Origin of the sequence: Pseudoalteromonas sp. XMcav11-Q, from assembly GCF_040104525.1 — a bacterium.
Classification (GTDB): Bacteria; Pseudomonadota; Gammaproteobacteria; order Enterobacterales; family Alteromonadaceae; genus Pseudoalteromonas.
This window is the reverse complement of record NZ_JBECOX010000003.1, coordinates 57,672-173,014: the sequence shown is the minus strand read 5'-3', so window position 1 is coordinate 173,014 and position 115,343 is coordinate 57,672. Positions and strand designations below refer to the sequence as shown.

Below are 115,343 nucleotides of genomic sequence, written 5' to 3'. Positions count from 1 at the left end.
CATTCATGAAAGTACTTCACTGCATACCCAATTTTTCAATAACGACGGAAACCTTTATTTATGATCAGGTTGTTGCGATTGAGCAAAGTGGCGTACAGTCTGCGATCCTAACTGCAAATAGAATGAATGAAACGAGTCGCCCATTTGATAAAGTTTACCTATCACCAATCAAGTCAGTCATTAATGAGCGAGTGACACAAGCACTTGCACTTAGGTTGCAGTTGTTGCCTTACATGATTGATTACAAAACTTGGGCGCGCGTAATAGATGAATTTAAACCTGATGTGATCCATTGCCATACTGGGAATGCAGTAAAAATTTGGATGCACGTGAGTGATAAACTGGGTATTAAGATCCCCACGCTTGCATCATTACATGGCTCTGATGTAAACAGTGAACCTTTGATCAGACCTAAGTATCGTGCTGTTCTTGCTGCAGCGGGAAAGAAAGACTTTATTCAATGGACAGTTCCTTCGGAATTTTTAAAGCATAAAACAACGCTAAATCTAAGCGTCCCCGCCGCTAAAATTAAAGTGGTTCATAATGCTTTCAATCCGATGTTTTTGAGCGAAAAAGCGAAGGTTACATTCGATAATTTACGCATTATTTCTGTCGGTCGTTTTATAAATTGTAAAGGGCATCAATTCCTCATTGATGCTTTTTCCATACTGCTGCCCCAATTTCCTGATGCAACATTAACTTTAGTTGGAGGCGGGGCACTTGAGGAGCAACTCAAAGCGCAGGTTCAACAACTAGGTATGAGTGAGCAAGTACATTTTATCGATAAGGTAGAGCACGTTAAGTTGCCATCTTTACTTGCATCACATAATGTCTATGTGCAGCCTTCAATTCGCGACGAAGTAACATTTCAAGAAGAATCATTTGGTGTTGCCGCTTTAGAGGCAATGGCGACCGGGTTACCTACTGTTGTTTCAGATTGTGGCGGGTTAACCGAGCTGGCAGGACTGACAAACACAGCTGCGGTGAAAGTAGCAGAGCAAAAGAATGCAAAATCCATTGCGGCTGCAATCAGTCATTTATTTGAAAATCGAGCGACACTTACAGAAACTGAACGTGCTGAGGTCGGCCATTTATTTTCGTCAGAAATGAATACGGCTGCAATCTTAGAGAGTTATAGTAGTTTAATCAGCTAAATAACGCTTTGGCATCCTTTTATCGTTAATATAGCGAAAGCTCCTTCCGAGCGAGCTGTAAAATCTCTCGGAAGCTTTGTACTCGTAAGAAGCCTGTCCAACAAATTCAGGGGGTTGTGAATATACAATCCATAGCTTATGAGTTTTATGGTTGTGAAAAGAGTCGCACTAAGTCTTCAGCCAGAAAAAAAGGTTCTTTTACATAAGCCGAAGGCTGGTAATTACTCGCACCATTGATGAGCTGAGCAATCGAGTCTATTTGTGTGCAAACCATTGCATAATTATGCTTGTCGACATAGTCTGCTAAATCTGATTGATGCTTATCAACTCTTCCGAAGTTAGGAACAATAATGCACTTCTTACCTATTTCCAATAATTCGAACACGGTTCCTGCCCCAGCATGTGTGATGATAAGATCGGCATCTTTTAATGTGTTTGAAAAGTGGTTCGAAAACCCGAAATACTCACCATTACGTGGCTGAAAGTCACCTTTGCCTATCTGAAAAGTGAAATGGTGTTGGGGGAAAGTTTGCGCAGCCTCATCGACAGCTTTAACCAATGTATCAAATGAAGAAGAACCAACCGTTACTAATATTTTCATAGTCTTCCGCAGTACCTTGCATTCTTATATAGCGCTAACTGCTGTTTGTTTTGCACCCAAAACTCATGGCATAACTTGGACATTACCCTGCCGGTGAAGGAACGGGTGTAAAAGCGGCAAAACGTTTCAACAAATACCACTTTCTTGCCGAACAGCCGTAAAACAATGGACGGAAGTATAGCGATACCAGGGCCGGTAGAGATAATGCCGGTTACTTTGTATTGGCGGCAGACTTGTAGAGTCGTAGTTAGCGCCTTAATTGAACCGTAAATAGCCATTCCAACGGATTTAATGCGGCTTTGCTTATGACGTACATCACCAAGCGTAAAATGCGTGATGGACTGGTGAATTGGTGTAGGCCCCAATGAAACGAAATTGAGTTCGGATCCTACTATATGATCTAACAGAAGGGTCATTTCTTTTTTATGCCCTCCTTCGCCATAAGCTAGGATAACTACGGGTTGCTTTGACATATTTACTGCTTTTTATTTAGTTTTGTAGTGATTCCAAAATATTTGCGTATCTTAACAGTTACTCGCCAGATCCGGCTCATTATATAGAAATAGACGAGATTGATCACGACGAAACTCCAAAACATCACATAATTTGGAACGCCTATAAACTCAGCGACAACACCAACTGTGGCAAACAGTAAAGCGATAAAACAAATAGTTAATAGTGCCTGTCTAGAAGACAAACCTAATCGCATGATAATGTGGTGTAAGTGCTCTCTGTCAGGCATAAAAGGTGACTGGCCCTTTTTTATTCGCCTTATAATAGTAGAAAGTGCATCCATAATAGGAATTGCGGCAATCCAAAGCCCTGTTACAGCACTAAATGAACGAGTTTCGCCTTGCGAGCCTTCTATCAACATCCATACGATAGAAAAGCCTATGACTGTACTGCCAGCATCACCCATAAATACTTTAAACCTTTGTCCAAAGGGGACACCAACATTCATTAAAATATAGGGGATAGTTGCAATAACGATCACAAATGAAAAAGACAACAGCTGAGTGTGGCCAGACATTAGAAAGAGCACCGACATTGCGCCAAATGTAACGGTTGCCATTCCTCCAAGCAAACCATCTATCCCATCTACCATATTAAATGCGTTGATTGCACCAATGACGGCAATAAAGGTAAGCAGATAACCAAGAAAAGGAATGCTGACATCGGAGGGTCCGAAAAGTGAACCCAGATCAATCAAAATGAGATCGGCGTTTATCATCATAATCAGAGACATCAGTGCTTGGATAAGCAGCCTGAGTTTAAAACTTAAGTCTTTTAGGTCGTCCCACACACCTATCAGCAACAAGAAGCCAGCACAACATAAATAAATATATGAATGAGATAAAGTGTTAGGAAAAACATATAAGTAGCTAAAGACTACAACAAAAATAGACAAACCACCGACCAAAGGCACCGTACCAGAGTGTACCTTTCTTTCATTCGGTGTATCGACAAGATTGATCACCTTTGCCAGTTTTCTGAACAAAAACAGACTAATGAATGTAGCAAAAAAGACGCTTATATTATTTATTATCACTTCAAACAGTGCCTAAAATTAGATTGAACCAAAAAGTAGCCGATATCAAAGCGCAAACCAGAGCGTGTCTATAAACATAATTTATCTAATAAAAAGTCATGCAAACGAGCTATGTTAACGCATTGCCAGCGTTTAGTCACATTCGTCTATCAATGCTGGCTAAATTAGTAGTTAGGATACACGAATAATGTAGCCTCTTTCGTTTCTTTTTGTAAATAATAACCCATAAAATACACTCGCTTTTTAAGCAACTGTTACTGCTAGAGCAAAGTTGACCAAAAGTAAGGTATTCCGACAGGCTTTAGTTACCGATATGTGGGCCTTGCTGTAGGTGGATTGTCGCTTTTAATGGGTTGCATTTGGCTACAATTTAACGCTAAAAATACTATTTTAATAAACATTTCGTTTGCTATAATGCCCACCTTTTAGTTAGTCAAAGCTGGTTGAGAAACTCCATGGAAAGTAATGTTGTAGCCGCAGAACAGAGTATAAACTTCACATTTGCTAAGTTAATGAAATACAAATGGGTCGTTATTGTTGGAACACTGCTTTCAGCCGCACTCTCCGTATTTGTAGCGATGGAACAACCCAATAAATATACCGCTAAAGTTTACTTAGTACCATCTAACGCCAAAGAAGGCGGAGGACTATCTAAGCTGGCTGGTCAGTTCGGTGGTCTAGCTAGTATGGCGGGAATTTCTCTTGGTGGCTCAGAAGGAAATGATGTTGATGCAGCGATTGAATTTATGAAAAGTCGCGGCTTTTTGCAGCCATTTATTGACAAGCGTACCTTATTACCTGAAATTCTCGCACTTGAGAAATGGGATTCAAATAATAACGGCTATATCTACAACCCTGAGCTTTACGATGTTGAAACAAAAACTTGGGTAAGAAGCGCCCCTCCTGGCAAACAAGTTATTCCATCAGCATGGGAAGGTTATATTTCTCTGTTAGGCAGCATAGATGTTTTGTATATGAAGAAAAAAGGTCTGGTAGAGCTAAAAGTCACTACCCTAGCACCTGAGTTATCAGTGAATATAACCAACTGGCTTGTTGAAGATATAAATGAATTTTGGCGTACAAAAGACAAGCACGAAGCTGAAGAGGCGATAGAGTATTTAAAACAAAAAGCCGCAGAAACCAGCGTTGCAGAGCTACGTACTGTATTTTACGAGTTAATAGCAGAACAAACCCGTTCAAAATTATTATCGTCTATTGGTGACTATCACTTGGTAAAACCTTTGTCTCCTGTTATCTATCCTGAAGAAAAATCGGGGCCATCACGTGCGCTGATCTGTTTAGGAATTACCTTTATCGGTGGCTTATTGTCTTTGATTGTTGCATTTATTTTAGCGCTTAGATCTAAGGCGTAGTTGGTTATGACAATTACCTCATCTAGAAAACCGTGTGTACTGCTGACAAGTAACCAATATAAGCCAAACATAGGTGGGATTGAAAACTCGCTCTACCATCTTTCTCAAGAATATATCCAGTTAGGATATGAGGTTATTATCGTTACCAGCGACTTAAACCCAGACAACAAGTCACTACCGGACGTCGAAGTTGAAGATGGCGTAACTATTTATCGATATAAAACTGGCCGTGATCAAGGGGTTGGACGAGGGATAAAGCATATTCGCAATGCTATTTCACTTTATAAAACCGTACTAAAAAAACATGACCCAGAGCTTGCGGTTTGTCGTTTTCACTTCAATGTGGTGTACCTAAAGGCACTAGGGTATCAAAACCTTGTATATTTAGTGCCTGGTGTAGTGGAAAACGAGACCAAGGCCAGTTTACGACAGCAAACTACTTTTCTAGGAAAAGTGAAAGGTTCGTTGTCTTTTTCCTTGCATAAATTAATGCAGCGCTGGGCATTTTCTTGCTCTGACAAGCTATTTGTATTTAGTGAAAATATGTTGCAGCAAGTCAGAAAAATTAACAAGGATAAAGCCATCAGAACGTGTAAACCAGGCGTTAGCTTATCACGCTTTAGCCTGGTTTCTCGAAGCGAAAAGCACCAATTAAGAGAACGATTAGGTGTTGCTGATAATGGTAAAGTGTTTTTATGTATTGGCCGGTTTGTAAAGGCCAAAGGCTTTGATACGGCAATTGAAGCATTAAAGTTGCTAGACGGTGATGCAACGTTGTGGTTATTGGGCGAGGGAACTGAAGAACAAGAGCTTCGCGCGTTATGTAACCGCCTTAATGTGGACGCCAAAGTTAAGTTTTTAGGACGCCAAAGTTGCCCTGAGGAATATTATAAGGCTGCTGACTTTTTTATTATGTCATCAACTTATGAGCCGCTTGGACAAACCATTCTAGAAGCCTTATCTTGCGGCTTACCGATAGTGGGAGCTTGTGCAAGTGACAAGGTGATAACAGCCACAAGTGAGATCCTATCATCTACTAACAATATACTACTCGACGCACACTCAGCAGAGTCGTTTGCCGAAGGGATGAAAACCCTTATGGCGCTTGAAGATAGTGACTATGCTCTGTTGCAACAGCAAAATAGAACGTTAGCAGAGCAAAAATTTAGTTGGAATAAACTGGCTAGGGAGTTAGCAAGTGAAGACTAAATTACAATACCTAATATTGAAAATTGCGAATCGCTTTATTAGATCCACGTTGTTGCAGGAGAAAGTTGATAAGTTAGGTTATACGCTGATTATCGATAAGTACCGTGCTCAGGGTGCTGAAATTGGTGAAAACACCATCATTATTGATACCAAACTATCTTCATCTAGTAAGGGGGATCGTTTTTTTATTGGTCGAGATTGTACTATTACAGGGGCAACGTTACTCGGTCATGATGCTTCTCCAACGCTTTTTATTAAAGAGCTTGTTATTCATCCTGAAAGTTATAAAAAAGGCTCAAGGCGCTCGTATCGGTCGCCAATCACAATAGGCGATAATGTATTTATTGGTTGGGGGAGTATCGTTTTACCCGGTGTGAACATTGGCAATAATTGTGTTATTGGCGCAGGCAGTGTTGTAACGAAAGACATTCCAGAGGGCATGGTAGCAGCGGGCAACCCTGCTAAAGTGATAAAAGCCACAGCAGAATATGTGAGCACATATAGAGCTAAGCTCGAAAAAGAACCCGGTAATTTCTGATGTTAAAGCAGTTTTTTGTCAGTAATGAAGCCCCATCTCTAGCGCATAAGTTGTGCTTGCTGATGATGAGCGTCTACTTACTTGCGGATATTGCTGCGGGCTTTACGGTGATCCAGCTTGGTCTCAACCTTAAGCTGTCGCTACTATATAAACTGCCATTAACAGTCTTGATTTTAGTGCTAGTGTTACTGCTGGACGCTAGGTATTTTGTTGCTTTACTCTCTTTGCTGGCAATACTCCTTATAGGTCCTATTTTTCAGCTTGCCAATGAAGCAGATGGCGGCGCGTTCATTAATGACTTTTCAAATGTATACAAGATGCTTATGCCGATATCCATTTTTGTGTACTTTGGCCTGTTGTCAACACGTTGGAAGTCATTCACTGCCAAGTGGTTAGAAAAGATCCTACTTACCAACTTTGCAATATTGTGCTTTAACCTATTACTCGGAGCGCTTGGTTTTGGCCGCTCCAGTTATGAACTCAGAGATGGCGAAACAGCAGGTTCCAATGGTTATATTTATGCCGCAAATGAGTTAGGTGCAACAATGGTGGTGTTGTTTTCTTTTGTACTGCATATTGGTTGGAACAACTATCGTCGCTGGTATCCCGTACTTTCGTTGTTTACTGTGCTTTGTGGTTTACTGGTGGCAACCAAAACAGCGATGCTTGCAGCGGCATTACTGGTTTTTGTTATTCCGTTGGCCAATGAAAGAGAGCGCTTTTTTAAGATGACAAAGCTTAAGCTCTATATGCTGGTTCCTATGACTATAGGTGTTGTTATTATTGCACTGGTTATTACCGACTTACTTGAAGCACTAGGCTTGTATGATCGCTTTATGTGGGTGCTCAGTCAAAAAGGAATATTAGGTATTGTATTATCCGGCCGAGACGAATATGCACGAGATTTGTTGGTCGTCTATGTTGACTATTTAGCGTTCTGGCAGCAGGCTATTGGAGTCGGAACCGCTGGTATTGCAGAGTATCTTCCCATTAAGTATGCTGCCGAAATTGATGCGGTGGACGTACTGGCCTATTTTGGCTTTTTTGGGTTACTAATTTGCTTTGCCTTTTATATATTAACGTTCGTTAAGGCTGCCTCACAGTTTGTTAAATGTAATGCTGTTTACAGTCCAAGTGTTGTTGTTGGTACATTTATTTTGCTATTTTTAGCACAATTAAGTGGTCATGTTTGGATTTCTGGTACGCTAGGGATATCATTTGGGTGTTTTGTTTCATTATTATGGGTTGATAATGAGAAAAGGAGTAACTCGTGAATTCATCTTTACCCCTAGTTACTGTGTGGATCCCAACTTGTAATCGACTATCATTGCTGAAGCGAGCGGTAAAGTCGGTACAAAATCAAACATACAAAAATTTAGAGTTGTTTATAGTTGATAATGGTTCGACGGATGGAACCGTAGAATATTTGCAACAACTCAGTGCGCAGGACTCGCGAGTTAAAATCCACTGCTTTGACACTAATCAGGGTGCTTGCCGAGCGAGAAACTATGCGATTCAGCACGCTCATGGGGTGTATGCAACGGGGCTTGACGATGATGATGAGTTTTTACCTAATAGAATTGCAGAGTTGGTTGAGGCTTTTGACGAGCGTTATGCTTTTGTTTGTAGTGGCTACATTTGGGATTATGGCAAAATTCAGCGTTCTCTTTTGGATTCAAATTTAATCATTGGGATAGACGCTCAACTCAATTTTAATCAAGCGTCAAACCAAGTGCTAACTAAGCGTGAGAGACTGGTAGAGGCAGGATTATTTGATGAGTCGATAGTGTCATCACAAGATTGGGAATTGTGGACGAGAATGATACTGAAATATGGAGCAGGCAAAAGGATCAGCACACCTTCATATATAGTTCATACAGCACATGATAAACCCAGAATTACCGATAGTCTTAATAATCGTATGGTTGGATTTCAGCAGTTTTATGAGCGCTATGGGTATTTAATGTCGAAGTCAAACAAGAAGTGTTTTGACTTTTTGATGCATTACAGTGAAGGCCGTAAAGTCGGCTTTGTTACTGTGATAAAGTTTTTTACTCCTGCTATTGCCACTAAATTGCTTAGAGCTTGGTTGGCCTCGTTATTTCCCAAGCTTGCTAGAAAACGCTTAGAACTCTTTAAAAGGGATGAAAGTGAGTAGAATTTGTTTTATCGCAAACTTATTTCCTTCTAAAAAGGACCCTTCGTTTGGTAGCTTTGTCGGGAAAAACTATGAGCAATTGGAGGCTCAGGGAAATCAAATAGTAAATAAAGTCGTGATTGACTATAGAGCTTCAGGTTTTGAGAAGTTGCTTTGTTACGCCAGGTTTGTTGCTCAGGGCATAAGGGCGATTGCCAAGCGTAACTACGATTATATTTACTTTCACTATCTAACTTATTCAACGCTATGCCTGTTGCCTTTTCTGCTACTTAGTCGACCCAAGTATGTAGTGAATATTCACGGTGATGATCTGGTTGGGGACACTCCCATACACAAGATTATGGGCTTTGCATCATCGCTGATATTAAAGCGCAGTGCTGCCGTTGTCGTACCCTCTTCATACTTTAAAGCTAAGTTGCTTGAATTATATCCTTGGTATCAAGAAAGCAAAATTGTCGTTTCGCCCTCAGGCGGTGTTGACTTTGAGCTGTTTAAGCCGACGGTTATGCCATCTGAAGTCGGATTCACACTTGGGTATGTATCACGGATAGATGAAGGAAAAGGGTGGCAAGAGTTGCTTGAAGCACTTGCCATCATTAAAGCTGCAAACCCTGAGCTGCTTAGTGGTTTTAGTTTAAAAATGTATGGTACCGGTGCACAGGTTCCCGCTTTGCAAGAGCAAATTGCTAAGCTTGAATTAGCATCACTCGTTCGCTATTTCGGTGCCTTAAAACCACATGAACTGGTAGACAAGTATAGTGAGATGAATGCGTTTATTTTTCCAACTCATAGAGAAAGCTTTGGTTTGGTTGCTGTTGAAGCGCTGGCATGTGGCACGCCCGTTTTGGCGTCAAATATTAGTCCGGTCAATGAAGTTGTGATTGACGGTAAAAATGGACTACTTTTTGATGTGAAGAACAAAGAGTCAATTGCGGATAAAATAGTACAGATACTAACAATGAGCCCTCAAGAGTATGATGCGCTTAGCTCAAATACACGGAGCTCTGTTAAACATTACGATGCCAATCAAGTAGCGCAACAGTTAGACGTTGAGTTAAAAACACGGGTTTAAGTTTAGGAATTATTAATGAAGATTGTAGTTGTAGGTACTGGTTATGTAGGCCTCTCCAATTCTGTATTGTTGGCTCAGCACAACGAAGTCGTTGCATTAGACATTGATGAGGCGAAAGTTGATCTGATCAATAAAAAACAATCACCAATAGTGGACAAAGAAGTTTCAGAGTATTTATCGAGCAAGCGCCTTAACCTCGTGGCGACCACTGATAAGCAACTTGCCTATAAAGATGCTGAATATGTGGTGGTCGCAACACCAACAGACTACGACCCTGAAAGCAATTACTTCAATACAAAGTCCGTAGAATCAGTTATCTCCGATGTTCAGCATTACAATCGTGATGCAGTTATTGTGATCAAATCAACCGTCCCGGTAGGCTTTACCGAAAATGCCAGAGCCCAATTTAATTCTGATAAGATCATATTTTCTCCAGAGTTTTTGAGAGAAGGTAAGGCGCTTTACGACAATCTGTATCCATCTCGGGTGATAGTAGGTGAGCGCTCTGAGCAAGCGGAAGTATTTGCACAATTGCTAAAACAAGGTGCTGAGAAAGAAAATATTGAAACCTTATTTACTGACTCGACAGAAGCTGAGGCAATTAAGCTGTTTTCTAATACGTATTTAGCAATGCGAGTAGCTTATTTTAATGAGTTAGATAGCTACGCAGAGTCTCATGGTTTAAACACAAAGCAAATTATCGAAGGGGTGTGCTTAGACCCAAGAATTGGTGATCATTATAATAACCCGTCTTTCGGATATGGCGGATATTGCCTACCTAAGGACACCAAGCAGCTGCTAGCGAACTACAAAGACGTACCAAACAACATCATTCAAGCGATTGTTGATGCAAACACAACAAGAAAGGACTTTATCGCTGAGTCTATTCTAAAGCGTAATCCCAAAACTGTAGGGATTTATCGCCTGATCATGAAGGCAGGATCCGACAATTTTAGAGCCTCATCTATTCAAGGGGTGATGAAGCGCATAAAAGCGAAAGGTGTTGAAGTCGTTGTTTATGAGCCAGTACTTGAAGAAGAAAGCTTCTTTAATTCTAGGGTACTTAATGACCTAAATGTATTCAAAAATAGCTGTGATGTAATCATCTCTAACCGCATGGTTGAGGAGTTACAAGACGTTACCGAAAAAGTCTACACAAGAGACCTTTTTGGCAGTGACTAGGCTAGACCTAATTGAGAATATACGTATAATAGTAAGCCTAATTCGTTAGGCTTATTTTTTAGGGAACGCAACGCATGGAATGCTGGTATTTGCTCTACTGTAAACCAAAACAAGAACACAGAGCACAGTCAAATCTTCAAAATCAAGGGATAGAGTCTTGCTTCCCAACTTTCGTAAAAAGAAAAACCTCTGGCTCAAAGGCGGTGGAGCAACCGCTGTTTCCACGGTATTTATTTGTTAAGCTAGATCCACATTCTTCACACTTTTCTGCTGTAAAAAACACTCGCGGTGTTTCTGACTTTATTCGTTATGGTACCGATCTGCAAATGGTGCCAGATAAACTCGTCGCTCAACTAATGAATAAAAATGAAATAGCGGATGAGTTCGACCTTCAAGAAGGTGACTTGGTTCAGTTAACAGACGGCTGTTACAAAGACATTCAGGCCATATATCAACAACCTGATGGAGAACTTCGTAGCATTTTATTAATTAAACTGCTTAACCATTATGCACAAATCGTTGTTGATAACTGTACAATAAAAAAGGTACAATAAAAACTTCATCCTTTATTCTTATTTAATTGTTATAAAAAGGGTGTACTCTGGTCTGGCTGTAAACTTCTTCACGTTGTTAGAAAGATTACATTAGCATAGCGGAACGTTTGCAATTTTGTAGCTGTAACTTAAAAGCTCAAACCAGTTCGTAGCAGCGACTTTATGTCGCGACAGAATGGTTCAGGCGCGGCTTTACGCTGCAAAAATATAAAGACTGTGGTCAACGTGGTAGGAGCGAGTTCACCTCGCGATCTTTTACGTAAACTGAAACCAGAATTTAGGAGCTGCAACCTAAGGGCGGAAGCGTGCTTGAATGCCGTAGCAGCGACTTTATGGCGCGACAACATAAACGCCTCAGGTCAACGCGGTAGGAGCGAGTTCACCTCGTGATCTTTTACATAAACTGAAAACAGCATTTAGGAGCTGCAACCTAAGGGCGGAAGCGTGCTTGAATGCCGTAGCAGCGACTTTATGTCGCGACAACATAAACGCCTCAGGTCAACGCGGTAGGAGCGAGTTCACCTCGTGATCTTTTACATAAACTGAAAACAGCATTTAGGAGCTGCAACCTAAGGGCGGAAGCGTGCTTGAATACCGTAGCAGCGACTTTATGTCGCGACAAAATGATTCAAACTCAGACGTAGCAGTTTTACGCCGCGGCCAAGGACCAAAGATTAAATTGCAAATTAAGAAATAACAAAAACAGCAATCTAAAAAACGAGCTCAAACTTGATAAAGGCTTTTATTCATACCTCAAGGTAAAAACATAGAATATAGAGTGAGAACAGCTGCAAAACCTAGTACTCACTTGCGATTAACAATCGTGCATGCTTTAATTAGCCCACGAAATTTCTGTTGTCTTTACGTTATTAAGTAAAAGGCAATAAAAGTAATTAAAAGAAAAGACTATAAACACTTTTGGGAAGATACAATGGCGCTACGCTGTAAAACTATCATTGCTTCAACTGTATTACTTGCAATGAGTGGCTGTACACTCGTTCCAGGTGGCCATTTCGAAGGAATAGGTTCTGGTGAACAAACTGCAAACCTTGAGCGAGATCTTGAAAAAGTAAATATTCATATTATCGACTCGCAATTGGTGCAAGAACATAAAATCAAACGAGCGAAACAAATTGATCACTCGTCGCTCGCGGGTATTGATGTTTCAAATTATGAATATCGTCTTGGCGTAGGTGATGTAATCACCATTGGTGTGTGGGATCATCCTGAACTCACCATTCCAGCAGCTGTACAACGAACAGCAGAGTTTGACGGTTTCCGTGTTCAAGCCGATGGTACAATCAACTTTGCTTATGCGCCAAAGGTTCCTGCTGCTGGTCGCACAGTAACCGAGCTTAGAACTGACCTTGCAAAAAGACTAAGTCGTGTTATTGAAGAACCGCAAATCGACGTGAAAGTGGTTGGTTTTAAAAGCCAAAAAGCGTATGTAACCGGTGAAGTTACAAAACCTGGTGTGTATCCAATCACAGAAACTCCAGTGACACTCATTGATGCGATAAACCAAGCAGGCGGTTTAACAGAAAGCGCAGATTGGGAAACGGTAACCTTTACTCGTGGTGACAAAACAGAAGTTATTCAACTCGATGATTTTTATGCCGAAGGTGATATTTCACAAAACCGCTTACTTAGACACGGTGATATTGTACACGTAAGTCGTAATGATAAACGCAACGTGTATGTGTTGGGTGATGTGATTAAAGCGGGCAAAGTAGACGTAAACCGCTATGGTTTAAGCCTAGCTGAAGCACTAACGGATGTTGGTGGCTTTAACGAGCGTACAGCAGACGCAAACGGTGTTTTTGTCTTGCGTAAGCGCGACCTGCAAAAAGATGGTGTGCTTGCAGATGTATATCAGCTACATGCTAAAAACGTAGCCTCTTTAGTACTTGCTGAACAGTTTGAACTTGAGCCACAAGATATTGTGTATGTGACTAGCGCGCCACTTGCTCGTTGGAACAAAGTTATCAGTTTATTATTGCCTTCACTGTCTACAGTGGATGCGATTCAAGATATAGAAAATCAGTAATTGTGAGTACTCATGTTTGATAGTGTTTTAATGGTTTGTGCAGGTAACATCTGCCGCAGTCCTACGGCAGAGTATCTGCTAAAAAACAAACTAAGTGGCAAAAATGTAGCTGTTTCGTCAGCTGGATTAACCGCCCTAGAAGGAAAAGCCGCTGATGCATTAGCGCAGGAGTTGGCGAAAGAACAAGGAATCGACATGAGTGAGCACCAAGGTCGCCAGTTAACTGGTACCTTGGTCGCACAAAATAGTCTCATCCTCGTAATGGAGCAAAGGCATTTAACTGACCTATGCAGCCGTTACCCTCAAGCTCGTGGCAAAACCTTTTTACTTGGTAAATGGATTGGCGATAAAGAAATTCCAGATCCGTATCGCCAATCACGTGAAGCGTTTGAGCATGTTTATGAGCTTATCGATAGCGCCTGTGGCGCTTGGCAACAGTATTTATAAGGATCCGTGAGTATATGAATGCTCAGCCAAATCTTATCTCTAACCAAAAGTCATCAAAAGAAGAGACGCAAGAAATCGATTTAATGGCGCTAGTTGGCGCATTATTAGATGCTAAGTTTTTTATCGCAGGCATTACTGCACTATTTATGCTGTTAGGTATAGCCTACGCAATATTTAGCACGCCAATCTACCAAGCAACTGCAATGGTACAGGTAGAGGAAAAGGGCGGTTCTGTTCCCGGTTTTGATGATATGTCTGGTATGTTTGAAAGTACCTCTGCCGCAGTAACCGAAATTGAGCTACTAAAATCTAGAAGCGTCATTGGTGAAGCAGTCGACACATTAAATTTAGATACCGTTGTTGAGCCAAAACTATTTCCACTATTTGGTGGCCGCAGCTTCCGTAAATTTGTTGCACAAAGTGAAGGCGAAGTAGCAGAGTCAAGCCTTGGCGCAAGCTCTTATGCGTGGGGTGGTGAGCAAGTTGAAATACACCGATTTAAAGTGCCAAGTAGTGCCGTAGGTACTTCTTTTATATTACAAGCTAGGGCTGATGAATCATTTGTTTTGCTAACGGGGGATGGTGATGAGGTACTTGCAGGTAAAGTGGGCGAAGAAGTAAAACAAGGCCAATTTGAGCTAACTATTAAGACTTTGATAGCACGTCCAGAGACCGAGTTTTCAATCGTTAAGCGTAACCGTCTTCAGACGATTTTAGATCTGCAAGACGCAATATCAGCGTCTGAGAAGGGCAAAGACTCCGGCATTATTAACTTGGCACTTCAGAGTGCTAGTCCTGAATATGCAGAAAAAGTGTTAGATAAAGTGGCTGGTATTTATGTACGTCGCAATGTGGAGCGTAATAGCGCGGAGGCGCAGCAGTCTCTTGAGTTTTTAGAGGTGCAGCTTCCTGAAGTTAAACGCAACCTAGAACGCGCAGAAAAAGCCTTTAATGACTACCAAATTCGCCAAGAGTCCATTGATATTAGCCTAGAAACACAAGGCGTTTTAGAGCAAATTGTAAAACTAGAAACTAAACTGCAAGAGTTAGAGTTAAAGCGTTTAGAGCTTGGCCGTAAATTTAAACGTGAACACCCCTCTTACCGCGGTGTGGTAGAGCAAATTGATACTGTAAAGCGCCAACGCAACGAATTAGCTGGTGAAGTACAAGGCTTACCAGAGACTCAGCGCGAGCTGCTACGCTTAAAGCGTGATGTAGAGGTAAATAATGAAATCTACACGCTGCTTTTGGGTAAAACGCAAGAGTTAGATATTGTACGCGCGGGCACGGTAGGGAACGTTCGTATAGTAGATTACGCAGAGGTAAATACTACTCAGCCAGTCAAACCTAAAAAAGCGTTGGTAGTTGTAATGGCAACCATGTTGGGCGGAATGTTAGCTGTTGCTATTGTACTGGTGCAAAAAGCGCTGCATAAAGGTATTGAAGACCCAGCGGAAATAGAAGCATTAGGTTTGCCAGTATACGCCAGCGTGCCATTCTCAGAGTACCAAGTAAAACTCACCGGTTTTGCAAAGGCGCGCAAGGGCAAAGTGGCAAAGGCAAAATCTATACTTGCCATGGATAACCCTGCAGACCTTTCTGTTGAGGCGCTACGTAGCCTCCGTACTAGTTTGCACTTTGCTATGCTAGAAGCAAAAAACAATGTTATCGCTATCTCAGGCCCAAGTCCTGGCGTGGGTAAATCCTTTATTACCGTAAACCTTGCCACTGTGCTGGCGCAAAGTGGCAAACGCATTCTTGTTATTGACGCTGATATGCGTAAAGGATACCTGCAAACTCAGTTTGGCATGAAATGGGATGACGGTTTAAGTGATTACCTCTCTGGCCGATTGAATTTAGCGCAGGTGATTAAGCCAAGCCAAGTTGAAGGTTTGCAAGTAATGACCCGAGGCCAAATACCGCCGAACCCTTCAGAGTTGCTAATGCATGAAAACTTTAGCAAGTTGATTGGTGAAGTGAGCAAAATGTACGACTTAGTTATTGTTGATACTCCACCAATCTTAGCGGTAACAGACCCGGCTATTGTGAGTGCGCATGCTGGCACAACATTACTAGTAACCCGTTTTGGTCAAAACCATGCAAAAGAGCTAGAAATTACACGAAATCGTTTTGAGCAAAATGGTATTGATGTAAAAGGGGTGGTATTCAACGGTGTTGTTCGTAAATCAACCAATGCCTATGGTTACTACGGCTACTACAACTACGAGTACAAATCAGATAAAGCATAGTAGCGTTATGTCGCTGCAACCCGTAGCAGCGACTTTACGTCGCGACTCGTAGAACGGCTTTACGTTACGACCGTAGCAGCGACTTTATGTCGCGACTCGTAGCAGCGACTTTACATTACGACTCGTAGCAACGACTTTACGTTACGACTCGTAGCAGCGACTTTACGTCGCGACTCGTAGAACGGCTTTACGTTACGACTCGTAGCAGCGACTTTACGTCGCGACTCGTAGCAACGACTTTATGTCGCGACTCGTAGCAGCGACTTTATGTCGCGACTCGTAGCAGCGACTTTATGTCACGACCCGTAGCAACGACTTTACGTCGCGACTCGTAGCAGCGACTTTACGTTACGACCCGTAACAGCGACCTTATGTCGCGACCCGTAGAACGGCTTTACGTTACGACCCGTAGCAGCGACTTTACGTCGCGACCCGTAGCAGCGACTTTATGTCGCGACTTGTTGCTTTACGTTACGACCCGTAGCAACGACTTTACGTTACGACTCGTAGCAACGGCTTCACGTTACGACCCGTAGCAGCGACTTTATGTCGCGACTCGTTGCTTTACGTTACGACTCGTAGCAGCGACTTTACGTCGCGACTCGTAACAAAAATTAAAATTGCGGCCAAATAAAACGACAAGAGCGGTCGGACATATTCCTTAACTTTCTTCTAAAGAAATCAAAATTAAACATTCACCAAGCGAGATGTATATGGATTTAAATAAAGTAAAAATTGGTGTTATAGGGTTAGGCTACGTCGGCCTTCCTCTAGCGGTAGAATTTGGAAAAAAATATGCAACACTCGGTTTTGATATTAATCAAAACCGAGTAAATGAATTACTAGCAGGGCATGACTCAACGCTAGAAGTCAGTGATGAAGAGCTAAAAGAAGCACCACACTTGCAATACTCTTATAACGTAGGCGATCTTAAAGCGTGCAATCTATACATCGTAACTGTACCTACTCCAATAGATAAGCACAAACAGCCTGACTTAACACCACTAATTAAAGCCAGTGAAATGCTAGGAAAGGTTGTCGACAAGGGCGATATCATTGTTTATGAGTCCACCGTATATCCTGGTGCAACAGAAGAAGCATGCTTACCTGTTGTAGAGCAAGTTTCTGGTCTTAAGTTTAATCAAGACTTTTTTGCTGGGTACTCACCTGAGCGAATTAATCCAGGTGATAAAGAGCACCGAGTAACCAATATTTTAAAAGTAACTAGTGGTTCAACACCTGACGTTGCCGAGTTTGTAGATCAGTTGTACAAGTCAATTATTACAGCAGGTACACATAAAGCGAGCTCAATTAAAGTTGCAGAGGCGGCCAAGGTAATCGAAAATGTTCAGAGAGATGTAAATATTGCTTTGATCAATGAGTTATATCAAGTGTTTAACAAATTAGGGATCAATACAAAGGAGATTATTGATGCTGCCGCGACAAAGTGGAATTTCATGAAGTTACAGCCAGGTTTGGTTGGGGGGCATTGTATTGGTGTTGATCCATACTATCTACTCCATAAGTCACAGAATTCAGGGTATATCCCCGACTTGATGAGGAAAGCAAGAGAAATAAACGATAATATGCCAACTTTTATTGGTCAGGAGTTTTTAAGGAATTTAATTATTCAAAAAATCAACCCTGTAGGATGCAAAGTTACTATGTTAGGGTTTACATTTAAGGAAGACTGCCCAGATACGAGAAACACTAAAGCCTATGACTTATATCTAATACTTGAAGAGTTAGGGCTTTCTGTAGAAGTATTTGATCCTTGGGTAGATATCAGAGAAGCGAAGATAGAATACCCTACCGTGAAATTTGTTGAACGAGAAACAATTGCTGGTGATGTTGCTCTTTTAGTCGTTGGTCATAGTTCAATCATTGCAGATATAAGGTCAAATGAGTTAGCGTACTCGTATATTTATGACTTCAAAGGATTTTTGTCATAATGTTGGTTGACTGTACATGCTAAAGCAGGCAACACTTTTGGTTGTTGGAACTCTTGTTAGCCAACTGATACTTTTTTCAACAACCCCAATTCTATCAAGGTTTTTTAGTCCAGCTGAGTTTGGCCTTTATGGAGTGTTGATGTCCATTGCTGCATTAGCAACGGGAGGAAGCACTGGAAAGTATGAGTTGGCTATTGTAAAACTGAACAGAATGAAAGCTGTGGCCACTAGTACAGTTCTTTTTCTGTCTATATTTTTCTTATTATTATTTTTTATTATATTTATTGTTTTATCATTTACATTTAGTTGGAGTGATGGAACCGCTTTTTTCTTTATAGATAACTATTTTATTCTATTTTTTCTTTTTATAGGTGTCTCTAGTTTTAATGTTTTAATCTATTTTTTTCACGCTAACTCGAAATTACAGCACGTTGTTCAATTAAATATCGTTAGATCTGTACTGCATGCTATACTTCCAATACTTATCCTATATTTTTTTAAAATTGAAGGTGCCTTGATTTTTGGTACGCTTTTATCTTATTTAATATCTGTTTTAATTGTTGTGAAATTTTATAATGGACGTGTAATACAACTTCCGAATTTTAAATGGTCAAATAGATTTCTATCGAAGTATTCGGACTTACCAAAATACACATTGCCTCATTTTATTGTTGATAAATCAAGGGATTTTATTCTTATTGCTGGTACATCGTACTTTTTTGGAGTTGAAATAGGGGGCGTTATTGCTGTTGCTCAAAGGTTACTTTCAGCCCCAGCTCAAATACTTTCTAAATCGCTGACTGTTTTTATCTATAAATACTTCTTTGATGAAAAAGGGAAGGGAAAGGCTTTTGTTACTTATTTGATAATAGCATTTTTTCTGACTTCTATTGCTATTATAATGTTTTTAGTTTTCCTTTCCTTCTCAAGTGAGTTGATAAGCATACTTCTTGGAGGCGCATGGGTCAAGTATTCAAATCTTATGGTAGCTATCTCTATTTGGTATTTCTCCTCATTTGTTGGTGGAGTTTTTGCTCAGATCCCTGTCTTGTATAATAAGAGTAAAAGTTTCTTATTTTTAAATATTGTGTTTTTTATTTTATTTTTTCTTTCTTTTTTCGTTGCGAGTGATGTAGGTGTTGAAGATTTCTTCTTTGTACTTTCGAGTTTGAACTTTCTATTTGTTTTCTCATTTATGGTTTGGGTGGGAATGCTTATTTATAAGGAGTGTTATGGTTGATTATTTAGCGTTTGTCTTAACTTCTTTCTTGGACTGGAATAAGCGTAGGGCGATCTATTATAAGTTGCGCCTTATGAAAGCCCATATCGGTCGTGGGGTCTCTCTAGGAAGCCAGTGTATATTCAATATAGAGCAGGAAAGCTTTAGAGTTGGTGACTTTTCTTACTTAAATGGTGCTCACATTGTATCCGCTAGTTATGCCAAAGTAATTATAGGTAATAATTGCGCTATAGGTTATCGCGTATCTATAAAATCTACAACACATTTGATGGATAAATATTGGCCATGTGAAAACTCTCCTCCCAAAATGGGGGGGAAAGATATTATAATTGGAGATCGGGTTTGGATTGGTGATGGAGTGTTTATCAAATCTGGAGTAATAATAGGTAATGATGTCATTATAGGTGCAAATAGTGTTGTGACTAGAGATATTCCAGATGGAAAGATTTATGCAGGCATACCAGCTAGAGAGATCCAGAATGGATAGGCTTGTAACGTTGCTAGTTTTTATTAGCTATTACTTATTGGTGGTCAATCAGTCTGTTTTTGCTTCTGGGATTGAACCAGTACTAATACTTTTTTTAATTTCATTTATTTCATTTTATTTCTTCGATAAAAATTATAATAATCTAATACTGCTAATACTAATGATGATTTTAGTAGTATTAAATTTGCTTCATGGTTCTGATGCTGTACATTCAGGTTCATATAGCAAATCTATTTTTATCATTGTCTTCTTTTCTTTATTACTATCAACTGTAAGATTGGATTATTTATATTTTGAAAGGTTCCTTTACTTTTCATTCTTTTTAGTTTTTATTATTCAGATCTACTTTTTTATTAATGAAGTTTACTTCGGGGAGTTTTTAAATGTTAGGGGGGGGAAGTTTAATGGGGTTTTAGTTTCAGCATTTATATTTGATAATGCTAACTCTGCAGCTGCCTTCTTTCTTTCTATTTTAATATTACAAAGTCTCTTAATTTTAAAGCCAATGAAAGTTATTGTGATGCTATCTACTTTAGTTTTTTTGCTTTTAACTTTCTCTCGAACTGCATTTGTCGTAGGTGTTATTATTTTTATAATATCTTCTTTTTCTTATTTTTTAAGGTTTAAATTTTTTTCTATTATAATTCTGTCTTTATCTTCGGTTTTAGTTTTATATAATCACTATGATGTCTTTGATGTTCTTGTGAATAAGTTTTCTGATGCTGGAGATTCAAGTCGGCTTTATATATGGTCTTCAATAATTGAAGGTGTAATAAATGAACCATCTAAAATATTACTGGGAAATGGGGCATCAACAACTTCGCTAAAACTTAATGGTGTAGTATTGAGTTCTCATTCATCATATGTTAATACATTTTCTAATATGGGTATTTTTTATTTCATCATCTTAGGGTTAGCTTTAATTTTAAAGTTATATTATTTGATTTCTAATAAAGAAAAAGAAAGGTTTTTTGTCTTTTTTATTATCCTAACTTATGGCATTACTGAAAGTGTGCTCTTCGAAGGACCGACTGCGATTTGGTTTTGTACGATTATTTTGCTTTGTATTAAATTTTTATCATTGAGCTCTGAGAATGAAAATAGTAAGTGTATTTCCTGACTATCCAAATGAAATTAAAGGTAATGTTTGTCCATTTTTTGTGGATTATAATGATGCTATTTCTAAGATTGAAGAAGTGTCAAATTCAGGGTTTGTTTATGTTAACCTTTTAGGCTTAATAGATTTTTTAAAATGTAAAAAAATTATAGAGTTAAAAAGTACAGAAGGTCAGCACTATGTTGCGGTTAATTTTATTAGAATACCGAAGGTAAGGTTTTTGAATTATTATCTAAAGCGATGGTTGATTAAATGTGGATTGAAAATTTTCAAACGAAATTTTTTTTCACCTGATCTAATTCATGCTCATACTTTAGTTTGTGCTGCTGCAGTAAAAGACTTTCGTGGTGTAAATAAGTTGTACACAGAGCATTATTCTTGGTTTAGAGATTTTAAGGAATATAGGTATTTAAGAAGTGACTTCCTCTCAATTGTTCATAATCCAGAGTTCCGAAGCTTTGGTGTAAGTCAGTTTATGGCTAAGGAGTTAAGTGAAATAGCAAAAGTTAATATTAACTTTTTTTATAACCCTGTTTCATTTACATCTCTTTCGCCTAGAAGTTTTTTAGGATCTGGTTATAGTGTTGCTCTGATAGGTAGGTTGGAAAAAATAAAGAATTTTGAATTGTCTTTTAAGGCTGTTGAGTATGCTGCTAAATATTTAAATAAAAACTTTAAAATACATGTTGTTGGTAATGGGAGCCAGATTAATGAACTACAGCTACTAGCGGAAAGCTTAGATAAAAGAGTAAATATAATTTTTTATCAAACTTTATCTAGAGCTCATACATTGAATGTGTTGAGTAGTGTAGATGCACTTTTAGTATCAAGTAAAATAGAGACATTTTCATTGGTTACGCTAGAAGCCGGTTTTTCAGGAATCCCCGTGTACTCTACGAAGTGTGGTGGACCACAAGAGATTATTACTGACTCAACAGGTGTTTGTGTGGATGAGAAGGTATATATAGAAGAATTTCCACGCTTTATAAATATGATTGATGAAGGTTATTTTAATTCTAAATTGATTTCAAAAAGTGTAGCTGAACGATTTGGATTTGATGTGTTTTTACATAAATATGAGAAGATAATTTTGGGTTAGTATAATGATAGTGTTGAATTTTTGTAACTATTTCTCTGGTTCTAAGGTGTATCTTAGATTATTTGGCTCACTAGATATGAGCGGTGTTGATACCTTTACGTACGTTTCACAAAAGAGAAGGGAGCCAACCTTAAGAACCAAAAAAGACCTGCTAGTTATTAATAATCAAACAATTTTTTGCAAGTATTTTTACACTTTGAAGGTTATTACAGTTTTATCTGGCATAAGAAAGGTGAAAGCTAAAGAGAGTTTAGTCCATGCCCATACTCTTTACTCTGACGGGATTCCCGCTTATCTGTACTCAATTTTTAATAAAAAGCAGCTAGTGATTACTATAAGAACCACTGATATTATGCTCGGATTCAAATACTATCGACAACATAAATGGTTAGCAAGGAAAGCTCTTCGTTATGCTAAAAAGATAATATTTATATCTCCTTCACACTTAGAGCGCTTTATAAGTTACTTTGGGAATGAGTTTAATAGTAAAGTTATGGTCATCCCTAATGGCATAGATGACTTCTACTTGAACAACACACAAGAATATAGAAAAAAAAAGCAATCGGCTATTATAGGATTGTATATTGGAAGAGTTGATAGAAATAAAAATGTAGATTCGAGCATTACTAGCTTCTTCAGAGCAACTAAAGGAAAAAATAGTCGTTTTAGAGTTGTAGGAGGAACTTATGAAGATTATGTTAAAGTTTATGGCCCGCTGGCGGGTGAAATAGTTGGAAGAGTTGAATTTTTGGGCGAACTTAGAAAGGAAGAAGTTTTAAAGCAGATGAGGGACTCCTCACTTCTCATTATGGTGTCTCATAGTGAAACATTTGGTCTTGTTTATATAGAGGCGCTCTCTCAGTGTTTACCTATCGTTTATACGTCCGGGCAGGGGATTGATGGCTACTTTAAGGACGGGGAATACGGTTTTAAAGCTAATTCAAGTTCAGTTGAATCAATTTCAAAAGCTATTAAAAATACCCTACATAAGTTCCCTAACGGTTTAGGTCCTTTTGAAGAAAACCCCGCAGTAAGTTTTTCTTGGGATAGAATTGCAAAAGTTTATATGGAAGAAGTTTATTAATGAAATTGATTTATCTTCATCAGTACTTTCGAAAGCCATCAATGAATGGTGGTATTCGATCTTATGAGTTTGCAAAACGTTTGGCTCAAGAAGGTCATGATGTTGTTATTGTTACCTCAGATAATCATAATAAATTTAAAGGCTGGAAAATTGAAAAATTGGATGGTTTTGAAGTGCATTGGGTCTCAGTGGAATATGATAATAGCTTTGGTTTTTTTAGCCGGTTATGGGCTTTTTCCAAATTTTTAGTACTCGCTAGTACTCATATATGCAGTTTGAAAAGTGATAAGTTATTCGTAACAAGTACGCCCTTAACTGTTGCTATTCCAGCGCTTGTTTATAAATTCATAAAGAGAAGGCCATATGTTTTTGAGGTCAGAGATGTATGGCCTGAAGTACCCATAGCTTTGGGCGTTATTAAAAGCAAGTTATTGATTAATATTTCTCTTTTTTTGGAGAGGGCAGCGTACGAAAAAGCATCGCATATAATCACTCTTTCTCCAGATATGAAGCAAAGTGTTTTAAAGCGTTGTGGTAATACGCCTGTTACTGTGATTACTAACGCTGCCGATTGTCACCTTTTTAATCAGCCACCTCTGTTGGAAGATACATTTCTTTTAACCCTCAACAAACTGAAAAGTAAGCATGAAAAGGTGGTTTTTTATACTGGAACTTTTGGTTTAGTTAACAATCTCCGTAGTTTTATTAAACTTTCGACATATTCAAACTCTGAAATTGGGTTTGTCATAATTGGTGAAGGTAAAGAGTATGAAGAATTAAAGGACTATGCAAAAGAACTATTAGTTTTGGATACAACTCTTCACTTTTTACCCAGTGTAAATAAAAACCAGCTTTCGTTTGTTCATAGTGTTTTTGATATGGCAACATCAACTGTACTACCTGTTGATGCTTTATATGCAAACTCTGCGAATAAAGTTTTTGACGCATTTGCCGCTGGTACACCTCTTTTGATTAATCACAGTGGATGGATTAAGACTTTAATAGAAAGTACTAAGTGTGGGCTTGTTATAAATAATGAACCTGGTATTGATGATTATAATTCGCTTAGAGATTTCTTATTCTCTTCATATGCTTATGAACTCGCTTGCCAAAAATCAAGTGAATTAGGTAGAAATGAATTTAATAGAGAGAAATTATTCAAAAAACTTCTGCCGATAATCGAAGGGAACTATAAATGAAGCGAGGATTTGATTTTATAGTTGCTTTTTTCGTCTTGTTGACCTTGCTGCCCGTAATCATTGTGGTTGCTTTACTAATAAGTTTCAAATTAGGTTCACCTATACTATTTACTCAAGCTCGACCTGGCGTCAATGGCAAAATATTCAAGATGATGAAATTTAGAACCATGCTCGATACAAAAGATGAAAACGGTAACTTATTGCCAGATGATGAACGCATGACTAAATTTGGTACTTTTTTGCGTTCAACTAGTTTAGACGAGTTACCAGGGCTGCTAAATGTGATTAAAGGTGACATGAGTCTTGTAGGTCCAAGACCTCTGTTAGTTAAGTATTTACCTTACTATTCTAAAAGAGAGTCAAGAAGACATGATGTAAGACCTGGAATTACTGGTTGGGCACAAATTCAAGGAAGAAATAATGTTGGGTGGAATGAGCGCTTAGAGTATGACGTTTGGTATGTGGAAAATCAGAGTTTCTTACTAGACTTAAAGATATTATGTCTTACCGTTTTGAAGGTTTTAAAAAAAGAAGGGGTTGTTGTAGATCCTAGATCTACAATGAGGGACTTAGATGACGAGAGAAATAGCGATTAAGAGTATCAAAGATACTAGGTTTGCAAAAAACATATATTCTCTTATTACAGCTTCTTATCGGAAAGAGCTTATTGAGTTTACGATATATGAAACAGTTGACTGTATTTCAATTATAGAAAGTTCAATCAAGTTTGGTGAATTTTATTGCCTGTTTTTTAATGGGGAAATTGTAGGTTTCATTCAAGTTAAATCGCTCGATGATTGTCTTTTTCTTAACCATATTGTTGTAGCTGAAAATTATAAAGGATGTGGCTATGGCGAAAATTTATTGGGTTTTTATGAAAGTCTTGTAAGAGCAAGTGGTGGTGTTGCTCGCTTGACAGTTGATTCTAGAAACGCTCGCGCATTATCTTGGTATATTGATTCTGGCTATAAAGAGTTAAGTCGGAACTTTAACTTTGAGTTCATTGGACCGGCTGATTCAAATTGGTCTGAGGTGATAGAGATCGATAGTTCTGAGTTGGATAGAACTATAGGCTATGCTGATTTTATTATTAATGGAATTAGTTTTAAATTAGGCCTTCCTTCATCATTGAGTGCAGTACTTTACCTAGATAAACTTCCATTTAATTTAATTCCAAAATTAAAGTCGGCAATTAGAAATCGAAAGTTACTATGCCAAACTGCGAAAATTGACTATGTTGAAGGGAAAAAGTCATGGGACACAATCTTACTCGAAAAGTTTATTGATTAAGGCGAAGTTTAATGTTTGATAAAATAGTTAATAAAGAAGAGTGGGACGAAGTAATATCTTGGTTTGACAATCACGATATGTACCACACCTATGATTATCACAAGGCACATGAAACTATAGATGGAGGGGAAGCTGTTTTATATGTATTTAAATCAGATGGTTATTCATTTGCACTTCCGCTTTTGAAAAGAGATGTCTTTGGTACTGGTTTTTTTGATTTGACGTCGGTTTATGGTTACCCAAGCCCATTGGAAAAGATAAACAACGAAGTTTGCTGTGCTTCTATTGTTAAAAAGTTTTGGCGTTATTTATTAGAAGAAGAAAATTGCATATCGCTATTTTCGAGAATGAACACTTTTTTTGAGAAAAAAGGTGGCTTTTTTGAATTTGGCGAGAAAGTCGGCGAGACAGTAAATATTTCACTGTTAGAAAGTGAAACAGTTCAACTATCAAAGTATAGGAAAAACCATAGGAGGGATATTAAGAAGCTAAAAAAGTTAGGTTTTACTTGTGACTTTTATAATCTTAATGATGGTTTTTCGGGTTTCTTTCGTGTTTATAATGAAACAATGTCTTCATTGAATGCTAGTTCATACTATTTTTTTGATGAAGCTTACTATGATGCATTGTTCAAAAATGACTGTTCAGAAGTTAAACTTGTTTTATGTAAGCAAGATGGGGTTCTGGCTTGTGCAGGTATATTCTCGTTTACAGGCAATATCGTTCAATATCACCTTGGCGGAACTAGTCAGGAGTTTTACAAGTATGCTCCGACAAAGTTAATGTTTGATTTTGTTAGAGCTTTTTCATTCGAACATGGATTTGAACATTTCCACCTAGGGGGAGGGTTAGGTGGAAATTCAGATAACTTACTCAATTTTAAAATCGGTTTTTCAGATAGAACATTACCATTTAAAGTGATGAGAATCGTCCTAAATGAAGAAGTCTATGCTTCACTTTCTGAAGGTAAAGATAATACTGATTTTTTCCCTTTATACAGGTGCTAAAGATGTTAAATTCCCCGTTTTCCCCTTGGCCTAGCTTTACTCAGCAAGAAGCAGACGCAGTAAGTAAAGTTGTACTTTCTAACAAAGTGAATTATTGGACAGGTACAGAAGGGCGTGAATTTGAAAAAGAGTTTGCAGCTTGGACTGGCGCTGAACATGCGATTGCACTTGGTAATGGCACATTAGCGTTAGATATTGCGTTGAAAGCATTGAACGTTGGCGAAGGAGATGAGGTTATTACTACTCCTCGTACTTTCTTAGCTTCTGCAAGTAGTATTGTTACAGCGGGAGCTGCACCTGTATTTGCCGACGTTGACTTAAATAGCCAAGCTATTACTGCTGAGTCTATTAAAGCGGTTTTAACACCTCAAACAAAAGCAGTTATTGTGGTGCATTTAGCTGGGATGCCTGCTGAAATGGATGCAATCATGGCCCTCAGTAAAGAGCATGGCTTCTATGTCATAGAAGACTGTGCTCAGGCACATGGTGCTAAGTATAAGGGGCGTTCGGTTGGTACTATAGGCCATATAGGTGCTTGGTCATTTTGCCAAGATAAAATTATGACCACTGGTGGTGAAGGTGGAATGGTTACTACAAACTCCAAAGACCTATGGTCAAAAATGTGGAGTTATAAAGACCACGGCAAAAGCTTTGATGCCATTTACAATCGTGAACACCCCCCTGGATTTCGTTGGTTGCATGAGAGTTTTGGCACTAATTGGCGTATGACAGAAATGCAAGCGGTGATTGGGCGTATTCAACTTACTCGTATGTCAGACTGGACGGCTAAAAGGCAAAGCAATGCTCAGGCGATAGATCAAGTTGCAAAAGCATTCAATGTGGTACGTACAGTGCGCGTGCCGGATTATATTGAGCATGCAGAGTATAAACATTATTTGTTTGTAAACTCTGCGGCGCTAAGGGAAGGTTGGACAAGAGATCGCATAGTCGACGAAATCAACACGCTTGGCGTGCCCTGTTTTCAAGGTAGCTGCTCAGAAGTTTACCTAGAAAAAGCCTTTGATAGTACGCCTTGGCGACCAAAAGAGCGTTTAACGAATGCAGTAGAGTTAGGTGAAACATCTTTAATGTTTTTGGTACATCCAACACTTACTACTGAAGAAATCAGCAAAACTTGTGAGGTAGTAAAACAAGTACTTCACAAAGCATCACTATAGATAGGAAGGATGCGCACGCATCCTCCATATTTTCCTCATACATTTTTGCTACTTTTGTGTATACTGCAACATGTACTATGCTTTAGTTCGTCTGCGGTTTTAATTCGGATTGGAATAAAAAGGGAACACAATGGATAGTTGGTTTCGCGCTTTACTTGGCGCTTCTCGTAGCCAAAAACGACTTCTCACGCTCGTATTAGATTCAGTTTTTATAGTCTCAGCCTTTTGGTTAGCGCTTATTGTTCGCCTCGATAGCTTTGCACCACTGGCTAATTTTAACAACTGGTTAATCCTCGCGTTATTACTCCCCATTAGCTTGGTGATATTTGTAAAACTTGGTTTGTATCGCGCTGTGCTCCGTTACGTTGGGGCAAATGCCGTAGGTGCTGTTGTACTTGGTACAGTTATTAGTACTGTGATTTTAGTGTTGTCTTCATTTTTTACGCAAACCGCTATTCCTCGTACTATGCCCTTTATTTATGCGTGGTTGATGATACTTTCTGTGGGGGGCTCGCGTATTTTGGTAAGAGCACTTATTTGGCGATTAACCTCATTTACTAAAACCCCAGTGGTTATTTATGGCGCTGGAGATGCTGGTCGGCAGTTAGCTACTGCGCTAGCAACAGGGCCTGACTATTATGTTACGGCGTATCTAGACGATGACGCTACCAAACATAATGCTATTATCCAAGGGATCCCCGTTGTTGCCTTTGACGAAATCTATAATTTGATAGATAAAAAGCGAGTGAATAAGGTTTTGCTTGCTTTACCAAGCGTATCGCGCTCTCGCCGTAAAGAAATACTCACTAAGTTAGAAAAACTGCCGCTCGAGGTGATGACGGTGCCAGGTATGGCAGATGTTATCGACGGTAAAGCGCAGCTTAATGAGATAAAAGAAGTTGAAATTGAAGACTTATTGGGCAGAGACCCAGTAGCGCCACAAGCAGAGCTGATGGCTGCAAATATAAAAGATAAAGTCATTATGGTAACCGGTGCAGGCGGTTCTATAGGCTCTGAACTATGCAGGCAAATTATATTAAATGGACCTAAAAAGCTGGTGCTTTTTGAGGTGTCTGAGTTTGGTTTATATAGCATTGAAAAGGAGCTGAATCAGCTTGCATTGAATAAAGGCGTATCATTGGAAATAGTACCAGTGATGGGGTCGGTGCAACGTATCAACCGTATTGAAACTTGCATGAAAGCCTTTGGGGTGCAAACTGTCTATCATGCCGCAGCCTACAAGCATGTACCGCTTGTAGAGCAAAATGTTGTTGAGGGTGTTCGTAATAATGTATTTGGTACTTATTACACGGCTAAAGCCGCTATTAACGCAGGAGTAGAGACCTTTGTATTAATCTCTACAGATAAAGCGGTGCGCCCTACCAATGTAATGGGTGCAACCAAGCGTATGGCAGAGTTAGTGTTACAAGCCTTGGCTGAAAGTAAAGTAACGTCTAAAAATACCCGTTTTTGCATGGTACGTTTTGGTAATGTGCTTGGTTCTAGTGGTTCAGTTGTGCCTCTATTCCGTAAGCAGATTAAAGAAGGTGGACCAATTACCTTAACGCATAAAGATATCACCCGGTTTTTTATGACCATACCGGAAGCTGCGCAGTTAGTTATTCAGGCGGGTGCCATGGGTAAGGGTGGTGACGTATTTGTGTTAGATATGGGTGAATCAGTTAAGATCAAAGACTTAGCGACCAAAATGGTGCATCTTTCTGGCTTAGAAGTTAAATCAGAGTCAAACCCTCATGGCGATATTGAAATTGAATGCACAGGATTGCGCCCAGGTGAAAAGTTATATGAAGAGTTATTGATTGGTGACAATGTAGAAGAAACCTCTCATCCACGGATCATGACGGCCAACGAGGTAAAACTGCCAATGGCAGAGCTAGAGTCTTTTATGAGTGCAATGGACACGGCTTGTCATAATTTTGATCATGAGCTTATTCGTAAATTGTTGCTAGAGGCGCCTACAGGCTTTAATCCTACAGACGGTATTTGTGATTTGGTGTGGAATGAAAAACGCCAAGTGCTTGAAGCGCAACGTGAGTCCGAGCAGAAAGTGGTTAATTTAAGAAACGTGTAACGATCTTATCGCGGAGTTATGTATTCGTAGCAGCGACTTTATGTCGCGATTTTTTATCTCGGGGTAAATCCGCGGTTACGGGGATGGTGTTCGGAACCCTTGTCGCGGGATAAACCTGCTGCTACGGGGATGGCGTTTCGGTGCTGTTGTCGCGATGCTCTTATCTCGGGGTAAACCCGTTGCTTCGGGTGGTGTTTTGGTGCTGTTGTCGCGGGATAAACCCGCTGCTACGGGTGTGGTGTTTCGGTGCTGTTGTCGCGATGCTCTTATCTCGGGGTAAACCCGTTGCTTCGGGTGGTGTTTTGGTGCTGTTGTCGCGGGATAAACCCGCTGCTACGGGTGTGGCGTTTGGAACCCTTGTCGCGGGATAAACCCGCTGCTACGGGGTTGGTGTTTGGACCCCTTGTCGCGGGATAAACCCGCTGCTACGGGGTTGGTGTTTGGAACCCTTGTCGCGGGATAAACCCGCTGTTACGAGGTTGGGTTTTTCTATACTTCATTGTACGATGTCTACATAATACTTATAACGGTGGCTGAGCTGGTTAATTTGCTCTGCCACATTTAATTCAAGAATTGAAAATAAAAATCGGTCTGCGCACATGTCAAAAATAAATACGATTCTTGCAGGTAGCATTGCACTTGCAAGCATACCTGTTTTAGCTGATACCCAAATAAATAACTACACTGCATTTGCGGGGTACACTGGTATTTTTAATACCCCTACTGCTGAGGTACTTGAAAAGGGAAGTATAGATATTGGTTACAATAACCAACTTGATCACAGTGGCAATGGCTACTTCGATGGTCACAACTATATTTTCTCAGCGGGTGTGTTTGACGGTTTAGAGGTAAGCGGTATGATTGCTTCTAATACAATGCACGACAATCTTTTTACTGCTAAAGCTAATGGTGAAAATCAAACTCGCGACCTTTCATTTAACTTAAAATACCAACTCCCTTTTGTGCCTAAAGAGTGGTTTAACTTAGCTGTAGGTGGTAAAGACCTTGGCGGTGCCGCTAATAATTATGAAACCTATTATTTGGCAGGTTCTCGTGAATGGAACGACTTTAGATTTTCAGCGGGTTTTGCGGTAAGCGATCGCGCAACCGGGCAAATGGATGGCGCATTTGCGGGTATTGAGTGGCAGCCACTAGACTGGCTAGCTGTGCAAGTGGAACATGATGCTGATGCGGTTAATGCCGGTTTGCGTCTAACAGTACCAAAAGCATGGATTTATGATGTGGGTACTTTAACGCTTACCAGTAAGTTTTACAGTAATACTGATCACGCTGAAAAAGACACCTTTTGGGGTGTAAACTTCTCCATGCCTTTGTTTGAGCAGGCAACATTAAATGACCCACTAGAAGCAGCTCCAGCGCCAACGCTTGACGCAGACGCCAAGCGAGAAGCGGCATTTAAAGCTCATTATGAGGAGCAGCGCCGTCTCGCCCGTAAACCTCTTCCTGAAGCGAAAAAAGAAGTCACAGAGCGTGATGAATATAAAAAATCTCTAACAATGCAAACGCGCGCTTTAAAAGCGGCGCTCTTGGAAGACGGCTTTGAGTCGGTAAGTGTTGGCTTCAATCGAGACCCTCATGTTGTCGTGAGTTTTGAAAACTATGTTTTTAATCGCAACGACATAGATGCAATTGGTTTAGTATTAGGTCGTATTGCTGAACATGTGAACGAGCCGAACGCGCAGTTTACTGTTCAATTGCTAAATCGTGGCATTCCAATGTTGGCATTGCGAGGCCACATTAATAATTATAGAGAGTTCGTAAATACTGGCACTACACCTGATATGGATATTCGTCGAGGCGAAATGGACCCAATTGGTAGTGTGTCTTGGGTTGGTATGCCAAAGGCAAATAGCGCGTACTTTAAACCAAGATTAACCGTTGGTCCTGCACTGGACTCAAGGCTGGCAACGGAGCTGGGAGTTTATGATTTTTCACTCGCCTTAAAAGCAGATGTTGATGTACCAATGTGGTATGGCGGTGGTATTAATTTAAGTGCCGAAACCGAAGTTGCGAATACGAGTGACTACGATGATGGAAAAGCATTTGGTCGTTTGGCTAAACAAAGTGGCTTAACACAAGCGACTATCTATCAAACATTTGCACTGCCTTATGGTATTTATAACCAAACACATATCGGCTTTTTTAAAGAGTTTAATGATTACACAGGTATTAAGAACGAAACAACTTGGTTGAGTGGCAATGGTCGTCATCAATTTTCAGCAGAGCTTGGATACTTTGAGTACGATGATTATGACTTAGATAAGGATTATCAAACCTTGTCTTATCGTTATAACTGGGTTGAGCAAGATGTTAGTTTTCATGCCACAGCAGGTAAGTTCTTTTATGAGGATAGTGGCGTTAAGCTAGAAACGCGCTTTTGGTTTGGTGACAGTTACGTGTCCATATTTGCGCAAGATACAGATGTGCAAATCGCTGGTATATCTTTTAGCATTCCACTTACACCTAGAAAAGACATGGCACCAACACGTTATGGTCAAATTAAAGGAAATGAGGCGTGGCGTCATGCTGCAAGTACGCGAATTGGTGAATCAACAAATGCCATTGCGATTGGTCGAGGCCATTTAGTTAATACGCCGGTTAATATTGATAAAACATTCCTCAATCAAGGTCGTTTATCGAGCAGCTATGTATATAGTAACTTGGCTCGACTAAGAGAAGTGTATTTGACCTATAAATAAGAGATGGTCACGGTAAGCCTGCTGCTATGGGGTCGGTGTTTCGGTGCTGCTGTCGCGGGGTTATGTATTCGTAGCAGAGACTTTATGTCGCGATGCTGTTATCTCGGGGTAAATCCGCTGCTACGGGGATGGTGTTTTGGTGCTGCTGTCGCGGGATAAACCCGCTGCTACGGGTGTGGTGTTTCGTTGCTGCTGTCGCGGGATAAACCCGCTGCTACGGGTGTGGCGTTTCGTTGCTGCTGTCGCGGGGTAAACCCGCTGCTACGGGGATGGCGTTTTGGTGCTGCTGTCGCGGGGTTATGTATTCGTAGCAGCGACTTTATGTCGCGATGCTGTTATCTCGGGGTAAACCTGCTGCTACGGGTGTGGCGTTTTGGTGCTGCTGTCGCGGGGTAAATCCGCTGCTACGGGTGTGGTGTTTCGGTGCTGCTGTCGCGGGGCTATGTATTCGTAGCAGCGACTTTATGTCGCGACGCTCTTATTACGGGATAAATCCCGGTTACGGATCGCGATTCTCTTTTTTATTTTATCTCGTAACGATAGCTGCACTGAAGCTATCGCTAAACATTTACAATTTATACCACGTTAATAAACAACCATTATGTTGCAATTATTTACGATAAATTTAACTTCATTCATTGTGTATTTAGTGTACCAACGGTATCCTACTTTCAAACTAAATCAAGCGGTTGGATCTAACGCTTTACTGTGATAAATTAGCGGGGTCATCGTGGGCTGTTTATATCTTGGTCATAGTTTTGACTACAAAGCTCGCGTTGAATCGGGTCAGGGAGTGACTTAGTCCCTGTCTACCATACAAATTTTAATTTAAAGCTTTCATTGCTAGCAATGAAGCTTTTTTTTGTGTGTTAACACGCTAACGTGGCGTTGTTAATAAAAAAGAAAACAAGGACTAATCATGATTGCAAACAAAAAATCTCTTCTTGCGCTGTCAGTCGCATCTGCGTTGACGCTTTCAGGCTGTTTCAGCGACGATGACAATAACACAACAACTCCACCACCAGAGCCTACAGATCCTGTAGTAGTAGCTCCTGATGCTCCTAATGCTCTTTCTCTAGTTGTGAATGGTAGCGTTGTTGACAAAAACAGCACTAATGTTGTTCCTGCTACAATCGCATTCCTAGAAAATGGTGAAGCTTCTGAAAACATCGTAAATACCAAAGGCGAAGTAACTGCAACAGTTGAAACTGGTGATGCTGGTAATTTTGTATTTACTGTTAAAGAAGGTGCTGAGCTTTCTCAAGTAACAGCCGTTGTTACAGCGAACGGTTACTTCTCAAAGAGCTTCAACATTGATCTAACTACGGAAGATGATGTTGCTGAAGTTGCGGTTCAACTAGCACTTGTTTCTAAAAATACTGATTCAACTGTTGAAGAAGTTGTGGAAACTGAAGTTGAAGGCGGTGTTGTAGACGCTGCAATCACAGCAACAGCAGCTAAAGGCAAAGCTGGTGCTAACGTGGTAATTCCTGCTGGCGTTGTACTTCGTGACGCAAATGGTGAAGCTATCACTGGTACAAAAGTATCACTAAACGTTGGTTCTGCAGATCCTACATCTTCAGCTGCCGGTGCAGTGCTTCCTGAAGGGCTGAATGCAGATAGCGCTGCGACTTTAGCAGCTCCAGTTGGTGTTGCTAACGTAACAATGACTGATGAGAATGGCGTTAAGATCAAAAAGTTCAGCAACCCAATCTCTATCTCAATCTCTATTCCAAAAGATACTGTACTAGCATCTGAAGGCCGCGCTGTTGAAACTGGTGATGTATTAGGTCTTTCATCTCATAACGAAGATACAGGCGTTTGGACTAAAGAGACTAATAATGAAGTTACTGTTGGTGCTTTAAACGAAGCAGGAACTGCGTACAAAGCTTCGTTTATGACCGACCACCTTACATTCTTCACCGCAACTGATGAAGTTGCTGTATGTAATAATGATGTTTCTGTAAACATCACTGGTGACGTACCTGCAGGCGGCTTATTTGTTGATGTGCAATCATCTGATATCAATGCAACTAAGTTCATTGCTTCAGGAGCAACTTCTAAAGTTATTTACACTGCGGAAAACGCGGGTAAAAATAACGTAAGTGCAGACGCGACAGCACGTATTGTACTTCGTGATGCTGAAGGTACAGTTTGGTTTGATACTGAAAATGAAGTAGCTGTATGTGGTGAAGCTGTTGCAGCAACGTTAGAAGCGCCAGCAGTTGAGTACACAACAGCATCATTTGACTTAACGGGTGTTTGTTCTAATGATGAGTCGGTCTCTGTTCCAGTACAAAACTCAGTGATTACTTACCGTCGTGCTGACAAAGCAACATACCTTGCTGCAAATGCTGAAGGCACATATTCGTTAAATAACCTAGTTGTTGGCGAGACGTACACTGTGAGCATTGATCCATTATCACTAGACGTTGCAGAAGGCCAAGCTACATCGTTTACTTTTGAAGCGGGTGCTGAAGTTGCAGACCAAGAGCTAAAAATGGCTTGTGAGACAGTAACTGGTTCTTAATAACGTCTGTTATTAAGCCTTAAAAAAGCCGCTGAATAGCGGCTTTTTTGTTGTCAAAAAAGTTACAGACATCCTAACATAAGTACGCTTAGCAAAGTTTGGACGTCATAAATATTATTAAAGTAATATTACGGTTGTTATACACTTGCTTCTATTAAAGGGACTTGAAGTAACTTTGTATACGAAAATCTTTAAAAATTATTAAAAACTTATACTATCAAGCTGGACAATCTTAAAACCTTCTCTATATTTAAACTTCGATGTATTAAAACGCGCGACGGTGCCGCCTGGCGCTTTCAAAAAAGGGAACAAGGACCAATCATGATTTCGAACAAAAAATCTTTACTCGCTTTGTCTGTAGCTTCAGCTCTAGCATTATCTGGCTGTTTTAGCGATGATGATGATAATGTAGTTGTTAAGCCGCCAGAACCAACAGATCCTGTGATTGTGGCGCCAGAAACGCCAGCCGCTCTAGCATTTGCTGTAAGCGGTAACGTAGTTGATATTGATACTGTTGATATCGTTGCGCCAGCGACGATTGCCTTTTTTGAGGATGGAGAGCCTGCCTCAAACTTGGTTAACGTCAATGGTGATGCAATAACACAGATTGCAACAGAAGATGGTAGCTACACCTTTACTGTAAAAGAAGGTGCAGACGTTGGGATCGTAACTGCGGTTGTAACTGCTGACGGCTATTTTTCAAAAAGCTTTGAAATTGATTTAAGTAACGAAGACTCTGAAGCAACTTTAGAAGCTGAATTGGCGCTTGTGTCAAAAAGCGGTGATGAAGTTGTTGAAGCAAGCGTTTCTGAAAGTGTGGCTAACGCAACAACTGCATCTGATGTTACTGCTGCGGCAGCAAAAGGTAACGCAGGCTCTGATGTCACTATTCCAGCCGGCGTGCAATTAAGAGATGCAAGCGGTAATGCAGTTACAGGTACTTCTGTTTCATTAACTGTTGGCTCTGCGGATCCTACATCTAGCAAGATCTCCGCTGTTTTGCCAGCTGGATTGAGTGCAGATAGTACAACCAGCGTTAAAAAGCCAGTTGGTGTAAGCAATATCGTGATGCAAGATAACAATGGAACTAAGATCAAGCAATTTAGTCAAGAGATTGATGTTTCTGTTTCACTTCCTGTCGCAACCTTAGCACCATCGGGTGATAGAACAATTCAAACAGGAGACCTGTTTGATGTTTCTTCGAATAATGAAGATACAGGTAAATGGCAGTCAGAAACGAATAAAGCAACTGTTGGTGCGTTAAATGCGGAAGGTACGGCTTATAAAGCATCTTTCAAAACCGATCACCTTACGTTCTTTACATTGTCTCGTTCAGTTCCAATCTGTACGCAAGGTATTACTGTTAATGTGACTGGTGATACTGTTCCGAGCTCAGGTCTATATGTAAGTATGACTTCAGCAGATGCAAGCGTATCAAGTTATTTACGTGGTGGTAGTACGTCAAAAACAGTCGTTTCTGCAAGCACTTCAGCTCGTTACGGTATTAGCTCAACGGCATCAGCACGTGTAGTTATTCGTGACGCAGCAGGTAACGTGTGGGGGAATGCTTCTGCAACGAATGCTGAAGTTCCGGTATGTGATGGCCCAATTTCGATCGCGCTAGCAAATCCAATTCAAACCACAGTTAATGAAAATGTAACTGTTAGAGCAGTTTGTTCTAACGATACAACGGTAACAGAAGTTATCCCAGGTGCGATTGTAAAGTATAGAGCTAGTACTACTAAGCCATTCCGCACAGCAGCGAATAATGGTGACGGTACTTTTGCACTTTCTGCACTTAACGGTGATATCGCATCATATGCTGTTAGCGTAGATCCTCGAATTTCGGCACCATTCACAACGTCTATTACGCCTGACGGAACAGATGAGACCATCGATGTTTCAGTAGCGTGTGACACTGTAACGGGTAGCTAAGAAAAGAATGATTAGTCCAATCAGTTAAGCCGCGGAGACGCGGCTTTTTTCTTTTCTCAATTAAATATATACATGTAGGTATTACTCGTTATCACTTTTTTCGCGGGATAAACCCGCTGCTACAAACATGGCGTAGCAGCGACTTTAGGTCGCGACTCTTTTATGGCTTTAGGTTGCGACTCTTTATTATGACTTTATGCCACAACTCTTTTCTTTACGCGCTTGTCGCGGGATAAACCCGCTGCTACAAATTTGGCGTAGCAGCGACTTTAGGTCGCGACTCTTTTATGGCTTTAGGTCGCGGTTCTCTATTATTGTTTTATGCCACCACTCTTTTCTTTACGCGCTTGTCGCGGGATAAACCCGCTGCTACAAACTTGGCGTAGCAGCGACTTTAGGTCGCGACTCTTTTATGGCTTTAGGTCGCGACTCTTTTTTATGATTTTATGCCACCACTCTTTTCTTTACGCGCTTATCGCAGGATAAACAGGCTGCTTTGAGGAGAAGGTAACTATCAAACTTCCGAAAAAGACTAAAAACCGTTAAACTTAAGGTCTTTAGTATACTCAATACGTTGACTACAGTATGAAATCTCATTTAGGCCGAAGAGCGTTTTCCTCTATGGAACTTCATACTTTGTTCAATGGCTATATATACTCGGATGAAAAGTTGAAGCGTGAGCAACCCAAGCATTGGCATTTTTGGTTACCTTTGCTGAGCTATTATACGGGGGCTTACAGTGATGAAATTGGTTCTCTTACACTTGATGATATTCATTATGAAGATCATGTTCATGTGTTTCATTTTAATACTCACGGTAAAATTCAACCACGTATTGTGCCCATCCATTCTGCTTTATGGCAAAGCGGGTTAGAGCAGTATTTAGCACTAGTCAAACAACAAGCTCATCATCGCATACTATTTGATTTACCAGCTAAGACTGGGCGCTACAGTGAGAAAGTCAGAATTTGGTTTTCTGGTGAAGGGGAAAGGCAAGGGTACTTGCAGAAGTGTGGTCTACCTAATGTTGACCAGCAAGGCATGAAAACTGCGATCAGCAGCCTGCGTTTGAATTTTGAGCAGCAAGTTAGAATTTCAGCTATACAGCTCGGTACAAAAAGCAGCTTCCAATACTTGCTGGGTCTCAAGCAAGATGGCCATGAAGTGAAACGTCCTCCTCTTTGCTTACTGAAGCAGGTCATTTCACCAATCCGAGTTATCAATCCGAATATTACATGGCAACGCTTTTTAGAGCGACAGTAAAGTGTAGTATTCAGCTACTACCACTGTGTAGATCGTTTGCTTTATTATTTGCAAGGTAAGTTAAGCAGGTAATACGCAACATTGACGCCAAGTTTTTAATCTCACCATGGCGTTCAATTACTTCTTGATAAAGAGTTGAAATAAACTCAGCTAAAGTAAGCTGTTCATTCTTAGCTATGTTTTCTAGCAGGTGCCAAATTTCGTTCTCTAAAGCAAGGCTAGTAACAGCACCTTGAATTCGGATAGATCGCTTATCTACTTCGTAGCAGTGAGGGGGGGTTGATGCGTAGAGCTCACACATATAAATTCCATAGGTAAAGTAATGGCAAAAATGATCCATTCAATGATCAGAGTGAAAGATGCTGATCGTTCAACTAAATTTTATCATGATGTATTTGCATTGACAGTGAAGCGACGACTAGATTTTAGTGGCTTTTCTCTTATCTATCTTGGCAATGAAGAAACGTCCTTTGAATTAGAGCTGACTTGGAATCATGAGGCTACGGATTATACCATCGGTAATGGCTATGGGCATCTTGCATTTGCTGTAGATAATTTGGAAGTAATTTACGATAAAGCCCAAAAAAGTAACTACAATCCTCAAGCAATCAAGGACTTTTATAATCACGATGTATTGGTAGCAAGGTTCTTTTTTATCAAAGATCCTGATGGGTATGATATTGAAGTGATTGAAAAAAGTGACGTATATCGGTAGAAACGGGGGACTCCGCGTCAAAGGTTGTAAATCTCAGCATAAAATCGTTAAATAAGTCGCGACCTAAAGTCATAAAAGCGTCGCGACCTAAAGTCATAAAAGAGTCGCGACTTAAAGTCGCTGCTACGAATGTGCAAACCGGTAGCAGCGGGTTTATCCCGCGACCAGGGTTGGTGTGAGTCGTGATATTAAATCTTACAAGCGTCGCGACCCTAAGCCATAGAAGAGTCGCGACTTAAAGTCGCTGCTACGAATGTGCAAACTGGTAGCAGCGGGTTTATCCCGCGACCAGGGTTGGTGTGAGTCGTGATATTAAATCTTACAAGCGTCGCGACGTGAAGTCATAAAAGAATCGCGACGTGAAGTCATAAAAGAATCGCGACCTAAAGTCGCTGCTACGAATGTGCAAACCGGTAGCAGCGGGTTTATCCCGCGACCAGGGTTGGTGTGAGTCGTGATATTAAATCTTAAAAGAGTCGCGACCTAAAGCCATAAAAGAATCGCGACCTAAAGTCGCTGCTACGCATGTGCAAACCGGTAGCAGCGGGTTTATCCCGCGACCAGGGTTGATTCCTATATACTTTTCAAGTTTGCTCTCTTTCAAATCTGCTCTATTCTTTATGTACGTAGAGTTATAAGGATATAACATGTACAAAAGTCAAAACTTAAGGAATAAGCGGGTCTCTCTCGTAAATCATTTCTATGCAATTACCGTAACGTGCAAAGATAGAAAGTCGTACTTTAACTCCTTTTCGATTTGTGCTGAGGCCGCTAAGACAATCATGGCTTGCGAAAAGGAACGCCTTTTTAAAGTTATTGCTTTCGTTTTAATGCCGGATCATCTGCACTTAATCATACAGCTAAATGGCTCCCTTAGCTTGTCAGATGCAATTCGCGCCATAAAGGGTCGAATTACGACTCGTTTACGCTCATTTGGTGTCTTTAGCTTATGGCAAAAAGGTTATTATGAACACTTGATTCGAAGCGAAGATGATTTAAAAGAGCAAGCAAGGTATATAATTCAGAATCCAATAAGGGCTAACCTTGTTACGCGGGTATGTGAATATCCATATTGGTTTTGTATATGGGTGTGATTTATTAAGGTGATTGAAAGTCATTACAAGCGTCGCGACCTAAAGTCGCTGCTACGAATGTGCAAACCGGTAGCAGCGGGTTTATCCCGCGACCAAGGTTGGTGTAAGTCGTGATATCAAATCTTACAAGCGTCGCGACCCAAAGCCATAAAAGAATCGCGACCTAAAGTCGCTGCTACGCATGTGCAAACCGGTAGCAGCGGGTTTATCCCGCGACCAGGGTTGGTGTGAGTCGTGATATTAAATCTTAAAAGCGTCGCGACGTGAAGTCATAAAAGAATCGCGACCTAAAGTCGCTGCGACGAATGTGCAAACCGGTAGCAGCGGGTTTATCCCGCGACAAACTAAGAAGCTAGGCTTAATTGATGAAAGCGTTTTAAGAATTGTGAAAATTCTTCACCTAACTGCTCGTCACGAATAGCATATTCAACGATAGCTTTAAGATAACCCAGCTTATCTCCGCAGTCATGTGAGCGTCCACTCATATGAAAAGCTTCAACGGTTTCTTTTTCCATCAACATATCGATTGCATCCGTTAACTGGATCTCGCCACCGGCACCGACAGGTGTTTTCCTTAATAGGGGCCAAATATTTTTAGAAAGTACATAGCGGCCAACCACTGCTAGGTTAGAAGGAGCCTCTTCAATGCTTGGCTTTTCGATCATATGCTTTATCGCGCTACTCTCGCCAGCGCTAAGTTGAATGCCATTAACATCAGCGATACCGTACTTACATACGTCCTGCTGTGGAACCGGTTCTAGCATAATTTGGCTAGTTTTTGTTTGGTTAAAACGAGAAAGCATTGCAGCAAGGTTTTCTTTACTTTGATCCGCAGAATATTCGTCTAAAACAACGTCAGGTAATACAACAACAAAGTCATTGTCACCAACAATAGGCTGCGCACATAACACAGCATGTCCAAGACCTTTGGCTTCGCCCTGACGAACATGCATAATAGTGACGTCTTCAGGGCAAATCGAGCGTACTTCATCCAATAACTTGCGCTTTACGCGCTTTTCTAATGTAGCTTCCAGCTCAAAGCTAGTATCAAAATGGTTTTCAATTGCATTTTTGGACGAGTGAGTCACTAATACGATTTCTTTGATACCTGCTGCAACGCACTCTTTGACTATGTACTGAATCAGAGGTTTATCTACCAAAGGCAGCATTTCTTTTGGAATTGCTTTGGTCATTGGTAGCATCCTAGTTCCCAAACCTGCCACAGGAATCACTGCTTTCATATCATCTCCGGTTTAATTCTTGCTGCCTTTTTTCGACATAGCCCGCAATTTTAACCATTATAAGCTAAGTTGCAAACAAATTTATGTTGCAATATGTACGGTTGGTAATTGAAGTTTGGTTTTTAACTCTAGCGAATGATATTCCATCGCGATGTAATAACGAATGATTATTCGTTCTTTCTGTTGCAAGTATATAATACCAATTAATCTTAATACTTGTTCAATTTGACGGAGCAAAACTGACGCTATCTGGGTTAAAAATTTCTTATTTAGAACAACTGAATAGCAAACTTTTCTCTTGTTTACATGGATGTAGGTACTTTGGCGATAGCAGGACGCGGTAGCGGTATTATCGACAATATTTTCTCGCCTCAAAATAGATCACTTAATTAAGAGAATTGGTATAAATCCATATTTATCCGCTTATTTAAAGGACTTATGTGGTTAGTACTTCGAGTTGAAGTGGTTATAACGGTTGGGTAGTCAGGTGTTGTATGACGTGTTATTGGGTTTCTAGGTATTAAAATAAGCCTATGTGGCAATATCTTATGGCCCAAAAAAGCCCCTTCCGGGGCTTAGATTATTTTTTGGGGATAGAGTGATTAAAAGTTCACTGTGATTTCATTTGAACAGATTTCACTAGATTGACACACTTTATACGTGTAGCTGGTAGCTTCTAAATCACGAGAGAAGTCTCTGAATTTACCAGTATTTGAGATAGATTCAATCGCTTGTCCATCACGGTAAATCGTTACTTCATCTGCACTGCTGCCTTGCCATGAAAGTTCTACGCGGATAAAGCCTAAGCGAGACTTATTTGCGCGAACTAGCGATAGCTCAATTTCATCAGTACTAACAATAACAGATTGGGTTGTTGTGTGGCTGTTGCCTTCACTATCAGTAACAGTCAGAGAAACGCTGTACTCACCAGATGCTGCAAACTCATGGATCGGGCTGGCGTCAGTACTGATGCTGCCATCACCAAAGTCCCATGCCCAACTAACGATGTCATCGTTCGGGTCGCGGCTCTCATCAGTGAATGTCACGGCTAAGCCTGAAGCTGCAAAACTGAAGCCCGCAACTGGAGGTTGAGGAGATGTTTCACCAAGGCCTGTTAGGTTCAGAGTCCAACTGTTCAATGTTCCAGTATCGATACCTGCATTATCCGAGACAGACAATGTCCAATCACCTGTTGCAACTTCACCATTAAATGCAGCTGAGTTAAAGGTTTGGTTAATGTCGTCTGCGGCACCACCTTGACGGTTATGCAGTGTTGCTACTGTTCCAGCTGGAGAGGTAAGTGTAACAATTAAGTCGCCAATGTAGGTGTGTGTAATATCCACTAGGGTATTACTATCAAACACAGTAACCGTATCAGCTACAGTGATCACAGAAGTAATACCAGAAGCATCGTTATCAGGGATGTCTACCGCGGTAGTATTTTCATAGCTGAAATCGCTTAACCCTTGAGGTAATACATATAGTCCTACCTGCTCTTGATCTGCAAGTTCACCTGATGTTGCATTGAGTGTAAAGCTATATTCGCCCCATTGAGTCGAAGCCGTAGTTGGTACTGAAAGTGTTACAGTATCGCCAGGCATTGCGGTAGTCGCAGACAATGTCGCACCAGCAATTGGTGAGGTAACAGACAAGTCTATGGTACCCTGCCAGTCAGCGACCGAAGCAAAAGTAAATTCGTATGTTGCAGTATCGCCCGCCGTGATTTCCTGATTAGCAGGACGAGCTGACACTCTAAAGCCAGGCTCTGGGTCTGCATCGATTACTGCTTGATTCACATTTAAGCGCTTACCAGATACTGTTTTATCTGTAAGGTCAGCATTAACATCACCACTTTGCATCAGTAGGTTTTTAAGCTCGATAGCACTTAGTGTAGGATTGATAGAAAGTACCAGAGCAGCAGCACCTGCAACATGAGGTGTCGCCATTGAAGTACCTGAGTAACTTGAATAACCACCACCTGGAACGGTAGATAAAATTGCGCTACCTGGTGCGCCCATGTCAACAGACGTTAAACCCCATTGAGAAAATGAAGACATCGCATCGGTATGTGTTGTACTTGCAATAGAGAATACGCTGTCGTGTTCATAGCTTGAAGGATAGTGAGGGTTTACGTCGTTATCTACCGCACTGTTACCAGCTGCGGCAACAAATAAGATATCCGCATTTTCACTGGCTGTGATTGCATCAGAAAGTGCTTGGCTGAAGCCGCCGCCACCCCAACTATTATTAGTAACACGAACGTTATGACCCGCGTTTTTAAGCGCAACCATATAGTCAATACACTCAATCGCATCTGAGGTTGAGCCTGAGCCTGATGCATCGAGGAATTTACAGCCTACGATAGACACCTCATGGTTTACACCAGCAACGCCCGTTGCATCGTTGCCTGAAGCACCGATAGTACCCGAAACGTGCGTACCGTGGCCTTGGTCATCCATCGGATCGCCACTACCAGTAATCGCGTTAATACCGTGAACGTCATCAATATAACCGTTACCGTCGTTATCAATACCATCCCCAGCTATTTCACCCGGGTTGTACCATGCATTTGCGGCTAGATCTGGGTGAGTATAATCAACACCGGTATCGATCACACCGACGATAACATCACGCGAGCCAACCGTAATATCCCACGCTTCAGGAGCGTCAATGTCGGCATCTGCTGTACCACCAGTTTGACCTGTGTTGTGCATACCCCACAATTCGTCAAAACGACTGTCATCGGGAATGCCAAGTGCTTTTACTTGATAGTCAGGCTCAACATATGCAACCGCTGGATGATTAGCCAGTTTTTCAATCGCTTGTTTTGCTGTAATGCTATCTAGCTTAAAGTTTGCTAAACGACCTTTCAAAACATGACGGTATTTATCATCAACACCGTCAGCATTTAAATCTGCCATTTTTGCTTTTACTAGGTTTCTTGCATTTGCACGAAGTGCTGCAGAGGTATTTTCTTTAAATACAACTAGGATGCTGTCGTCTGCAGTCGCGGTTGTTGTTTCAATTTGAACTGCCGCTTGAGCCGTGAAAGCAAGTGCTGGTAGCAAAGCCAAAGACAATGCAGAAAGTTTAGATCTCATATTAATAACCTTTTTAATTTCAAGCGTATCCATCGATACACGATTTTTGAGTTGGTAATTTTTCTGGTAGTGGCTGTGGTCTTTTTGGCAACGTCTTAAAACCTAGACGCAGATATTCAGCAGTGCAATGTAAAAAAAGCGTTAATTAATAAAATCAGGATTTTTTACTGGGTAGGAGGTTTCGGAATGAATTATTTGGTTCTTTTTTATGGGATGTATGGAAATGGGTGCGTTTGAACTTTAACCATACTTTTTTTGTATCTCCATTTTTTGTTCGTAATTTTATGTAAGTTTAGCTTTGTATCGTAATGAAAAATAAAGGATATTTTTTTCATAAAATCTTCTTATTTATCTTCGGTTGTTCCCATCTTAGAGTTAAAGATGACTAGACGTAATAAAATATATTATTTCATCATATTGATTTGCTGACTTTGATATAGATTACGTTTTTCATTAAAAATGTAACACTCTGGTAACTGGCACAGGTGGGAGCGACTCAAGAGTAATGAGTCATAACAGGACGTTAGTTAAGTGAAAGGTTGCAGTTGGCTGAGTTCGGCAACAGCTCAAAGCCTGCACTAAGCACTTAATTGAAAAATAATATAATAAATCTCTAAGGAGAACAGTGTGAAGTTTTCAAAATCAATCGTGAGTTGCGCTATCGCACTTGCGCTAACACATTCTATTACAGCACATGCTGAGGCAAAATCAGATAATAAACCACTTTCAACTTCTGCACTTTCACAAGTAGAACGTGTAAGTGGAACAAGTAATGAGCTTAAGCTTTCACAAACTTCAGGTAGTCAAGGTGGCAACGAGTTAGCTTCTGTGCAACTGGGAACATCTAATCTGACAGATGTGACTACGGTTGGCGATAACAACATTACAGAAGCCGATCAAAATGGTACTGGTAACGTCGCTATTATAACAACAACCGGTAACAACAATAACCAAGTATATAGCCAAGATGGTGAATCTAACGGCGCATTAACGGAAGTTACTGGCGACGATAACGCGATTGACATTCAGCAGTCAGGTAGCGGGATCCTTGGGATTAACAACGAAGCCATCAATATCATTAATGGCGATCAAAATACTATTACGGTATCTCAAGGTTCTGGCGGTCAATGGTTCTACAACCTAAATATGCAAGGTAGCCAAAACGAGGTATCAGCGACACAGTCAGGTATGTGGAACGAAGCCACACTTGAGTCTGTACAAGGTGATATGAACCAAATTACTTTGGACCAAGATGGTGTGTATAACCAATATAAAGTGGTTAGTCTACAGGGGAATGAAAACGAAATTGAATCGAGCCAAAGCGGCAATTTCAATGTTATCGCCGTAGAGACAGTGATTGGAGATGACAACCAAATTGAGATTGAGCAGTCGGAAGGTGATAGCAATACGGTTAACGTATTTGAAATTACTGGAGACAATAACGAGCTTAGTATCGATCAGGAAGGCTCAACTAACACCTTTGCGTCAGATTTATTAGTTGGTAGTGATAATGAAGTGACGGCTGAACAGCGTGGTGATGAGAACAAAGTTCAAGCTGACGTTGTTGGTGATAATAACGAATTTACCGCGATGCAAATTGGCAATGGCAACGAGATGTACCTTGGCGTTGCTGGTGAAAACAATGAATTTTCAGCGACTCAAGTGGGTGATGCGAATATCGCACATGTTGCGAATTTCAACGGTAGTGATAACGATGTTGATGTTACCCAAACGGGTGATGAAAACGAGGTGGTGGTGCAATCATCTTACCCCGACGTTAGCCTTGCAAGCAATGACAACGCCGTTGATATCTCACAAAGTGGCACTGGCAATGGTGTTGTTGTGACGATGAGCAGTGTGTTCGATAGCAGTTCAAACCAAGTAGATATTGCGCAATCAGGCGAATTTAACGCGATAGATTTAATGCTTGAAGGCAGCCGTAATATGTTAGACATCACACAAAATGGTAGCAACAACTTTGTGATGGGTATGGGCTCAGAAGCATTCATTATCAACGGTGATGATAATGCATTTACAGTAAGCCAAATTGGTGATGGCAACTTAGTTCAAGGTGGAATTACAGGTAGTGGTCAAAACATTACCGTAACTCAGGTTGGTGACAACAACGTTGCGACTATCACTCAGCAATAACTAAGTAATAGCTAAGCAATTTAGACAGGGGGCAACACCGGCCCCCGTATTTTGTACTATTCAGCTAACCAAAATATCAATGTGAATCTCGTCAGTAAAGACATTCTATGCCGTGAGTAAACAAATAATGATAAGAATAATAACATTCTTGAGCGCCATGCTCGTTTCTACGTTTTCACTGAGTGCACAAGAAGATGTAGAAATTGATGGTTTAGTGATGGATCAGAGTATTAGCCGATTTGGTCATCAGTTTTACTTTCAATTTTCACAGCTTTGGAGAGATGTTCCTAACACCTCGGGAATTAATATCACGGTTAAAGAAACGGTTTTACCAAGAGCAGGCACTCGGTTAGAAGTTTTAATGAATAATCGCGCAGTCTACGCAACAGCGATGGGAAGGAGAGGTGGCTCTGTTGATGAGCGAGTTGAGACTGCCATCTTTACTATTATGGATGCGATGGCGAGAGAACAATATCAACAGAATGGCTCAGAAGATTTAGCAGCAAGTGGGTGGTAACATGGCAACAATAAAAACAACAATCGTGTGTGCTGGTTTAATGCTACTTAGCGGTGCTCATGTGGCAGCAACGGAGCTGGTATATAAACCAATTAACCCCGCATTTGGTGGTAACCCGTTAAACGCCAATATGTTATTGAGTAAAGCGCAATCTCAAAATAAACACAGAGCGCCAATTATAGAAAAGACCTATGATGAAAAGTTTCAAGAATCACTCGAGCGTACGTATCTCAACCGCTTGGTAAGAGAAATTACGGATGTAGCGTTTGGTGATGACATCAAAGACAGTATTTTTGATCAAGACGCGACGTTTATGAGTGGCGACTATCAAATCCAAGTGATCACCAGTACACCCGACACCATTACGGTTAGAATAACAAATACAGCATCGGGTGAAGAAACCATTCTTGAAGTACCTAGGTTTGCCGCTTCGGCTGGTGGAGGATACTAAATGCTCCGCGTAACTTTATTGGTATTGTTGTTACTACTTAGTGGTTGTTCTAGCATGTCACGTGTGTTGCCACCGGCGCAAAGTGTGGCTATTGAGCTGACCGATACCGAAACCTTTGCAGAACTAAAAAATTTACCCACACCTAAGGGGCGAATTCCTGTCTCGGTTTATTCATTTCGCGACCAAACAGGGCAATATAAACCACAAGATAATGTGAGTTCATTTTCAACAGCGGTGACTCAAGGCGCTAACTCGATTTTAATGCAGGCACTACACGAAACGGATTGGTTTATTCCGGTAGAACGTGAAGGGCTGCAAAACTTGCTGACTGAGCGCAAAATTATTCGTGCAGCAAGTGATGATAATGATACAAGCGCTTTGCCACCATTAATGACCGCAAAGATTATTTTAGAAGGCGGGATCATCAGCTATGACTCTAATATCCGCACAGGCGGTTTGGGGATGGAATATTTTGGCATAGGTGCATCTGAGCTTTATCGTGAGGATGTTATCTCTATTTATATGCGCGCAGTTGATGTTCGTACCGGGCAAGTGCTGCTTTCTGTTGCGAGTAGTAAAAAGGTGCTATCCATGGAGGTTCGGGCAGGGTTTTTCCGATATGTGAGTTATAAACGATTGGCTGAAGCCGAAGCGGGTTTTAGCGATAACGAACCGATGCACATTTGTGTAACTCAAGCGATAGAAAAAGCGCTGACTTTGATGGTACAACAGGGTATCGAAAAAGGCGTGTGGTCGGCAGCTACCGCATCGCAGGTCGCGCTTTAGCGCGACAAACCTTTACCACAACGCTCCCTTTTGCGTGGCACGCACCACTAACCGTAGGTCGTGCTTTAGCGCGACAAAAATTTTAAGAACGATACAACCTTGAGCACGTTCTCACACTACCCACTTTAAAATAAAGAATAATACTGGTGCATGAGATTCAACAATAAAGTCAGCCACCAATAAGCTGAGTATGTTAATCTAAATGGCAATGAAATAATAAAGAACGCTAACATCATGCACGTACATATTTTAGGGATTTGCGGTACCTTTATGGGCGGGATCGCAGCCATCGCTCAATCATTGGGGCACAAAGTCACAGGTTCAGATCTCAATGTTTACCCGCCGATGAGTACACAACTTGAATCACTCGGAATTGAACTAACTCAAGGGTACGACCCTAAGCAACTCATTGATGTTGAGCCTGATGTGGTGATCATCGGCAATGCCATGAGCCGTGGTAATCCGTGCGTTGAATATGTTTTAGAAAAGGGTATGCGTTATACTTCAGGCCCTGAATGGTTAAAAGACCATGTATTACGCCAGTCATGGGTGTTGGCTGTGGCCGGTACGCATGGCAAAACGACCACTGCAAGTATGTTAGCTTGGTTACTCGAATACGCAGGATTACGCCCGGGCTTTTTGATCGGTGGCATTGTGCAAAACTTTGGTGTGTCGGCGCGCACATCAGATACGCCATTCTTTGTTATCGAAGCCGACGAATACGATACGGCGTTTTTCGATAAGCGCAGCAAGTTTGTCCATTACTTACCTCGCACGTTAATACTTAATAATCTTGAATATGATCATGCTGATATTTTTCCAGATTTAAATGCCATTCAAACCCAGTTTCATCATTTAATTCGCACGCTACCCAGCCAAGGTAAAGCCGTATATCCAGCGGATGATACTGCGCTACAAAACGTTATTGAACGCGGTTTTTGGAGCGAGCAGGAATCGCTTGGTAAAGAATGGTCGTATAACTTGCTCAAGGCTGACGGCTCTCGCTTTATAGTGTTATTTGAAGGCGAAGAAAAAGGCGAAGTAAATTGGCAAGCGATTGGTTTGCATAATGTCAAAAATGCCATGATGGCGATTGCGGCGGCAAGACATGTGGGCATTCCAATCGAGGTAAGTATCGAAGCGCTGGGGCAATTTATTTCTCCCAAACGCCGGATGGAAGTCAAAGGGGAGGTCAATGGCGTTACTGTCTATGATGACTTTGCGCATCACCCCACCGCAATAGCAACGACCCTAGCAGGGCTTAGAGCCAAAGTGGGAGATGCACCTATCATTGCTATTTTAGAGCCGCGCTCAAATACGATGAAGCTGGGCATTCATCAAGAAACCTTATTGCAATCACTTGATGTTGCAGATGAAGTGTATCTATTCGAACCAGATGGCTTATCTTGGTCTCTTAAAGCACAAGCCGAAGCCGCGGGTCGTCAGTGTTTTGCAAGCGTAGATGAGATTGTCGCACAGGTTGTGACAAATCAAGCACCAAACCAACATGTGCTGATCATGAGTAATGGTGGTTTTGGTGGCATCCACGACAAACTTTTAACTGCATTGAAAAAGTAATCATTATGTCAGAACAAACATTTAATGGGCCAATTACGCTGGCCTTTAGTGGTGCGTCGGGCGCCCCTTACGGACTGAGATTACTCGAGGTATTGGTGTCGTTAAACTATCAAGTTTACGTGCTAATCTCGAGCGCAGCCAGAGTGGTGCTGGATACTGAGTCGAATTTAAAACTCTCAGGAAATGAACAAAAAGCAACAGAGCAACTACAGACGCTTTTCTGTGCTAAAGATAAGCAAATTCAGGTATTTGGTAAAGATAACTGGTTTAGCCCTGTGGCATCTGGCTCGGCCGCACCAAAGCAGATGGTGGTGTGTCCGTGTAGCGCAGGAAGCGTGTCAGCCATTGCACTTGGGGCATCTGACAATTTGCTTGAGCGCGCAGCAGATGTGGTGATCAAAGAACGTGGCCAATTAATATTAGTGCCGCGTGAGACGCCCTTTAGTCCAATTCATCTTGAAAACATGCTCAAGCTTAGCCGCTTGGGGGTGACTATCATGCCTGCAGCACCTGGTTTTTATCATCAGCCACAAAGTATCGACGATTTGGTCGACTTTATGGTGGCCCGCATTTTAGATCATCTACACATCGAGCATACCTTAGCTAAGCGCTGGGGTTATGGAGAATAATAAAATATGACAATAGCACTGAACATCAAAGGGTTAAAAAAAGTTTATAGTAACGGCGTCGAAGCCGTTAAAGGCATTGATCTCGAAGTTCAAGAAGGGGACTTCTTTGCGCTACTTGGTCCAAACGGGGCTGGTAAATCTACCACAATAGGGGTTATTGCCTCACTGGTGAATAAGACCCAAGGCAGTGTAGAGGTTTTTGGTCATAGTATTGATACTCATTTGGAAGACGCTAAGTCGAACTTAGGTTTAGTACCACAGGAGTTCAACTTTAGCCAATTCGAGACGCTAAACCAAATTCTAGTGACTCAGGCGGGCTATTATGGTGTGCCAAGAGACGTTGCCCATCAGCGAGCCGAGAAGTATCTCAAGCAGCTGGGATTATTTGATAAAAAAGATAAGCAAGCTCGCACGTTATCCGGCGGTATGAAACGTCGCTTGATGATTGCAAGAGCATTGATGCATGAGCCTAAGCTCCTTATTTTAGATGAACCTACGGCTGGTGTGGATATAGAACTACGCCGTTCTATGTGGGATTTTTTGCGTGAAATTAATAAGCAAGGCGTAACGATTATACTCACAACGCATTACTTAGAAGAAGCAGAGCTGTTGTGCCGTAATATTGCGATTATTGATAAAGGCACGATTGTTGAGCACACGACCATCAAGACATTACTCTCAAAGTTGGATAAAGAAACGTTTGTACTTGATCTTAAGCCGCCCATGCAGCCTGTGGCACTCGATGGTTACCAATTTACCACCGTAGATGACCATACTATTGAGGTAGAAGTAGCTAAGTCGCAAGGGCTCAATGGGGTGTTCACACAGCTCACAGAGCAAGGTAATCAAGTATTAAGTATGCGTAACAAAGCTAACCGTTTAGAAGAGTTGTTTGTTGGCTTACTGGAGCAGGGGAGAGGGGCATAATCGTGTTGAAATATGGCGTCGCGTTAAAAAGTATTTGGATAAAAGAGTGTATTCGGTTTTTACGTATTTGGGTGCAAACCTTAGTACCGCCAGCGATCACCATGACACTTTATTTTGTGATATTTGGCAGTTTAATCGGCTCGCGCATTGGTGATATGGGTGGCTTTAGTTACATGGAGTTTATTGTACCTGGCTTAATCATGATGTCGGTGATCACCAACTCCTATTCTAATGTTGCCTCGAGTTTTTATTCCACCAAGTTTCAAAAGAGCATTGAAGAACTACTCGTTGCACCTGTGCCTAACTATATTATTGTACTTGGCTATATGGGCGGTGGTATGGCGCGAGGCATGCTCGTTGGGCTTATTGTTACTATCGTCAGTCTGTTTTTTGTGGATATTCAAATTCACAATCTAGCGGTTATCGTTATTACGGTTATTTTAACGTCAGCTGTGTTTGCATTAGGTGGTTTGATCAATGCGGTGTTTGCCAACAGCTTTGACGATATTAGTATTATTCCGACTTTTGTGCTTACACCCCTGACTTACCTGGGCGGCGTATTTTACTCAATCACATTGCTGCCGGAGTTTTGGCAAGGTGTGTCACAGGTAAATCCAATCATCTATATGGTAAATGCCTTCCGTTTTGGCTTTTTAGGTGTTTCGGACGTTGATATTGGCGTTGCCTTTACGGTATTAGGTGTATTTATATGTGGTCTATTTTGGTTGTCACTGCACTTAATTAAACGCGGTGTTGGACTAAGACACTAACCGCAGGATAAAGAATGAGCGCTGCTATCAATTGCAGCGCTCTTGCGTTATTTCAGGTAAAATCCTTACCATTCCCCCTTAATAATGACTGGTTATGACAGAAGCAAACTCTCGTAGTATCACCACTAATCAACAAGGGCTACACGAAAAGCTCGATGAAATCGTTACTAAGCATCTAACCGCTGAGTTTAAAAAACCCATTGCGGCACATACACAAAGCGCTTTCGATGAGGTTAATGCGCGAGTACAGGCCTATAATGGACCGATTATTTTGGACTCATGTTGTGGTGTTGGTGAAAGTACGGCAAATTTGGCGAAGCGACACCCTGATGCGTTGGTAATTGGCATCGACAAGTCTGCGCATCGACTAGATAAACACGATGTTGAATATAAACAAACGGAACAAGGCCAATATATTTTGGTGCAAGCCGATCTCAATGACTTTTGGCGATTAGCGCTGGAAGCCAATTGGCAGCCAACTCACCATTATTTGCTGTATCCTAATCCGTGGCCGAAAGCTAAACACATTCAAAGGCGCTGGCATGGTAGCGCGGTGTTTCCTTTTATCGTCAAGTTAGGTGGCAAGTTGGAGCTGCGCAGTAATTGGGATATCTATGTAAAAGAGTTTGCCAGAGCTTTGGCGCTTAGTGGCGTTGATGTTGAAGTGGAAGCCTATGAAAGTGATGAAGCTATTACACCCTTTGAGCGTAAGTATTGGGCAAGTGGTCAATCTAGTACCCGCCTCGTCGTAACGCTTTGAGCTAACCCATGACAAGTCCGACTTAAGATCGATAAAAGCGGCTTAAAGATGGCCGCTTGCTTTGCCTATCCAGCTACCTTCTAATCTTGCAACGCCTGCAGCTTCCAATTGTTTTGCCTGTTTGCTGGTGGCAACACAGGGTACAATCAAGTCGATCCGCTTGGCATTGCAATGGCTTGCAAGATATTCAATGGAGCTCAGCAGCATCTCATCTTCATCCAAGTTTTCACAAATACTGGCTTCTAAACAAATGGCATCAAGTGGGAGTTTTAAGATCCGATTGATGGTAAGAAAACCACTATTCACACCCGTTACTGCAACATTTGCACCTTTTGCTTTTAACGACTGCATCATTAAGCTCATATCGCTGAAGTTTTTTAGCACATCCGTTTCATTAAACTCAAATGTGATGAGTTGTGGCTGCGGGTAACGGCGTAGGATCTGGCTGATATATTCAAAATATTCTGCATCCGCGATTTCACTGTGGCTCAATTGCATGCTCCAAGCATTGTTCGATTTACGAAAACGGGTGATGCATAACTCAAGTAGCTTCATGCTAATTTGTGCGCGGAGTTTTGGTTGCTTCATCACTGGATAAAAATGTTCGGCATCGATGATAGCGCCGCGCTCGTTAAGGACGCGTGCCGTGCAGTGGTACTGAATGTCAGCATGGTCGTGACAAGCTTTACGCGGCGTAAAAAAAGGAATGATGCGGTCTGATTCACACGCGCTTTGCAGTAAACGGGTGAGGTGGAGATTTTTTGATTGTTGCTGGGGGTTTATTTGCAGCTGAGAATCAAAATAACACACTTGGGTATTTTGCTGTTGGGCCTGACGTAGCGCGAGAAAGGCATTTTCAAGTAACAACGCGCAATTGCCTTTAGCAACACCCGCACACAAATTAACGTATAAATGCGGCGCGTCGTATATGGGTTTTGCACAAGGGAATGACTCGGTTAAGTTCGCCAAATAATGCTCACCATTTTCGATGCTGGTAACTAGCGCAATTTTAGAGGTGGTAAGGCGGTAAACCTCAAACGGATGGGTAAACTCGCTAAAGTAGCTCATGACTTTTGCCATAACGTTATCGCCGACTTCCGTGCCATAGAAGCTAATGATATCCTCAAGCTCCTTCACCCATACTACGCTTAAGCATAGGTGTTGCGATTTAGAATATTTAAGTGCTTGCTCAAGGGCGATACGGTTGCCAAATCCGGTGCGGCTATCTGTTGTTAAGGTCTTCTTGTAGTACATAAAGTACAAGCTCACGACAACCAAAAACATCACAAAGAAGAAGCTAGCGTCAATGGCTGCATCCATTACACTTTCTTGTAACTGACTTTCTAAATCGTGAATGGTTAAGTCTGCACCTGCTATATAAGTAGTGCCATCGGGTAGCACAAAAGGAATAAACACACTTTTAAAGTGGCCCCATTTGTCTTTGGCTATTTCAAACACAGGTTCGGTAGAGTGAAAGGCGCTTTTTAGGGTAATCGAAGCCTCGGAATAAACATCTTGATAACGTGTTAGTCGGTTGAGTTTAAGATCTTCTCGGGTGTAACTGGACGCGGTAAAGTGCACGTAAGGTGGTTTAAGCACCATGGTATAGACGTATTCAACATTTAAAGCACGGGCAAGCTCGGTGAGGGCATGGCTTTTTTGTTTAAACTCGGCTGGGGTTATTTGCTCTGGTGACTCGTGGTACTTTTTGCCTACAATGACGTTGGCGCTGGTGGCTGCATTGATTAGCTGGGCGTCGATCCTCGCCATGATATCGCGACGCGTATCATAATAGTTGGCGATAACATAAATCGATAGGGCAGCTAAAAAGATAAAAGAGGCTAAAACGAGCCAAGCAACGGGGAGTCGGGAAGTATAACCTGTGAGCCCTAAAAGCGGCGTTGCTTTTGTCGTAGGCTGCTTAGATTTAGCTTTGAGGGGTTGAGCTATACTCCGAGTATTCATGATAATCCTTTATCCACAATATCGCGATTTAACGACGATCAAAATGCCTAACTAGCGTAAGCGTGGCAGCTGCTTTGTTACATAATATAAACAATACAACATAAATTGATGACTTGAGAAGAAATAAAGCAAAAAATTTCCTCACCAATGATCAATAAAATGCATTGTTGCGAGCAAGTCGGTAATATACCGTTTTGTTGGGTTTATGTCCCCATTTTATACCTTATTTTTGACGAGAATGTAAAATAGAAACTAAGGTATTTTTCACTGAACTTTCGTTGGGTTTTCATAAAATTGTCAATGTTTCATGAATTTTAACTAGACAATAGAAGACAATTCCCTTTCTTTACAGTAAAGTTAGCCATTTCATGTATCACAATCTCTTGTGCAATTTGTATCTACTCAATCTCTAAAATGGGTAGGTAAGCTACTGCACCGTTTGATGTTTAGGTAGTATTGATGGGTCCAAAGCGTTGCGCCGTTGCGTCTGAAGAAAGCTTAATGCGTATATTTACCGTGCCTGAGGCGCCTGATTCAACTTTAAGCAGAATCGAGCAAGAAATCTCGAGCAATTTGGCTGGCTTTTTAAATGAGAATATTGCGGCAGTTGAAAAGCCACTGCACGAAGTTGAAAAAGACTTTCAGTCGGCGGTGATCCCCGAAGTGCCGATGTTTGTCTCCGACTATGCGCAAGATATCATGGAGCAATTAGTTGCCCACTCAGTGCATACCGCAGCCCCAAGCTTTATTGGGCATATGACCTCAGCTTTACCGCATTTTGTGTTGCCTCTGTCGAAGCTGATGGTGGGACTCAATCAAAACCTAGTCAAAATTGAAACGTCAAAAGCCTTTACTCCGCTTGAACGTCAAGTATTGGGAATGATGCATCACTTGGTTTACGGCAGCGATGATGCTTTCTACGATAAGTGGATGCACAGCGCAAAAACGTCACTAGGTGCTTTTTGTTCGGGTGGCACAATTGCGAATATAACCGCGCTTTGGATTGCAAGAAACCGCTTATTAAAAGCGGATGGTGAATTTAAAGGTATTGGTGCATCGGGTATTGTGGCTGCAATGCTACATTATGGTTACCGAGGCTTAGCGGTATTGGTTTCTGAAAGAGGCCATTATTCGTTGGGTAAGGCCGCAGATGTGCTAGGTATTGGCCGCGATAACTTCATTTCAATCAAAACGGCTGGCAACAATAAGGTTGATGTTGACGCCATGCGAGCTAAAGCTAATGAGCTTGAAGCGCAAGGGATAAAAGTACTGGCTTTGGTTGGTGTTGCTGGGACGACCGAAACGGGTAATATTGACCCTCTAGAAGAGATGGCTGATTTAGCTGAAGAACTCAATTGCCACTTTCATGTCGACGCCGCTTGGGGTGGGGCAACACTACTATCGAATAACAATCGCTACCTTCTGAAAGGGGTGGAGCGAGCAGATTCAATAACCATAGATGCGCACAAGCAAATGTACGTGCCTATGGGAGCGGGTATGGTGTTATTTAAAGACCCGGCGGCATCTGATGCAATTGAACATCACGCCGAATACATCTTACGGAAAGGCTCTAAAGATCTGGGAAGTCATACTTTAGAGGGGAGTCGTCCTGGTATGGCGATGTTAGTGCACGCATGTCTGCGTGTCATTGGTCGTCAGGGCTATGAGATGCTTATTGATAAAGGGATTGAAAAGGCGCGGTATTTTGCTGAACTAATTAAACAAACCCCTGATTTTGAGCTGATCTCTGAACCTGAGCTATGTTTGCTGACTTACCGCTATGTGCCTGAGCAAATAAAAGCGGCAATCGCACAAGCGGATGAGCAAGAAAAGATAGAGATTTATGCTGCACTTAACCGTTTTACTGCGAGTATGCAAAAGCGTCAGCGTGAAGCGGGCCGCTCTTTTGTTTCTCGAACACGCTTAACACCAGAGCAATATGACCGCCAACCCACGGTGGTATTTCGAGTGGTTTTGGCCAACCCTCTGACATCAGAGTCTTTGCTTAAAGAAATCATGGATGAGCAACGCCAATTGGCAATGTCAGATCCGGTATTTAAAAAATACCTCGCAAAATATATTAAATAATCAACGAATAAAGTGGCCTCGCGCCACTTTAATAATCTCAGGCTTATTACCTTTTAGCATTACCTCCTTTACGGATTACTCTACTTATATTCTTATTTCTTACATAATCGTGTGAAAATATTCCAAAACATAGGTTAATTCTAGTATTTAAGACTATGCTTAAAAATTATGGCGCGTTATGCTAGCAGAAAAGAATAAAATCTTCGTATTATGTTGAAGAACTTTAGCAATGTCACTCAGAGGCTTAGGCGGCTCAGCTCGCAAGAGCTTGATGTATCGGGAACATTTCAAAGCTTCCTGATTGATTTACTAGATGAAGGTAAGCTTATCTTAGACGTCACTCGGGTTTCCGTTTGGTTGTTTGATGATCTTGACAAACCTTCTGAGCTTATCAATGTTGCTAATACAGATTGGCAGGGTGACGAGTTACCGGTGCAATTGCCAGCCTTAACATATGAAAACTTCCCCGCTTATTTTTCAGCAATCAACAGTGGTCAATCGATAGATGCGAATGACGCTGCCGCCGATCCCAGAACGTCCGAATTTAAAGAATGTTATTTAACCCCAAACCACATAGTGACCATGTTAGATACGGTGATCTTTAAAAATGGTATTCCTCACGGAGTGGTGTGCTGTGAAGGGAATAATGGCGTACGTACGTGGCACAAAGATGAAATTGCTTTTGCGGAGATGATTGCAGACTGCTGCAGTCGCCGATTACTGGTTAAAGAGTTATGGCAGTTACAGCTGCAACTTACTGACATGGCGTTTAAAGATTCACTCACTGGATTGAGTAATCGACGTTTTTTAATGGATAACGCGAAACGTGAGATCAGTCGTCATGCACGCTTTGATCATCCATTTAGTATGATGATGCTAGACATAGATCACTTTAAAAAAATCAACGATAATCACGGCCATGAAACCGGTGATTTAGTGTTAAAAAGCTTTGCTGAGATCTGCGTAAATACCTTGAGGTTAGAAGATTGTATGTGTCGTTTAGGGGGGGAAGAGTTTATTGTGCTGTTACCTAACACGCCGGTAAATTCAGCGATGGTGATCGCCGAGCGCCTGCGACAAGAAATAGAGCAATCGGTTATCTCTACGCCATCAGGGGAGATCACCATTACATCAAGCTTTGGGGTCGCAGCAGTCAATACCAATTTGCCTTTTGGTCATTCATTAAAAGCCGTTGATCACGCGGTATATCAAGCCAAAGCTGCAGGCCGCAACTGCGTGATCCCCGCGCAATAGAGGTGGCGTTGAATACACTAACCACAATCGCAGCCAATTTGCTATTGCACGCTCAAGTTAGTTGAAGCGTCCGGCTCTGACGCGCTTTACCCTTTGGTTTATCCAATGTCTAAAGCAGTGTGCATAGAGCCATTGCTTGATGCCAGTTAGATTTTTGTGTTGCTGATACAGCGCATCTGGACTCGTATAAAGCCCTAAATCGCGTGTGATACTTTGCTTTTGAATATATGCACCATTTAATGAAAAGCGATTATCGGGTTGCTGTAAACAGGGAGTAGAAATACCAAATCCAGTAAAGCCTTTTGCCTTCGGGAAGTGCTGCTGAACCTGCTTAAGGTAGCCGTCATCAATTATGTAACCTTCAAGCTCTATCCAGCGCTCCTCTAAATAAACTTCAACCCAACTATGGATAATACTTTTTGGAGCAAACCACGCCAGTAGGGTAGGAATTAACCCTTGTTTAAGACTGTTGGCTATCTCAAACCCATGAATTCGGGTGGGAATATCACAAGCCCTTAGCAATGCGACCAGTAATGTTCCTTTGGTATTACATTGTCCATAGCCTTGCTTAAGCACTTGGCTTGCAGTTAGTGTATCTGTCTCACTATAACCAAACTCTATGTCGTCTTTGATGAAGTTATAGATTTGCTCCGCTGCCGTGATTTCATCAAGCTGCCGCCAACCTTTTGCTTCTATTAAGCTTTGGATCTCTGAATGTTGATAATCAACTAAAGGGGTAGTTACTAAAAATTGCTTCATGGTTATGCTCCTATTTTGGTAGCAGTGTGATGCAACTTAGGTAACTAAGCTTGAATAAACTGGCTAAGTTCATGGTTAGTTAATAGGTGTACAATTAAGTTTTTTATTTTGTATTTAGGGAAGGAGCCTATGAGAAAAACAACAAAGATTGTTGATAAGGTATGTACTGACAAAGTACTGAAGCAGCGACCAAGTAACCGCGATGACATATCTTACGGTTATGGAGGATCGCTTGCATGAAATGGAAAGTCTTATTTTATTTCTTACTACTGACGTTTATTGCCTCAATCTATGATGCATTTACGCTGCCGGATCATTTAGCAATAGAATCAAGCATGTTTACTGGGATTGTGTTATTGGTCGCAGATCTCTTAAATGTATTTGGTGCTTTTTGCGTTGCTTATGGCAAGCGTCCTGTTACAGATGTGTGGTTTTGGAGCGTGTCATTAGCACTATTTATTGCTGCCAATGTTTACATTCAGATCCAAGCATTTATTCAGTTTCGTATTGGCTATACGGTCGATGAGATGATTGTTCATTCGATTATTTTTCTCGTCGTATTAACCATATCGTCGCTACCTATGGTTAAGTTGATTGATGAAGCTTATAAGCGAGGTAATAAACAAACGGCTTAGTTTATAGCGCTTTGTGTTTTTAATGCCTCAGTCGGTGTAATGCCAAACTGCCGTTTAAATGTACGGCTCAAATGAGCGCTATCTGCAAACCCCGCGAGCATGGCAGCTTGTGTAAGGTTGTTGCCTTGTTGTATGGCGACAACTGAGCAGATCAGCCTGCGCCACAGCACATAAGGTCGCCACGCTATCCCTACTTGCTCGGTAAACAGATGTAAAAAGCGACTTGGTGAGAGGTAAAGTGACTCGGCAATCGTATTTGCGCTGAAGTGACTGGGTTTAAGGCAAGTTTGTGCGTTAAAGCACGCATCTAATTGCGCCAATACACGGTCGATTCGTGGATCTAAATCCGTCGTCGGGAGTTCGGTCAGCTCTACTGCGCGTAATAACTCGGCAAGCTTGGCATTGCTCTTTGGTGCGGTATTTATCTTGATTGCTGCGCAGCTATTGCCTTGTAGTTGCTTGCCATACAAGCTTTTTGGCTCGACTAATATCACCCAGCCTGAGGTCATTTTTAAGCTATGTTCTACGCCACTTGCAATTACGCTTGGGCCAGATAGCGTCTTGTCACCGATTTTCGCGATACAGTCGCCCAAGGGCAGATTAATTTGAATAAGGTGATGTGAATGGCGCGCGGCATTCAGGTCTTTGACAAAGGAGGCGAATATACCCGGAGTGAGGTGCAGCATAAAAACAGCCGAGACTTTCGTCTCGGCGAGCAGTATTAACCAGCGAATGCGTCTTGCAATGGTGGTACAACTTGCTTTTTACGGCTTAGTACGCCGTCCAACCATACTTTGCTTGCTTCAGGCTCAACGTTGTATGCTTTTGCGATGATCGCTTCATCATCAGAAGCGATCAGCATTTGTGATCCTTCTTTCATGATATCAGTAAGTAGTAGCATCACGCTGTGGCGATTACCTTCTTCTTTTAATTTTGCGATATCTGCATGTAGCTCATCTTTGATCTTATCAAATACAGCAAGATCAACCACTTCAAGCTGGCCAATACCAACAAGGTTGCCATTCATGTTAAAGTCTTTGAAATCACGCATGACTAGGTCACGAATTGGTGTGCCTTCAACTGCTGATTTCACCTTGAACATTTCCATGCCAAGCTCTTTAGCATCATCAACACCCGCGATTTTTGCAAGTGCTTCAACACATTTGATATCCGCAGTGGTGCAAGTTGGTGATTTGAAGATGACTGTGTCGCTTAGGATTGCACACATCATGATACCAGCAATGTTTGCTGGGATTTCTACATCGTAGAAGTCGTACATCATTTTAATGATCGTGTTACTACAGCCAACAGGGCGGATCCAACACTCAAGTGGTGTTGAAGTTGTAAGGTCGCCTAGTTTATGGTGATCAACTACGCCAACTACAGTTGCTTTATCGATGTCGTCTGGTGCTTGCGTTTTTTCAGTGTGGTCAACGATATACACATCTTCGCCAGCATAGCTCATCTTAAGCTCTGGAGCTTCAAAACCAAAACGGTCAAGAATAAACTGAGTCTCCGGTGAGACTTCACCTAAACGCGTTGGGATTGCTTCTTCACCAATTTGGTTTTTTAAATAAGCAAGTGCGATTGCACCGCAGATTGAATCTGAATCAGGGATCTTATGACCCACTACATACATTGCCATTGACGGAACTCCTTAAAATTTTGCCCACATTCTAGCAAAATAACTTGTCATTTAAATAGTGTAAATGCGCAATTTGGCGTAGATAGGGGACGGTAACGACAGATTGTTGAATTAGGCGAAATAGCCTAGGCGAGCAAGGGCTAATTGAGCATGTATAAATACAAATTAGTATTATACACTAACCGTTCAAACGCTTAGGAGATGGATATGATTCAAATGAGCCGTAAGGGCTGGAATAACGTGGTGATCTTTTCCATGTTACTGATGATCTTTTTTCTCAACGGCCTTCACTATAAATTGAATCCCAGTGACGACAAAGCAAAGATACAAGCTGTGCTACCAGAGCAAAGCTTTGTCTTAACTGTGGCATTTCCTGGCTATAAAATTGAACGCATTGGCACGAGCTGGCGTATAGAGTTACCGCAAGGCTCAAACCAGAGCTTTAGTGAAGATGCCTTACGTGCGCTTGTTGCCAAGTGGCAAAGTTTACAGCTATTGGTTGTTGAGGCGCCAAAGCAGTTGGAGCCCGCGTTGAGCGCTGCGCAGTTTTGGCTAGCAACTCAAGAGCTTCCCCTTAGCTATCAGCTGTATCCTAGCGATAATGGCTTTGTATTATTTGATAAACAACAACAGCGTTGGTTTGAGCTTGATAATGTGCAAGCCAAAGCATTATTTCTACCGATAGAATTGTAATACCACACAGTAATAGAGTGAATTATGCCTGAGTTACCAGAAGTCGAAGTGAGCCGTTTAGGCATTCAACCATATTTAGAGCAACATATTATCCAAAGCGTAAAAGTGCACAATGGTAAGCTGAGATGGCCTGTACCAGAGGAAGTACAATTGCTCGAAGGTGAGAGGGTGCTTGCGGTTAAGCGACGGGCAAAATATTTGCTTATCGAATCCAAGCATGGCACTGCGATTTTGCACTTGGGGATGTCAGGAAACTTACGTGTTGTTGATAGCAAAGAGCCACTAAAAAAGCATGATCATGTGGAGATCATTCTGGCCTCAGGTAAGTCGCTCAGATTGAACGACCCGCGTCGCTTTGGTGCCTTCTTATGGCAAGGTGCAGGCGAAGATCATAGCGTTTTTGAAAAGCTGGGTCCTGAGCCGTTGACCGAGCTTTTTACAGCAGAGTACTTATTTGAAAAAAGCAGAGGCAAAAAGCAGCCGATTAAACAATTTGTTATGGATAATCATGTGGTGGTTGGTGTGGGTAATATTTATGCCAATGAATCTTTGTTTAAAGCAGGGATCCATCCCAAAAAAGAAGCAGGTAAAATTTCACTTAAACGCTACCAATTACTGACACCGATCATCAAGGAAACCTTAAGTGCAGCTATCAAACAAGGGGGAACGACACTTAAAGACTTTGCTCAAAGTGATGGTAAGCCGGGTTACTTTGCTCAAGAGTTACTGGTGTATGGTCGCAAAGGTGAGCCTTGCGTAAGCTGCGAAACGCCATTAAAAGAAATACGTCTAGGGCAACGCAGCACAGTGTATTGCGCTAAATGTCAGCGCTAGAGCAAAGTGCAGGCTAGGAGCCTGCGGTTTTAAAGTCTATCTTGACTTGGTTTTCTTGTAGCGTTGCTGAGCAAGGGGGATAACTGCGGGTTGTTTTATACACGCGATCAAAGATATGGATTTCAACCCCAGAATGAAGCGCTTTGTTTGCTGCAAGTTTCGTGTTGTCGAGCAAATCGTGTAAGTCGTGATCAAGCTGGCTGAGCTTTTGCTCAAGGTGCTCGGCTTGCTGGCAGTAGTGCATCTGTGTTGCGCCAATTTTAGTTTTGAGTTGTTGCTTTTTAGCTGCGTCTTTTACTAACTCTGCTTTTTCAATCGCTTGCTGTAGTTGATCTAAAGAATCATTGGTGGCGGCGACTTCTTTGAACAGGGTGTCGGTTTCTTGGGTGATTTTAAGACCTTTGCGTGCAAGATAAATCATCATCTTAGCGCCAGATTCACTGCCAATCTCTCCCGCTACCACCATTTGCGCATCTATGATTGAACCACCTATTAACTTGCCACTTGGATGATCGCCAGTGCCAACTTGTATCAGCTTTTGCGCTTTAATATCGCAGTGGTTACTCTGCTTATTGATAATAATGTTATCGCCTTCAAGGTAAGTATATTGTCCATGGGCAATCTCAATATTGCCTTTGGCGATAAGCTTGCAGGTTAAGCCTTGCTCATTATTTTGATGGTCGACGTGGCCGATCACGCCACCTCGTACCTCAATATGACCACCTGCAATAAGTTCTCCAGATTCCACCGTGCCGAGCACTGTGATATCGCCTTGTGCAGTCACGTGCATACCCGGCTCCACATTATGGGTAACTACAACGCTGCCATTAAAGTCGACATGACCACTTTTTACTGTGACATCGGCAATCGTAAATACATCATCCACGCGCATACCGTTGGCGATATCTGAGGGGCAACCTGCAATGGTTGCGATAAGCTCTAGTGGGTTGTTGGGGTTGATCTCGGTGCCTTCACCCGCCATAAGCTGGAACGATTCGCCGGGCTTCGCTTCAATACTTTCACCGCTAACTGTAAAGCCTTCTTTGCCTGGTGTTGCGGGCTTTTGAGTCACCAGTAAATCACCCGGCGCGACGCTTGCGAGCTTGCCAAAATCACGCATGTCAACGGTGCCATCTTCACGCATTCTAGGTTGTTTGAGTCTCTCTTTTAAAGTTTGTACATGCGGCAGTAATTTTGCTGACTGGCCGTCTTGTGGTGGTCGGCCTTGGGCGATTAATCCAGATGCTTCTTCGCCAGGTGGAAGTTCAAACTGTTTGCGCAGGATATTTTCTAGGTAAGCTTGCTTATAACCACGGCTGACGCCTGCTTTAACAATGGCTTTTTTTGCCTCTTCTAATGATACGGCTTTACCACCACGAGCCGTTTTAAGTTGCCCAAAGGCCTGCATTTTATCGTCACTTAAGGTGACTTCAAATTCGGCATCATGTTGTTTAGCAACGACGATTTGGCTCTCTGGAAAGTCGCTCTGGAAAAAGGCATTAATCGAGTCGTGATCAATTTCACAGTCGGCAAATTGTGATTTTTCAAGGGCTTCAATCACAAACGCAGCACTTGGCGGTGAAGCAGACTTCACATCCATTAAGATATTGCCATTGTGCGCAAGCTTGAACACGATAACTGCCTCGTTGAATTTTTATCCTATAGTTTCAGCTTGCTAAATAAACATCAATTGGTCAAGTGCTTAGGCCAATTTTCTTACGTTAATATGAGTTAAGTTAAAAAATAGAAATAAATCGTGATTTTCTAATACTTTCAGGTGAATAAAAATCAGCGTGCTTAAAAATGTGTGGGCTTATCACGCGCTTCTTGCAGCAGGATTTTAATTGCTTCAGGAACAACCTTTTTCTGTGTTGAAATCGCATAAAAATACTCATAAATATTAGGTAGTTCCTGATATTGCTGTAGCACCCCTTGGGCTATTTCGTCTTTTACTACTACGGCAGGTAAAACGGCCACCGCGCCACTATCTCGTGCCAGTAGTCGCATCATCGCCATATCGTCGACCTCTGCCAAAATATTGGGGAAATACTGATACTGAGCGCACAGCGCATTAAATGCGGTGCGTAAATCTGAGTTGGCAGGTGGCAAGATCCAGCGTGTTTTTTCAAAGCCTTGCGGAAATGGCGTGCTTGGCTTGAGGGCAGGCGGACCAATGATCGCCAGCGGTTGCTTGGCAACTAGTTGGCACTGCCAATAGGGATCTGAAGTATCTAGGTTTATTGTGCGGTTGGTAAGTACTAAGTCCAGCTCATAATTGGTTAAGCCGTTGAGCAGCTCAGAAATACTGCCTGACTTTAATTTAAATTGCACATCGCTGCGCCGCATCAAAGGGCTAATAAAAGCTTCTACAAAGTTACGTGACAGAGTGGTCAACACCCCAATAGTTACATGGGTGGTTGACTGTACGCCTTTGCTTAGCAAGGCTTCGAGTTCTTGCCCCGTGGTAAAAATATCATCGGCATAGCTCAGCACCTTTTTACCCTGATCGGTGAGCATTAGGCTGCGGCCTACGCGCTCAAATAGTGATACCCCGACATTGTGTTCCAACTGTTTGATTTGCGCAGAGAGCGCAGATTGCGAAACATGTAATTCTTTAGCGGCTTGAGTCAGGTTTCCGAGCTTAGCAACCTGCCAAAAGTAGTAAAGGTGGTGATAATTAAGTCGGCTCATCTAGGCTCATCTATATATAAGTAAAACAGAACGAATAGTTAAATTATATCTATTTTTATTAAATTAAAAAGGTTGAAATAATGACCTGATTCAAGACTTAGGTGAGAAGCATAGAAAGTGATGATTAATATCTTAGTGGTGCTGTTGCTATTACACTTTTTGATTGCTGCGTCTTTCATGAGCAAAGCGTCTCGCAGTAACGCTGGGTTATTTCGTATCGCGAACGGTTTTGCTATCGGTGTGGCAATTTGTATCGCTCTTGGCTGGGGGAGTTGGGCAACACAAGGTGATATTGCCAGTAGCCTGTTTGAAATAAACTTTTTACGGCTTAGCGTGGTGTCATTGATTGGCTTTATGAGCTTTATTTTACTGCGTTACTCCATTCACTATTTACATGGTGAAAAACACCGGGGCCGCTATTTTCGCTATCTACTCACGACATTACTGAGCGTGACTATTGTGGTGCTCAGTAATCACTTAATCCTATTTTGGTTGGCTTGGGTTGGCATTAGTTTGAGCCTACACCGTCTACTGCTGTTTTATCCTAACCGCCCGAGAGCGGCATTGGCCGCACACAAAAAGTTTATTTTGGCGCGCTTGGCAGAAAGTGCATTGCTGGGGGCTTTTATTTGTATCTACCTCAGCACTGGCATGCTCCGGCTTAATGACATCACCGACTATTACTTAACTCACTCAACGACACTGACTGCGCTAGAGCAATCAGCAGCTGGCTTACTCGCAATTGTGGCGCTGATAAAATGCGCGCAACTGCCAGTGCATGGCTGGTTGATGCAAGTGGTTGAATCACCCACACCGGTAAGTGCGCTGCTGCATGCAGGGATCATTAATTTGGGTGGTTTTTTGGTGATGGTGTTTGGCCCTTTGATTTTACGCGTAGAAGCTGCGAAATGGCTGATCTTGATCGTGGCAGGAATAACGACATTATTGGCCGCGCTTATCATGACAACGCGGATCAGTTTAAAAGTGCGCTTGGCTTGGTCAACCTGTGCACAAATGGGGTTGATGCTAGTGGAGTGTGCTTTGGGGCTATATGAATTAGCGCTACTACACTTATTGGCGCATTCAGCCTACAAAGCCCACGCATTTTTAAACTCAAGCCAGTGGATCCATGAAGATTTGACTCGTCGCTTGAGCGACCAGCTTGAACCGCCCTTGTGGCAATGGCTCATTGCACTTGCCGTGGCAACTGGCCTCACTACAGCAGCTGCAGTCGTTATTGAATATCAAGGTCCTATCAGTATTTGGGGATTAATGGTTGGCGCATTAACGGTGTGGTTAGCGCTGCGTTTTGAGGCGCAAGCCCCTAGCAGCTATTTTAGAATTATCACCGCAGCTGTTGTGTTGTTGGCAGCCTATAGTGCGCAAAAGTGGTTATTGCATTTGGTGGTCGCGCTACCAAATGATCTCAGGGCGCAAGCACTCGATGGAGCTGATATTTGGTTGCTCAGCTTAGTAGTGGTACTTATCGTAGTAAATTATCTGCTCTATTACCGCGCACATTTAGTAACAGTGCAAAAACTCTCTCGAGTGTTGTATGCCGGCCTGTACTTAGACGAGTGGATGACGCGATTAACCATATTACTTTGGCCCGTCCATTTGCCAAGTATTAAAAAGCAGAAACACCTAGCCATTCATCGCTATGCAGCGGGGCACGAGGAGCAGAAGTAATGATAGAGACACAAGACAACAAACAGACTCAGCTATCTAAGCCGCAACAGCAACAACTCCTGAGTGCTGAAACACGCATTGCGCCAACTTGGCCACTCGATCAATTGATCGCAGTGAATCCATTTTGGGGAATGCGCGATCTGCCCTTTGATGCGGTGGTCAATAAAATGAGTGCGTTGGCACAGGTTAGAATGCTGATGCCCGTGGCATTTTATCTTGAAAAATGGCAGCAAGAGGCGATTTCAGAGCAAGCATTGCAGCAATCTGCGGCACATTATGCGGTGGATCGCAGCACCAATGCGCTACTTAATTGGCTCAAAAAAAGTCACTGCGGCGAGTTGCCACATTGGCATACATTAGCGGACTTACTTGACCGTTATCGCTCAGAGCATAAGATGCCATGGCAAGAGGAAATCAGCCACCAAATTAGCCAATTTTGCGCCGCGCATTATCAGCAGGTGCAGCCTATTCTCAAACAAACCCAAGGTGAGGATAAACTCTGTTTGTATCGCCACTGGTATGAAACCGTATCGCGAGACTTGGGGATAAGCATCGTCATGGGGGAGTCGGGCTTAGTGGATTACTTTAAGGCTTTGCCAACGTCTCCTGAGTCTTTAATTGCACTCGCTGTCGACACCTTAGAGATTGGTTTTAATGAGCTGAGTGATTATGCACACATGCTACTGTTAGATATTAATGGTTGGGCATCTTGGGCGGCTTATGAACGCTGGCAAGCAGATCTTGCCCAGCATCCGGCTTCCGATATGCGTGCGCTACTGGCAATTCGAATGGCGTGGGAGCTGGTGATTTGGCGTTATGTGAGTGAGCGCCATCCAACGACCTTTACCCGTATTCAATACCATTGGAACAAGCAAAAGCAGCAACTTGCTGAGATTGTGATTGAACATAAAAAGGCATTGTTGCCGCGCCTGGTATTTCAGCGGGCACTCGAGCTCAGTTATCAAGTCACTTTAGTGGGGCAGCTAAAGACTCAGCAGGTAAAATCTGAGGGAGCTCGTGAGCAAGCTACACCAACCTTACAAGCGGCTTTTTGTATTGATGTACGCTCAGAGGTGATCCGCCGTGCGTTAGAAACTCAAAACGCAGGCATTCAAACCATAGGCTATGCTGGTTTCTTTGGCCTACCGATTGATTATCATGCGACTAACTGTCGTTTTAGTCGGCCACAGTTACCCGGATTATTAAAAGCACCAATCATCGCGATACAAACGCCAGCACCCCAGCATCTTGCCACAAAACGCCAGCAAGCTGGCCGTTGGCATAGCTGGTCTCACTCTGCGGCTGCTTCATTTTCGATGGTGGAGTCGATGGGGATGAGTTACTTTTATCAGCTATTTAGCAAAGTGTTTTCACTGCAAAAAACTCATCATCCCGTCGATAGTCATATTGATTCAAGAAAGTGGCAATTAAAACAGGGCGAACACGAAGTTACTGTTTTGGAGCAAGCTAAACTCGCAGCTGGCATATTAAAAGGGATGGGACTGACTGAATTTGCTGATACAGTCCTATTGGTTGGCCACGGAGCACATACCACCAATAATTTACATGAAGCCGGACTGCAATGTGGTGCATGTGGCGGCCAATCGGGAGAAGTGAATGTTAAAGTACTCGCGCAACTTCTTAATGACCAAGCGGTACGCGCAGAATTAATCGCGCTTGGCATCGCTATTCCGCCGCAAACCCGTTTTGTTGCAGCGCTACATAATACCACCACTGAAACAATTACCCCCTATGGCGAAATAGATACAGAGATAACCCGCTGGTTAAAGCAGGCAGCGCATCTGGCTCGAGTAGAGCGCGCTCATACACTCGTGATAACTGGTAAAGAATTATCTGAGCAGCAATTAGAGCAGCTATTTATAGCCCGTACTAAAGATTGGTCTCAAGTCAGGCCGGAATGGGGCCTTGCCAACAATGCTGCATTTGTGGTCGCGCCGAGACAAGTTACGCAGGGTGTTGACTTGCAAGGCCGAGTCTTTTTGCATGAATACAGCGCGGAGCAAGACCAAGACTTTAGTCAGTTAACAGCTATTTTAACCGCCCCTATGCTCGTCACTAACTGGATCAATATGCAATATAACGCTTCGGTAACCGATATCCACAAATACGGCAGTGGTAACAAGGTGTTGCATAATGTAGTGGGGGGGAGAATAGGAGTGTTTGAAGGCAATGGCGGAGATTTGCGAATTGGCCTGCCAATGCAATCCGTTCATAACGGTGAAAAATGGATGCATACCCCACAACGTTTGAGCGTAATTGTACAAGCACCAACCGAAGCACTAGAGCAAATCATGGCAGCACACCCAGTTGTAAAACAATTGGTAGAAAACGAGTGGCTTTATCTTCTGTCTATTTCGCCTAATTGTAACGAAGTTAGACGATTTGATAATAGGAAGTGGGAACTTCTTTGAATTCAAACGAAACTCGTTGCAACTTAACAAGTTATTGTGCAGAGTATTGCAGAAATTGAAAGGTGTGGCTGGACGCTGCCTAAACTAGACGACCTCCTAGCCACCGACATTGGACTGTTTATACAAGGAGGCTGCTAGTGGCTTTTGATTATGGCTCTATTGATTTAGGGCTTAAAAACCCATTTAAAACGGAAGGTAAAATCACAGCTATTCGTGGCGCAATACAAACTATTGCTGGAATTGCATTACTGGTGATTGCCGCCAGCTCAGTTAAGAGCGATGCGGGTATGGGTTGGATCATCATGCTATTTGGCATGTTGATTTTAGGTCTTGGGATCACGTCTCTTGCAAAAGGAATATATGCAACGCTGCGTTTTTTTGTGGGTCGTAACCATCCCACCTCTTTAGCTTATAACTTCAGTAAATCAGAAACCTCAACTGCCAAGCAAGAAAAGGCTGATGTAGCTTATGCGGCGAAAACGCTAGAAGAAATGTTGATTGGCCGAAAGAATAGCACTTTTGTAGAGCCTAAGGGATTCTTATCGCGTTTACTTCACAGCATTGCACCTAAATTACTCTTTCTCCCTTATCCTATCAGAAATATGAGCCAACGCTTATTTGGTGCATGGGTGAGTACATTAACCGCACTTGTGCTTTATGGCGTGGTGGCGTTTGTATCGCTGTCGGGCTTTGCCGGTGATGCTGGGGAGCTGACTTTTCCAATCTATAGCACCTTACTGATGATATATATTTTGTCATGCTGGTATAGCGCGGCTAAGCCGATTTCACGCAAAGCGGAACATGCTATTGAATCTTTGGGGAGTGCGACCCTCACTAAAGTGATTTCGCTCTCTTTTGTGCTACCAATCTTGATAGGTCTAACTTTGTCTTACATCATGGATGAAGGAAAGTTAAGTAAAGCCGATATTGAGCTCTTTTTTGCGCCGTTACCTAGTCTTCATACTTGGGCTTATCTCACGGGCGTTATCGTGCTTGCACTTGGCTGTAGCGCCATTATTGCTGTTATGCTTAAAGCGCGTTTAGACAAAGTAAACCCAGTGGTTGAAGTGTCTGAGTTAAGAGAAAACTGGCAAGAATCAGTACATCCAAATGAGATATTTATTAACCTCGACAACTTGGTGATGGCTAATCGTCGATATAAAGAAGTACCAAACCGAGTTTATCGTGAGCTAGATCCCAGCTTGCAAGAACAAGTTGATGGTAAAGGTGGCTTTAAAGGCGAAATGATCCAAGAAGTACAACCTAAAGTTCTGCCCCTAGATTTAGGTAAATCGTTTGAACGCTTTAGGTTTTTATCCTTGCTTGGTGGTAACTTACTGCAGCTAGTAACCCTTGGATTAAGCGTCTTTTTTGCTTATGCCGTAGTAGATATTTACCACTATGTAACGAGCGCCAATATCAGTAATTTTTCTAGTGCCTTCAGCGAAGAAAACATCGCGTCATTCAGCGCCGTTGTGATGGTAGCCGTACATTTACTGCTAAGTGGCCTATTGATTAAATCGTTTGCATCAATGCTAAGCAATGCTGCACACGTATTCTATGCCGAGATGCAGTTTGAATCTCTGCTGGTTTATTTTAAATGTGAAGGGACATTTACTGAGTCTAAAATATCAACAGGTACTGGCATTCACGATTCCACACGCTCTGAAAATACGCTAGTACGCAGCAGTATTACCCCTTGGGTAGTGGTGTCGAGAATAGTATCAACGACCTTCGCTGCAACGGGCATGAAAAACCTAGAGCACCCAAGACATATTTTAGAAATGCATAAAGACGATGCACAGCTAAGCGACATCCGTAAAGATGTGATTAGCTTCTTAAAAGACCGAGAATCCATCGCCGCAATTACCAGCGAGCGTGATTTAGGCAATGCCTCACAAGTGTACCAACTCAATCAGCAAACGAGAGCGGTGGATCAAAACCAGCAACTGCGTGCAAGTAGTGATGAAGCCGGCGCCTATCTGCGCCGAGAAGAAGCACTCGAAAATAAAGAAGAGTAAAATGAAAATGCCACCCTCGGGTGGCAATCTAAACATTTAAAACCTCAAAAACTTACTGAAAAGAAACCGCTCAAAAATGCCTATTTTCCCACCAAACTGCCCACCACTTGTCTATGGCTTTTACTAAATCTTAGTGGTGCTCCTTGGCTATGACTACGGAAAAACAGTGCCGTTTTTATGCTGCTGTTAGGACTTAAAAATAGAGGTTTTGAAGGGCTTTATCGAGCGGGATTTCCGTCAACATAATTTGGCCATTTTTTGCTGGTTCTACGTGATAGTGATAAGTCAGCAGAAACTCACCTAACCTGAAGTGGACATTATGGTGTCCATTTCAATAGAAATAAGCTCAATATGGATACTATGGTATCCAATAGAGGTAAGACTGAGTGTCCGAATATCAGGTATCAAGGTCTACAGATTGTTACCTTTGAAGTAACTTTATGTAGACCTCGGGGGCTAAGCAACGCGCTTTTACCATCTCTGAGGTAAATACTGCGTGAAATACAAAGGCATTACGATTTTGGTTTGTTCTAACGCTGATGAGCCTTGTGTACCAGTTAACTTAAAAGTTTTACTTGGTGCACATTTTTCAACATAAGATGCCAACGATTTTGCCCTTGTACGGTTACCACTTTTGACTTCAACAGGGATGATATCGCCTTCATCGGTTGCCAAAATAAATTCGATTTCGGCGCGGGCGTCATTCCATGAGTAACTTGGGTCAACGCCGATGGCTGTGAGCTCTTGCTGCACGAAGTTTTCAGCCACGTAACCTTTGTATTCATAGCTTTGTTGCTTAATCTCTTTATAACTGCTGCCTAGCATATGATTAAGCAGCCCCACATCAAATAGAAACAATTTAACCATATTTTCTTTTTTATAGGCCGCTAGTGGCGATTTTGGCAATCCTTCAACAGGGTAGTTTGGCAAAGCTAAACGGCAGCAATGAAGCCAATGGATCGCGGTTTCAAAATCGCTATAACGAGATTTACGCTCATGCACATGTTTAAATTTAAAGCGTTTAACGGACTCATCGCTGACAAGTGATAGCTGCGCTGGAATGCTATTAAACACAGATTCAATCAGTTTAGCATCGACCTTGCCTGCGTACTTACCAAAATCGCGGCGATAACCTTCAACTAAATCGGCATGAATTTTTGTGACTTTTTCAACCCGCTCTAGAATGCTTGAATCCTTATACTGATACCAAGCAGAAACAGCTTCCGGCATACCACCGGTAAAAAAGTAATCTGTTAGTTTATCCATCAATTTAGTGTGCACCGCAGGTGTGCTTGCTTGACTGTCAAACGCTTTGATCAGCGCTTGCTCGTTTGATGCATAAATAAATTCTTGGAAGGTCAGTGGTCGTAAATTGTATTGTTCTACCTTGCCCACAGGGAAGGTGTTGAGCAACCCAATATTTGAACCGCTGGCAGCGACAAAATAGAAGGGTGCTTTCTCGGCAAAGTACTTAAGTGAGGTAACGGCACGCTCACATTCGCCAATTTCATCTAATATCAGCAGATCGGTTTCTGGGTTGAACACTTGATTGGTCAAAAGCTCAATGTTCATTATTAGCTCGTCAGGTGAGAGTGAGCCATCGAACGCTTCTTTGTAGGCGGGATTTTCAAGAAAGTCGATACGAAGGATGTTGGCAAAGGTGTTACCAAACAACTCTTGCAGCAGATAGGTTTTACCTGTTTGTCTTGCGCCATCGATTAATAATGGCTTGCGTACAGATTGGTTTTTCCATGCCATTAAGGCGTTAAGTAAGTTACGCTGCACTGTTATTTCCCGCCAATTAAGATTGTTAACGACCTATACTATAACTCAAACCACACTTTTATGCGCATAAAAGTGTGTTTTTTTACATTTTTACGCGCATAAAAGTGTGGTGGTGTTCGTTCTAATTGAAAAAGACTTTCTCTTTTTGACAAGGGGGCAGTATGGGCAAAGCCTTAATTCACGCCACTTAGTCACACACCAACCCTGCCCACACGGTATTTATCACTTGGGGCATTATGTAAATTCTGGGGCAAGTAGCTACCTGTACCCTCAGAAAGCTGTATGATCTGGGCATCTATCTGCCTACTGCGTCCGTTTAACTCTTAGATACTAGTGGGGCAAACTCCTAACTGAACTAACAGATCAGTGAGGCTTATTTTGGAAAAAATAGAAACGATGAACCCAACTACACAATCACCCACAAACTCAGTACATTCAGCGCGTCAGCAGCCGATTTTGCGCTTGCCAGAGGTCGCAGTCCATTTATGTTCTTTACTTGTTTGCAGAGATACTTGCAGAGAATTTCCGCGATACATTCGTATTGGCGTGCGGCGTAGCTGTAATTTTAGCCGTGGTAACGCTATCACCCTTAGAAGTAATTTTATGCTTGTTTATAAATATTAAGAGCCAGGTTGGAGAGCTAGCTCTTAGCTTAATGCATGACTACGAGCGCTTAATTGGGTTGGCTTTAAACGTGCAGGTGGTAGAGGTGTTAATGCTAAAAAGCACTTAAAAAACCACACCACGCTTTTAACTAAATGCGAGAGCGTGTAAATTTATCTTTCATAATTAAAGGAATAGCAGTACTTATGAATCAAACTGGCATTTATGAGCAAATGATCACTAACTTGATCACGGGTCGCCTCAATAAAGAGCAATTCTACATTGGGGAGCGTGTGCTTGAACAAGCCGAAGCTGCAATATGGCTATCTCGGTTTCTAAGCAGGATCATTGAGTATGCGGTTAATTGCTTGCCTGCCGGAGACGACCAATTACAGCGTCAAATTGAGTTATCAAATCAATTGATATTATGGCTTAAAGATAGGGTCCGAGAAGATGAATTCTTCGATGAAAACTTACTAGCAGGACAAGGAAAAATACTTACGGCTTTATACGAAATTGAAAATCCTGTTGCCGCCGATTTAAAGAAGTATGTTGAAGATATATTTCCGCTAACGGGCTTAACACAAAGCGAATTATTTTGTGGCAGCAATGCAGGTTTATCTCTCGAGAGTGAGTTGAAGCGCGAAATAAGATCGTCAGACAAAATTTATTGGCTGGTCTCATTTATAAAATGGGCGGGGATCAGGATTTTCAAAAATGAGCTAGAAGAATTTACCCGCAGCGGTAAGCAGCTCAAAGTCATCACCACTTCTTACATGGGCGCAACCGATGCCAAAGCGGTTGAATTTTTGGCTTCACTGCCCAATACAGAGGTTAAACTCAGCTATAATACTCAGCGTGAGCGACTGCATGCAAAGAGCTATTTGTTTCTTCGAGATACTGGTTTTAATACGGGTTACATTGGTTCGTCTAATTTATCGCACTCCGCTTTAACCAGTGGCCTTGAGTGGAATTTAAAGATCACGTCACAAGAAATTCCGCACATTATTGAGCGTTCAATTAATACATTTGAAAGCTACTGGAATTCGAGGGAATTTGAAGTTTTTGATGGTCAAGTTAAGGCACGAGAAAAGCTCAGTATAGCGCTCAAAAATGCCAAAATGGGCGGCGTTCAAGAACCAAACCATTATTTTGAAATTAAGCCATTTACACATCAGCAAGAAATCTTAGAGCAATTAGAGGTTGAGCGAGCTTTACACAAGCGCTTTAAAAACCTAGTTGTGGCGGCAACCGGTACGGGTAAAACGTTAATTTCGGCCTTTGATTTTGCAAAGTTTCTCAAACACAAACCCGATGCTAATTTTTTATTTATTGCCCATCGAGAAGAAATTCTTAAACAGGCGCGTCAGGCTTATCGAGGTGTTTTAAAAAACTCGACCTTTGGCGAGCTTTGGGTGAGTAACTACACGCCTGAGCGCTATGAACAATTGTTTGCATCGGTGCAAATGTTAAATAACCAACTTAACAACTTATCCCTTTCTAGTGACTACTTTGATTATATTGTCATTGATGAAGTGCATCACGTTGCTGCCAGCTCTTATCGCAGTATTTTAAATAAGTTTACGCCGAGTATTTTGCTAGGATTAACAGCAACGCCGGAGCGTCATGACGGTGCAAATATTCTTGATGACTTTTGTGGCGTGATTGCAGCTGAAATCCGCTTACCAGAGGCGATTAACCGTCGCCATTTATGTCCGTTCCAATATTTTGGCGTTGATGATGATACCGATCTCAGAAGTGTCAGTTGGAGTCGAGGGCGGTACGACATAGCTGCATTAACCAATTTGTATACGCATAACCAGCAACGAGTTGAGAAGATTTATCAAACATTAAACGAGCTTATAACGTCTATGTCTTGTATGAAGGCATTGGCATTCTGTGTCAGCAAGGAGCATGCAGAATTTATGTGTAAGCAGTTCCTGCTTAAAGGTATATCTTGCGATTATTTGACCAGTGATAACAGCCAAGATAGAACTCAAAAGCAACAAGCACTTCGTTCTGGCAATATTAACGTTTTATTTGTGGTGGATATTTTTAACGAAGGGGTCGATATTCCTGAAGTCGACACTTTACTATTTTTACGACCTACAGAAAGCTTAACGATATTCTTGCAGCAATTGGGGCGAGGCTTGCGCTTAGCCGATGGCAAAGAAGTGTGCACGATTTTAGACTTTGTCGGTAATGCCAATGCTGAATATGACTTTGCTCATAAGTTTAGAGCTTTGGTTGGTAAAACTGATGGGGCAATAAGTGATGAAATTAAAAATGGCTTTCCTCATGCGCCTTTAGGGTGTCGAATTGAGCTATCGAAACAAACGCAAGAGATGGTGCTTCGTAACATTAAGAAGGCGACATTAAACAGGCAAAGGCTCATAGGTCTTATTCGTAACTTTCCTCAACATTCAACATTAGAGTTAAATTTAGCGAATTTTATTAAGGTGAATCCGCAAGTCAAACTCGAAGATATTTATAAAAAATTTAGCTGGAGTGAGTTGTGCTTCGAAGCAGGTATAACCACTGCTTTAGATGAAGAAATAACACGTAACTTTGCCAGAATGGTGAGAACGAGATTATTGGTCTGTGACGACTATCAGTATTTAAACTTTATTGCGTCAATCGCGAGTAACGAATTTAAAGTAAGTAACTCTGAGGCTGAAAAATATTCCTTGATGCTGCATTATGACTTTTGGCAAAAGCCAGGCTCTGTACTTGGTTTCAATTCAGTCTCAGAAAGTTTAAGTAAATTGAACCTGCCACCCATTCGAGATGAATTGGGTCGTTTAGCCAGTCTATTAATCAATCGAATTCACCATAAACAAGAAACTATGCCCATGATGGGCAATCACCCGATAAAGCTTCATGCTCGCTATGCCAGAGAGCAAATATTGGTTGGCTTTGGTGCTACCACATTTGAGAAGCAGCCAAATTCTCGAGAAGGTGTGTTTAATATTAAAGAGCAAGATATCGAATTGTTGTTTGTCACTTTGAATAAAAATGAAAAACAGTTTTCACCAACTACCATGTATCACGATTATGCGATAAATGAAGACCTCTTCCATTGGCAAAGCCAAAACTCAGCAAGGCCCGAGAGGGGTAAAGGGTTAGAGTATGTAACTCACAAAGAAAGAGGCAAACGTTTGTTCCTCTTCGTTCGTGAGCAATCTAAAGATGAATTTGGTAAAACGATGGGGTTTGTTAATTTCGGTGAAGTTGACTATGTATCACATACTGGTAGCCAACCCATGAGTATCACTTGGCAGTTGCGAAATAGCATGCCGGCATTCATGTGGAAACACGCGGCTAAGTTAGCAATGGCTTAGCAGGTTGATATTGGAGCGTTAGCTTAATAAAGCGAGCATTTCCTTAATGGGCCAAATACAGTCTTTTTGTCCTTTAACCATACAAGGGCGTTCAGCTAACCAGGCGGCAGTTCTATAAGGCGAACAATCCATGATGTTAATTTGGTCGAACCAAAGTTGATGTTCTATATCGCCTTTCATTTGATTCATCGTCCCTTGCACACTACGGTTATTGGCTTTGGCGATTGTTAGCGGGCCGAGTAATGAAGCTGCTTTTTGTAATTGCTGGTTACTTGCACCCACTTTTAGCAAGGTATTCATAAAGCTATCAGCAAATAGAAAATCTAACTTTGCAAAATCTGGTTTGGTGAGGCCAATAATAAATACCGGAAAGCGGGTTTGATTATGCATCAGAAGCATACAGTTTCTGCGTTGTATTGTGAGCAAATTAGCATGCCAATCTGACAAAGGGTGAGTGTCTGGCGTGCTTAAATCAGTCAGTTTTGCATCGGAACAAGCGGGTATAACTCCTTCATTGACAGGGAGCTTTGCAATGAGTTTTTGTGTACAGAAAAGGTTAATCATGCGGTTGCCTTTTTGTTCTAATAACAGTTGAAGTTTAGCGAAACTATGAAGGTTAATATACTCCATAAAATGAACCCAATAAAAAACCGCCGAGAGGCGGTTTTTCAAAGCTGATAGAATATCGGCGTGTTATTCTATATTCTGGATCTGCTCGCGCATTTGCTCAATTAGAACTTTAAGTTCAACGGCGGCATTGGTGATCTCGCTGTTGATTGACTTTGAGGCTAGGGTGTTAGATTCGCGGTTGAATTCTTGCATCATAAAGTCTAAACGACGGCCACAAGCGCCTCCTTTTTTGAGGATTTTGTGGGTTTCTTTGACATGTGACTTGAGGCGGTCGAGTTCTTCTGCAACATCTTGCTTTTGCGCAAGGTAAATCAGCTCTTGCTCTAGGCGACCTTCGTCAATGTCGGTTTTTAGTTCTTCTAACTTTTGTGAAAGTTTTTCACGTTGCCACTTAGTGACTTCAGGCATGTAGCCTTCAACGATGGCAACTTGCTCTAGAATACCTTCAAGACGAGTGGTGAGCATGGTTTCTAGGTTTTCGCCTTCACTAGCTCGTGCAGCTTTAAAGTCTTCTATTAGCTCATCAAAGCCACCTAACAGTTCGCTGTTTACGGTGTCTAAATCGACTTCTTCGGCTTCCATTACGCCAGGCCAGCGTAGAATATCTACAGGATTGATATCACCGCCGCTTTGTGATTGTAGCCACTTGGCGCTTTCAACAAGTTGCTTTGCAAGCGATTCGTTGACGGTTAGTTGGCCAACGTGCGCAGGATTTGCGGTGAACTTTAGGAATACTTCAACTTTGCCGCGTTGTAAGTGTTTACGCAGGCGTTCACGTATTACTGGCTCTAAGCCTCTAAATTGTTCTGGTGCGCGGATAAAGGTTTCGAGGTAGCGTTGATTCACTGAACGAATTTCCCAAACCCCAGTGCCCCAGTCACCTTTCACTTCTTTGCGGGCGTAGGCGGTCATACTATGGATCATATAAAGTCCCTAAATTAGCTTGGTTTAACCGGGGCATTATAGCCGAATTTCCGCACAGCCCTAAAGTGAATTTTATTTTTAGTCGGATCGCGTGGCATAGTCTCTATGATCCCTTTATAATGTACGGCAAATTTTGATGATGGGGGAACGTGGATGCGTCCAAGCGAAAGAACTGCAAATCAGATCAGGCCGGTTACATTTACTCGTAACTATACAATGCACGCTGAAGGCTCAGTAATGGTAGAGTTTGGTAACACTAAAGTGTTATGTACGGCTTCTGTAGAAGCGGGTGTGCCACGCTTTATGAAAGGTCAAGGCAAGGGCTGGATCACCGCAGAATACGGTATGCTTCCGCGCTCTACACATACGCGTAACAACCGTGAAGCGGCACGTGGCAAACAAGGCGGCCGTACCATGGAAATTCAACGCTTAATCGCGCGCGCTCTCCGTGCCGCAGTTGATTTAAAAGCGTTAGGTGAGAATACCATTACTATCGACTGTGATGTTATTCAAGCGGACGGTGGTACACGCACGGCGTCAATTAGCGGTGCTTGTGTGGCATTGGTCGATGCATTAACACACATGCGTGCCAAAGGCATGATCAATGTAAACCCGTTAAAGTTTATGATCGCGGCAATCTCGGTTGGGGTTTATAAAGGTCAGCCAATTACCGATCTTGAGTATCTTGAAGATTCAGAAGCAGAGACAGACATGAACGTGATCATGACTGAAACTGGCAAACTGATTGAAGTACAAGGTACAGCTGAAGGCGAACCGTTCTCGTTCGACGAGCTAGATGAGTTACTTGGTCTTGCGAAACATTCAATTCGTGAAATCATTGATCTACAAAAGCAAGCGTTAGCGTAATCAACACTCAGTAGGAAAAACATGAAACCGTATCAAAAAGAGTTTATTGAATTTGCCTTAGAAAAGCAGGTGCTTAAGTTTGGTGAGTTTACGTTAAAGTCTGGTCGTACTAGCCCTTATTTTTTCAATGCAGGCTTGTTTAACACAGGTCGTGATCTGGCGCGTTTAGGTCGTTTCTATGCTTCGGCATTGGAAGATGCTGGCATTGAGTTTGATGTGTTGTTTGGCCCAGCGTACAAGGGTATTCCTATTGCGACAACGACAGCCGTTGCACTTGCCGATCATCACAACAAAGATGTGCCTTATTGCTTTAATCGTAAAGAAAAGAAAGAGCATGGTGAAGGCGGTAACTTAGTTGGTTCGGCGCTTGAAGGTCGTATTATGCTTGTTGATGATGTGATCACAGCGGGTACTGCTATTCGTGAGTCGATGGAGATCATTGCCGCTAATAGTGCAGATCTTGCTGGTGTATTAATCGCATTAGATCGCCAAGAAAAAGGCAAAGCTGAGCTTTCTGCTATTCAGGAAGTTGAGCGCGACTTTAATACTCAAGTGGTGTCTATCGTGAAATTGGCTGATTTGATTACTTACCTTGAGCAACAAGGTGGTATGGATGCGCACTTAGATGCAGTTAAAGCATACCGTGATAGCTATGGTGTAGCGTAAGCCTACGATTTTCTGCTGATGGCTAGTACTATGCTAGCCATCAACTTACTTCTTTTTTATCTCGGTTTTATTGTGTGTCTTTACACAGCTCTTAATTCAAACTCACTATTGGTATATGGCGCAGCGCCCAATTAGCAAGTTCAACTCGGTTGCGTGAATTGGTTTTTTTAAATGCGCTGTAGATATGCGTTTTAACTGTGTGACTACTGATATTTAGTCTATCAGCGATATCTTCGTTTTTAGCACCAGCAGCAATAAGCTTGATCACAGATTTTTCTCTGCCGGTAAGCATATTTAATTCTTCATTACTTAAGATGATGTCGCTGTTAGGCAATGCTTGTGGCATGGCGGCAATCAGTTCGCTAAACGCCTCTGAAATAGCACTACGACAAAACCAAAGCTCGCCTTTGAGCACACTGCTTAACCCTTGAAATAACGTCTCTGGCGGAGCGTTGCGATAGAGTATGCCTTTCACATTGCCAAGTAGCGCCGTTTTTTCATTAACGTTGTCTTCATTGGCATTAAATAGCAGTACCTTGTGCTTAGCCGCCAATAGCTTTACTTCAGCACTGATAAGTTCATTACAATCTCGGTGTTCTGTATCTACCAAAAATAACGCGATTTGTTCGCGTTGCGCAGACTCTGGTAGTCGAGTGTCGACTTTTACTGTATGTCCCAGTGTCTCAAGCACTTTGATAAGCACGGTATAATTTGTGGAACTGGTATTAGCTCGAGCATGAGTCAGAATAAAAAACGCTCGATCTTGCCATGCTAGCGAGTTATTGGAATATTCCTTTGCAAACATAGAAGTATTAAATCCTTTTTTATTCCTGATTAAATTTAATATACATTTGTTTTACAAAAATTTTAAGTTTTTTATTAGGCTCAAACTAAAAAGTTGAGCCTAATACCATGGTTGTGCAAGTTCACGTTACTTATATAACGCACGCCATGCACAAGTACGATACCCATTCTTCTCAAAAAAGAAGCGATTACAGTTATCGTCATAGTTGGAGTTACCCACATCTATACGATAGCCACTGATGTACCAATTATGCAGCGAAATATGCCCACCGTTGTACAGTAGCGAAAAGTGAACGTGAGGACCGGTTGATTGACCGCCTTGGCACAATGCTGTTGCTTTATCGTCCGCGTAACGGCCAAGCCAAGCGCCTGCAGAAATGACATCACCAGTGTTATATTGCAAACTTTCCATATGGTAATACTGAGTTGAATAACCGCTTGAGTGAGTCACGCGAATATTACAAGCTGAGTAGCGAGTCACTGTGCCGCCGTGCGCTGCTTGAACCCAAGGTGTATTACTTCCCCAGCCACCTGAACCGTTATTAAAATCAAGCGAAGAGTAAGGGTAACCAGAGCCTGTATTTGAGTGTGCACCACCGCTATACCAAGCGTAACCCGACGGCCATGGAAAGCTCATGCTAAAGCTAGCAGCCGATACTGCCTGTGTTGAAGCCCGCTCACTAAAAGCGATGTTGCTGTCCGCTTTTAGTGCTAATGACTCGCCGTTAAATAATGTTTGATAGGTGTCTAATAGCTTGTTTGCAGATGTATGGGTTAGATCTGCAAGTGCAACGGTTGCTTCGTTTACCGCAGGTAACTTTTTGGCTTTGCCTTCATCGCGAAGTTTTTGAAATGCGTAGTACCTCGCACTCAGATTAAGCGCTACATCTTTTACTTGCGCATCAAACCCCTGTTCATGAGAGAGTTTACCAAACGGTGCAGAGAGGGATTGTTTATCTGGGTTGCTTATCACACCTGATTCAAGTTCCATTAGTGCCAGCAACAATTTAGGGTTAATACTGGCATATCCAGCATAGTGTAAGAGCACTTCGAGCTTGTCACTTAAATGTGGTGCCGTGCTGTCAAGCACTTGCTGCCAATCTACTTGTTGTAAAGCATTGCTGAAAAGAAACAGTTCAGGGTTTACTGCCATTACACTAGAAATAGGTAAGGCACTGATGTGTTCCGCAGTAAATTCAGGTATAGCTACTGAGTCATGCTGACCAGCAGCTGTTGCCTGATGTGAGAGGAGCGCGATTAAACACGCTGATAGATAGTGGCGTTTCATGTTGTATCCTTTCTGTTTGTTTTTTGTTCAATTAAGTTATACCTAAATGTGATTATTTTGTAAAATAAAAGTTTACAGTATGGTTTTTTTGATATGGATCATATGTTCCTGATCCGATAGATTGGGTTTTAGGGTAAAAGCGACTATAGAAAATAAATTAATGTGATGTGGAGGTTGCTATGAGAAGGCAAATTACTCTGTCTCAGCTTGAAGAGTTGCTAGAGGAAAGACAAGGGGGAGAGCGCCGAAAACAGCGAAGTAATGTTTTGCCTCTCGTCGAAAGGCGCAACCATGTTAGGCGAAAGTCTGATAGGCAATACTTGCACAATAGAGTTGAATAGCTCTCTCTATTCCTGTTTTGTCGTGAGCCCTGCATCCGAGTATAACGCGTAAGGTAGTTTATTAGTTTTTGCGTGATACATGGCTTTGTCGGCTTTAGCAACTAACTCTTCAGCCGATGTTGCGTCAGTGGGATAAATCACAGCACCTATACTCAAGTCTAGCTTTACTTCGTGGATGTTGGCGCTTTCATCTTGGAGACAGTAATTATCACTGAGCAAGTCATACTTATGCTGAGCCAGTTTTCGTAACTGGTTTTTTTCGGTCAGGTGAGGGGCGATAACCACGAATTCATCACCACCGTAGCGTGCTACAAAGTCCGAAGCACGTTTATACATTTTAAGTTTTGCCGACAGTATTTTTAGCAATTGGTCGCCTGCTTGATGACCAAGTTGATCATTGACTGGTTTAAAGTTGTCGAGATCAATAAACAACACACCAAATCCATGACCATATCGCTCTGATTCACTAATCGCTCTTTCTAGTTCGCTATCAAATGCGCCGCGGTTATGTAACATAGTGAGTCTATCCATAACCACCAGGTTCTCTAGATTCCGCTGCATTTCGTAGCGTTCTTTTGAGAAGGTAATTGTACGTGCCAATAGTGGGCCGCTCACTTCATGTTTTGGGATATAATCTTGCGCACCAAGTTGAATTGCTTTTTCGCCAAACAGCGTTTCAGATACCCCAGTTAACACGATTATAGGGGCGCTGACGGGTAACTGCTTTACTTTAATCAGCGTGGTAAGACCTTGACTCTCATCGATATTCAAGTCGATTAGGATGGCTTCAGGCTTGACTGTATTTAAGGCGGTTTCAAGTTGTTCTAAATTTTTAAAATGTTTAACGTTAAACTTTTGTCTACCGTCAGTACTTGCAAGTGTGCGCTTAACTAAGTAAGCATCTTCATCGTTGTCTTCAAGAAGATAAATCAGCCATGTATTCATAGTTACCCTTGCACGACACAGTTATTGTCAAACCAATACTGCTTGATTAATTTGATCAACGACTCTAAATCACTCAAGCGTCCAGGCTTGGTAATATATGACTTAGCACCCAATTGATATGCTTTACGAATGTCACTGTGGTGAGTGGAGGTGGTATAGCATACCGTTATTAATTTATCGGCAACTTGTTCATTTTTTAAAGCTTCCATGACTTCAAAGCCACTCATTTTTGGCATGTTTAAATCCAGCAAGATAACTTGGTCGTAAGTTGCGATAGAATCGAGGTAATGTAGCAGCTCATGACCGTCAGAAAAAATTTTAAGCTCTGGCGCATTGGTAATACTGCTGTATGCTCTTTTAAAAAAGTAAACATCATCTGGATCATCTTCAACTAATAACAGTTCCATTATTACTCCTTAACTTCTTTTGGCAGTATGATTTCAAACAAAGCGCCATCATCACTTTGCAGGCATTTTATTGTGCCGCCATGTAGTTTTACGATTTGTCGGCACAGCGCAAGGCCAATACCACTGCCATACTCTTGTGTGGTGCCAAAACGCCTGAACGGTTCAAAGATTTGCTGGCGTCGAGATTTTGGGATCCCAAGTCCATTGTCTTTGTAATGGATCACCGTTTCATGGCCGGTTTGGCTGGTGTAAATTTGGATCACGGGCGCAAGCTCTTGTGACTTAAACTTAATGCTGTTACTGATTAAGTTTTGCAACACTTGAAGAAAAAGCGAGGGATCAAGTTTGATAGGTAAATCACCATTCTCGAGTTTAATTTCTGCGCCGCTTTCCTCGATACTAAAGCTCATCACTTCACAGATATCTTCTAGCAATAAAGTTAGATTAGTTGTTTGTAGCTTCAACTCATGGGAATGTAAGCGTGATAACTTGAGTAGGTCTTGGATCATGATCCGCATTCGTTGACTGGCATCAACTAAGCGCTCTATTTCAAACTTTGCATCATCGTAGTTTTTTAAATCTGGCGTAATTCTTTGCGCCAAACTGTCCGAAAAAGCGGTGATCTTTCTGAGTGGCTCTTGCAAATCATGAGACGCAATGTAGGCAAAGTGCTCAAGGTGGGCGTTGGATTCTTGCAGCTGTAATAGCAATTCGGTGTGCTCGGTCATATCGACAAAAGTACCCAGCATCAACTCTGGCTCGCCATTGTGATCTCGAGTGATCACGGTATCGACAGAATAACACCAAACCCAATGCCCTTCTTTGTGTCTAAAGCGATATTTTATCGGGATAAGTTCACCGTCTTGGCTGGCTCTCACTTCATCAATATGCTCGTAAATGAGTGCGCGTTCACTTTCATGAAAACATAGTTCTAAATTTGAACTTTCTAACTCTTGAATTGTATAACCAAGGAGTTGGGTATAACGCTTGTTTATGCGCGTGTTTTTTTGGAGTTTTAAGTCGTAGAGATAAAGGCCACACACCGCTGAGTCAATCATTCGCTGTAAAAAGCGTTGGTTGTCTTCTAGCTCTTTTTCTGCGAATTTTCGCGCAGTAATATCGACGGCGATACCAACGATCCGCTCAACTTGGTTTTTACTGTCTTTAAGTGGATAAAGAGTCGTCTGATACCAATACTCTTTGTTTTTAAACGGTATCATTTCGGTGTAATCTACGGGTTTTGCGACCTCAACACAAAGTTGGTAGTTTTTTTCGATTCTATCTACTAGCTCCGCTTCTAACACTGTCCCCCTTAGTTCGCTGAGGGTTTTACCCAATATTTCATCAAGTTTGACGCCAGTGCGTTGACAAGCAAACTTATTGTACTCGAGCACTCGAAATGTTTGGTTTTTTTCTACCTTTAATAGCCAAATAGCCTGACTTGCACCTTCGTAGATGGCATTGAGAATTTTGTTTTTTTCCGCAACTTGCAGCTCAAGGGATTTTTTCTGATGGATATTTCTAAGTGCTCCAGACATCACCAATGCTTTACCGTGGTCGTCAAATTGGCTGTTGCCTACGGCGGAAAACCAAGCGTATTCTCCTTTGTTGTCTCGCCCTAAGTACTCGACAAAATATTGATCTTTGGTGGCAAAGTGATGATCTATGGCATCTTGCACTTTGCCCTGATGGTCTGGGTGGATATGTGCAAACCAATCGTCATAGGTGACTTTTTCGTCGTCGCGCTTACCTATCATGGTTTTTAAACGAGATGAATAGCTGACGCTGTTGTCGACAACGTTCCACTCCCAAATGCCATCTTCGGTTGCCCCGATTGCACGCTTCATTTGTTCGGTGGATTCCGCAAGTGCTTGCTCTGTGCGTTTAAGTGACGATAGGTTATTAAACACCGCTAAAATGAGATTGGCACCGTCATGGGGTTCTTGTACTAAGCGCATCTCCATCGGGATTAGATTGCCAAATTTGTCTTTCACATGGCACAGTGCTTCTTTACTGTAATCGTTTTGGTTGAGTAGAGATTGGCTAATGGATTCTAAGCTGTAGAACGGATCATCCAAACTGACGATATCGTGTAGTCTCAGCCCAATTAATGCATCTGGCGTGTCGTACCCAAGCTCGCGATAAAAATAAGGATTGCACTTACTCACGGTGAGTAGCTGGTCAAGTAGCAAGGTACTAGTGGGTAAGGCATCGAGCATAAACTCGGTAACTCTGTGTTGGTCGAGTTGCGAATGAAGCGCTTGCTTTTCATCGGTAATACGTTTGAGCCTTGCGGTCACGCCATGGAATTGATTGGGAGTTGGGATTGCGACGGCGCTTGGGATAAGTCTAAAAAGATAAACCGCCGTTACCATTGAGATAAACGCTGTGACTGCTTTTGAAATGCCATGAATACCATAAGCGCCATGCCAAACGGTATAAACGCCAATTAAGTGCGTGAGTCCACATAAGGTGATGAAGCTACAGAACAACACAAAGACCCAATTTCTGCCAACGTCAGGGCGTTGTTTTGCATAAATCATAATCGCCATAGGAATAGAAAAGTAGGCGGCGGCTATCAAGATATCGGAGATGACATTGGTCCATAGCAGGTGAGGTTGCCACAAATAGCAATGACCATGCGGCATGTACGCGCTATTAAAAAATGACTCAAACGAGTTCAAATCCATGTTATTTCCTTACCTCAACGTAAAGCCGATTCATATAAAAACATCCGCCGTTAAGACGCTAAAAGCGCACTCAAGCTGCGATAGTAAAATACGCTTTAAAAGTCCTAATGCTCTGCTTTAACTGTAGTATATCTATTTGAAATTTCGACAAGAGGCGCAAGAAACCTGAACTTCGGATAATTAATGCCTTTCTAGCAGCCAGTTTTAGCGCTAACTGTGTTGAATTCACTTCCAATAGCCAGCTATTGGTGCGTAAATTCGCCTTGCCTACAGGACGTAGGTACCAGGGCGGTAGCAGGACGCGAGAGCGGAGTTATCCCCAAAACTCTCTGGCTAGATAAGAAAGTAATTTAATATAATTTTAAAAACAGAGGGTTAGATCATTCCTTATCCTAACCTCAGGTTTGGAAATCTTTATCGTGAGGTAGGGAAGAGGGGGAGTTGAGAGATTAACAAGGTGAAGCGCGTGGCTTCACCTTGTTATTCAGTGAGTCGAAGGTACTTTTCGGCTAACTGATCAAGGCTTTCTTTGTGGTTTGGATCTGGTTTAATGCAATCAATGGGGCAGACACTTACACAGGTTGGTGTGTCGTAATGGCCGACGCATTCAGTGCATTTGTCAGGGTCAATTTGATAAATTTTATCGCCCATGTAAATGGCCTGATTAGGACACTCAGGGTCGCACATATCACAGTTGATACATTTATCATTAATAAGTAGTGCCATCGTTATGCCTTTTTAAAAGGATTACGAGTGTCCTCACTTTGGCCCAAATTGCGCATTAAAATGGCGTGACTTAAGTCTATGTCTTCTGGCAGTGGAATTTTGACGATATGACCAGAGCCCTTGGCGTCATCTATCGCTTCGCCTTTTTTATTTTCCATGTGTTCAAGATTAAAGTGAATATTGCCCTTAGGCGTCATCAATTCTAAGCTGTGACCAGTACAGAACTTGTTTTTAACCTCAATCTCAACGAGGCCATTATTAGTGCGACCTAGCACTTCACCAACAAACTGCTGTTGGTCAGACACCGAATGACCGTAGTCGTAATTTTGATAGTCTTGATGTACATGACGTTTCAAGAAACCTTCGGTATATCCTCGGTGGGCTAGATTTTCTAGGGTTTTCATTAAGCTTGGGTCAAATGGTTTACCTGCAACAGCATCATCAATGGCTTTACGATAGACTTGTGCGGTGCGGGCAACGTAATAGAATGACTTGGTTCGGCCTTCGATCTTAAGGCTGTGCACGCCCATGCGAGTCAGTTGATCAACATACTGGACTGCACGTAAATCTTTGGAATTCATGATGTAAGTACCATGCTCATCCTCAAATGCTGGCATGTATTCACCTGGGCGACCTTGCTCTTCGAGCATAAACACTTCGTCGCTTGGTTGACCTTCCCCTAAGGTTGGAATAATCGCTTTTGGATCGACTTTATGGACAACATCCCCGGTTTCGTTTTCTTGACCAGGTTTGACATCGTAGCTCCAGCGGCAGGCATTGGTACAAGTACCTTGGTTTGGATCGCGCTTGTTGATATAACCCGACAATAAACAGCGACCAGAATAAGCCATACATAAGGCGCCGTGAACGAACACTTCAAGCTCAGTGTCTGGGCACAATGTACGAATTTCTTCTATTTCTTGTAGCGACAACTCGCGAGAAAGAATAACGCGCTCAACCCCTTGTTTGGCCCAAAATTGCACCGCCGCATAGTTAACAGCATTCGCTTGTACGGATAAGTGAATTGGCATGTCTGGCCACTTATCGCGCACCAGCATAATTAGCCCGGGATCGGACATGATAAGCGCGTCTGGCTTCATCGCGATAACGGGCTCAATATCACGTAAGTAAGTTTTCACTTTGCCGTTGTGCGGCGCAATATTTGATACGACATAGAGCTTTTTGTTTTGCTGGTGGGCTTCGTTAATACCGGTTTCGAGGTTGTTTAGGTCAAATTCGTTATTGCGTACACGTAGACTGTATCTTGGTTGTCCGGCGTACACAGCGTCGGCACCGTACGCAAAAGCGTAACGCATATTCTTTAAACTGCCGGCAGGAGAGAGAAGTTCTGGTACAAACATGGTTTACCTCATACATTGAACTAGGGCCTGTTGAGTGATTTCGTGTGCTGATTCTAAAAAGCGGCGCAGTATAGAAGAAAGCTAAGTAAGTAATTTTGATGTAGATCAGGTTTTTTGACATTGTGCAAGGAAGGGCAAGAGACCTTACTGTTAAGGCTTCTACTAGCAACTCTGCGCATTTAATCGACAAATAATTCGCCAAATTTTCGTTTCTTCGCAAAGAAAGCGGCGTGAGATAGTAGGTTTTTTCTACCAAAACACGTATAATTCGCGCCCGTTAATATTCACAATAATATTTTGGAGCAAAAAAGATGGCTTTAGAGCGCACTTTTTCAATCATCAAGCCTGATGCTGTAGCTAAAAACCACATCGGTGCTATCTACAACCGTTTTGAGTCTGCTGGTCTTAAAATCGTTGCATCAAAAATGGTTCACCTTTCTCAAGAGAAAGCTGAAGGTTTCTACGCAGAGCACAAAGAGCGTCCTTTCTTTGGTGCACTAGTTTCTTTCATGACTTCTGGTCCAGTAATGGTTCAGGTGCTTGAAGGTGAAGATGCAGTTCGTAAAAACCGCGAAATCATGGGTGCTACTAACCCTGCTGAAGCGCTAGCTGGTACGCTACGTGCTGACTACGCAGACAGCATCGACGAGAACGCAGTACACGGTTCTGACGCGCCAGAGTCTGCTGCTCGCGAAATCGCTTACTTCTTCGCTGAAGAAGAGATCTGCCCACGTACTCGTTAATTCGAGACTTGGTGCCAAAGAAGGGCTTTCGAGCCCTTTTTTTGTCCCGTAGCTAAGTTGAGGGATAAGCGTGCTTTGTAAAGTAATCACACTACTTCACAAAACACGTTACATTATTTGTGATGCTTGCTGCTTTTTTGTACAATGCGTTATTGGCAATTTAGCTGTTCTTACCGTCTTTAACCGAGGTTGTTCATGACCACTATTGAGAAAAAAATTAACTTACTTGATTTAAATCGCGAGGGGATGCGCGAGTTGTTTGCATCATATGGCGAAAAGCCGTTTCGCGCGGATCAGGTGATGAAATGGATTTATCATTTTGGCATTGACAACTTTGATGATATGAGCAATCTGAACAAAAAGCTGCGTGCGCGTTTGCAAGCTGAGTGTGAGATTAAGGCGCCTGAAATTTCAGTAAAGCAAGAGGCTTCTGACGGTACCATTAAATATGCTCTATTACTCGAGGGTGGCCAAGAAGTTGAAACCGTGTGGATCCCTGAAAAAGACCGAGCGACACTGTGTGTGTCTTCTCAAGTTGGCTGTGCGCTAGAGTGTACTTTTTGCTCAACAGCGCAGCAGGGCTTTAACCGTAATTTAAAAGTGTCTGAGATCATTGGTCAGGTTTGGCGCGTGGCAACCGACATTGGTCTGCATAAAGGCGATAGCACTAAACGTCCAATTACTAACATCGTTATGATGGGTATGGGTGAGCCTCTGTTAAACCTAAATAACGTTGTACCGGCGATGGAACTGATGATGGACGATTGGGCATTTGGTTTATCCAAGCGTCGCGTTACGCTAAGTACATCGGGTGTGGTACCTGCGCTTGATATCTTGAAAGAAAAGATTGATGTGGCACTGGCGATTTCGCTACATGCGCCAAACAATCCACTACGTGATGTACTTGTACCAATCAACAAAAAGTATCCGATTGAAGAGTTCCTAGCAGCATGTCGTCGCTATATTGATGGCTCTAAAGCAAATAAAGATGTCACCATTGAGTACGTGATGCTACAAGACGTGAATGACAGTACAGATCATGCCCATGAGTTGGTGCAAGTTCTCAAAGGCACACCGTCAAAAATTAACTTGATCCCATTTAACCCGTTCCCAGGGAATGAATATGGTCGCTCTAGCAACAGCCGTATCGATAGATTTTCTAAGGTGTTACAAGCTGCAGGACTTACCTGTATCGTTCGTCGTACTCGTGGCGATGACATTGACGCTGCATGTGGACAGCTAGTAGGTGATGTCGTAGATAGAACCAAACGTTTAGCCAAGAAAAAGCAGCGTGACGACAATGCTATTACTGTCAATGTAAGCGCACAATAATATTAAAAATGAGCTGGGTTTACTCAGCTCATTTCATCTTAACCTCAGATAAGTTCTGACTATCTGGTAAAAAAGAGATGAATCTCTTAGCCTTTTGGGTAATATAGGGCACACATAGAACTCAGTGGCATTCAAAGGTGAGTGATGCAATCGCGAAATTATCGCAAAACAGGATTGGCTGCATCCATTCTCGCAGGCGCGAGTTTAGTTCTGTCAGGTTGTGTGACGGAGAGTAGTTATCGCTCCGATGGGCGTCCTGTGGCCGAACAACAAGTCAATAACACCAATGCCGCAAGAACTCGCATTGCGCTTGCACTTCAATATCTCAATTCTGGTAACACCACCTCAGCTAAATTTAACTTAGAGCGTGCATTACAGTTAGCGCCAAAACTGGCCGAAGCTCATTATACATTAGCGTATTATTACGAACAGGTGGGCGAGCAACAACGTGCTGATAATGCCTATCAGGCGGCTTTGGATATTGAGCCAGATAATCCCGACACACTAAACAACTATGGCACTTTTCTTTGTCGCGTTGGACAGTATGACAAAGCGAGCAAATACTTTTTCAAAGCGATAGAGGTGCCAAGTTATTTGCGGGTATCTGCAAGCTATGAAAACTTAGCCCTATGTGCGTTGAAGCAAAACGAGTATTCCCTTGCCGAGGAATATCTGTTAAATGCGATTAAGCATAACGCTCAGCAAATGTCGTCGCAACTTGCACTCGCGGGCCTGTACTATGCTCGCAGTGATTTCTTAAGAGCAGAAGATGTGCTTGATAATGTTGCCAAGCGTGGATTTATTTCGCCAAGAAGCTTAATGCTTGGGCACCTAGTGCATATGCAAATGGGCCACTTACAAAAAGCGCAAGACATCGCCACGACCTTGGTGCAAAGCTACCCTAAATCTGCACAAGCAGGCCTTATCTTAACGAATAATATCGCTGCAAGTGAATTTGAACGGTTGCGCAATCGCTATCGAGAAGCGCAGTTAAATCAGCTTGCCGAGGCGTCGCCTAATCATATAGTTGCGAATCCAAAAATTAAAATTAAACGTAAGAAAACGCAACCGAATTCAACCCAATCATTCACCGTTGATTCACCCATTGAGGCCAATAATTCTGCGCCTTCGGCAAAACCTGAAGTGGCAAAAAGCACATCTTTAGTGAACGTTAGCTCGGACTCTGAAGCTCGGGTTGAGTTTTATCAACCGGACCCATCGGAAGTCACATTTAGTCCTCGCTCACGTGAGCCTCAAGTGTTAGCGACTACATCATCCAGCAGTTCAAGTGTACCGTTATTAAATCGTGACGTTGCGCCTCCTCAGGTACCTTTTCATACTGTTATTGCAGGTGAAAACCTGTTTAGTATTTCAGTCAAATACGACATTAAAATGGTTGAATTGATGGAATATAATCAAGTGCGGGAATCTGCAAGATTGTACGCAGGTCAAAAGGTGTATCTTAACAATCCCAATGTCGTGCATGAAATTGCGGCGGGAGATACTTTGCTCAGTATTGCCGATCGATATGGTGTGTTGATCGATGAAATTATGCGATGGAATAAACTCACTCCTGATGTGGCGCTGCAAGCAGGCCACGGATTATTAATTGTAGACCCAACAAATTACGTTTTATGAACCAAACAATGAAAGAGCAGGAAGCACCTGAACAAGAGCAGCCTTCACTCGGGCAAACTTTAGCAACGGCGAGACAAAATGCCGGGATCAGCTTTGCTGAAATTGAATCGCGCTTAAAGATGACCCATGCCCAACTTACCAAGCTCGAGCAGGATGACTATCAAGACCTAGGGCCTGAAACCTTTGTGCGTGGCTATATTAAAAATTACGCTGCGCTACTGGGTTTGAATCCGACGGAAGTACTGGCTAGATATCAATCTCCGGAGCTGCCGCCACAGAAAAAGCGGATGCAAAGCTTTTCTCGCCGTACTCATAAAGAAGCCCACGATAACCGCCTAATGATGGTGAGCTACATTGTGCTGGCTATCGTACTGGGGTCGTCGGCATTTTGGTTTTGGCAGACCAATAGCTCAGAGCAAGAAGTGGTGCCTGAAACGTCGGTTACTCAGCTTGAAACGCCAGTTGAAAATGTCACAACACCAGCGATGGATGAGCTAGAATTGCCTACTGAGCAAAACAATGACACAACCCCGCAAAGCGAGCCACAGGAGAGTGAAGCGGAGGTTTCGGTGCCAGTTGAAACGAAACCGCAAGCGACAAAACGAGACTCTGCATTGAGCACGGTGGTCATGCATTTCAACGAAGAAAGTTGGGTTGAAATGTTTGACGCAACACAAGAGCGTGTTGCATTTGGTGTTAAAAAAGCGGGATATACTATGACAGTTGAAGGTAAGGCCCCTTTTTCTGTTATACTCGGCAAGCATCAGGCCGTAGAGGTCACGCTTGACGGTAAACCAGTGTCTTTGCCTGCGTTTACTAAAAACCGTCTAGCTAAATTCAATTTACCGTTAACAGAGTAGTCAGCATGTTTTCAGAACCACCTATAAAGCGTAGAAAATCAACAAGGATCTATGTCGGTAATGTGCCTATTGGTGATGGCGCACCGATAGCAGTACAGTCTATGACGAACACCAATACTCTAGATGTTGATGCGACGGTGGCACAAATTAAAGCTATCCAAGACGCTGGAGCGGATATTGTCCGTGTTTCTGTGCCGACAATGGATGCAGCTGAAGCATTCAAAAGCATTAAAGAGCAAGTAGATATTCCACTCGTTACGGATATTCACTTCGATTATCGTATTGCATTACAAGTGGCTAAGTACGGTGCCGATTGTTTGCGGATAAACCCTGGGAATATTGGCAGTGAAGACCGTATTCGTGCAGTGATTGACGCGGCGGGTGAGCACAATATCCCAATTCGTATTGGTGTGAATGGCGGCTCACTAGAGCGCGATTTGCAAGAAAAGTATGGTGAACCAACACCTGAAGCTTTGCTTGAGTCTGCGATGCGACATGTCGAAATTCTTCAGCGCCATAATTTTGATCAGTTTAAAGTCTCGGTAAAAGCTTCCGACGTGTTCTTAGCCGTTGGCGCTTATCGGTTACTGGCAAAAGAGATTGACCAACCTCTGCACCTTGGGATCACTGAGGCTGGTGGTTTTAGAGCTGGTTCGGTTAAATCGGCAGTTGGTCTAGGTATGCTACTTGCTGAAGGGATTGGTGATACATTACGTGTTTCACTGGCGGCTGATCCGGTGCAAGAAATCAAAGTGGGTTTTGATATTCTAAAGTCGCTGCGAATTCGTTCGCGCGGCATTAATTTTATTGCTTGCCCAAGTTGTTCTCGTCAAGAATTTGATGTAGTGAATACTATGAATCAGCTTGAGGAGCGATTAGAAGATATCGTCACACCAATTTCGGTTTCTGTGATTGGTTGCGTGGTAAATGGCCCTGGCGAAGCACTCGTCAGTGACTTAGGTCTTGCTGGCGCAAATCGCCGTTCAGGCCTTTATATTAATGGCGAGCGCCAAAAGACACGGATTGATAATGATGATATTGTCGCTCAATTAGAGTCTCAGATCCGAGAATATGTAGAGAAAAAAGAAAGCGAAGAAAAAATCGATGTAAAAATCATCGACTGATACCAGCGTAATCGTTAAGATAAGCGAATTTTCGCGCTTTCTCACGGCGTGCTAGACTGCACGACGATAAATGGCATTAAAGAAATAAAACCAATGCGATGAGACTGTTTTAGCGTATTTAGTTAAAGGCTAAAGCAGCAGGAAATCGGTTGGTGACAAATTTAAGTTAGGGTTTTCAGTGACTAAACAACTTCAGGCAATCCGTGGAATGAATGATTGTCTGCCAGGTGACACGCAGGTCTGGCAGAAAGTAGAATCGGTGTTAAGAGACACAGTAGCGGCATTTGGTTATCAAGAGATCCGCTTTCCAGTCGTTGAGTCGACCGATCTATTTAAGCGCTCTATCGGTGAAGTAACCGATATCGTCGAAAAAGAAATGTATACCTTTGATGACCGTAATGGCGATAGCTTAACGCTACGTCCGGAAGGCACAGCAGTGTGCGTCCGTGCGGGTAATCAAAATGGTTTGCTATACAACCAAGAACAGCGCCTTTGGTATATGGGACCTATGTTCCGCCATGAAAGACCGCAAAAAGGCCGTTACCGTCAATTCCATCAATTTGGCGTTGAAACCTTTGGTATGGCAACACCAGATATTGATGCCGAAGTGATCTTATTGACGGCGCGTCTATGGCAGCAATTTGGCATTCAAGACCATGTTACGCTTGAGCTCAATTCTTTGGGGTCAAATGAAGCGCGTGCTGAATATCGTGATGCTCTGATTGCATATCTGGAGCAACACAAAGAAGCGCTTGATGAAGATAGTCTGCGTCGTATGTATAGCAATCCACTGCGTGTGTTGGATAGCAAAAATCCAGAGGTACAAGCTGTACTTGTTGATGCGCCTAAGCTTTCTGAACACTTAGATGATGAATCACGCGAACATTTTGCTAATTTGTGTGAACGTTTAGACGCAGCTGGCGTCGAATACCAAGTTAATGAAAAGCTGGTACGTGGCCTAGATTACTACAACCGCACCGTATTTGAGTGGGTGACGACAAGCTTAGGTTCTCAAGGCACAGTATGTGCTGGCGGCCGCTACGACGGCTTAGTAGAGCAGCTTGGCGGTAAAGCAACACCAGCTGTTGGCTTTGCGATGGGTATCGAGCGTTTAGTCTTGATGCTACAGACGTTGGAGTGTGTGGGCGATATTCGTCGTAATGCAGACGTATACGTTGTTGCGATGGGTGACAAAGCGGCTATTCAAGCTCCAGTGGTTGCACAGCAATTACGAGATGATATTGCTGGCCTTCGCGTGATGGTTCATTGTGGCGGTGGCAACTTCAAGAAACAATTTAAACGTGCAGATAAAAGCGATGCTGTTATTGCGCTAGTGCTAGGCGAAGATGAACTCGCTGAAGGCAAAGTGACAGTGAAGTATCTGCGTGAAGAGAAAGAACAAATCACCTTACCACTTGCAGAAGTAAAAACGCTGTTAGCAGAGCTGGTAGGCTAAGAGGTTAGAATGGAAATTTATTCAACAGAAGAACAACAAGCAGAAGCAATAAAACGATTTTTCCGTGAAAATGGTACAACGATTGTGGTTGGTGCTGTGCTTGGTTTAGGTGGTCTGTATGGCTGGAAAGCGTATAACCAAAGCCAGATCGATAGCGCAGAAGCAGCATCAGAAGCATACACTCAGGTTGTTGAAAGTGATGATGTACTAGCTAAAAGCGACGCTTTTGTTGCTGCAAATGCTGATTCTAACTACGCCGTGTTAGCGGCTTTCGTTGCTGCTAAAGAGGCAATCGACAAAGACGATCTTAAGCTAGCTGCAGAGAAGCTAACTTGGGCGGCTGATAATGTTGCTAACGCTGAGCTAAAAGCAACGGCTTTATTAAGACTTGCACGTGTACAAGCGTCACAGTCTCAATACGAACAAGCACTGGCAACACTCGGTAAGCCTATGCCTGAAGCGTTTAAGGCTCAGCTTGCTGAGATCCAAGGTGATATTTACCTTGCTCAAGGCGATAAAGATAAAGCTCGAAGTGCTTATCAATCGGCACTAGAAGCAGCGGAAGGCAATAGCAACCCTATGCTGCAAATTAAACTGGATGATCTTGCACAAAAGACAACGGTTTAAGGAGTTGCCATGAAGAAGTTAACGATGGCCTCATTGGCTTTATGTGTTGCAGCACTCACCGCTGGTTGTTCTTCTAGTGATGATGAAGAAGAGTTAAAGCTCCCTGAGATCAACAATCAATTCGACGCCTCTGTGGTTTGGCAAGAAGGGATTGGTGACGGGGTTGAGCACTACTTTTCGCGTTTATCTCCAACAAGCTACCAAAGCACTGTTTTTGCAGCTGCCCGTGAAGGTATAGTGACAGCATTTGATGCACAAACAGGTAAAGAAAAGTGGCAAGTTGATGTTCGTGAGAATACCAACTTTTGGCCATGGGAAGACAGCGACAGTGCGAAGCTGTCAGGTGGGATCACACAAGCTTATGGTAAACTCTATGTTGGCTCTGAACACGGGCAGGTTTTTGCGCTTGACCGTGAAACCGGCGAAATAGTTTGGCGTAAGTCGGTACCAGGTGAAGCGCTGTCAGCGCCAGCTGCAGGCGATGGTCTTCTTTACGTTAACTTAGGTTCAGGCAAGCTGGTTGCGCTACACCCAGATACAGGTGAAGAGCGTTGGCACTATGAGCAAGAAGTCCCTGCGCTGACATTACGTGGTTTAAGCTCACCAACCAGCGCGAATGGTGGCGTATTGGTTGGCGAAGAAAGTGGTAAGTTAACAGCACTTATCGCTGAAAACGGTTTTACCGCATGGAGCTCGGATGTTGCAATTGCAAAAGGGGCTTCTGAGTTTGAACGTTTGGTGGATGTTGATACTAAACCTGTTGTAAGCGGCGCATATGTGTATTCTATCGCCTATAATGGTAAACTAGTCGCCATTGATGTGCGCAGCGGCAATGTAGTGTGGGATCGTGAGTACAGTAGTTACCGAGACCTTACACTCGATCTTGACGTAATTTATTTGGTTGATAGCGATGGCGTACTGTACGCACTAGACAAAAACTCAGGTATTGAACGTTGGACACAACCAGCTCTGCGCGGTTGGTATTTAACCGCTCCAACGGTTGCTGGCAACTATGTAGTGGTTGGCGATCAGGAAGGTAACTTACATTGGCTAGATAAGAGCTCTGGTGAGTTGGTATCGCGTACCGAGTTTGATAGTTCAGGTTTTTTCGTCGAACCGATTGTGGTCGATGGCAAAGTATTTGTTTACACGCGTGATGGTGAACTTAGCGCAGTTCAAATTCCGCAGTAACTTTCTGAATTTTTAGATTTTTTATGGGGCTTCGCTTTTGCGAAGCCTTTTGTTGTTTATAAAAGAGGTAGTCTATGCTTCCTGTGATCGCTCTGGTTGGGCGACCTAATGTGGGTAAATCCACACTGTTTAATCGTTTAACACGTACTCGTGACGCGTTAGTTGCTGACTTTCCGGGTCTGACTCGCGACCGTAAATACGGCCAAGCAAACTATGAAGGCTACGAGTTTATTGTGGTGGACACGGGTGGTATCGATGGCTCTGAAGAAGGCATTGAAACTGAAATGGCCGAGCAGTCGCTGCTTGCAATTGAAGAAGCGGATATTGTGCTATTTTTGGTGGATGCGCGCGCTGGTATGACGGTTGCTGATCAAGCTATCGCGCAGCACCTTCGTAAACAACAGAAGAATTGCTTTGTTGTCGCTAATAAAACGGATGGCATTGATGCTGACTCCAACTGTGCTGAGTTTTACCAGCTGGCGCTTGGTGACGTTCAACAGATCGCCGCTGCGCATGGTCGTGGTGTTACTCAATTATTAGAGTTGACGCTACAACCGATTATCGCTGAACTTACGGCTCAAGATGAAGAGCTTGAGCATGATGATGAAGATATCGCCGAGCTTTACCTTGAAGGTGAAGAAGCCGAAGATGGCAAAACGGGTTTTGAAGACAAGCCTGTTAAACTCGCGATTATCGGTCGTCCAAATGTAGGTAAGTCAACACTAACTAACCGTATTTTAGGTGAAGACCGCGTTATCGTTTACGATATGCCGGGTACAACACGCGATTCAATTTACATTCCAATGACGCGCAATGATAAAGAATACGTGTTAATCGACACCGCCGGTGTACGTAAGCGTAAGAAAGTCAGCGATGTCGTAGAGAAATTCTCGGTTATCAAAACCCTGCAAGCGATTGAAGATGCCAACGTGGTATTGCTCGTTGTAGACGCGCGCGAGGGGATCTCAGATCAAGACTTGAGTCTACTTGGTTTTGCACTAAATGCGGGTCGCTCGTTGGTTATTGCGGTAAACAAATGGGATGGTCTTGATGACTATGTCAAAGAGCGTATCAAAACTGAGCTAGACAGACGCTTGGGCTTTGTTGATTTTGCTCGTTTGCACTTTATTAGCGCATTACATGGTACAGGTGTTGGTCACTTGTTTGAGTCGATTGACGAAGCTTATGAATCAGCGACTAAGCGAGTAAGTACGGCAATGTTACGTCGTATTATGGATATGGCTCAGGCGGATCACCAGCCACCATTGGTTCGTGGACGCCGTGTGAAGCTTAAGTACGCACACGCAGGTGGTTATAACCCGCCGCGTATTGTTATCCACGGCAATATGGTGCATGAACTGCCAGATAGCTATAAGCGCTATTTGATGAACTACTATCGTAAAGCGCTTAACGTAATGGGTACGCCGATTAAGATTGAATTCCGTGAAGGGGATAACCCTTACGCTGGTCGTTCAAACAAAATGACGCTCTCACAAAAGCGTAAGCTTCGCGCATTCGCAAAAGAAAACCGCAATAAGTCGTAAGGCTTTTTGCGGGAATTGTAGCTCGACACTATCTGGTGGGTGTGTCGAGCTAAACATAAGTTCCCTACCTATCCAACTAACTCCTTTTCCACATTCGACTATATTTAACTTTAACCCTGAACTCTCTCGCTTTGTTTTACCTTGCCCAACATTTGTGCTTAAGTTATATATAACCTGAGCTTCGGATAATTAATGCCTTTCTAGCAGCTAGTTTCAGCGCTAACTTTGTTGAATTTACTTCCAATAGCCAGCTATTGGTGCGTAAATCCGCCTTGCCTACAGGATGTAGGTACCAGGGCGGTAGCAGGACGCGAGAGCGGAGTTATCCCTAAAACTCTCTGGCTAGACAAGTATATGGTTTAGACAAGCTTGAAAAATAAAGAGTTAGCTCATTTCTTACCCAAAACTCAGGTTAAGTTACATTAGGTTTATTGATAGTGAGGCTTAGGTGTTTGCTAAAACGGTGATTTATGTAGAAAGTGTTGAGGAAGTGCTGGATTTTTACTATCAAGCATTTGGCTTGAGCACTTTTGATATGACCGATGAAGGGGATTATGGTGAGTTAGACACAGGAGAAGTGAAACTCGCCTTTGCCAGCCATCCATTAGCCCAATCACAATTTAGGCAAGACTATATTCGTTGCCATCCTAAACAGCCTGCACTTGGGTTTGAAATTACCATCAGCTGTGAAAATGTCCCTGAAGGCTATGATAAGGCGGTAGCCGCAGGGGCTGAGCCATTAAGCTCACCAAACCAAAAGGGCAGAGTAACACAAGCTTATGTAAGAGCCATTGAAGGGACTTTAATTGCTTTGGTGTCAAAGCCGGGTGAATAGCGGCACTCACGAAGGATGAGCGCCACTTTGATGCGGTGTGCTTTTATTCGATATCGACAAGTAGTCTAGCAAGACCAACGGGCTCGATTTCAACACAAACGTTGTCATCATTCCAGTTTAGACCAACGAGTGCATCATCTTCTTTTAGGTCGAGTACCCATTCGTCAAGAAAACTTTCAACATCAATACTCATCGGTGAAAACTCACTCCACTCGTCGCGACATTGAGCTTGCGCTTTTTCTTCACTATCCCACAGCAATAACACATCTGTCTCGTCAAACTGGTTAGAGTCAACCACAACCATGCCACCGTCATCAGAGCTAAGTGCCCAAACGCTTTCAGTATTTTTTACTTGCTCAATAAACTCACTGACTTCTGAGCCAATTTCTTCTTCATTCATCATAGGTGTTCTCAATTTCGTGGATCAGTTTGCTGGGCGATTGCTTGGCTTTGCCAACGGCCATGAAATGCCATTAGGTTGGTGTAATCGCTCAGGTCGACGAGTTCTCTAAATAGAACCCAATCAATAAGGCAGTATAAACTGATTTGGAGATAATCACAGTGTAAAAACTCTTCTGTCACACACTCTTCATTGAGATAGTGCAGGGTATGACCAATTCGTTCCCGCTGTAGATTAAAAAATAGTTTATCTTGTTCAATATCAAAACCTGAGCGCTTGCTAAGTAACAGTTCTACCAAAGAATCATTACAGGCATTGATAAGGATCAGCCAATTTTCTTGATCCCAACTGGGAAATGGAAGTTGATGTTTTTCACGGAGATAGCGAACAATCAGATTGGAATCACAAATAAGTTGTGCATCGTCAATTAAAAATGGGATCTTACGGGCAGGATTATGGCGAATAAGTTCGTCATGGCCTGCTTCGGAAAATATATCTATATGCTGGTAGCTCATTGGGAGCTGTTTAGCCGCGGCCCACATTCTAATTCGACGGGCGTATGGACTGGTGTTCGAACCGATAAGTTTCATGCCATCATTCCTTCAACTAAGTATCTTTTCGCTCATTTAGTAAATGTAGCGAGTTGGTATTAAGGAATGATGGCGAAGTGATTAACTTTTCGCAAGCGAATTAATCGCTACGACTGGTTACCTCAAGCAAGTGAAAACCAAACTGCGTTTGCACTGGCCCTTGTACTTGATTGATTGGGGCTGAAAAAACCACTTTATCGAATTCAGGCACCATCATGCCTGGTCCGAACTCACCTAGCGCACCACCATCTTGGCCCGACGGGCAATTGGAGTACTGCTTTGCGATTTCTGCGAAATCTTCCCCTGCTGCAATGCGTTCTTTGAGCTCCATGCATTGCGCTTCACTATCTACTAGGATGTGTCTTGCACTAGCGATTGCCATAATTTCTCCGATGATTATTTATTATTCATACTTTATTCTAATCTAGGTACGTTAAAAAATCAGCTTATCTAGGCAAGAGTTTTTCAATTTCGCTAGTGAGCTCGTCAGACATAGGTTTAGTGCGACTGTTAAAGCGCTTGATTGTTTTCCGATCAGCTGACACTAAGTATTTGTAAAAATTCCAATTTGGAGAGCTTGTTACTTCATTCAAATGTTGGAAAATGGGGTTAGCATCCGAGCCTCGAACTTCCGATGTAGCAAACATATTGAAGGTTACACCGTAGTTGATAAAGCATACTTTTGCAGTTTCCTTTTCGTCGTCTTCTTCTTGGAAAAAGTCATCTGAGGGAAAACCAAGTACAACAAGGCCTTTATCTTGATATTTTTGATGTAGTTGCTCAAGCCCTTCAAACTGACCTGTAAATCCACAGTTACTGGCTGTATTTACGATGAGAAGCGGTTTGTCTTTAAATTCACATAGATTAAGTGAGTCATCAGAACGCAGTTTTCGCAGCTCAACATTGGTAAAATCATCACAGCTGGATGTCTTTGCATACGCGTTACTCGAGATTAGGAAACCGAGCGCTAAGCTCAGAATCGAAAGACTTTTTATCATCAGTGCTTTCCTTTTATTTATGTTATCTCTTATGATACGAAAATATTCGTTACCTTGATCAGCTTTCATGAATATTAGACTCGCTAAACCGCATGACCTTTGCGCCATAGTTGCCATTTACAACGAAACGATACCGAGCCGCCAAGTCACCGCGGATACGGAGCTCGTAAGCGTAGCACAAAAGCAAAGTTGGTTCGCCGCACATACGCAAAATCGCCCAATTTATGTGGTAGAGCTGGCGGAAAAGGTGATAGCGTGGATAAGCTTTAGCAGTTTTTATGGACGTCCTGCCTACGATGGTACGGCTGAAGTGAGTATCTATCTTGCAAAAGCGGCACAAGGCCAAGGGTTAGGTAGTAAACTCATGGATTTTGCAGAGCAGCAAGCGCCAAGCTTGTTTATTACAACGCTACTAGGCTTTATTTTTTCTCATAATCTCCCCAGTATCCGCTTGTTTGAAAAACACGGTTATAAAAAGTGGGGAGAGTTACCCAACGTCGCGGTCATGGATGGTAATCACTATAGCTTGACGATTTTGGGCAAATCTCTCGCATAGCTTTATACGCCGTTGCTTTGCTGTTTGAATTTTTTTCGCTGCGTGAATTAGACCGCGGCGTCAAACATATCAAAATAGTGCTATTTTTTAGCGTCTTGTGATTCTTCTACTAAACTGGATCTCAGAATTATCGGTAAAGGATCTGGTTATGACGAATCGAGTGCTGATTATTGACAGCAGCAGTGTGCAAGCGATGCGAGTAAAGGTATTATTTGAGTTACTCGGTGGCGAGGTAGAGCATGTGCATTACCGGAGTCTGGAAGCAAATCTCGATTTTGATAAATTCGATGTTGTTGTTATTGCTCATGGGGTGCCCGCCAGTAAGCTCCAAGCGTTATATCAACTGAGGAATCATGATAAGTTAGTATTGCTGGCACCTAAACCCGATAATGCCGAGCACTTAAAATCTTTCAGTGAAATCAACCGCGCCTTGCCAAATGGCATTGTTATCTACCCCTTCTTTGCCAATAAAGATATTACTGGCTTACTTGAACGCCTACTGGAAATTGGTTCTACTAATACCTTAGTGCTGCCCAAAGTGTTGCTGGTTGACCATCATACGCCTCGCCTAGAGACCTTAGCTAACGGCCTACGCGGAGCACAGCTTGCGGTGACGACCGCGACGACGCTTGATGAAGCGATGCAAGTTGCCGAGCGACATCCTGTTGACCTCCTTATTTGTGACTTTAATCTAGAAAAAGACACTGGCTTAGATGTGTTTAATAAAGTTCGTCAAGTGCACCACAATTGCCGCTGCTTATTGATGACTTCTCGGGTTAATCAAGTGGATATGTTAGAAGCCGTGCGTCAAGGGGTTGAAGACATTCTGATTAAACCGTTTGATGAGAGCGATTTATTACAAAGCCTACATAAATTATGGCAAACAGAGCTCTTAAGACGCCATAACCAAGAGTTAGTTGAGCGCCTACAGGATACAGTCGATGCCTTGATTGAACGCGACAGTCTGCTGCGCGTGATTTATAAACATACCCCGGATCCGATTATGCTGTTCAACCGCCAGGGCCATATTATTGAAGCAAATGACGCGTGTTGCGAATTGTTTGAGCTGACGGAAGAAGAATTACAGCCACTCTCTATTTTTGAGCTATTTGATGAAATATCCGTGTCGCAATTACGTGATTTGATGAAGCATGTTGGTATGTTAAAGCATTTTAACTGTGAGCTGAGTCTGCCAAAAGCGGGTGAGCGCAGCATTCCTTTGATGGGAACGTTTAACGAAATCGATCATCACGGTGATATGGCATTTGCGGTCATTTTTAAAAATGTCTCAAAGCTTAAAGAGCAACAAGAAGTACTAGAAGAAACCAAAGAGTTGCTAGAGTTTGAAGTGCAAGCTCGAACGGCACAGTTACAAAAAGCCAAAGAAGCGGCGGAAGCGGCCAACCTATCCAAATCTGAATTTCTAGCCAATATGTCTCATGAGCTTCGCACACCAATGCACTCTATATTAAGTTTTGCTCGTTTCGGTTTAGATAAGCTAACGGCTCCTGAAGTGCCAGCGGATAAGCTCAAAAAGTATTTATCTCGTATCGAAACCAGTGGTGAGCGTCTATTGGTACTGCTTAACAATCTGCTTGATTTATCAAAGTTAGACGCAGGTCGCTTTCCATTTAATCCAAGCTTTCACAATCTAGTTAATGTGATCCAAAGCGGTATTGAAGATGTATCAGGCACTGCGCTTGAGAAAAAGATAAAAATCCGCTTTGAAAAGCCCGCTCAAGGCGTGATGACCTTTTGCGATCCGGAGCAAATGAATCAAGTGATCAGAAACTTATTGGGCAATGCGCTCAAGTTTAGCCCTGAAGGTAGTGAGGTGAGTGTACTGTTAAGCTGTAAAGATCAAGATATTCATATCAAGATTGCCGATCAAGGGGTTGGTATTCCGGATGACGAATTGGAACAGATTTTTGCCAAGTTTGTGCAAAGCAGTAAAACAGACAGTGGTGCCGGCGGCACGGGTTTAGGTCTTGCTATTTGTAAGGAATTTATTTTACTGCATAAAGGGCAGATTTACGCCGAAAATAATCCCGAGGGCGGTGCATGTATCAATGTGAGTCTGCCGTTAACAGAGCATCTTGAGAGTAACGCGGTGTAATGGTTGTAATTGGAAAGGCGTTGAGTAAGCGTCTATAAATAATAATAGAGCTTGTACTAATACAATTTGATTGGGAGCTATTGAGGCACTGGCCTTGAATTACCTTATTTTCCCGTAGTGCCTTTCTCATTGTGAACCGACGAAGGATATTCATTTATGGCTTTACGCAGAATCTTAGCAGTTGACGACGAACCATTTAATCTAGAAATCATTGAAGAGATTTTAGAAGACTTAGACTTTGAGTTAAAAACCGTTGGAAGCGGTCATGAATGTCTAGCAGTAGTCGAAGACTTTGATCCTCAAGTAATTTTACTTGATGTGAGCATGCCAAAAATGAGCGGTTATGAGGTATGTAAGGCGATTAAAGCCAATCCAAACACACAGCATATTATCGTTATGTTTGTGTCGGCAAGGGGCTCTGTTGAAGAGCGCATGGAAGGCTACTCAGTGGGTGCTGAAGATTATATTGTTAAGCCGTTTGGCCAAGGTGAGTTAAAAGCCAAGCTCACGCACTTGAACCAAATGCTATTAGAAAAAGACATTCTGGCTCAGCAAATTGAAGATGCAACCTCCACGGCATTTAGCGCCATGGCTAATAGCAGTGAAATGGGGCAAATCGTTACCTACATTGAGCAAATCGGTGAGATAGAAGCAATCCCGCGACTGGCGGAAGCTTTATGTCAATGTTTAAAGGGACTGGGACTTAATTGTAATGTTGAAGTTCGGCTTGAGGGACAAAAACATCACTTTGCCACTACGGGGATTTGCTCACCTATCGTCATTGAATTATTTGAAATCTTACACACCAAAGGGCGATTACATGAATTTACTAACCGCATATTGGTTAACTATCCATTTTTGAGTATTTTGATCCTCAATATGCCGGGAGACGATCCAGATAAACACGGTAGATTGCGGGATCATATTTGCTTTATTGCCAGTGTAACGGAGCAACAGTTAATTGCTATTTCCACTAAACGCAAGCTGGTACAGCAACATGAGGACCTGGAAGAAGCGATAAAAATGGTGCAAGGTAAGTTTAACAGCATGGTGTCGCTGCTTGATAAAAATCGTCAAGAAAACGAAAAAGTGTTCCGCTCATTACAAGAGTTATTTGAAGAGCGCATTCCGACAATGGGCCTAGACGAAGATCAGGAGATGTTTATCTATCAAAACGTCGATAAAGCGATTCAAAGCTCAGTCGCACGGGAAGAAAGTGTGCGAGAAGTGAAAACCGCTTTCCATGATATTGAAGAAGACTTAAAACTACTCTCACGACGATCAGAATAGCAACCCTACTTCCAATACTGCCGTAGGTCGCGCTTTAGCGCGACTTTTTTAGCTTTTATAGCGCAGCTTATTTATCGTGATTCCTTCGAACCATTTTGTGCAGGTCGTGCTTTAGCACGACAAACCTGCTAAGCGTCTCGTGGCAAGCCCTTTTCAATAATGCGGATCAGCCTTGCTTTTTTGCGTTCATGTTGGTCTGACTTTTGTCTTTGTTGCTCCAGCGCCCAGTCGATATGCTCAATAACAAGGGGAGTGGCACTTTGACGCTTATCTTCCAGTGCTATAACGATTGCTTCATCGTATTGTGCATTGCCAAGGCCAACGGCTAAGTTTCGTAGCCAACGTTCATGTCCAATCCGGCGAATGGGGCTGCCTTCGGTGTTTTTCAAAAATGTTGCTTCATCCCAAGCAAATAAGCTCAACAATTGCTGATCTTTAAGTTGAGTTCGCGGCAAAAAGTCGGCTTCTTCCGTTATTTTACCATAGCGATTCCATGGACAAACTAACTGGCAATCATCACAACCGTATATCCGATTACCCATTTTTGCTCTAAATTCCTCTGGAATAGCGCCTTGAAGCTCTATAGTGAGATAAGAAATACAGCGTCTCGCATCAACGACATAAGGTTCTACGATGGCGCCAGTAGGGCATAAAGTTAGGCAGGCGGTACAACGGCCGCAACCTTCTTCTTGGTTTGGTTTATCAATAGGAAGAGGAATATCAACAAACAGCTCACCCAAGAAAAACCAAGAGCCCGCCTGCTTATTAATCACTAAACTGTTTTTTCCACGCCAGCCAAGGCCTGCCTTTTCTGCAATTTGTCTCTCTAGTACTGGGGCTGAGTCGACAAAAGGGCGAAACCCTAACGTACCGACTTCTTGCTCAATCTTTTGTCCGAGCTGCTTTAGCTTGTTGCGCATTACCTTATGATAGTCTCGACCTAATGCATAACGAGAGGTGTAGGCTGTGGTTTTATTACCAAGCGCTCTGGCAAAGCTGGCATCGGGTGGCAGGTAGTTCATTTTCACCGAAATAATGCGTTGAGTGCCAGGAACCAGTTCAGCGGGGCGGGCACGCTTCATTCCATGCGCAGCCATGTAAGCCATTTCACCATGATAGCCTGCGTCTAACCAGCGCTGAAGTTGCGCTTCATGCTCGCGTAAATCAATGTCGGTTATACCGACTTCTGCAAAGCCAAGTTCTTGGCCCCATTGCTTAATTTGTGTTGCAAGTTCACTATAATTGATATTATCGGTCGTCACGGGAAGAAATAATGGCTAATGAATACACGGGCAATTTACCACAATTTGCTTATTCAGCCCAACAAGTGCAGCAATATGAAGCAAAAGCCGCAAAGTTATCAGGCAAAGATCTAAGTACCTTAATGCAACGAGCTGGGGCCGCTGCATTTCGCTTTATTGAAAACAGCCAGCCCAAATCCAGCCATATCTTAATTATCACAGGTAAAGGCAATAACGCGGGAGACGGTTTTGTCGTCGCTCAATTATGTCAGCAGGCCGGATTTTCCGTCACCGTACTCGCGTTATTTGCACCCGAAAGCTTAACGGGCGATGCGCAGCAGGCATTTTCTCAATATCAAGGCGCATTGGTTTTTTCGTTGAACGAAGTAGAGTTAAGTCAGTTTACGGTTGTGGTTGATGGCGTGTTCGGCACAGGTTTTAGAGGTGAGCTGCCTGACCATATTTGCCTTTGTTTTGACAAAATAAATAAACTGCCGATTACTAGGTTGGCACTTGATGTACCGAGCGGTATAAATGCCACAACAGGAGAAGTTGCACCTAGTGCATTTTTAGCTACCGAAACTATCACCTTTATCGCGTTAAAACAGGGCTTACTTAGCGGCTCAGCAAAGCGTTTTGTGGGAACGTTATTGTTAGCCGACTTGGATGTAGGTGAAGCATTCAAAACCCTAGTAACGCCAACATCTAATTACTTAAATCATCAAACGTTCATGGCAGCAAGGCCGCAGCGAGCACCAGATAGCTATAAAAATGCACATGGTCATGTGTTACTTATTGGTGGTAATCGTGGTATGGCTGGAGCAATTCGATTGGCGGCAGAAGCCACTCTGCGTGCAGGAGCTGGCCTTGTATCGGTCGCTACTCATCCTGATAATATTGCAAGCGTCTTACAGGGGCGTTTTGAATTAATGGTGCACGGTGTTGAGAGTGCGAATGAGTTATTGCCACTGATAAAAAAAGCCAGTGTGATAGTGCTTGGTCCCGGGCTTGGTCAAGACGCTTGGGCCAAAACACTTTTTAACCATGCGATGGCAACTGAATTACCGATGGTTGTGGATGCTGATGGGCTCAATTGTTTAGCGCATGCACCGAGGCAAAAATCAAACTGGGTATTAACGCCTCACCTAGGTGAAGCAAGGCGGTTATTGAACCACTTAGAGACACCGCTAAATGAACATGACCGTTTCGCGGTGGCTAAAAAAATTAGCCATGAATATGGCGCCGTTACGGTACTAAAAGGGCCGGGCAGTTTGATATCTGAAGGTGAGCGGATAAATATTAATCGTTCAGGCTGTGCAGGAATGGCGAGTGCTGGGATGGGCGATGTTTTATCTGGTATCATAGGCGGTTTAATTGCCCAAGGGATGGAAGCATTTGCTGCAACAAACCTAGCCGTGTATATTCATGGTTTAGCTGCCGAGCAGGCCGCCCATGATGGCGAAAAAGGTATGTTGGCCGGGGATTTATTCGAACATATTCGAGGTATTTTAGGGTGACGACAGGTCATATGAAATTCGATTTGGCTGATGAGCCAGCAACAGTTGCCATGGGTAATAAAATTGCCAATGTTATTCGTCAAGGTGCGGTACTATTTTTACACGGTGATTTAGGCGCAGGTAAAACCACGCTCACTCGCGGGATCGTGCAAAGCCTTGGTCATTCAGGTAAGGTAAAAAGTCCAACTTATACCTTAGTTGAACCTTATGAACTGGATGATGTCTCAATATATCATTTTGATTTATATCGATTAGGTTCGCCTGAAGAGCTCGAATACATGGGGATCCGGGATTACTTTGCAAGTAATGCTATCTGTGTTGTTGAGTGGCCTGAAAAAGGTGAAGGCTTTATTCCAAACCCAGATATAGACGTCACAATGCAGTATGCTGGTGATGGCCGTCAAATTACACTTGAGGCCAAGTCTAGCCGCGGCGAGGCACTATTAAAACAATTACAAGATTATGCGTAATCAGCCGACTATTAGTTATATTTTCATTTTTATCTGCATGCTCTTAACGAGCATGCAGAGCATCGCCCAAAACGCCATCGAAAGTGTGCGTGTTTGGCCCTCCCCAGAAAGCACTCGTATTGTTTTTGATATGAGCGATAAGCCGGATTACAGCTATTTTGTGCTGAAAAATCCACTGCGCTTGGTGATCGACCTTGAAAACACCAAGCAACAAAAAGACTTTCCGAGTGTTCCTGACGAACATCGAGTTGTAAACAAGGTGCGCCACAGCAAACCGAAGAACAGCAATTCTGCACGGATTGTTGTGGAGCTAAGTCGCAGTGCTACGCCAAAAATCTTTGCGTTAGCACCAACCGGTCCGTATAAAAACCGCTTAGTCGTTGATTTGTATGGTAAGCAGATGAGTGCTTATGACGATACAAAAACTGCCACACCACGAAAAACACTGGCGCAAGACAGAGATATTGTCATCGCCATCGATGCCGGTCATGGCGGTGAAGATCCAGGTTCTATTGGACCTTCAGGTACTTATGAAAAGCTTGTAACCATTCAAATTGCGAAGCGTTTAGCACGCTTAGTAGATAGCCAGCCGGGGATGAGCGCAAAGCTTATTCGTACTGGCGATTATTACCTCAAGTTGAATACGAGAACTGCAAGAGCGCGCGAAAGAAAAGCGGATTTCTTTGTATCTATTCACGCAGATGCCTTCACCAGCCCTCAACCACGCGGAGCGTCGGTCTGGGTGTTATCACTACGCAGAGCTAATTCTGAAATAGGTAAGTGGCTAGAAGACAAAGAAAAACACTCACAATTATTGGGAGGGGCTGCCGATTTAATTAAAGATACGGCCAACGAAAAATATTTAGCCAAAGCGTTACTTGATATGTCGATGGAACATTCGATGAAAACCGGGTTTCAGGTCGCAGAAGAAGTCGTCAAAGAGCTGAAAAAAGTGGCAAAAATGCACAAAAGCAGACCGCAAGCTGCAAACTTTGGGGTACTAAAATCACCAGATATACCTTCGATTCTGGTGGAAACCGGGTTTATTTCAAACCCCAAAGAAGAAAAGCTATTAATGTCTCCGCATTATCAAGAGCGTTTAGCTCGGGCTATTTTTAGTTCGATAAAAGGCTATTATGAGAAAAATCCACCGGATAATTCGCTCTTTGCGCGTATGCAATCCAATAAGCCAGTGACGCATAAAGTAAAAAGTGGTGAATCATTGAGTGTGCTGGCTAGCCGTTATGGCATTACGGTCAGTGAATTGAAAAAAGCAAATAACCTGAAAAACAATACCTTGTTTATTGGGCAAGTCTTAACTATTCCAAAAGCGTAAATGATGACGATAGAAATACTTCCAGCTCGGTTGGCCAACCAAATCGCTGCCGGTGAGGTAGTGGAGCGGCCAGCATCCGTCGTGAAAGAGCTGGTGGAAAACAGTATTGATGCTGGTGCGACGCGCATTCAAATAGACATTGAGCGTGGAGGACACAAGCTTATTCGGATCCGTGATAACGGTATCGGTATTGTTAAAGACGAGCTGATGTTGGCATTGTCTCGCCACGCGACAAGTAAACTGAAAAGTTTAGATGATCTGGAGTGTATTGCTTCGCTTGGCTTTCGAGGTGAGGCGCTGGCATCCATCAGTTCAGTATCGCGACTGACTCTGAGCTCTAAACCTCAAGCACAAGAGACAGCTTGGCAGGCTTTCGCCGAAGGGCGAGATATGGCTGTGCAGGTTCAACCTACCGCGCACCCAGACGGCACCACGATTGAAGTCAAAGATCTGTTTTTCAACACGCCTGCACGAAGAAAGTTTTTACGCACCGAAAAAACCGAGTTTAGCCATATCGATGAGCTGGTTAAGCGTATTGCATTGAGTCGTTTTGATGTTGCCATCACGCTCACTCATAACCAAAAGGTGGTTCGCCAATATCGCCCACGCACTATTGAAAAAGGTGTTGAGCGAGTTGCGCAAGTTGGTGGTAAAGCATTCTTACAGCAAGCAAGCTTTATCGACTCAGGTCATGAGGGACTAAGATTATTCGGTTGGGTGTTACCTGCGGGGGTGAACAACGGCACACAATATACCTACGTAAACGGTCGTATGATGCGAGATAAGCTCATCTTACATGCGATTCGCCAAGCATTTGATGAATCAATCGGGCATGAAGAGCTTCCCGGTTTTGTCATATATCTTGAGTTAGATCCGAGACAAGTTGACGTTAATGTCCATCCCGCGAAACACGAAGTTCGCTTCCATCAAGCGCGCTTGGTTCACGACTTTATCGTACAAGCAATAAAGCAGGTCGCGACGGAGCAAATTGATTTACCTTGTGCAAGCGAGACCGAGACTCAAGCACCTGATATCGCATCGCCATTATTTACGCCCCAAGAACAGGTAGATGAAACCTATCATCAAAGTTACCGTTCAACCTTACAGCCCGAAACGCAAGCACAGACCTATTCGGCTCCAAGTGCCTTCGGCGAGCGCTCAGAGGCATCAAGAGCAGCTTCAAGTAGTGGCCGAAGTAATTATGGCGGTGCAACAGGTGGTGGCAAAAAGCAGGTGAATGTAAACCAGCTCTATCAAGGACTATCACATCAACAGATGCAGCACTTCGATCAAATTGAAGAAGCTGCATTACCGTCAAATGAAGTAAGTAGCGTCCCGATATCCGCTAGTAAATCTAGCTGGATGCTGTTACCACAAGGTAAAGTCATACTTGAGCAAGACAATCATTTGTTGTTTGGTGATTGTAGGCAGGGGCTGTTGCCATATTGGCAAATGCAAATTGAGCAAGATGGCACATTGCAAGGCAAAGCGTTGTTGTTACCCGTGCGCATCAAGTTAGATAAAGCCGCACTGGAAGCATTGCAGCAGCGTGAAACTTGGTTGGCAATTTTAGGGTTTATGATTGAAATTTTTGATGGTCATATTTTAGTTAAAAAGTTGCCAGTGTCGCTCTATAGCATAGATGTTGGTGAAATTTCTAAGCAGATGATGGAACCAAGCTCAGATGCTGAACTCCAAGATTGGTTACAGTGGCTAGAAGTCTCAACACCCAGTAGCTATTTCGATAGCCAGCATTTTGATTTAGTTAAAGAAAAATTACTTTCAAAAGCCTCATGTTTGGCTCGTATTCATAAAAGTGCGGTTACAATTGATGCCCAGAAGTTGGTCAGTTTTTTAAGTTCGCAGTAATTCGTGCCTAAGTAGGTATTAATTACCATGTACTATCAGCTATAATACGAGATTAGTGCAGTTTATTAGTAGGTTAGATGTGAACAAGTTACCTGTCATTACCCTAATGGGACCGACAGCAGCGGGCAAAACCGCATTGGCCATAGAGTTATGCCAAGCGTTAAATACCGAAATCATCAGTGTAGACTCGGCGTTAGTGTACAAAGGGATGGATATCGGTACGGCAAAGCCGAGCGCACAAGAGCAAGCACAGGCACCACATCACCTAATTGATATTATTGATCCAGCACAAAGCTATTCGGTTGCTGAGTTTCGTGCTGATGCTATTAAACTAATTGACGATTTTCATCAGCGTGGCAAGGTGCCAATTTTAGTGGGTGGCACGATGATGTACTTTAAAGGCTTGATTGAAGGCCTGTCGCCATTACCAGAGGCTGATGCTGAAATCAGAGCGGTATTGGAGCGCGAAGCCGAACAAAAGGGTTGGCCTGCGCTGCATCAACAGTTAAAAGAGATTGACTCAGAAGCTGCGGCTAAAATCAGCGAAAACGATTCGCAACGTATCAACCGTGCTTTGGAAGTTTATCGCATTAGTGGTAAAACGATGACTCAATTGCAGCAAAGCAAACAGGATGCATTGCCGTATCAATTTCATCAATTTGCGATTGCACCAAGTGACCGAAAAGTCTTACATGAACGTATAGAGAAAAGATTTGAAATAATGTTGGATGAAGGCTTTAAAAATGAAGTTTTGGCCTTATATCAACGTAAAGATTTACACCCTGATTTGCCTTCTATTCGCTGTGTCGGATATCGGCAAATGTGGGAGTATTTAGCTGGCGAGTGCGATTATAACGAAATGGTTTTCAAAGGCGTCGCAGCGACCAGACAACTGGCGAAGCGGCAATTAACTTGGCTGAGGGGGTGGCAAGATGTGACTTGGCTTGACACCGATAGTCAAGAAAACTTGCAACGTGTTCTAACTTCGCTAAGCTAATAGTAGTTGTTAAATCAGCGTGTTCTGATTAAATCAACGACCTGACATAATAACACCTAAAACGAAGGATAAGAAAATGGCAAAAGGCCAATCTTTACAAGACCCATTTTTGAATGTCTTGCGTCGTGAGCGCATTCCTGTCTCAATTTTTTTAGTGAATGGCATTAAATTACAGGGCAAGATCCAGTCATTTGACCAATTTGTGATTTTGCTTGAAAACACAGTAAACCAAATGGTTTACAAACACGCCATCTCCACTGTGGTTCCAGCTCGTGCGGTTAACTTCCAAAATGCAACCGGAAGTGAAGCGGGCGACCAAGGTGAAGAAGGTAATTATTAATTCTTATTAGTAGGAGCTTAATGCTTGTTTGACCGTTATGAAGCCGGCGAACAGGCAGTCTTGGTTCATATAGAATTTCCTCACGAAGGAGATCGCGAAGATCTACGTGAATTGGAAATGCTAGTTTCTTCTGCTGGTGTTAGTAGTGTGGCGGTTGTGCAAGGCAGCCGTCAAACACCACATGCAAAGTTGTTTGTCGGAACGGGTAAAGCTGAAGAAATTGCCGAGATTGTCAACATCCACAACGCAGATGTCATCATATTTAACCACCAACTCAGTCCCTCACAAGAGCGCAATTTAGAACGCGTTTGTAAGTGCCGAGTGTTAGATAGGACAACGCTGATCTTAGATATTTTCGCGCAAAGAGCCCGTACCCACGAAGGTAAATTGCAGGTTGAGCTTGCTCAGCTAAGGCATATCTCTACGCGCTTAATTCGAGGATGGACGCACTTAGAAAGGCAAAAAGGGGGGATCGGCTTACGTGGTCCTGGTGAAACCCAATTAGAAACCGATAGACGGTTACTAAGAGAGCGAATTAAGAGTATTCGTAAACGATTAGACAAGGTAGCCGTTGTGCGTGAGCAAGGGCGTCGAGCGCGTAGTCGTAACGAGATCCCAACTGTTTCTCTGGTAGGCTACACCAATGCGGGTAAATCGACGCTGTTTAACAAAATTACGGATGCGGATGTATATGCTGCGGACCAATTGTTCGCAACGCTTGATCCTACGCTAAGAAAGATCGAAATCGATGATGTTGGCCCCGTTATCTTAGCAGATACAGTAGGTTTTATTCGTCATTTACCTCATGACTTGGTAGCAGCATTTAAGGCGACTTTAACAGAGACTCGTGAGGCGGATTTACAGCTTCATGTCATCGATGTTGCAGATCCGAGAAGAAAAGAAAATATAGAACAGGTACAATTGGTTCTAGAGGAAATTGAAGCCAATGACATTCCTCAACTTTTAGTCTACAACAAAATTGATCTAATGGACGAAGTTGCGCCTAGAATAGATAGGGACGATGAAGGAAAACCGATCAGAGTGTGGTTAAGTGCCCACTCTGGAGAAGGGATTTCGTTGTTATTCGACGCCGTTAAAGAGTTGTTGGCAAAAACCGTTTTCACAGCTGAGCTTGCCGTACCT

At 42.5% G+C, this 115,343-nt stretch carries 99 protein-coding genes (2 of these 99 cut by a window edge); 72 read left to right on the top strand and 27 right to left on the bottom strand.

The window, feature by feature from the left end; all coding sequences use genetic code 11:
- Nucleotides 1-9: the 3' end of an oligosaccharide flippase family protein gene (locus ABMY45_RS06380; RefSeq protein ID WP_206471484.1), read on the top strand. Its footprint begins 1,254 nt before the window's first position; 9 of the gene's 1,263 nt are visible here — the last part of the coding sequence; its start codon lies off the left edge, out of view; its stop codon occupies nucleotides 7-9.
- Nucleotides 6-1,154, top strand: coding sequence for a glycosyltransferase family 4 protein (locus ABMY45_RS06375; RefSeq protein WP_349288605.1), 1,149 nt, complete (start codon nucleotides 6-8; stop codon nucleotides 1,152-1,154). The genes ABMY45_RS06380 and ABMY45_RS06375 overlap by 4 nt, the downstream gene beginning before the upstream one ends.
- Before the next feature lie 145 nt (nucleotides 1,155-1,299).
- On the opposite strand, the gene pssE is transcribed toward ABMY45_RS06375, so the two are convergent.
- The 3 genes from pssE to wecA are packed head-to-tail and all read right to left on the bottom strand — an operon-like array spanning nucleotide 1,300 to nucleotide 3,304.
- Entirely contained in the window at nucleotides 1,300-1,755 is a 456-nt protein-coding gene (gene pssE, locus ABMY45_RS06370; protein ID WP_206471482.1) for a PssE/Cps14G family polysaccharide biosynthesis glycosyltransferase, read from the bottom strand.
- The gene (gene pssD / locus ABMY45_RS06365; RefSeq protein WP_206471481.1) at nucleotides 1,752-2,228 is read right to left on the bottom strand and encodes a PssD/Cps14F family polysaccharide biosynthesis glycosyltransferase; all 477 of its coding nucleotides are present in this window, start codon (nucleotides 2,226-2,228) and stop codon (nucleotides 1,752-1,754) included. Before pssD ends, pssE begins: the two co-directional genes overlap by 4 nt.
- A 2-nt stretch (nucleotides 2,229-2,230) precedes the next feature.
- Nucleotides 2,231-3,304, bottom strand: a complete 1,074-nt coding sequence (wecA, locus tag ABMY45_RS06360; protein WP_320076057.1) for a UDP-N-acetylglucosamine--undecaprenyl-phosphate N-acetylglucosaminephosphotransferase — start codon at nucleotides 3,302-3,304, stop codon at nucleotides 2,231-2,233.
- A 455-nt stretch (nucleotides 3,305-3,759) separates the two neighbouring features.
- Between wecA and ABMY45_RS06355 the strand changes: the two genes are divergently transcribed.
- The 28 genes from ABMY45_RS06355 (at nucleotide 3,760) to ABMY45_RS06220 (ending at nucleotide 38,326) form a co-directional block, all read left to right on the top strand.
- Nucleotides 3,760-4,677 (top strand): Wzz/FepE/Etk N-terminal domain-containing protein, encoded by a 918-nt coding sequence (locus ABMY45_RS06355; RefSeq protein ID WP_211867765.1) that lies wholly within the window; start codon nucleotides 3,760-3,762, stop codon nucleotides 4,675-4,677.
- A 6-nt stretch (nucleotides 4,678-4,683) separates the two neighbouring features.
- Nucleotides 4,684-5,886 carry a glycosyltransferase family 4 protein gene (locus tag ABMY45_RS06350; RefSeq protein WP_211867767.1) on the top strand — a complete coding sequence of 401 codons (1,203 nt, stop codon included), beginning with the start codon at nucleotides 4,684-4,686 and terminating at the stop codon, nucleotides 5,884-5,886.
- Nucleotides 5,876-6,424, top strand: a complete 549-nt coding sequence (locus tag ABMY45_RS06345) for a DapH/DapD/GlmU-related protein (RefSeq protein ID WP_206471478.1) — start codon at nucleotides 5,876-5,878, stop codon at nucleotides 6,422-6,424. The genes ABMY45_RS06350 and ABMY45_RS06345 overlap by 11 nt, the downstream gene beginning before the upstream one ends.
- Nucleotides 6,424-7,698: an O-antigen ligase family protein gene (locus ABMY45_RS06340; RefSeq protein WP_206471477.1), complete on the top strand. Its 1,275-nt coding sequence runs from the start codon at nucleotides 6,424-6,426 to the stop codon at nucleotides 7,696-7,698. The genes ABMY45_RS06345 and ABMY45_RS06340 overlap by 1 nt, the downstream gene beginning before the upstream one ends.
- Entirely contained in the window at nucleotides 7,695-8,582 is an 888-nt protein-coding gene (locus ABMY45_RS06335) for a glycosyltransferase (protein ID WP_206471476.1), read from the top strand. The genes ABMY45_RS06340 and ABMY45_RS06335 overlap by 4 nt, the downstream gene beginning before the upstream one ends.
- Nucleotides 8,575-9,654 carry a glycosyltransferase family 4 protein gene (locus ABMY45_RS06330; protein WP_227387483.1) on the top strand — a complete coding sequence of 360 codons (1,080 nt, stop codon included), beginning with the start codon at nucleotides 8,575-8,577 and terminating at the stop codon, nucleotides 9,652-9,654. Before ABMY45_RS06335 ends, ABMY45_RS06330 begins: the two co-directional genes overlap by 8 nt.
- A gap of 15 nt (nucleotides 9,655-9,669) precedes the next feature.
- Nucleotides 9,670-10,836: a nucleotide sugar dehydrogenase gene (locus tag ABMY45_RS06325; RefSeq protein WP_206471474.1), complete on the top strand. Its 1,167-nt coding sequence runs from the start codon at nucleotides 9,670-9,672 to the stop codon at nucleotides 10,834-10,836.
- 74 nt (nucleotides 10,837-10,910) lie between these two features.
- The gene (gene rfaH / locus ABMY45_RS06320) at nucleotides 10,911-11,390 is read left to right on the top strand and encodes a transcription/translation regulatory transformer protein RfaH (RefSeq protein ID WP_349288604.1); all 480 of its coding nucleotides are present in this window, start codon (nucleotides 10,911-10,913) and stop codon (nucleotides 11,388-11,390) included.
- Nucleotides 11,391-12,321: 931 nt separating this feature from the next.
- Complete coding sequence (locus ABMY45_RS06315) at nucleotides 12,322-13,437, top strand: polysaccharide export protein (RefSeq protein ID WP_010605768.1); 1,116 nt, start codon at nucleotides 12,322-12,324, stop codon at nucleotides 13,435-13,437.
- 12 nt (nucleotides 13,438-13,449) lie between these two features.
- The gene (locus ABMY45_RS06310; protein ID WP_010605767.1) at nucleotides 13,450-13,884 is read left to right on the top strand and encodes a low molecular weight protein-tyrosine-phosphatase; all 435 of its coding nucleotides are present in this window, start codon (nucleotides 13,450-13,452) and stop codon (nucleotides 13,882-13,884) included.
- Nucleotides 13,885-13,898: 14 nt separating this feature from the next.
- The gene (locus ABMY45_RS06305; protein WP_349288603.1) at nucleotides 13,899-16,133 is read left to right on the top strand and encodes a polysaccharide biosynthesis tyrosine autokinase; all 2,235 of its coding nucleotides are present in this window, start codon (nucleotides 13,899-13,901) and stop codon (nucleotides 16,131-16,133) included.
- A 371-nt stretch (nucleotides 16,134-16,504) separates the two neighbouring features.
- Complete coding sequence (locus tag ABMY45_RS06300) at nucleotides 16,505-16,669, top strand: hypothetical protein (protein ID WP_349288602.1); 165 nt, start codon at nucleotides 16,505-16,507, stop codon at nucleotides 16,667-16,669.
- A 177-nt stretch (nucleotides 16,670-16,846) separates the two neighbouring features.
- Nucleotides 16,847-18,085, top strand: a complete 1,239-nt coding sequence (locus ABMY45_RS06295; protein ID WP_349288601.1) for a nucleotide sugar dehydrogenase — start codon at nucleotides 16,847-16,849, stop codon at nucleotides 18,083-18,085.
- Nucleotides 18,086-18,101: 16 nt separating this feature from the next.
- Entirely contained in the window at nucleotides 18,102-19,325 is a 1,224-nt protein-coding gene (locus tag ABMY45_RS06290; protein ID WP_349288600.1) for an oligosaccharide flippase family protein, read from the top strand.
- Nucleotides 19,318-19,812 carry an acyltransferase gene (locus tag ABMY45_RS06285; protein ID WP_349288599.1) on the top strand — a complete coding sequence of 165 codons (495 nt, stop codon included), beginning with the start codon at nucleotides 19,318-19,320 and terminating at the stop codon, nucleotides 19,810-19,812. Before ABMY45_RS06290 ends, ABMY45_RS06285 begins: the two co-directional genes overlap by 8 nt.
- A complete protein-coding gene (locus ABMY45_RS06280; RefSeq protein ID WP_349288598.1) occupies nucleotides 19,805-20,932 on the top strand; it encodes an O-antigen ligase family protein in 1,128 nt (375 codons plus the stop codon). Before ABMY45_RS06285 ends, ABMY45_RS06280 begins: the two co-directional genes overlap by 8 nt.
- Entirely contained in the window at nucleotides 20,907-22,028 is a 1,122-nt protein-coding gene (locus ABMY45_RS06275; protein WP_349288597.1) for a glycosyltransferase, read from the top strand. The genes ABMY45_RS06280 and ABMY45_RS06275 overlap by 26 nt, the downstream gene beginning before the upstream one ends.
- Before the next feature lie 4 nt (nucleotides 22,029-22,032).
- Nucleotides 22,033-23,112 carry a glycosyltransferase family 4 protein gene (locus tag ABMY45_RS06270; protein WP_349288596.1) on the top strand — a complete coding sequence of 360 codons (1,080 nt, stop codon included), beginning with the start codon at nucleotides 22,033-22,035 and terminating at the stop codon, nucleotides 23,110-23,112.
- Nucleotides 23,112-24,311, top strand: coding sequence for a glycosyltransferase family 4 protein (locus ABMY45_RS06265; RefSeq protein ID WP_349288595.1), 1,200 nt, complete (start codon nucleotides 23,112-23,114; stop codon nucleotides 24,309-24,311). Before ABMY45_RS06270 ends, ABMY45_RS06265 begins: the two co-directional genes overlap by 1 nt.
- Nucleotides 24,308-24,907, top strand: a complete 600-nt coding sequence (locus ABMY45_RS06260; RefSeq protein WP_349288594.1) for a sugar transferase — start codon at nucleotides 24,308-24,310, stop codon at nucleotides 24,905-24,907. The genes ABMY45_RS06265 and ABMY45_RS06260 overlap by 4 nt, the downstream gene beginning before the upstream one ends.
- A complete protein-coding gene (locus ABMY45_RS06255; RefSeq protein WP_349288593.1) occupies nucleotides 24,885-25,601 on the top strand; it encodes a GNAT family N-acetyltransferase in 717 nt (238 codons plus the stop codon). Before ABMY45_RS06260 ends, ABMY45_RS06255 begins: the two co-directional genes overlap by 23 nt.
- Nucleotides 25,602-25,612: 11 nt before the next feature.
- Complete coding sequence (locus tag ABMY45_RS06250) at nucleotides 25,613-26,608, top strand: GNAT family N-acetyltransferase (protein ID WP_349288592.1); 996 nt, start codon at nucleotides 25,613-25,615, stop codon at nucleotides 26,606-26,608.
- Nucleotides 26,609-26,610: 2 nt separating this feature from the next.
- The gene (locus ABMY45_RS06245; RefSeq protein WP_349288591.1) at nucleotides 26,611-27,786 is read left to right on the top strand and encodes a DegT/DnrJ/EryC1/StrS aminotransferase family protein; all 1,176 of its coding nucleotides are present in this window, start codon (nucleotides 26,611-26,613) and stop codon (nucleotides 27,784-27,786) included.
- 130 nt (nucleotides 27,787-27,916) lie between these two features.
- Entirely contained in the window at nucleotides 27,917-29,878 is a 1,962-nt protein-coding gene (locus ABMY45_RS06240) for a nucleoside-diphosphate sugar epimerase/dehydratase (protein WP_349288590.1), read from the top strand.
- Between the two features lie 599 nt (nucleotides 29,879-30,477).
- Entirely contained in the window at nucleotides 30,478-32,598 is a 2,121-nt protein-coding gene (locus tag ABMY45_RS06235; protein ID WP_010605747.1) for a YjbH domain-containing protein, read from the top strand.
- A gap of 919 nt (nucleotides 32,599-33,517) precedes the next feature.
- Nucleotides 33,518-35,128, top strand: a complete 1,611-nt coding sequence (locus tag ABMY45_RS06230; protein ID WP_349288589.1) for a hypothetical protein — start codon at nucleotides 33,518-33,520, stop codon at nucleotides 35,126-35,128.
- Nucleotides 35,129-35,449: 321 nt separating this feature from the next.
- Nucleotides 35,450-37,063, top strand: a complete 1,614-nt coding sequence (locus ABMY45_RS06225) for a hypothetical protein (RefSeq protein ID WP_349288588.1) — start codon at nucleotides 35,450-35,452, stop codon at nucleotides 37,061-37,063.
- A 585-nt stretch (nucleotides 37,064-37,648) separates the two neighbouring features.
- Nucleotides 37,649-38,326, top strand: a complete 678-nt coding sequence (locus ABMY45_RS06220; protein ID WP_174170382.1) for a hypothetical protein — start codon at nucleotides 37,649-37,651, stop codon at nucleotides 38,324-38,326.
- Nucleotides 38,327-38,336: 10 nt separating this feature from the next.
- On the opposite strand, the gene ABMY45_RS06215 is transcribed toward ABMY45_RS06220, so the two are convergent.
- Nucleotides 38,337-38,627, bottom strand: a complete 291-nt coding sequence (locus ABMY45_RS06215; RefSeq protein WP_102056111.1) for a ribbon-helix-helix domain-containing protein — start codon at nucleotides 38,625-38,627, stop codon at nucleotides 38,337-38,339.
- A gap of 21 nt (nucleotides 38,628-38,648) precedes the next feature.
- Between ABMY45_RS06215 and ABMY45_RS06210 the strand changes: the two genes are divergently transcribed.
- Both ABMY45_RS06210 and ABMY45_RS06205 read left to right on the top strand, forming a co-directional pair.
- Complete coding sequence (locus ABMY45_RS06210) at nucleotides 38,649-39,041, top strand: VOC family protein (protein WP_349288587.1); 393 nt, start codon at nucleotides 38,649-38,651, stop codon at nucleotides 39,039-39,041.
- 647 nt (nucleotides 39,042-39,688) lie between these two features.
- Nucleotides 39,689-40,135, top strand: coding sequence for a transposase (locus ABMY45_RS06205; RefSeq protein ID WP_211867812.1), 447 nt, complete (start codon nucleotides 39,689-39,691; stop codon nucleotides 40,133-40,135).
- 344 nt (nucleotides 40,136-40,479) lie between these two features.
- Here ABMY45_RS06205 and galU read toward each other — a convergent pair whose 3' ends face one another.
- Nucleotides 40,480-41,376: a UTP--glucose-1-phosphate uridylyltransferase GalU gene (gene galU, locus ABMY45_RS06200; RefSeq protein ID WP_206471450.1), complete on the bottom strand. Its 897-nt coding sequence runs from the start codon at nucleotides 41,374-41,376 to the stop codon at nucleotides 40,480-40,482.
- Between the two features lie 602 nt (nucleotides 41,377-41,978).
- A complete protein-coding gene (locus ABMY45_RS06195; RefSeq protein WP_349288586.1) occupies nucleotides 41,979-44,477 on the bottom strand; it encodes a S8 family serine peptidase in 2,499 nt (832 codons plus the stop codon).
- Between the two features lie 627 nt (nucleotides 44,478-45,104).
- Between ABMY45_RS06195 and ABMY45_RS06190 the strand changes: the two genes are divergently transcribed.
- The 9 genes from ABMY45_RS06190 to ABMY45_RS06150 all read left to right on the top strand — a co-directional run bounded on the left by ABMY45_RS06190 (nucleotide 45,105) and on the right by ABMY45_RS06150 (nucleotide 53,046).
- Complete coding sequence (locus ABMY45_RS06190) at nucleotides 45,105-46,628, top strand: curlin (RefSeq protein ID WP_227387460.1); 1,524 nt, start codon at nucleotides 45,105-45,107, stop codon at nucleotides 46,626-46,628.
- A 127-nt stretch (nucleotides 46,629-46,755) separates the two neighbouring features.
- Nucleotides 46,756-47,145 (top strand): CsgE family curli-type amyloid fiber assembly protein, encoded by a 390-nt coding sequence (locus tag ABMY45_RS06185; protein ID WP_029215819.1) that lies wholly within the window; start codon nucleotides 46,756-46,758, stop codon nucleotides 47,143-47,145.
- 1 nt (nucleotide 47,146) lies between these two features.
- Complete coding sequence (locus ABMY45_RS06180) at nucleotides 47,147-47,596, top strand: curli assembly protein CsgF (RefSeq protein ID WP_010605736.1); 450 nt, start codon at nucleotides 47,147-47,149, stop codon at nucleotides 47,594-47,596.
- A complete protein-coding gene (locus ABMY45_RS06175) occupies nucleotides 47,597-48,382 on the top strand; it encodes a CsgG/HfaB family protein (protein WP_174170378.1) in 786 nt (261 codons plus the stop codon). It begins immediately after the preceding gene.
- Between the two features lie 234 nt (nucleotides 48,383-48,616).
- On the top strand, nucleotides 48,617-49,960 hold the full coding sequence (gene mpl, locus ABMY45_RS06170; RefSeq protein ID WP_227387457.1) for a UDP-N-acetylmuramate:L-alanyl-gamma-D-glutamyl-meso-diaminopimelate ligase: 1,344 nt from the start codon (nucleotides 48,617-48,619) through the stop codon (nucleotides 49,958-49,960).
- Between the two features lie 5 nt (nucleotides 49,961-49,965).
- Nucleotides 49,966-50,589, top strand: a complete 624-nt coding sequence (locus ABMY45_RS06165) for a flavin prenyltransferase UbiX (RefSeq protein ID WP_010605733.1) — start codon at nucleotides 49,966-49,968, stop codon at nucleotides 50,587-50,589.
- Between the two features lie 6 nt (nucleotides 50,590-50,595).
- Complete coding sequence (locus tag ABMY45_RS06160; RefSeq protein ID WP_211867820.1) at nucleotides 50,596-51,516, top strand: ABC transporter ATP-binding protein; 921 nt, start codon at nucleotides 50,596-50,598, stop codon at nucleotides 51,514-51,516.
- Between the two features lie 2 nt (nucleotides 51,517-51,518).
- On the top strand, nucleotides 51,519-52,286 hold the full coding sequence (locus tag ABMY45_RS06155) for an ABC transporter permease (protein WP_010605731.1): 768 nt from the start codon (nucleotides 51,519-51,521) through the stop codon (nucleotides 52,284-52,286).
- A 94-nt stretch (nucleotides 52,287-52,380) separates the two neighbouring features.
- The gene (locus ABMY45_RS06150) at nucleotides 52,381-53,046 is read left to right on the top strand and encodes an SAM-dependent methyltransferase (RefSeq protein WP_010605730.1); all 666 of its coding nucleotides are present in this window, start codon (nucleotides 52,381-52,383) and stop codon (nucleotides 53,044-53,046) included.
- A 42-nt stretch (nucleotides 53,047-53,088) separates the two neighbouring features.
- Here the strand turns inward: ABMY45_RS06150 and ABMY45_RS06145 are convergent, their stop codons facing one another.
- Nucleotides 53,089-55,011, bottom strand: a complete 1,923-nt coding sequence (locus tag ABMY45_RS06145; RefSeq protein ID WP_349288585.1) for an EAL domain-containing protein — start codon at nucleotides 55,009-55,011, stop codon at nucleotides 53,089-53,091.
- A gap of 459 nt (nucleotides 55,012-55,470) precedes the next feature.
- Here ABMY45_RS06145 and panP point away from each other — a divergent pair, with 459 nt between their 5' ends.
- A complete protein-coding gene (panP, locus tag ABMY45_RS06140; RefSeq protein WP_102056122.1) occupies nucleotides 55,471-57,099 on the top strand; it encodes a pyridoxal-dependent aspartate 1-decarboxylase PanP in 1,629 nt (542 codons plus the stop codon).
- A gap of 210 nt (nucleotides 57,100-57,309) precedes the next feature.
- Nucleotides 57,310-58,353, top strand: a complete 1,044-nt coding sequence (locus ABMY45_RS06135; protein WP_349288584.1) for a sensor domain-containing diguanylate cyclase — start codon at nucleotides 57,310-57,312, stop codon at nucleotides 58,351-58,353.
- Between the two features lie 57 nt (nucleotides 58,354-58,410).
- On the opposite strand, the gene ABMY45_RS06130 is transcribed toward ABMY45_RS06135, so the two are convergent.
- Complete coding sequence (locus ABMY45_RS06130; RefSeq protein WP_010605726.1) at nucleotides 58,411-59,112, bottom strand: transglutaminase family protein; 702 nt, start codon at nucleotides 59,110-59,112, stop codon at nucleotides 58,411-58,413.
- Between the two features lie 236 nt (nucleotides 59,113-59,348).
- Between ABMY45_RS06130 and ABMY45_RS06125 the strand changes: the two genes are divergently transcribed.
- Entirely contained in the window at nucleotides 59,349-59,747 is a 399-nt protein-coding gene (locus ABMY45_RS06125; RefSeq protein ID WP_206471444.1) for a hypothetical protein, read from the top strand.
- Here ABMY45_RS06125 and ABMY45_RS06120 read toward each other — a convergent pair.
- A complete protein-coding gene (locus ABMY45_RS06120; RefSeq protein WP_349288583.1) occupies nucleotides 59,744-60,433 on the bottom strand; it encodes an AraC family transcriptional regulator in 690 nt (229 codons plus the stop codon). The genes ABMY45_RS06125 and ABMY45_RS06120 overlap by 4 nt on opposite strands.
- A gap of 35 nt (nucleotides 60,434-60,468) precedes the next feature.
- Nucleotides 60,469-61,392 carry a manganese-dependent inorganic pyrophosphatase gene (locus ABMY45_RS06115; RefSeq protein ID WP_017217073.1) on the bottom strand — a complete coding sequence of 308 codons (924 nt, stop codon included), beginning with the start codon at nucleotides 61,390-61,392 and terminating at the stop codon, nucleotides 60,469-60,471.
- Between the two features lie 207 nt (nucleotides 61,393-61,599).
- Between ABMY45_RS06115 and ABMY45_RS06110 the strand changes: the two genes are divergently transcribed.
- Both ABMY45_RS06110 and mutM read left to right on the top strand, forming a co-directional pair.
- Nucleotides 61,600-62,085 carry a hypothetical protein gene (locus tag ABMY45_RS06110; RefSeq protein WP_349288582.1) on the top strand — a complete coding sequence of 162 codons (486 nt, stop codon included), beginning with the start codon at nucleotides 61,600-61,602 and terminating at the stop codon, nucleotides 62,083-62,085.
- Between the two features lie 24 nt (nucleotides 62,086-62,109).
- Entirely contained in the window at nucleotides 62,110-62,919 is an 810-nt protein-coding gene (mutM, locus tag ABMY45_RS06105; protein WP_174170370.1) for a bifunctional DNA-formamidopyrimidine glycosylase/DNA-(apurinic or apyrimidinic site) lyase, read from the top strand.
- A 13-nt stretch (nucleotides 62,920-62,932) separates the two neighbouring features.
- Here mutM and ABMY45_RS06100 read toward each other — a convergent pair whose 3' ends face one another.
- Nucleotides 62,933-64,552: a FapA family protein gene (locus ABMY45_RS06100; protein ID WP_010605721.1), complete on the bottom strand. Its 1,620-nt coding sequence runs from the start codon at nucleotides 64,550-64,552 to the stop codon at nucleotides 62,933-62,935.
- Between the two features lie 164 nt (nucleotides 64,553-64,716).
- On the bottom strand, nucleotides 64,717-65,610 hold the full coding sequence (locus ABMY45_RS06095; RefSeq protein ID WP_174170368.1) for a LysR family transcriptional regulator: 894 nt from the start codon (nucleotides 65,608-65,610) through the stop codon (nucleotides 64,717-64,719).
- A 120-nt stretch (nucleotides 65,611-65,730) separates the two neighbouring features.
- On the opposite strand from ABMY45_RS06095, the gene ABMY45_RS06090 reads away from it, so the two are divergent.
- The 3 genes from ABMY45_RS06090 (at nucleotide 65,731) to ABMY45_RS06080 (ending at nucleotide 71,752) form a co-directional block, all read left to right on the top strand.
- A complete protein-coding gene (locus ABMY45_RS06090) occupies nucleotides 65,731-67,299 on the top strand; it encodes an NADH-quinone oxidoreductase subunit L (RefSeq protein WP_349288581.1) in 1,569 nt (522 codons plus the stop codon).
- On the top strand, nucleotides 67,299-69,731 hold the full coding sequence (locus ABMY45_RS06085) for a DUF2309 domain-containing protein (RefSeq protein WP_349288580.1): 2,433 nt from the start codon (nucleotides 67,299-67,301) through the stop codon (nucleotides 69,729-69,731). The genes ABMY45_RS06090 and ABMY45_RS06085 overlap by 1 nt, the downstream gene beginning before the upstream one ends.
- Nucleotides 69,732-69,868: 137 nt before the next feature.
- Nucleotides 69,869-71,752 carry a hypothetical protein gene (locus ABMY45_RS06080; RefSeq protein ID WP_349288579.1) on the top strand — a complete coding sequence of 628 codons (1,884 nt, stop codon included), beginning with the start codon at nucleotides 69,869-69,871 and terminating at the stop codon, nucleotides 71,750-71,752.
- A 471-nt stretch (nucleotides 71,753-72,223) separates the two neighbouring features.
- Here the strand turns inward: ABMY45_RS06080 and ABMY45_RS06075 are convergent, their stop codons facing one another.
- On the bottom strand, nucleotides 72,224-73,537 hold the full coding sequence (locus ABMY45_RS06075; RefSeq protein WP_349288578.1) for an AAA family ATPase: 1,314 nt from the start codon (nucleotides 73,535-73,537) through the stop codon (nucleotides 72,224-72,226).
- Between the two features lie 809 nt (nucleotides 73,538-74,346).
- Between ABMY45_RS06075 and ABMY45_RS06070 the strand changes: the two genes are divergently transcribed.
- Nucleotides 74,347-77,481 (top strand): DUF3427 domain-containing protein, encoded by a 3,135-nt coding sequence (locus tag ABMY45_RS06070; RefSeq protein WP_349288577.1) that lies wholly within the window; start codon nucleotides 74,347-74,349, stop codon nucleotides 77,479-77,481.
- A gap of 18 nt (nucleotides 77,482-77,499) precedes the next feature.
- On the opposite strand, the gene ABMY45_RS06065 is transcribed toward ABMY45_RS06070, so the two are convergent.
- Nucleotides 77,500-78,111: a hypothetical protein gene (locus ABMY45_RS06065; RefSeq protein ID WP_206471436.1), complete on the bottom strand. Its 612-nt coding sequence runs from the start codon at nucleotides 78,109-78,111 to the stop codon at nucleotides 77,500-77,502.
- Between the two features lie 63 nt (nucleotides 78,112-78,174).
- Nucleotides 78,175-79,035: a YicC/YloC family endoribonuclease gene (locus ABMY45_RS06060; protein WP_010605679.1), complete on the bottom strand. Its 861-nt coding sequence runs from the start codon at nucleotides 79,033-79,035 to the stop codon at nucleotides 78,175-78,177.
- A 153-nt stretch (nucleotides 79,036-79,188) separates the two neighbouring features.
- Here ABMY45_RS06060 and rph point away from each other — a divergent pair, with 153 nt between their 5' ends.
- Both rph and pyrE read left to right on the top strand, forming a co-directional pair.
- Nucleotides 79,189-79,902, top strand: a complete 714-nt coding sequence (gene rph, locus ABMY45_RS06055) for a ribonuclease PH (RefSeq protein WP_010377321.1) — start codon at nucleotides 79,189-79,191, stop codon at nucleotides 79,900-79,902.
- A 21-nt stretch (nucleotides 79,903-79,923) separates the two neighbouring features.
- Nucleotides 79,924-80,568, top strand: a complete 645-nt coding sequence (gene pyrE, locus ABMY45_RS06050; protein ID WP_010605678.1) for an orotate phosphoribosyltransferase — start codon at nucleotides 79,924-79,926, stop codon at nucleotides 80,566-80,568.
- A 91-nt stretch (nucleotides 80,569-80,659) separates the two neighbouring features.
- Here pyrE and ABMY45_RS06045 read toward each other — a convergent pair whose 3' ends face one another.
- The 7 genes from ABMY45_RS06045 to yegQ form a co-directional block, all read right to left on the bottom strand.
- A complete protein-coding gene (locus ABMY45_RS06045) occupies nucleotides 80,660-81,373 on the bottom strand; it encodes a response regulator transcription factor (protein ID WP_102056135.1) in 714 nt (237 codons plus the stop codon).
- 126 nt (nucleotides 81,374-81,499) lie between these two features.
- Entirely contained in the window at nucleotides 81,500-82,660 is a 1,161-nt protein-coding gene (locus ABMY45_RS06040) for a M23 family metallopeptidase (protein WP_206471415.1), read from the bottom strand.
- Between the two features lie 347 nt (nucleotides 82,661-83,007).
- Nucleotides 83,008-83,946 carry a GGDEF domain-containing response regulator gene (locus ABMY45_RS06035; RefSeq protein WP_102056137.1) on the bottom strand — a complete coding sequence of 313 codons (939 nt, stop codon included), beginning with the start codon at nucleotides 83,944-83,946 and terminating at the stop codon, nucleotides 83,008-83,010.
- Between the two features lie 2 nt (nucleotides 83,947-83,948).
- On the bottom strand, nucleotides 83,949-84,353 hold the full coding sequence (locus ABMY45_RS06030) for a response regulator (RefSeq protein ID WP_010605674.1): 405 nt from the start codon (nucleotides 84,351-84,353) through the stop codon (nucleotides 83,949-83,951).
- A gap of 2 nt (nucleotides 84,354-84,355) precedes the next feature.
- Nucleotides 84,356-87,043: a PAS domain-containing sensor histidine kinase gene (locus tag ABMY45_RS06025; protein WP_211867845.1), complete on the bottom strand. Its 2,688-nt coding sequence runs from the start codon at nucleotides 87,041-87,043 to the stop codon at nucleotides 84,356-84,358.
- Between the two features lie 480 nt (nucleotides 87,044-87,523).
- Entirely contained in the window at nucleotides 87,524-87,769 is a 246-nt protein-coding gene (locus ABMY45_RS06020; protein ID WP_010377334.1) for a YfhL family 4Fe-4S dicluster ferredoxin, read from the bottom strand.
- Between the two features lie 2 nt (nucleotides 87,770-87,771).
- Nucleotides 87,772-89,130 (bottom strand): tRNA 5-hydroxyuridine modification protein YegQ, encoded by a 1,359-nt coding sequence (yegQ, locus tag ABMY45_RS06015; RefSeq protein ID WP_211867847.1) that lies wholly within the window; start codon nucleotides 89,128-89,130, stop codon nucleotides 87,772-87,774.
- A gap of 311 nt (nucleotides 89,131-89,441) precedes the next feature.
- Between yegQ and ndk the strand changes: the two genes are divergently transcribed.
- The 10 genes from ndk to ABMY45_RS05965 all read left to right on the top strand — a co-directional run bounded on the left by ndk (nucleotide 89,442) and on the right by ABMY45_RS05965 (nucleotide 100,480).
- A complete protein-coding gene (gene ndk, locus ABMY45_RS06010; protein WP_010377338.1) occupies nucleotides 89,442-89,873 on the top strand; it encodes a nucleoside-diphosphate kinase in 432 nt (143 codons plus the stop codon).
- A gap of 195 nt (nucleotides 89,874-90,068) precedes the next feature.
- Nucleotides 90,069-91,205, top strand: coding sequence for a bifunctional tRNA (adenosine(37)-C2)-methyltransferase TrmG/ribosomal RNA large subunit methyltransferase RlmN (locus ABMY45_RS06005; RefSeq protein WP_102056140.1), 1,137 nt, complete (start codon nucleotides 90,069-90,071; stop codon nucleotides 91,203-91,205).
- A gap of 144 nt (nucleotides 91,206-91,349) precedes the next feature.
- Nucleotides 91,350-92,843 carry a type IV pilus biogenesis/stability protein PilW gene (pilW, locus tag ABMY45_RS06000; protein ID WP_010605670.1) on the top strand — a complete coding sequence of 498 codons (1,494 nt, stop codon included), beginning with the start codon at nucleotides 91,350-91,352 and terminating at the stop codon, nucleotides 92,841-92,843.
- A gap of 8 nt (nucleotides 92,844-92,851) precedes the next feature.
- Nucleotides 92,852-93,703: a RodZ domain-containing protein gene (locus tag ABMY45_RS05995; RefSeq protein WP_010605669.1), complete on the top strand. Its 852-nt coding sequence runs from the start codon at nucleotides 92,852-92,854 to the stop codon at nucleotides 93,701-93,703.
- Nucleotides 93,704-93,708: 5 nt separating this feature from the next.
- Nucleotides 93,709-94,827 (top strand): flavodoxin-dependent (E)-4-hydroxy-3-methylbut-2-enyl-diphosphate synthase, encoded by a 1,119-nt coding sequence (gene ispG / locus ABMY45_RS05990; protein ID WP_017217050.1) that lies wholly within the window; start codon nucleotides 93,709-93,711, stop codon nucleotides 94,825-94,827.
- Nucleotides 94,828-95,005: 178 nt separating this feature from the next.
- Nucleotides 95,006-96,283: a histidine--tRNA ligase gene (hisS, locus tag ABMY45_RS05985; protein WP_239422659.1), complete on the top strand. Its 1,278-nt coding sequence runs from the start codon at nucleotides 95,006-95,008 to the stop codon at nucleotides 96,281-96,283.
- A gap of 9 nt (nucleotides 96,284-96,292) precedes the next feature.
- Nucleotides 96,293-96,910, top strand: a complete 618-nt coding sequence (locus ABMY45_RS05980) for a tetratricopeptide repeat protein (protein ID WP_349288576.1) — start codon at nucleotides 96,293-96,295, stop codon at nucleotides 96,908-96,910.
- Between the two features lie 9 nt (nucleotides 96,911-96,919).
- Nucleotides 96,920-98,101, top strand: coding sequence for an outer membrane protein assembly factor BamB (gene bamB, locus ABMY45_RS05975; protein ID WP_010605665.1), 1,182 nt, complete (start codon nucleotides 96,920-96,922; stop codon nucleotides 98,099-98,101).
- Between the two features lie 74 nt (nucleotides 98,102-98,175).
- Nucleotides 98,176-99,645: a ribosome biogenesis GTPase Der gene (gene der, locus ABMY45_RS05970; protein WP_010605664.1), complete on the top strand. Its 1,470-nt coding sequence runs from the start codon at nucleotides 98,176-98,178 to the stop codon at nucleotides 99,643-99,645.
- Nucleotides 99,646-100,093: 448 nt separating this feature from the next.
- The gene (locus tag ABMY45_RS05965) at nucleotides 100,094-100,480 is read left to right on the top strand and encodes a VOC family protein (RefSeq protein WP_239422660.1); all 387 of its coding nucleotides are present in this window, start codon (nucleotides 100,094-100,096) and stop codon (nucleotides 100,478-100,480) included.
- A 43-nt stretch (nucleotides 100,481-100,523) separates the two neighbouring features.
- On the opposite strand, the gene ABMY45_RS05960 is transcribed toward ABMY45_RS05965, so the two are convergent.
- The 4 genes from ABMY45_RS05960 to ABMY45_RS05945 all read right to left on the bottom strand — a co-directional run bounded on the left by ABMY45_RS05960 (nucleotide 100,524) and on the right by ABMY45_RS05945 (nucleotide 102,468).
- The gene (locus tag ABMY45_RS05960) at nucleotides 100,524-100,880 is read right to left on the bottom strand and encodes a DUF2750 domain-containing protein (protein WP_010605663.1); all 357 of its coding nucleotides are present in this window, start codon (nucleotides 100,878-100,880) and stop codon (nucleotides 100,524-100,526) included.
- Nucleotides 100,881-100,891: 11 nt separating this feature from the next.
- On the bottom strand, nucleotides 100,892-101,470 hold the full coding sequence (locus tag ABMY45_RS05955; protein WP_019647242.1) for a glutathione S-transferase family protein: 579 nt from the start codon (nucleotides 101,468-101,470) through the stop codon (nucleotides 100,892-100,894).
- A gap of 100 nt (nucleotides 101,471-101,570) precedes the next feature.
- Nucleotides 101,571-101,852 carry a peptidylprolyl isomerase gene (locus ABMY45_RS05950; RefSeq protein ID WP_010377362.1) on the bottom strand — a complete coding sequence of 94 codons (282 nt, stop codon included), beginning with the start codon at nucleotides 101,850-101,852 and terminating at the stop codon, nucleotides 101,571-101,573.
- A gap of 64 nt (nucleotides 101,853-101,916) precedes the next feature.
- Nucleotides 101,917-102,468: a glutathione peroxidase gene (locus ABMY45_RS05945; RefSeq protein WP_026000907.1), complete on the bottom strand. Its 552-nt coding sequence runs from the start codon at nucleotides 102,466-102,468 to the stop codon at nucleotides 101,917-101,919.
- Nucleotides 102,469-102,535: 67 nt separating this feature from the next.
- On the opposite strand from ABMY45_RS05945, the gene ABMY45_RS05940 reads away from it, so the two are divergent.
- From ABMY45_RS05940 to ABMY45_RS05930, 3 genes are all read left to right on the top strand, one after another.
- Nucleotides 102,536-103,024 (top strand): GNAT family N-acetyltransferase, encoded by a 489-nt coding sequence (locus tag ABMY45_RS05940; protein WP_235366965.1) that lies wholly within the window; start codon nucleotides 102,536-102,538, stop codon nucleotides 103,022-103,024.
- Nucleotides 103,025-103,172: 148 nt separating this feature from the next.
- Entirely contained in the window at nucleotides 103,173-105,140 is a 1,968-nt protein-coding gene (locus ABMY45_RS05935) for a hybrid sensor histidine kinase/response regulator (protein ID WP_010377369.1), read from the top strand.
- Nucleotides 105,141-105,296: 156 nt separating this feature from the next.
- Complete coding sequence (locus ABMY45_RS05930) at nucleotides 105,297-106,430, top strand: response regulator (RefSeq protein WP_235366967.1); 1,134 nt, start codon at nucleotides 105,297-105,299, stop codon at nucleotides 106,428-106,430.
- A 128-nt stretch (nucleotides 106,431-106,558) separates the two neighbouring features.
- On the opposite strand, the gene queG is transcribed toward ABMY45_RS05930, so the two are convergent.
- A complete protein-coding gene (gene queG, locus ABMY45_RS05925; RefSeq protein ID WP_349288575.1) occupies nucleotides 106,559-107,692 on the bottom strand; it encodes a tRNA epoxyqueuosine(34) reductase QueG in 1,134 nt (377 codons plus the stop codon).
- Nucleotides 107,693-107,703: 11 nt separating this feature from the next.
- On the opposite strand from queG, the gene ABMY45_RS05920 reads away from it, so the two are divergent.
- From ABMY45_RS05920 to hflX, 7 genes are all read left to right on the top strand, one after another.
- Complete coding sequence (locus tag ABMY45_RS05920) at nucleotides 107,704-109,188, top strand: NAD(P)H-hydrate dehydratase (RefSeq protein ID WP_349288574.1); 1,485 nt, start codon at nucleotides 107,704-107,706, stop codon at nucleotides 109,186-109,188.
- Nucleotides 109,185-109,658 (top strand): tRNA (adenosine(37)-N6)-threonylcarbamoyltransferase complex ATPase subunit type 1 TsaE, encoded by a 474-nt coding sequence (tsaE, locus tag ABMY45_RS05915; protein ID WP_010605655.1) that lies wholly within the window; start codon nucleotides 109,185-109,187, stop codon nucleotides 109,656-109,658. Before ABMY45_RS05920 ends, tsaE begins: the two co-directional genes overlap by 4 nt.
- A complete protein-coding gene (locus tag ABMY45_RS05910; protein WP_102056149.1) occupies nucleotides 109,651-110,994 on the top strand; it encodes an N-acetylmuramoyl-L-alanine amidase in 1,344 nt (447 codons plus the stop codon). The genes tsaE and ABMY45_RS05910 overlap by 8 nt, the downstream gene beginning before the upstream one ends.
- 3 nt (nucleotides 110,995-110,997) lie before the next feature.
- Nucleotides 110,998-112,863 carry a DNA mismatch repair endonuclease MutL gene (mutL, locus tag ABMY45_RS05905; RefSeq protein WP_349288690.1) on the top strand — a complete coding sequence of 622 codons (1,866 nt, stop codon included), beginning with the start codon at nucleotides 110,998-111,000 and terminating at the stop codon, nucleotides 112,861-112,863.
- A 106-nt stretch (nucleotides 112,864-112,969) separates the two neighbouring features.
- The gene (miaA, locus tag ABMY45_RS05900) at nucleotides 112,970-113,860 is read left to right on the top strand and encodes a tRNA (adenosine(37)-N6)-dimethylallyltransferase MiaA (protein WP_217448665.1); all 891 of its coding nucleotides are present in this window, start codon (nucleotides 112,970-112,972) and stop codon (nucleotides 113,858-113,860) included.
- A gap of 76 nt (nucleotides 113,861-113,936) precedes the next feature.
- Nucleotides 113,937-114,200: an RNA chaperone Hfq gene (hfq, locus tag ABMY45_RS05895; RefSeq protein ID WP_010377383.1), complete on the top strand. Its 264-nt coding sequence runs from the start codon at nucleotides 113,937-113,939 to the stop codon at nucleotides 114,198-114,200.
- A gap of 24 nt (nucleotides 114,201-114,224) precedes the next feature.
- A protein-coding gene (hflX, locus tag ABMY45_RS05890) for a ribosome rescue GTPase HflX (RefSeq protein ID WP_349288573.1) crosses the window boundary here: on the top strand, nucleotides 114,225-115,343 show its 5' portion. The gene runs 171 nt beyond the window's last position; only the first 1,119 of its 1,290 coding nucleotides appear in the window; its start codon is at nucleotides 114,225-114,227; its stop codon lies beyond the right edge, outside the window.

Excerpts from the sequence above, each read along its gene's own strand:
- ABMY45_RS06150 (WP_010605730.1), top strand. The coding sequence starts at position 52,381 with ATGACAGAAGCAAACTCTCGTAGTATCACCACTAATCAACAAGGGCTA.
- hfq (WP_010377383.1), top strand. The coding sequence starts at position 113,937 with ATGGCAAAAGGCCAATCTTTACAAGACCCATTTTTGAATGTCTTGCGT.
- ABMY45_RS06135 (WP_349288584.1), top strand. The coding sequence starts at position 57,310 with ATGTTGAAGAACTTTAGCAATGTCACTCAGAGGCTTAGGCGGCTCAGC.
- rph (WP_010377321.1), top strand. The coding sequence starts at position 79,189 with ATGCGTCCAAGCGAAAGAACTGCAAATCAGATCAGGCCGGTTACATTT.
- ABMY45_RS06025 (WP_211867845.1), bottom strand. The coding sequence starts at position 87,043 with ATGGATTTGAACTCGTTTGAGTCATTTTTTAATAGCGCGTACATGCCG.
- ABMY45_RS06225 (WP_349288588.1), top strand. The coding sequence starts at position 35,450 with ATGATTTCGAACAAAAAATCTTTACTCGCTTTGTCTGTAGCTTCAGCT.
- ndk (WP_010377338.1), top strand. The coding sequence starts at position 89,442 with ATGGCTTTAGAGCGCACTTTTTCAATCATCAAGCCTGATGCTGTAGCT.
- ABMY45_RS05980 (WP_349288576.1), top strand. The coding sequence starts at position 96,293 with ATGGAAATTTATTCAACAGAAGAACAACAAGCAGAAGCAATAAAACGA.
- ABMY45_RS06115 (WP_017217073.1), bottom strand. The coding sequence starts at position 61,392 with ATGGCAATGTATGTAGTGGGTCATAAGATCCCTGATTCAGATTCAATC.
- ABMY45_RS06315 (WP_010605768.1), top strand. The coding sequence starts at position 12,322 with ATGGCGCTACGCTGTAAAACTATCATTGCTTCAACTGTATTACTTGCA.
- mutM (WP_174170370.1), top strand. The coding sequence starts at position 62,110 with ATGCCTGAGTTACCAGAAGTCGAAGTGAGCCGTTTAGGCATTCAACCA.
- ABMY45_RS06375 (WP_349288605.1), top strand. The coding sequence starts at position 6 with ATGAAAGTACTTCACTGCATACCCAATTTTTCAATAACGACGGAAACC.
- yegQ (WP_211867847.1), bottom strand. The coding sequence starts at position 89,130 with ATGTTTGTACCAGAACTTCTCTCTCCTGCCGGCAGTTTAAAGAATATG.
- ABMY45_RS06185 (WP_029215819.1), top strand. The coding sequence starts at position 46,756 with ATGATAAGAATAATAACATTCTTGAGCGCCATGCTCGTTTCTACGTTT.
- ABMY45_RS06305 (WP_349288603.1), top strand. The coding sequence starts at position 13,899 with ATGAATGCTCAGCCAAATCTTATCTCTAACCAAAAGTCATCAAAAGAA.
- ABMY45_RS06065 (WP_206471436.1), bottom strand. The coding sequence starts at position 78,111 with ATGGAGTATATTAACCTTCATAGTTTCGCTAAACTTCAACTGTTATTA.
- pyrE (WP_010605678.1), top strand. The coding sequence starts at position 79,924 with ATGAAACCGTATCAAAAAGAGTTTATTGAATTTGCCTTAGAAAAGCAG.
- ABMY45_RS06030 (WP_010605674.1), bottom strand. The coding sequence starts at position 84,353 with ATGGAACTGTTATTAGTTGAAGATGATCCAGATGATGTTTACTTTTTT.
- ABMY45_RS05935 (WP_010377369.1), top strand. The coding sequence starts at position 103,173 with ATGACGAATCGAGTGCTGATTATTGACAGCAGCAGTGTGCAAGCGATG.
- miaA (WP_217448665.1), top strand. The coding sequence starts at position 112,970 with ATGGGACCGACAGCAGCGGGCAAAACCGCATTGGCCATAGAGTTATGC.
- ABMY45_RS05950 (WP_010377362.1), bottom strand. The coding sequence starts at position 101,852 with ATGGCAATCGCTAGTGCAAGACACATCCTAGTAGATAGTGAAGCGCAA.
- ABMY45_RS06020 (WP_010377334.1), bottom strand. The coding sequence starts at position 87,769 with ATGGCACTACTTATTAATGATAAATGTATCAACTGTGATATGTGCGAC.
- bamB (WP_010605665.1), top strand. The coding sequence starts at position 96,920 with ATGAAGAAGTTAACGATGGCCTCATTGGCTTTATGTGTTGCAGCACTC.
- ABMY45_RS06290 (WP_349288600.1), top strand. The coding sequence starts at position 18,102 with ATGCTAAAGCAGGCAACACTTTTGGTTGTTGGAACTCTTGTTAGCCAA.
- mpl (WP_227387457.1), top strand. The coding sequence starts at position 48,617 with ATGCACGTACATATTTTAGGGATTTGCGGTACCTTTATGGGCGGGATC.
- ABMY45_RS05955 (WP_019647242.1), bottom strand. The coding sequence starts at position 101,470 with ATGAAACTTATCGGTTCGAACACCAGTCCATACGCCCGTCGAATTAGA.
- ABMY45_RS06265 (WP_349288595.1), top strand. The coding sequence starts at position 23,112 with ATGAAATTGATTTATCTTCATCAGTACTTTCGAAAGCCATCAATGAAT.
- ABMY45_RS06340 (WP_206471477.1), top strand. The coding sequence starts at position 6,424 with ATGTTAAAGCAGTTTTTTGTCAGTAATGAAGCCCCATCTCTAGCGCAT.
- ABMY45_RS06195 (WP_349288586.1), bottom strand. The coding sequence starts at position 44,477 with ATGAGATCTAAACTTTCTGCATTGTCTTTGGCTTTGCTACCAGCACTT.
- ABMY45_RS05940 (WP_235366965.1), top strand. The coding sequence starts at position 102,536 with ATGAATATTAGACTCGCTAAACCGCATGACCTTTGCGCCATAGTTGCC.
- ABMY45_RS06040 (WP_206471415.1), bottom strand. The coding sequence starts at position 82,660 with ATGAAACGCCACTATCTATCAGCGTGTTTAATCGCGCTCCTCTCACAT.
- ABMY45_RS06230 (WP_349288589.1), top strand. The coding sequence starts at position 33,518 with ATGATTGCAAACAAAAAATCTCTTCTTGCGCTGTCAGTCGCATCTGCG.
- pilW (WP_010605670.1), top strand. The coding sequence starts at position 91,350 with ATGCAATCGCGAAATTATCGCAAAACAGGATTGGCTGCATCCATTCTC.
- ABMY45_RS06310 (WP_010605767.1), top strand. The coding sequence starts at position 13,450 with ATGTTTGATAGTGTTTTAATGGTTTGTGCAGGTAACATCTGCCGCAGT.
- ABMY45_RS06120 (WP_349288583.1), bottom strand. The coding sequence starts at position 60,433 with ATGCTGCACCTCACTCCGGGTATATTCGCCTCCTTTGTCAAAGACCTG.
- ABMY45_RS06160 (WP_211867820.1), top strand. The coding sequence starts at position 50,596 with ATGACAATAGCACTGAACATCAAAGGGTTAAAAAAAGTTTATAGTAAC.
- pssD (WP_206471481.1), bottom strand. The coding sequence starts at position 2,228 with ATGTCAAAGCAACCCGTAGTTATCCTAGCTTATGGCGAAGGAGGGCAT.
- ABMY45_RS06130 (WP_010605726.1), bottom strand. The coding sequence starts at position 59,112 with ATGAAGCAATTTTTAGTAACTACCCCTTTAGTTGATTATCAACATTCA.
- ABMY45_RS06275 (WP_349288597.1), top strand. The coding sequence starts at position 20,907 with ATGAAAATAGTAAGTGTATTTCCTGACTATCCAAATGAAATTAAAGGT.
- ABMY45_RS06245 (WP_349288591.1), top strand. The coding sequence starts at position 26,611 with ATGTTAAATTCCCCGTTTTCCCCTTGGCCTAGCTTTACTCAGCAAGAA.
- ABMY45_RS06070 (WP_349288577.1), top strand. The coding sequence starts at position 74,347 with ATGAATCAAACTGGCATTTATGAGCAAATGATCACTAACTTGATCACG.
- ABMY45_RS06270 (WP_349288596.1), top strand. The coding sequence starts at position 22,033 with ATGATAGTGTTGAATTTTTGTAACTATTTCTCTGGTTCTAAGGTGTAT.
- ABMY45_RS06300 (WP_349288602.1), top strand. The coding sequence starts at position 16,505 with ATGTCGCGACCCGTAGAACGGCTTTACGTTACGACCCGTAGCAGCGAC.
- ABMY45_RS06085 (WP_349288580.1), top strand. The coding sequence starts at position 67,299 with ATGATAGAGACACAAGACAACAAACAGACTCAGCTATCTAAGCCGCAA.
- ABMY45_RS06125 (WP_206471444.1), top strand. The coding sequence starts at position 59,349 with ATGAAATGGAAAGTCTTATTTTATTTCTTACTACTGACGTTTATTGCC.
- der (WP_010605664.1), top strand. The coding sequence starts at position 98,176 with ATGCTTCCTGTGATCGCTCTGGTTGGGCGACCTAATGTGGGTAAATCC.
- ABMY45_RS05960 (WP_010605663.1), bottom strand. The coding sequence starts at position 100,880 with ATGAATGAAGAAGAAATTGGCTCAGAAGTCAGTGAGTTTATTGAGCAA.
- ABMY45_RS06255 (WP_349288593.1), top strand. The coding sequence starts at position 24,885 with ATGACGAGAGAAATAGCGATTAAGAGTATCAAAGATACTAGGTTTGCA.
- ispG (WP_017217050.1), top strand. The coding sequence starts at position 93,709 with ATGTTTTCAGAACCACCTATAAAGCGTAGAAAATCAACAAGGATCTAT.
- ABMY45_RS06035 (WP_102056137.1), bottom strand. The coding sequence starts at position 83,946 with ATGAATACATGGCTGATTTATCTTCTTGAAGACAACGATGAAGATGCT.
- ABMY45_RS05995 (WP_010605669.1), top strand. The coding sequence starts at position 92,852 with ATGAAAGAGCAGGAAGCACCTGAACAAGAGCAGCCTTCACTCGGGCAA.
- ABMY45_RS06090 (WP_349288581.1), top strand. The coding sequence starts at position 65,731 with ATGATTAATATCTTAGTGGTGCTGTTGCTATTACACTTTTTGATTGCT.
- ABMY45_RS06325 (WP_206471474.1), top strand. The coding sequence starts at position 9,670 with ATGAAGATTGTAGTTGTAGGTACTGGTTATGTAGGCCTCTCCAATTCT.
- ABMY45_RS06220 (WP_174170382.1), top strand. The coding sequence starts at position 37,649 with ATGAAATCTCATTTAGGCCGAAGAGCGTTTTCCTCTATGGAACTTCAT.
- ABMY45_RS06205 (WP_211867812.1), top strand. The coding sequence starts at position 39,689 with ATGTACAAAAGTCAAAACTTAAGGAATAAGCGGGTCTCTCTCGTAAAT.
- ABMY45_RS06005 (WP_102056140.1), top strand. The coding sequence starts at position 90,069 with ATGACCACTATTGAGAAAAAAATTAACTTACTTGATTTAAATCGCGAG.
- rfaH (WP_349288604.1), top strand. The coding sequence starts at position 10,911 with ATGGAATGCTGGTATTTGCTCTACTGTAAACCAAAACAAGAACACAGA.
- ABMY45_RS06210 (WP_349288587.1), top strand. The coding sequence starts at position 38,649 with ATGGCAAAAATGATCCATTCAATGATCAGAGTGAAAGATGCTGATCGT.
- ABMY45_RS06355 (WP_211867765.1), top strand. The coding sequence starts at position 3,760 with ATGGAAAGTAATGTTGTAGCCGCAGAACAGAGTATAAACTTCACATTT.
- ABMY45_RS06260 (WP_349288594.1), top strand. The coding sequence starts at position 24,308 with ATGAAGCGAGGATTTGATTTTATAGTTGCTTTTTTCGTCTTGTTGACC.
- ABMY45_RS05930 (WP_235366967.1), top strand. The coding sequence starts at position 105,297 with ATGGCTTTACGCAGAATCTTAGCAGTTGACGACGAACCATTTAATCTA.
- ABMY45_RS06110 (WP_349288582.1), top strand. The coding sequence starts at position 61,600 with ATGATTCAAATGAGCCGTAAGGGCTGGAATAACGTGGTGATCTTTTCC.
- mutL (WP_349288690.1), top strand. The coding sequence starts at position 110,998 with ATGACGATAGAAATACTTCCAGCTCGGTTGGCCAACCAAATCGCTGCC.
- ABMY45_RS06285 (WP_349288599.1), top strand. The coding sequence starts at position 19,318 with ATGGTTGATTATTTAGCGTTTGTCTTAACTTCTTTCTTGGACTGGAAT.
- ABMY45_RS06350 (WP_211867767.1), top strand. The coding sequence starts at position 4,684 with ATGACAATTACCTCATCTAGAAAACCGTGTGTACTGCTGACAAGTAAC.
- ABMY45_RS06235 (WP_010605747.1), top strand. The coding sequence starts at position 30,478 with ATGTCAAAAATAAATACGATTCTTGCAGGTAGCATTGCACTTGCAAGC.
- ABMY45_RS06045 (WP_102056135.1), bottom strand. The coding sequence starts at position 81,373 with ATGTTTGCAAAGGAATATTCCAATAACTCGCTAGCATGGCAAGATCGA.
- ABMY45_RS06295 (WP_349288601.1), top strand. The coding sequence starts at position 16,847 with ATGGATTTAAATAAAGTAAAAATTGGTGTTATAGGGTTAGGCTACGTC.
- ABMY45_RS05920 (WP_349288574.1), top strand. The coding sequence starts at position 107,704 with ATGGCTAATGAATACACGGGCAATTTACCACAATTTGCTTATTCAGCC.
- pssE (WP_206471482.1), bottom strand. The coding sequence starts at position 1,755 with ATGAAAATATTAGTAACGGTTGGTTCTTCTTCATTTGATACATTGGTT.
- ABMY45_RS06280 (WP_349288598.1), top strand. The coding sequence starts at position 19,805 with ATGGATAGGCTTGTAACGTTGCTAGTTTTTATTAGCTATTACTTATTG.
- ABMY45_RS05910 (WP_102056149.1), top strand. The coding sequence starts at position 109,651 with ATGCGTAATCAGCCGACTATTAGTTATATTTTCATTTTTATCTGCATG.
- galU (WP_206471450.1), bottom strand. The coding sequence starts at position 41,376 with ATGAAAGCAGTGATTCCTGTGGCAGGTTTGGGAACTAGGATGCTACCA.
- ABMY45_RS06145 (WP_349288585.1), bottom strand. The coding sequence starts at position 55,011 with ATGAATACTCGGAGTATAGCTCAACCCCTCAAAGCTAAATCTAAGCAG.
- ABMY45_RS06240 (WP_349288590.1), top strand. The coding sequence starts at position 27,917 with ATGGATAGTTGGTTTCGCGCTTTACTTGGCGCTTCTCGTAGCCAAAAA.
- ABMY45_RS06180 (WP_010605736.1), top strand. The coding sequence starts at position 47,147 with ATGGCAACAATAAAAACAACAATCGTGTGTGCTGGTTTAATGCTACTT.
- ABMY45_RS06060 (WP_010605679.1), bottom strand. The coding sequence starts at position 79,035 with ATGATCCATAGTATGACCGCCTACGCCCGCAAAGAAGTGAAAGGTGAC.
- ABMY45_RS06175 (WP_174170378.1), top strand. The coding sequence starts at position 47,597 with ATGCTCCGCGTAACTTTATTGGTATTGTTGTTACTACTTAGTGGTTGT.
- ABMY45_RS06250 (WP_349288592.1), top strand. The coding sequence starts at position 25,613 with ATGTTTGATAAAATAGTTAATAAAGAAGAGTGGGACGAAGTAATATCT.
- ABMY45_RS06095 (WP_174170368.1), bottom strand. The coding sequence starts at position 65,610 with ATGAGCCGACTTAATTATCACCACCTTTACTACTTTTGGCAGGTTGCT.
- ABMY45_RS06215 (WP_102056111.1), bottom strand. The coding sequence starts at position 38,627 with ATGTGTGAGCTCTACGCATCAACCCCCCCTCACTGCTACGAAGTAGAT.
- ABMY45_RS06165 (WP_010605733.1), top strand. The coding sequence starts at position 49,966 with ATGTCAGAACAAACATTTAATGGGCCAATTACGCTGGCCTTTAGTGGT.
- ABMY45_RS05945 (WP_026000907.1), bottom strand. The coding sequence starts at position 102,468 with ATGATAAAAAGTCTTTCGATTCTGAGCTTAGCGCTCGGTTTCCTAATC.
- panP (WP_102056122.1), top strand. The coding sequence starts at position 55,471 with ATGGGTCCAAAGCGTTGCGCCGTTGCGTCTGAAGAAAGCTTAATGCGT.